Origin of the sequence: Pseudochryseolinea flava (assembly GCF_003286915.1) — a bacterium.
GTDB classification, from domain to species: Bacteria; Bacteroidota; Bacteroidia; order Cytophagales; family Cyclobacteriaceae; genus Ohtaekwangia; species Ohtaekwangia flava.
Genome location: NZ_QMFY01000014.1, coordinates 57672 through 164039, shown reverse-complemented (window position 1 = coordinate 164039; position 106368 = coordinate 57672). Strand labels below are relative to the sequence as shown.

Annotated in this window: 78 protein-coding genes and 3 pseudogenes (1 of these 81 cut by a window edge); 28 read left to right on the top strand and 53 right to left on the bottom strand. The window is 43.7% G+C overall.

Annotation, left to right across the window (positions count from 1 at the left end):
* Nucleotides 1–199: 199 nt before the first annotated feature.
* From DQQ10_RS21945 to DQQ10_RS21920, 6 genes are all read left to right on the top strand, one after another.
* Nucleotides 200–640 (top strand): hypothetical protein, encoded by a 441-nt coding sequence (locus DQQ10_RS21945; RefSeq protein ID WP_133259723.1) that lies wholly within the window; start codon nt 200–202, stop codon nt 638–640.
* A 1059-nt stretch (nt 641–1699) separates the two neighbouring features.
* A complete protein-coding gene (locus tag DQQ10_RS21940) occupies nt 1700–3271 on the top strand; it encodes a rhomboid family intramembrane serine protease (protein ID WP_112749072.1) in 1572 nt (523 codons plus the stop codon).
* A 108-nt stretch (nt 3272–3379) separates the two neighbouring features.
* A complete protein-coding gene (locus DQQ10_RS21935; RefSeq protein ID WP_112749071.1) occupies nt 3380–3829 on the top strand; it encodes a hypothetical protein in 450 nt (149 codons plus the stop codon).
* Nucleotides 3830–3928: 99 nt separating this feature from the next.
* Nucleotides 3929–4234: a hypothetical protein gene (locus tag DQQ10_RS21930; protein ID WP_165824051.1), complete on the top strand. Its 306-nt coding sequence runs from the start codon at nt 3929–3931 to the stop codon at nt 4232–4234.
* A 198-nt stretch (nt 4235–4432) separates the two neighbouring features.
* Entirely contained in the window at nt 4433–5371 is a 939-nt protein-coding gene (locus DQQ10_RS21925) for a fascin domain-containing protein (RefSeq protein WP_112749069.1), read from the top strand.
* Between the two features lie 453 nt (nt 5372–5824).
* Entirely contained in the window at nt 5825–7156 is a 1332-nt protein-coding gene (locus tag DQQ10_RS21920; RefSeq protein ID WP_112749068.1) for a hypothetical protein, read from the top strand.
* A gap of 54 nt (nt 7157–7210) precedes the next feature.
* Here DQQ10_RS21920 and DQQ10_RS21915 read toward each other — a convergent pair whose 3' ends face one another.
* From DQQ10_RS21915 to DQQ10_RS21905, 3 genes are all read right to left on the bottom strand, one after another.
* Nucleotides 7211–7819: a hypothetical protein gene (locus DQQ10_RS21915; RefSeq protein WP_112749067.1), complete on the bottom strand. Its 609-nt coding sequence runs from the start codon at nt 7817–7819 to the stop codon at nt 7211–7213.
* 206 nt (nt 7820–8025) lie between these two features.
* Nucleotides 8026–8463: a nuclear transport factor 2 family protein gene (locus tag DQQ10_RS21910; RefSeq protein ID WP_112749066.1), complete on the bottom strand. Its 438-nt coding sequence runs from the start codon at nt 8461–8463 to the stop codon at nt 8026–8028.
* Complete coding sequence (locus DQQ10_RS21905) at nt 8456–8902, bottom strand: hypothetical protein (protein WP_112749065.1); 447 nt, start codon at nt 8900–8902, stop codon at nt 8456–8458. Before DQQ10_RS21905 ends, DQQ10_RS21910 begins: the two co-directional genes overlap by 8 nt.
* Before the next feature lie 209 nt (nt 8903–9111).
* Here DQQ10_RS21905 and DQQ10_RS21900 point away from each other — a divergent pair, with 209 nt between their 5' ends.
* The 3 genes from DQQ10_RS21900 (at nt 9112) to DQQ10_RS21890 (ending at nt 10564) form a co-directional block, all read left to right on the top strand.
* Nucleotides 9112–9492 carry a DoxX family protein gene (locus tag DQQ10_RS21900; RefSeq protein WP_112749064.1) on the top strand — a complete coding sequence of 127 codons (381 nt, stop codon included), beginning with the start codon at nt 9112–9114 and terminating at the stop codon, nt 9490–9492.
* 114 nt (nt 9493–9606) lie between these two features.
* Nucleotides 9607–9936: a hypothetical protein gene (locus DQQ10_RS21895; RefSeq protein WP_112749063.1), complete on the top strand. Its 330-nt coding sequence runs from the start codon at nt 9607–9609 to the stop codon at nt 9934–9936.
* Nucleotides 9937–10036: 100 nt separating this feature from the next.
* The gene (locus DQQ10_RS21890) at nt 10037–10564 is read left to right on the top strand and encodes a ferritin (protein ID WP_112749062.1); all 528 of its coding nucleotides are present in this window, start codon (nt 10037–10039) and stop codon (nt 10562–10564) included.
* Nucleotides 10565–10619: 55 nt separating this feature from the next.
* Here the strand turns inward: DQQ10_RS21890 and DQQ10_RS21885 are convergent, their stop codons facing one another.
* From DQQ10_RS21885 to DQQ10_RS21830, 12 genes are all read right to left on the bottom strand, one after another.
* Entirely contained in the window at nt 10620–10922 is a 303-nt protein-coding gene (locus DQQ10_RS21885) for a DUF1330 domain-containing protein (protein WP_112749061.1), read from the bottom strand.
* Complete coding sequence (locus tag DQQ10_RS21880) at nt 10919–11725, bottom strand: class I SAM-dependent methyltransferase (RefSeq protein ID WP_112749060.1); 807 nt, start codon at nt 11723–11725, stop codon at nt 10919–10921. Before DQQ10_RS21880 ends, DQQ10_RS21885 begins: the two co-directional genes overlap by 4 nt.
* A gap of 8 nt (nt 11726–11733) precedes the next feature.
* Complete coding sequence (locus DQQ10_RS21875) at nt 11734–12072, bottom strand: hypothetical protein (protein ID WP_112749059.1); 339 nt, start codon at nt 12070–12072, stop codon at nt 11734–11736.
* A gap of 142 nt (nt 12073–12214) precedes the next feature.
* Nucleotides 12215–13084 (bottom strand): ester cyclase, encoded by an 870-nt coding sequence (locus tag DQQ10_RS21870; RefSeq protein WP_112749058.1) that lies wholly within the window; start codon nt 13082–13084, stop codon nt 12215–12217.
* Nucleotides 13085–13153: 69 nt separating this feature from the next.
* Entirely contained in the window at nt 13154–13924 is a 771-nt protein-coding gene (locus tag DQQ10_RS21865; protein ID WP_112749057.1) for a helix-turn-helix transcriptional regulator, read from the bottom strand.
* 1 nt (nt 13925) lies between these two features.
* The gene (locus DQQ10_RS21860) at nt 13926–14657 is read right to left on the bottom strand and encodes a phosphodiester glycosidase family protein (protein ID WP_245970497.1); all 732 of its coding nucleotides are present in this window, start codon (nt 14655–14657) and stop codon (nt 13926–13928) included.
* Entirely contained in the window at nt 14654–15202 is a 549-nt protein-coding gene (locus tag DQQ10_RS21855; RefSeq protein ID WP_112749056.1) for a GNAT family N-acetyltransferase, read from the bottom strand. The genes DQQ10_RS21860 and DQQ10_RS21855 overlap by 4 nt, the downstream gene beginning before the upstream one ends.
* Complete coding sequence (locus tag DQQ10_RS21850; RefSeq protein WP_112749055.1) at nt 15199–15693, bottom strand: GyrI-like domain-containing protein; 495 nt, start codon at nt 15691–15693, stop codon at nt 15199–15201. Before DQQ10_RS21850 ends, DQQ10_RS21855 begins: the two co-directional genes overlap by 4 nt.
* An 8-nt stretch (nt 15694–15701) precedes the next feature.
* Entirely contained in the window at nt 15702–16448 is a 747-nt protein-coding gene (locus DQQ10_RS21845) for a carbon-nitrogen hydrolase family protein (protein ID WP_112749054.1), read from the bottom strand.
* Nucleotides 16449–16493: 45 nt separating this feature from the next.
* Entirely contained in the window at nt 16494–17099 is a 606-nt protein-coding gene (locus tag DQQ10_RS21840) for a GNAT family N-acetyltransferase (protein WP_112749053.1), read from the bottom strand.
* 395 nt (nt 17100–17494) lie between these two features.
* The gene (locus DQQ10_RS21835) at nt 17495–17800 is read right to left on the bottom strand and encodes a hypothetical protein (protein ID WP_112749052.1); all 306 of its coding nucleotides are present in this window, start codon (nt 17798–17800) and stop codon (nt 17495–17497) included.
* Nucleotides 17801–17870: 70 nt separating this feature from the next.
* Nucleotides 17871–19991 (bottom strand): helix-turn-helix domain-containing protein, encoded by a 2121-nt coding sequence (locus DQQ10_RS21830; RefSeq protein WP_245970496.1) that lies wholly within the window; start codon nt 19989–19991, stop codon nt 17871–17873.
* A gap of 187 nt (nt 19992–20178) precedes the next feature.
* On the opposite strand from DQQ10_RS21830, the gene DQQ10_RS21825 reads away from it, so the two are divergent.
* Together DQQ10_RS21825 and DQQ10_RS21820 are read left to right on the top strand one after the other, a co-directional pair.
* Nucleotides 20179–20769, top strand: a complete 591-nt coding sequence (locus DQQ10_RS21825) for an ankyrin repeat domain-containing protein (protein WP_112749080.1) — start codon at nt 20179–20181, stop codon at nt 20767–20769.
* A gap of 34 nt (nt 20770–20803) precedes the next feature.
* Nucleotides 20804–21892 carry an acyltransferase family protein gene (locus DQQ10_RS21820; protein ID WP_221409772.1) on the top strand — a complete coding sequence of 363 codons (1089 nt, stop codon included), beginning with the start codon at nt 20804–20806 and terminating at the stop codon, nt 21890–21892.
* An 86-nt stretch (nt 21893–21978) separates the two neighbouring features.
* Here the strand turns inward: DQQ10_RS21820 and DQQ10_RS21815 are convergent, their stop codons facing one another.
* The 5 genes from DQQ10_RS21815 to DQQ10_RS21790 all read right to left on the bottom strand — a co-directional run bounded on the left by DQQ10_RS21815 (nt 21979) and on the right by DQQ10_RS21790 (nt 25958).
* A complete protein-coding gene (locus tag DQQ10_RS21815; protein WP_112749050.1) occupies nt 21979–22881 on the bottom strand; it encodes a TolB family protein in 903 nt (300 codons plus the stop codon).
* On the bottom strand, nt 22878–24296 hold the full coding sequence (locus DQQ10_RS21810; RefSeq protein WP_112749049.1) for a S41 family peptidase: 1419 nt from the start codon (nt 24294–24296) through the stop codon (nt 22878–22880). The genes DQQ10_RS21815 and DQQ10_RS21810 overlap by 4 nt, the downstream gene beginning before the upstream one ends.
* A gap of 437 nt (nt 24297–24733) precedes the next feature.
* A complete protein-coding gene (locus tag DQQ10_RS21800) occupies nt 24734–25261 on the bottom strand; it encodes an NUDIX domain-containing protein (protein ID WP_112749047.1) in 528 nt (175 codons plus the stop codon).
* Nucleotides 25251–25499: a hypothetical protein gene (locus DQQ10_RS21795; protein WP_112749046.1), complete on the bottom strand. Its 249-nt coding sequence runs from the start codon at nt 25497–25499 to the stop codon at nt 25251–25253. Before DQQ10_RS21795 ends, DQQ10_RS21800 begins: the two co-directional genes overlap by 11 nt.
* Before the next feature lie 24 nt (nt 25500–25523).
* On the bottom strand, nt 25524–25958 hold the full coding sequence (locus DQQ10_RS21790; RefSeq protein WP_133259722.1) for a hypothetical protein: 435 nt from the start codon (nt 25956–25958) through the stop codon (nt 25524–25526).
* A gap of 221 nt (nt 25959–26179) precedes the next feature.
* On the opposite strand from DQQ10_RS21790, the gene DQQ10_RS21780 reads away from it, so the two are divergent.
* From DQQ10_RS21780 to DQQ10_RS21725, 12 genes are all read left to right on the top strand, one after another.
* The gene (locus DQQ10_RS21780) at nt 26180–26485 is read left to right on the top strand and encodes a GNAT family N-acetyltransferase (RefSeq protein WP_112749043.1); all 306 of its coding nucleotides are present in this window, start codon (nt 26180–26182) and stop codon (nt 26483–26485) included.
* Between the two features lie 327 nt (nt 26486–26812).
* Nucleotides 26813–27769 (top strand): SPFH domain-containing protein, encoded by a 957-nt coding sequence (locus DQQ10_RS21775; protein ID WP_112749042.1) that lies wholly within the window; start codon nt 26813–26815, stop codon nt 27767–27769.
* A gap of 164 nt (nt 27770–27933) precedes the next feature.
* On the top strand, nt 27934–31146 hold the full coding sequence (locus DQQ10_RS21770) for a ligand-binding sensor domain-containing protein (protein WP_133259721.1): 3213 nt from the start codon (nt 27934–27936) through the stop codon (nt 31144–31146).
* A gap of 2 nt (nt 31147–31148) precedes the next feature.
* Nucleotides 31149–31904 (top strand): response regulator transcription factor, encoded by a 756-nt coding sequence (locus tag DQQ10_RS21765; RefSeq protein ID WP_112749040.1) that lies wholly within the window; start codon nt 31149–31151, stop codon nt 31902–31904.
* Between the two features lie 488 nt (nt 31905–32392).
* On the top strand, nt 32393–35497 hold the full coding sequence (locus DQQ10_RS21760) for a SusC/RagA family TonB-linked outer membrane protein (RefSeq protein ID WP_245970495.1): 3105 nt from the start codon (nt 32393–32395) through the stop codon (nt 35495–35497).
* A 17-nt stretch (nt 35498–35514) separates the two neighbouring features.
* The gene (locus DQQ10_RS21755) at nt 35515–37095 is read left to right on the top strand and encodes a RagB/SusD family nutrient uptake outer membrane protein (protein WP_112749038.1); all 1581 of its coding nucleotides are present in this window, start codon (nt 35515–35517) and stop codon (nt 37093–37095) included.
* Nucleotides 37096–37147: 52 nt separating this feature from the next.
* Nucleotides 37148–38236, top strand: a complete 1089-nt coding sequence (locus DQQ10_RS21750) for a glycoside hydrolase family 43 protein (RefSeq protein WP_112749079.1) — start codon at nt 37148–37150, stop codon at nt 38234–38236.
* Nucleotides 38237–38297: 61 nt separating this feature from the next.
* Complete coding sequence (locus tag DQQ10_RS28500; RefSeq protein WP_112749037.1) at nt 38298–39407, top strand: glycoside hydrolase 5 family protein; 1110 nt, start codon at nt 38298–38300, stop codon at nt 39405–39407.
* A gap of 154 nt (nt 39408–39561) precedes the next feature.
* Nucleotides 39562–40137, top strand: a complete 576-nt coding sequence (locus tag DQQ10_RS21740; protein ID WP_112749036.1) for a class I SAM-dependent methyltransferase — start codon at nt 39562–39564, stop codon at nt 40135–40137.
* A 19-nt stretch (nt 40138–40156) separates the two neighbouring features.
* The gene (locus DQQ10_RS21735; RefSeq protein WP_112749035.1) at nt 40157–41080 is read left to right on the top strand and encodes a GlxA family transcriptional regulator; all 924 of its coding nucleotides are present in this window, start codon (nt 40157–40159) and stop codon (nt 41078–41080) included.
* An 83-nt stretch (nt 41081–41163) separates the two neighbouring features.
* Nucleotides 41164–41697, top strand: coding sequence for a DinB family protein (locus DQQ10_RS21730; RefSeq protein WP_112749034.1), 534 nt, complete (start codon nt 41164–41166; stop codon nt 41695–41697).
* 456 nt (nt 41698–42153) lie between these two features.
* Nucleotides 42154–43944 (top strand): ABC transporter ATP-binding protein, encoded by a 1791-nt coding sequence (locus DQQ10_RS21725; RefSeq protein ID WP_112749033.1) that lies wholly within the window; start codon nt 42154–42156, stop codon nt 43942–43944.
* Nucleotides 43945–44158: 214 nt separating this feature from the next.
* On the opposite strand, the gene DQQ10_RS21720 is transcribed toward DQQ10_RS21725, so the two are convergent.
* The 8 genes from DQQ10_RS21720 to DQQ10_RS21685 all read right to left on the bottom strand — a co-directional run bounded on the left by DQQ10_RS21720 (nt 44159) and on the right by DQQ10_RS21685 (nt 52213).
* The gene (locus DQQ10_RS21720) at nt 44159–45055 is read right to left on the bottom strand and encodes a helix-turn-helix domain-containing protein (RefSeq protein ID WP_112749032.1); all 897 of its coding nucleotides are present in this window, start codon (nt 45053–45055) and stop codon (nt 44159–44161) included.
* Between the two features lie 37 nt (nt 45056–45092).
* Complete coding sequence (locus DQQ10_RS21715) at nt 45093–46091, bottom strand: aldo/keto reductase (protein ID WP_112749031.1); 999 nt, start codon at nt 46089–46091, stop codon at nt 45093–45095.
* Between the two features lie 127 nt (nt 46092–46218).
* Nucleotides 46219–46698, bottom strand: a complete 480-nt coding sequence (locus tag DQQ10_RS21710) for a thermonuclease family protein (RefSeq protein ID WP_112749030.1) — start codon at nt 46696–46698, stop codon at nt 46219–46221.
* Nucleotides 46699–46776: 78 nt separating this feature from the next.
* The gene (locus tag DQQ10_RS27790; RefSeq protein ID WP_133259720.1) at nt 46777–47079 is read right to left on the bottom strand and encodes a helix-turn-helix domain-containing protein; all 303 of its coding nucleotides are present in this window, start codon (nt 47077–47079) and stop codon (nt 46777–46779) included.
* 345 nt (nt 47080–47424) lie between these two features.
* Complete coding sequence (locus DQQ10_RS21700) at nt 47425–48543, bottom strand: glycoside hydrolase family 43 protein (protein ID WP_112749028.1); 1119 nt, start codon at nt 48541–48543, stop codon at nt 47425–47427.
* Between the two features lie 86 nt (nt 48544–48629).
* Nucleotides 48630–49586: an alpha/beta hydrolase gene (locus DQQ10_RS21695; RefSeq protein ID WP_112749027.1), complete on the bottom strand. Its 957-nt coding sequence runs from the start codon at nt 49584–49586 to the stop codon at nt 48630–48632.
* 204 nt (nt 49587–49790) lie between these two features.
* Complete coding sequence (locus DQQ10_RS21690; RefSeq protein WP_112749026.1) at nt 49791–51314, bottom strand: gluconokinase; 1524 nt, start codon at nt 51312–51314, stop codon at nt 49791–49793.
* Nucleotides 51315–51334: 20 nt separating this feature from the next.
* On the bottom strand, nt 51335–52213 hold the full coding sequence (locus tag DQQ10_RS21685; RefSeq protein WP_112749025.1) for a helix-turn-helix domain-containing protein: 879 nt from the start codon (nt 52211–52213) through the stop codon (nt 51335–51337).
* Between the two features lie 202 nt (nt 52214–52415).
* On the opposite strand from DQQ10_RS21685, the gene DQQ10_RS21680 reads away from it, so the two are divergent.
* The 5 genes from DQQ10_RS21680 to DQQ10_RS21660 all read left to right on the top strand — a co-directional run bounded on the left by DQQ10_RS21680 (nt 52416) and on the right by DQQ10_RS21660 (nt 60596).
* Entirely contained in the window at nt 52416–55028 is a 2613-nt protein-coding gene (locus DQQ10_RS21680) for a glycoside hydrolase family 3 C-terminal domain-containing protein (RefSeq protein ID WP_221409771.1), read from the top strand.
* 6 nt (nt 55029–55034) lie between these two features.
* Nucleotides 55035–55871, top strand: coding sequence for a fumarylacetoacetate hydrolase family protein (locus DQQ10_RS21675; protein ID WP_112749024.1), 837 nt, complete (start codon nt 55035–55037; stop codon nt 55869–55871).
* A 9-nt stretch (nt 55872–55880) separates the two neighbouring features.
* Nucleotides 55881–57473: an aldehyde dehydrogenase (NADP(+)) gene (locus DQQ10_RS21670; protein ID WP_112749023.1), complete on the top strand. Its 1593-nt coding sequence runs from the start codon at nt 55881–55883 to the stop codon at nt 57471–57473.
* An 80-nt stretch (nt 57474–57553) separates the two neighbouring features.
* The gene (locus DQQ10_RS21665) at nt 57554–59266 is read left to right on the top strand and encodes an IlvD/Edd family dehydratase (protein ID WP_112749022.1); all 1713 of its coding nucleotides are present in this window, start codon (nt 57554–57556) and stop codon (nt 59264–59266) included.
* 13 nt (nt 59267–59279) lie between these two features.
* Nucleotides 59280–60596, top strand: a complete 1317-nt coding sequence (locus tag DQQ10_RS21660; RefSeq protein ID WP_112749021.1) for a gluconate:H+ symporter — start codon at nt 59280–59282, stop codon at nt 60594–60596.
* Nucleotides 60597–60633: 37 nt separating this feature from the next.
* Here the strand turns inward: DQQ10_RS21660 and DQQ10_RS21655 are convergent, their stop codons facing one another.
* The 25 genes and pseudogenes from DQQ10_RS21655 to DQQ10_RS28450 form a co-directional block, all read right to left on the bottom strand.
* Nucleotides 60634–61917: a mandelate racemase/muconate lactonizing enzyme family protein gene (locus DQQ10_RS21655; RefSeq protein ID WP_112749020.1), complete on the bottom strand. Its 1284-nt coding sequence runs from the start codon at nt 61915–61917 to the stop codon at nt 60634–60636.
* Nucleotides 61918–61938: 21 nt separating this feature from the next.
* Complete coding sequence (locus DQQ10_RS21650; protein WP_245970499.1) at nt 61939–62850, bottom strand: RraA family protein; 912 nt, start codon at nt 62848–62850, stop codon at nt 61939–61941.
* A 40-nt stretch (nt 62851–62890) separates the two neighbouring features.
* Complete coding sequence (locus DQQ10_RS21645) at nt 62891–64030, bottom strand: bile acid:sodium symporter family protein (protein WP_112749018.1); 1140 nt, start codon at nt 64028–64030, stop codon at nt 62891–62893.
* A gap of 309 nt (nt 64031–64339) precedes the next feature.
* A complete protein-coding gene (locus DQQ10_RS21640; RefSeq protein WP_112749017.1) occupies nt 64340–65356 on the bottom strand; it encodes an SMP-30/gluconolactonase/LRE family protein in 1017 nt (338 codons plus the stop codon).
* Between the two features lie 134 nt (nt 65357–65490).
* Nucleotides 65491–67038 (bottom strand): SusD/RagB family nutrient-binding outer membrane lipoprotein, encoded by a 1548-nt coding sequence (locus tag DQQ10_RS21635; protein WP_112749016.1) that lies wholly within the window; start codon nt 67036–67038, stop codon nt 65491–65493.
* Nucleotides 67039–67042: 4 nt separating this feature from the next.
* Nucleotides 67043–70303: a SusC/RagA family TonB-linked outer membrane protein gene (locus tag DQQ10_RS21630; RefSeq protein ID WP_112749015.1), complete on the bottom strand. Its 3261-nt coding sequence runs from the start codon at nt 70301–70303 to the stop codon at nt 67043–67045.
* A gap of 315 nt (nt 70304–70618) precedes the next feature.
* The gene (locus DQQ10_RS21625; protein ID WP_394341997.1) at nt 70619–72193 is read right to left on the bottom strand and encodes a glycoside hydrolase family 43 protein; all 1575 of its coding nucleotides are present in this window, start codon (nt 72191–72193) and stop codon (nt 70619–70621) included.
* A 168-nt stretch (nt 72194–72361) separates the two neighbouring features.
* Nucleotides 72362–74326, bottom strand: a complete 1965-nt coding sequence (locus tag DQQ10_RS21620; RefSeq protein ID WP_112749014.1) for a RagB/SusD family nutrient uptake outer membrane protein — start codon at nt 74324–74326, stop codon at nt 72362–72364.
* A 4-nt stretch (nt 74327–74330) separates the two neighbouring features.
* Entirely contained in the window at nt 74331–77438 is a 3108-nt protein-coding gene (locus DQQ10_RS21615; protein ID WP_112749013.1) for a SusC/RagA family TonB-linked outer membrane protein, read from the bottom strand.
* A 433-nt stretch (nt 77439–77871) separates the two neighbouring features.
* Nucleotides 77872–79830: a sialate O-acetylesterase gene (locus DQQ10_RS21610; protein WP_112749012.1), complete on the bottom strand. Its 1959-nt coding sequence runs from the start codon at nt 79828–79830 to the stop codon at nt 77872–77874.
* A 22-nt stretch (nt 79831–79852) separates the two neighbouring features.
* Nucleotides 79853–82837, bottom strand: a complete 2985-nt coding sequence (locus DQQ10_RS21605; RefSeq protein ID WP_112749011.1) for a glycosyl hydrolase 115 family protein — start codon at nt 82835–82837, stop codon at nt 79853–79855.
* A 257-nt stretch (nt 82838–83094) separates the two neighbouring features.
* Complete coding sequence (locus tag DQQ10_RS21600) at nt 83095–87192, bottom strand: hybrid sensor histidine kinase/response regulator transcription factor (RefSeq protein WP_165824049.1); 4098 nt, start codon at nt 87190–87192, stop codon at nt 83095–83097.
* A gap of 330 nt (nt 87193–87522) precedes the next feature.
* Nucleotides 87523–87819, bottom strand: a complete 297-nt coding sequence (locus tag DQQ10_RS27785) for a hypothetical protein (protein ID WP_133259719.1) — start codon at nt 87817–87819, stop codon at nt 87523–87525.
* Between the two features lie 46 nt (nt 87820–87865).
* Nucleotides 87866–90322: a glycoside hydrolase family 95 protein gene (locus DQQ10_RS21595; protein WP_245970494.1), complete on the bottom strand. Its 2457-nt coding sequence runs from the start codon at nt 90320–90322 to the stop codon at nt 87866–87868.
* A 25-nt stretch (nt 90323–90347) separates the two neighbouring features.
* Nucleotides 90348–90533 (bottom strand): hypothetical protein, encoded by a 186-nt coding sequence (locus DQQ10_RS21590; RefSeq protein ID WP_112749009.1) that lies wholly within the window; start codon nt 90531–90533, stop codon nt 90348–90350.
* A 14-nt stretch (nt 90534–90547) separates the two neighbouring features.
* Nucleotides 90548–91564 (bottom strand): zinc-binding alcohol dehydrogenase family protein, encoded by a 1017-nt coding sequence (locus DQQ10_RS21585; protein WP_112749008.1) that lies wholly within the window; start codon nt 91562–91564, stop codon nt 90548–90550.
* 47 nt (nt 91565–91611) lie between these two features.
* Complete coding sequence (locus DQQ10_RS21580; protein WP_221409770.1) at nt 91612–93366, bottom strand: glycoside hydrolase family 43 protein; 1755 nt, start codon at nt 93364–93366, stop codon at nt 91612–91614.
* Between the two features lie 61 nt (nt 93367–93427).
* On the bottom strand, nt 93428–94222 hold the full coding sequence (locus DQQ10_RS21575; protein ID WP_112749006.1) for a LacI family DNA-binding transcriptional regulator: 795 nt from the start codon (nt 94220–94222) through the stop codon (nt 93428–93430).
* Between the two features lie 79 nt (nt 94223–94301).
* On the bottom strand, nt 94302–96224 hold the full coding sequence (locus DQQ10_RS21570) for an alpha/beta hydrolase-fold protein (RefSeq protein WP_112749005.1): 1923 nt from the start codon (nt 96222–96224) through the stop codon (nt 94302–94304).
* A gap of 288 nt (nt 96225–96512) precedes the next feature.
* Complete coding sequence (locus tag DQQ10_RS21565; RefSeq protein WP_112749004.1) at nt 96513–99062, bottom strand: glycoside hydrolase family 9 protein; 2550 nt, start codon at nt 99060–99062, stop codon at nt 96513–96515.
* A gap of 183 nt (nt 99063–99245) precedes the next feature.
* Nucleotides 99246–100757, bottom strand: a complete 1512-nt coding sequence (locus DQQ10_RS21560) for a RagB/SusD family nutrient uptake outer membrane protein (protein WP_112749003.1) — start codon at nt 100755–100757, stop codon at nt 99246–99248.
* Nucleotides 100758–100783: 26 nt separating this feature from the next.
* Nucleotides 100784–103963, bottom strand: coding sequence for a SusC/RagA family TonB-linked outer membrane protein (locus DQQ10_RS21555; RefSeq protein ID WP_112749002.1), 3180 nt, complete (start codon nt 103961–103963; stop codon nt 100784–100786).
* Between the two features lie 603 nt (nt 103964–104566).
* A pseudogene (locus DQQ10_RS28460) lies at nt 104567–105298 on the bottom strand (response regulator transcription factor); the annotation flags it as partial.
* A gap of 150 nt (nt 105299–105448) precedes the next feature.
* Nucleotides 105449–105790: pseudogene (locus DQQ10_RS28455) on the bottom strand (sensor histidine kinase); the annotation flags it as partial.
* Between the two features lie 168 nt (nt 105791–105958).
* Nucleotides 105959–106368: pseudogene (locus DQQ10_RS28450) on the bottom strand (two-component regulator propeller domain-containing protein) (its annotated part continues 2251 nt past the right edge of the window); the annotation flags it as partial.

Below are 106368 nucleotides of genomic sequence, written 5' to 3'. Positions count from 1 at the left end.
AAAAAATCATTAAAAAACTCTTCCGAAAAACACTAGCTTAGAACCATCAAATCCACGCAGCTAAAAGGTGGGTCAGATCATTACCGAAATAGGTGGGTCACACTTAGCGAAATAGTCAATATACAAGCGTTAGGCGCAAGCAATAAGAAGATTGAGATACATGACATATGAGTTGATAAATAAATTATGGGAGTATAGTGTGATGGCTGCTGTTGCAATTTGGACAGTTTTGGCATTAAGACTTTTATACGGACTTGTTAAGAGAAAGGCAGACGTTATTAAGGAGACTATAAAGTATATCTTAAACACAGTTTCGTTTCTTTTTGTTTATGCTGTTTACTCCTCATTCTCTATTGTTGTTCGAGCTCCTCACGGTAAAACAAAGGACGATTCAATAAAAATGCTAAACGACTGGGTGAGACAAGAATCCTTTGACTGGTCTCTCTCGGCTTTACTACTGACGGCCTTACTTATCCTCTTCAATATAGTCTATCAATTAAAGGTTGAAAAAGTTAAGGACAATGGACAGATTATCTTGCTGACAATTTCCAGCGGACTAATAATGGCCTTTGGAATATTTTTAGGTTCATCAAACGCGCTTGTTGGACTGACAGAAGAAATAAATAGACACACCTATTGAGACGCGAGATTGCCAGCGCCTAATCGCGTAGACGGCCCCGCCCAGCGACATGCCTGTAAACCCACTCAGGTTTTCGCGTGTACGCTCAAACTTTGGATCGCGAAAAATTCGCTCTCTGCTCGGACCACTTGCCTTTCGAGCAACATACTCACCATTTTTCTGATAGAATGAAATCCCGTCCATTTTGCCTTTCAATTTCAGAATCGACATTTGTTTTGACATAACCTTTATTTTTTTTGTGAAACATTTATTTACTACAAAGGCAGTTCAACCGTCGCCATTGGCTAGCATGTTTGGCTAACGTTTTCCGTGCCATTGATGTTTCAAATCTATCGGAGCAGTTCGCAACCAGTTTGCGTAGTAAAAAACTTTTGTAAATATTTTTAAGTTGTTTTTCCAACCTATTTTACGGAGCTGTCCGCTACATGTTCCCTGTGATAGCGGAGAAATAGCGGACACGTAGCAGACATATACGGGACATATACGGGACATATAGGGAGGAAACACCAAGGAAAGCCTGGAAAAGGCCATCTGAACAAAAAGGAAGGCGGGGTAGAACATAGGTAGAAATTGTCATAATTTGTCACACTTGTTACAACAGTGATGTGGGGAGTCAGAAGTCAGGAGTCAGGAGTAAGAAGTAAGGAGCAAGAAGTCAGAAGTCAGCAGTAAGAAGTAAGGAGTAAGAAAGTGTCGATCCCTGAAATTGGTTGACCGTTTTATACTAATCTATTACCATTGGGCAAACATGAACCTGAGGCTCTGTGTCTGGGTTAAAATCAGGGCGGCTCGATGCCGCTCTGATTTTAGAATTACCTTCGGTGTAAACAATCACCTTCGGCCTGTTCTGGGTACTCAAATTTAACAATGACACTTAACTGGGCAGTGTCAACAAAGAACAAAACTACAAGCGCTGATTAGTTTTATGTGCTGGACGCAGCCTCAAAAGTTTATTTCCGCATTCCATCAGAAAAATACTTCTACTCTAAAATCGCCTGAATTATATATATCTTCGACTGACACAACCTGTTACCCAAATCCGTCAAGTTGAGCGAGAACATGAAAGACAAGATCAGCATCATTTTCATTCCCACACTCCTCGCCTTCCTTGGACTGTTAACGATCTACACCTTCCTCCATTGGATGCTGTTTATAAAACTTGAGGTCATTGGATTAAAAGAAGTCATTACAAATTTTGGCATCCCCATCACGTTAACAGGTTTAACGGTTGTGATTTTTTTAAGACCAAGACTTAAGATACTTAGCCTGGAAACAGCGAGAGGAAATTTACTCGACATCTATAGTCTCATTTTATGGATTGTGTTTACAGTTCCGCTCATTATCGCGCAAGAATACATCGTCACGGCATCCGGAAAGCTTACGACATTAAATTCTATTGCTGAAATCAACACAACTGAATCGACGAAGTTCTACACCGTAAAAAATTATTACGTATTCAAAAAAGCAATCAGCACACACACAGCAGTTGACGTAACGGGTAAAGGCACCGAGAATTTCAACATGCATATTTATGTTGTTCTGCCAATCTTGGAAAAAGAGGCCGACACGATCAGCTTTACATGCTCCACGTGGCTCGGAATTGAATTCAAGGAGACCATTGATAACAGTCTTGACCAGCCTGAAAAAGACAGAAGGTACCTGGAATTTGTCGAGAGAAGTGAACGCGAATTCGACAGTATGGATGTATCGAAATTTACTTACCTGGACAAAATCCGTAACTCCGACAAAAGAGAAGGATTCGTTACGGCGATCAAGAACAACATATTCAGCAACGACGCGAAGACGATTCTAGTTCCTGTACATGATTCGTTTGAAGCCCGCAATGGCCGCAAGCTATCGTGGATCATCGGCTCGTCGTTAGTCGGGCTAACGATCTGGCTGTTCATGATATTGATTCGAAAAATTGACTACGATCAACTGAGACGAATAAAAGCAAACAAACCCGACGAAGAAGCTCAAGCGGAAATAAAGGAAGCGCTCGATCTTCTAAAACCCACACAAGGATATTTTGTCACACCCATTTTAATTTGCGTCAACCTCGGCATCTATATTCTGATGGCGTTCTTGGGATTGGGATTCATCTCGTTCTCCGGACCAGATTTAGTAAGTTGGGGTGCTAACTATGGACCACTCACCACCGGCGGCGATTGGTGGCGTCTCGTAACCAGTACGTTCCTGCACGGCGGCATTATGCATGTACTTGCAAATATGTACGGACTGATATTCATCGGTATCTTTCTCGAGCCGATACTCGGCAAGTTCAAATTTTTAACAACGTATTTATTGACAGGTATCCTCGGAAGCATTGCGAGCATCTGGTGGTATGATGCAACAGTAAGTGTCGGAGCATCGGGTGCGATCTTCGGACTGTATGGACTATTTCTATCTTTCTGGTTAACGAAAGTATTCCCGCGCGAAGTTAGCGCAGGATTTGCCGTGAGTACAGTAATATTCGTCGCGTTCAATTTGCTGATGGGACTCACTGGTGGCATTGACAACGCTGCACATATCGGTGGACTTCTAAGTGGTTTTATCATTGGACTTGTACTGTATCCGACAATAAAAATAAGACATGATCCAGAACGAGCTGAGCTCGAAGGTCCTTTGTAACGAGATATCGATATCAGACTACTAAGAGCATTGGATTTCAAATTAAATGTCAAAAGGAAGAACTGAAGTGAAGGCACGAGAATAATTTTAAGAAAACATCTCAAGACAATGGCAAATGGTTTTATAACATTAGAAAATGGTGAGGTTTTCTTTACACGATGGACTGGCTATGATCTGATCATGGAAATTGCGGCAAAAGAATCAGAAATTTTAGGAGACTACGAATTGACTGCCTGGCTGAAGACACTATTCCCAAATGAAAACGAAGAAAAAACCAATACTGTATTTTGGAATTCGAAGGGCGAATTGGTGACTCGATGTACTGACTTGCGAGGCTTGACAAAAAACAACAGGCAAAAGTTTTGGACAGCGCTAAGCAATGGTTCAGAAAAATTACTCCGACAAGGAAAGGAATACTCACCTCTTAATCCAGAAAGACTGGTGGAGCTGATGACGTTACACTCGACCACTGGTGATGATATTACAATTGAAATGGAAACCGAGACAGCGCTAATCATTAATGGAGCTACGATAGACAAAATCGGACCGGGCTGGTAAGATATCTTTTTTGCGAACATCATGAAGGTATGGCTATATTGAACTGCCGAAGATGAGCTGAAAATGCATACGATCACCCAGACCAATATAAAAGATCAAATGACAATAGAGAACGACAACGGGCTTGGACTGTTAAAAATTATTCCATTTGAACTCGGTGACTACCTTAAGACTGACAGACCAAATGTTATTACTTGGTACGACTGTCATGGTTCTGTTGGGAAATATGTGAGTCTTCTAGATGAAACCGCGGCCGGCAAGGCAAAGATTACGGACGTTCTCCGAGAAGCGCTCAACACAGGAAACTCACTAGATCTACTTTCAATTATTCAAGAACTCAAAACGTTTTGCACCATCTTTCTCATTAAAAGTAGTCAGGAGTCAGAAGTCAGGAGTAAGAATTAAGAAGTAAGAATTAAGAAGTATGAAGATAGGAAAAAAGAATGTCTGACTACTGACTTCTGTCTCCTGACTCCCATTCTTCTTACTCCTTACTTCTTGCTTCTCCCTTCCCTTCCCTACCCAAAAAATACCCCCATCTTCCAATCAGGTTCGCGCCCTTCATTTTTCGTCTTTAGCGTGTTAACCCAAATCTTTAAACCAATGAAGAAAAACCAATTCAGTGCTATGCTCTGGCTGTTAGCTATGGGCGCAGCGATGCTTTCGTCATGCAGTAGTGATGTGACGGACAAAAACAGGAAGCGTGCGAAGACCGACAATGAAGTAGTCGCACGAGATGTATCGAACGCACGAATCTCAGTGGGCGAGGTCGTGAGCTTTAAAGGTTCCAATGGACTTTTCGTGTGCGGTGAAAATGGAACCGCTCCGATGCAATGTACCCGAACAACAGCAAGCGACTGGGAGAAATTTACGGTCGTTGATGCTGGTGGTGGCAAAGTAGCGTTGCGTAGCATGGGCAAATATGTTTCGTCTGAGAATGGAACAAAAGCGATTACCTGTAGTCGCACTGCAGTCGGCGACTGGGAAAAATTTACCGTCGTAGACAACAGCGATGGTTCTGTTTCTTTCCTGGGAAACAATGGACGCTACATTTCGTCGGAGAATGGAACAAAGGCCATGACGTGTACGCGTACAACGATTGGCGGATGGGAAAAATTTACGACGGGTACGTCTACCCCACCCACTGGAACATGGCGACGTGCAAACCTCACAAACTTCACTTCTTATCCAGATCCTGGTAGCGACGAGTGCGTCAACTACAATGGTTGTTTATGGGCTGGCTACTTCGCTTTTGTCAATGGCAAACAACCTGAGTCGTGGGTGATGGCAAACAACATTGCTGCCGTTCATTCGAAAGATGCGAACACTTACAAATTGAAGACACTCCGACTTCGTCAAGGAACACGGACGATCGATGTAAAGGTCTATGACATGTGCGCGGATACAGATTGCGGTGGATGCTGCACGCAGAATGCGAATGCCGGGGGTATTGGATTCCTCATCGACATTGAAAAATACACCATGCAACGATTCGGATCCGGTGGCGGCGTTGTCGAATGGATGTGCCTAGATTGTCAATAGACATTAATGTACTGAGACACACCGCCCCTTTCATTCCCTAAAGGGTCAGCCCGCAAATCGAGTTACCTTCAGGGGCCAGGGAGAATAGAAATCTATAACTGAAGGCGGTTGCTTAAGTCAATGACATTGAATCGTTAATCGTGAAAGCCTTCGAAGAGAATATCATTGCATTGCGCGGGGCCCTTTAGAGAAGTGAAGGGTGCGGGGCGGCTACGTATACGTTAATCGTGAATAAATAGACATTCAAGAATTAGTTTCCAAGAAGGCCTCTTTCAAAGGGGCCTTTTTATTTATCGATCTGACACCGAAAGAAATAAGCCGAGAGACTTCATTGCTAATCGACCGAAAATTTCATTAACTTATACAGGTATATTTATGCATCTACGGCCTCCTCAGGTCATAGACCGTTAGCTGACAAACACCATCGTAGTCTACAAACCTAAATGCGTCAATATGAAAAAGTTTCTCATTTCACTATTGGTCCTGTTTTCTAGTGTAGCTTATTCGCAGACGGACTCCACACAAACCGGCAACGAACTATTCGATTTATCCCTTGAAGACCTCCTTAACCTGGAGCTTGTCGACCGCAAGCTTTACTTGTATGGTTATATCAATTCAAACTTGCAAAAGACTTTTAACTATCCTACCCTTGGTGAAAGTGGCGAGGTTAAAAAAGTTTCTGATCCTGCAGAGTGGACTCCTGTTCGGAACTTTCACATTTATGGAAAGGGAAACTTCTCAACAAAAATCTCATACTTATTCAACCTTGCCTACGTGGATGAGTTTTTAGAAGTGCGAAACGCCTGGGGAAATTTTGCTTTCAAAGATTTCTTGCAGGTAAGGGTTGGAAAGATGTATCGCAAGTTTGGTTTATACAATGAGCGACTCGATCAAATTCCAACGTTCATTGGTATTGAGCCACCAGAGATGCTCGATCAAGACCACTTATTTTTAACGCGTACTACGAACTTCATGCTGCATGGAGAACTTCAGAACAGTCGTCGTGTTGTTTCTTATGCCTTGATGACGGACAATGGCGAAGGTGGCGCCAAGCCTGGTATCTTTCCGCTTGGCTGGGACCTGCGGTATAAATCACTGACGCATTCTTTCATTCTCGGTACGTCTGGATACTCATCGAGTATCAACAACAAGAAAACGACATCAACCGTTTCGCTCGGTGATGGTTCGCCACGCGGCGGAATATTACCATGGATGGCAGGCGATCATTTCGTCGTTGCAGGTGTTTACTTTGAAAAACAATTTGGCAACTTGCTGGTGCAATCAGAATACTATCGCGCAGCACACAGCGGCGTACGTGACCCGGCAAGTGTTCTCTCAGTAATTCGTGAAGCAGGTATCAATCCAACACAACGCGATCGTTTTATCAGGACGAATGAAGAACTACCAGACAATTTACTCACGGAAGATGACATCGAAACCACTGCGAACTTTGACGTGCAAACTTGGTACATCAGATTGGGATACAATATTCAATCCGATATCGGACAATTCGTGCCTTACCTATTCTTGGATTGGATGAGTTATCCGGAGGTGATTCAAAATAAAGACTTTGGTGGTGACGACGAATCTGGGCTTGCCGACGATGGTGTATTCTGGAAACCCTCTGCAGGTTTGGTTTACCGGCCGATCCCTAACGTTGCCATCAAGTTAGACGGAAGCGTACACATGCAGGAGTTCTATGGCAAAAGAACGTCATATCCTGAAATTCGACTTGACTTCTCCTTTGCCTTTAGCAATCAGCAACTGGATAAAGCGCTAGATTAAGAAGTAACACTAGCAGGAAGCATTACGCATTCATCACGTTATGCTTTCTGCTTTTTATTCGAAGAAGACGTTCTCAGGTAAATTTGTAAAAAACGTCCTTTCAAGTTCGATCATTTTTGATTGAGCTACATTTCCAAAACGGTGAATAGAAATTCTGTACTGCACCGTCCCCGTTAATGTAGACTGCGTTGATAGCTGCGCGCCTTCGAGTTCAACCAAGATTCCACGTTTCTTAATTTTGTCGACATTCAATTCCGCTAATTTTTTATTGGAACCGACTTCAAACCGTTGCTCGACGATAATGTATGCAACACCGTTCGATTCAACTTTCCGTATCCAAACGCCGTCTTTTATGCCAGCAGGTAAAGGTTGAGCAACATGCAGTACCAATGAATCGGAGGTATACAGAACGCCATTCAACGTAATGGCTATTGGACCGATTGTAACAGGGCCTTTGTCCGCCAGAAACGCGGGCATCATAGACACGGCGCCGATACCCAACATGCCATGTGCGCTGCCGTCGATATTGTATGATACCGCGAGCTCGTCGCCTATTCGCGGTGCGGGATTGTTAACAGTAAGCTTCAGCCGTTGCGCGAGCGCGTTATGCGCAATTGTAAAAAACAAAATTGCACAAAATATTGTGGTGGTTTTCGAATACATTGGTTTGGTCTTTCAAAACTCGGGATGCTAAAATAAGCAATCGTACTTCAATGTCATTGACTTAAGTACGGAGACATAAAAAATGCCACCCCACCCCTTTCGTTCCCTAAAGGGTCAGCCCGCGAATCGAATTCCCCTTCAGGGGCCGGGGGTGAAGACGAATCCATACCGAAGGAATTGCTTAAGTCAACGACATTGAATCGTACTTATTGACGTAGCTTTGTCGAGTGTAAAAACGAAATACGCCAGCGCTTGTTATCTTTCACCAGTACGGCGCTCTCCAGCCATTTTATTGTAAACTTCCGTTCGCGGTAAGCAATTTGCGCTTCATTGAAGTAACTCACCCAAGCAACGTTATCACGTTTTTCGATTTTGATAAAGTCAAATTTGTTAATACGAGAAAACGCGGCCTTGTCCATGGTTTTAAAAAAGCTTGTGAGTGAGTCTGCATTCCATACTTCTCCATCTTCAAGCAATTGAAAATCTTTCGTGAGCTCACCACGAACGATCTGTTCATCGAGTTTAGACATTCCGTCAAACATCGTAATAATACTTTGCTTGATGGCAGCTTCATCACCTTGCGCGTATAGGGATGTCGTTGCCGTAACACAGAAAAAGAAAACGAGTAATATAGTTTTATTCATAACATTTTGTTGGCTTGAGTACAATTCCAGAGAAATCAAGTTCTGCGCGATTGGCAAAGCGTGTGCCCGACGTATCCATAGGTGCAAAACCTTCCACCAAGGTCGAATCTTTTTTCAAGAATGCAACATCACGAACAGAAGTTACGCCCTCCGATTGAAAGCTGTATTCGGCATATATGGTATCGCCCACAACAGCGCCGCGAAGGGTACCCGTGTTTCCATCTTTCTCGAAGATGTTATAGGTGAGCTCGCCGCTTACGCTTTGATGATCGAAAGTCAAAGTCATTTTTACGGTGTCTTTATTGTTTAAATAGAGATAGCAAGATTGTCCCGCAGATGACACCGCCTGAACGGGCTCTTCTTTCACTAAACTCTTGCTGTTACAGGCCACACAAAGTATGGTGCCCATCATCATCGATGCTATTCCTTTCATTTTCATATTTTCTGGATCATACAACTAATTTGATACCATGTCAAAGGTAGACACCATTGAACCAATTTTACCGCTATTGAAGCAAGAAATTGATTGTCGCATTCGCCCACATAGTTTGACGCAATCACACATCACGCCTCGGTCACGTTGCCACTAGCTTTGTATCAACAAAAGGCACAAGCCGGAACACAATCAGAAAAATTAAAATTAACGCTATGAAAAAGTGTAAGATTATTTATTGGATCTCGACAAGCATCATCTTTGTGTTCGATGCTGTTATTCCCGCACTGACTTCTCATACACCGCTAGCTGTAGAAGGCATTCGCCACTTGGCTTTTCCCGACTACTTCCGTGTGCAACTTACGGTGTTCAAAGTAATCGGTGGTCTCCTCCTCATCTTGCCGAAAGTACCGGCGCGTTTTAAAGAATGGGCTTACGTGGGGTTTGGTATCAATTTCTTGTCCGCCAGCATCGCCCATGCCGTGGTTGACGGCGTCGACTTCCAGACATTCTTCCCACTGATCATATTCGGTATTTTGATCGTGTCCTACCTTTCCCACCACAAGTTAAGACACCAACAAACGGCCGAACTGTAATGGCTGTCATTGCTGATACAATCCCTTCAGCGTACGTATTTGAAGGGATTTGTAATTTTCTATCGCCGATCTATTTAAATTTAATCTAAATAAAGTACCTTTGTTACCGTCGATATGGAGCAAGTACTACAACAGTCAATTTCCCTCAATTTTCGCCGAAAAAGCGGAAAATTTGAGCTTTTGGTCCGTGGAGAGCGCATTGAACAGAATGTGTGTGAGTTCCTGCAAACCATCAGTTATTTGGTCGGAAAGGATGTAGAGGAGCATTTATTGAACCCTTCTGACGAATTTGACCAGGTTCGTATTCCGCTTACTTGCAAAGGCAAAGTGGTAACACTTGACCTTGCTGACTTCATCCATTTTCGCGAGCTGTACAGCCGCCAGATGTTCCTCCTGAAGTTGGAGGATCTACTCAATCGAAAAGGTATCTCTCCGAGCATCTAATTCTCTTTAGATTGAATTCAAATTGAGGTTTGTCGCTCTCCGCGCGATCTATTTCTCTCCATTTATCGTTATCATTGGACATTAAAAAAGAAAGTCATTTATGGAGACATCAGTTATTCGCCTTAGAACATCATTACAAGATAGCGTACTCGAGTTGTTGAATCAGCAAATTGCTATGGAGGCGCACTCATCGGCTACTTACTTATCCATGGCGGGATGGTGCTATTCACAAGGTCTTAACGGCTGTGGTGACTTCTTCAAGAAGCAATCTGCAGAAGAGCGTGAGCACATGCTGAAGATTTTTGATTTTGTTGTTGATGCCGGTGGACTTCCTATTTCACCTGAAGTTGCAAAAGTACCGAAGAACTTTGAAGGCCTTCGTGATGTACTCGTTCAGTCTTTAGAACAAGAGATTTCAATCACAAGAAGCTTTAACAATATTTCTGATCATTGCTTGAAAGTAAAAGATTTTCAGACGCAACGATTCTTGCACTGGTTCCTTGATGAACAATTAGAAGAAGAGAGCCAAGCACGTCGCTGCATCGAGCTTTACGATCTTATCGGATTAGACAATGGCGGTCTTTATAAGATTGACAAGGAAATCATCAAATTGAAAGCAAGCGAATAAGTTATTACAAGCCCACCAAATAGAAAGGTATCTTCATCGGATACCTTTTTTATTCTCAGAGTTTTTCGCCCTTTATCATCATCATCGCACGCACCGATTTTTCTTTCAGGTGCAAAAACTTCAGCCTGTCTTTGTCCGATTTAAAAGATTCGAAATCTGCCATCGAAGCAAACTCTACAATGTGAATTTCATAAGGCTTCTCAATCGTCGATTCTATCACATTGTCTACACCCGGGCGAAGTCTCAGCAGAAGTTTGCCATTATACTTCCGGATAGCCGGTATAGCCACTGATTCAAACTCTTCGAAGGTCTGCTCCTCCCCTTCTTTAATATAAACAATTTGTGTTACATAAATCATACAGATACAGTACCGCGTACTTCCTTTAAGTCCATGATCATTTGCTGTGCCTCATCCTCCACCCACCGCATATAGTCGTGAATAGTTTTCACACGATCGGCTTCATGCAGATACCCCTCATCAACGATTTGTTTCAGTCCTGCGACCTTAGACCAAATGCCTAGCCGCGACACAAAGTTATCTTCACCACGTGTATAGACTTCGTTTGATTCGCGCACCTCGACATTAGATAGCCCATTCGCGGTAAACAACTCAGCCAACGAATCACCCATCAGATTATTCATTCGCGCGTCAGCGCGCCATTGAAGAAAAATTGCATAAAAGTCGCGCATACTTTTCGGTGGTGCTGGGGTCCACGTCAGCTTACTGTGATTGTAGTCAAGAATTGATAACGTACCTCCTGATCTTAGGAACCGCTTCATTTTTGCAATAGCTTCACCGGGATTCGATAACCATTGTAACGTTCTTGCCGACACAACAAGATCGAACGGCTGGTCTGTATCAAAGTTGAAAAGATCGGAATGAATCAATTTCAAATTGGTTGTATCGCGATACAATGCTCGTCCGTGCTCAATGAAATGAGCCGTATTGTCGATACCGGTTACGTGGCCGATACCACCAACGAGTTTTGCAATTCCGTTGGAGATAGACCCTGTTCCACATCCTACATCAAGAACACGCATGCCCTCGCGCAACAATGGAACAAGGGTACGGTAATCATTTTCGACCGTTCGTTCATCGAATATCGTGGCACTACTTTGTCCATCGCGATGAATGACCTTGTTCGTATTATGCGACGTCATTGTGATTGCTAAAAAGTGTTTTGCTGGCGAGGAGCTTTCAACGCTTGTAGTATTAACAAAATAAACCCAACAGCGTGTGCCGCGCCGATGATAATGTACACAAATGAAAGCCGTGAGTAGAATTCACCAATTGAGGTTGCATCCATCGTACCATTTGTCATGAGGTATGGAATTACAACAGCCGTTATCGCATGGAGGATCAAGGACACAACACTTGCAATGGTCAACAAAATTCCTTCCGGCGTCGCTCCTTTTTTTGCAAGATAAAAGATACAAGCTCCTGCAACCACAAGTTGAGGTGCAAGCCCAAGTAGTTGAAGAAGAATTTCAAAAGGATTCATGCTCATAATAAAATATTTTGAACGGTAAATTACATTCTTTTTAATACAATCAAACTGTGCTGTGACCTAAAACTAAAAAGCGCATCGACGAATCGATGCGCTCTTACAATTGCTGCACTACCGAAATGATAGACCGTTCAAATTCTATTTAGTTTAATCCACGGAACGTATAGGTTGCTCTATCCATTTGAATATTTAGTCGCTGCATCATTGCAGCAGGGTTGAATCCTTCATTTTTATAAAGCTCCTGAACGTTTGTCTTTGCACGTTGTAGTGCTTGTTCATCTTTCCAAATGGCCACAGTGATCACGATGGTATTGCCGTGTTCATCCTTGCGTTCGTATGCGTAATCATCGATAAAGCCTGGCATCGTGCTGATCATTTTCCTATTCACATCGAGACGGTTTGTAAATTCAGTTAAGGATCCGTCTGGTATCACAAACTTATCGATGAACACCACCGCTTCCGGTGAAATTCTATCAGCACTTAACGTTGTGATATCTTCTGGCAACACACCGAGTTGCTGAAGAAACCCCAGGCGATCGGTCATTACTTGAGAGCTTATTACCTTCCCGTTCGACAACCTAAAAATACCCATTCCTTCGGCAACTACGTTCTTTCCCGAGGGCGCGAACACTAAGAAAGCGCCGGTGTTTATGCCTACCACTTTCCAATGAACGAAAGCGTTTGATTCATCAACAACTAAATTTTGAATTTCCCATTGCGCATCAGGAATCGCTTTCAATACGGCAAGCGCTGGCTCTTTAAAAGCGTCAACGCCCGTTTTGTTGTTACCACTCACATAGTCATCCGAAATAAATTCATGGAGTCGTTCGAACTTTCGATTATTGAGTACATCAACATAAAGCTCCGTCAAGCGCGCGCGGTTGTTTTGAATAATTTGCATACGATTGTTATTTGTTTGAGAAGACTTTGAAACTTGCGCGAACAGACACGTGCTCGCGAGCATAAGGATAACCGGTGAGGTCTTTCGAAAAAGAAGTGAAAATCTCTTCATAGCGATCGTTATTTTGATGTAACAAAGATCGCCACGGCATCGCGCTAAGGATTGTAAAAAATCATTGATTTACCATGCCGGTGGTGTAGTAAAGAAATCACCGGGCGTTTGGCCTGTAAAAAGCTTGAAGTCTTTATTGAAATGAGGCTGATCGAAATATCCTGCTTCCAACGCTATGGTCGATAATGGTTTATTTCTTCCGTTAGCCACCACACATTTCATCCGCACGATGTTGGCAAATTGTTTTGGTGAGACGCCAACAACTTTCCGAAATCTCTTTTCGAAGGCATCTTGACTCATACATATCGCGCTGGCTAGATCTTTCATTTTGATCACACCTTTCGAGGCATGTATCCTGGCAATAGCATTCAGCACGACATCGTCCGTTTTTTGTGTGCGCAACTTCAAGAGCAAGAACTGATCGACCACATCCACGCGTTGCTCGTGCGTAGCTGCTTCTGCTAAACGATCTTCAACCCCGGCCACGTTATCATAATGCGAGAAGCTATCAAGCGAGATAGAGTCATCAAATAATAAGTGAATGGGCTCCTTGAAGAAAGCACTCGCCCCACCTTCCCGGAATGAAACTAAAAAATTTCCAGCGCCGGGCGTGTAATTAATAAGTCTACCAGATTTTCTAAGACCGGAAATCATCGACACAGGCAGTCGTGAAGTATGAGCATCAACGATCTGATTTACATCGCCTTTAAATCGAAAAGCCATCACCAACGATGTATCAGGTAAAATACGGTTCAACACCTCCGCCTGCGATTCGACCACGATGTATTCCTTCACAAAAGGCTGAAGTGGTGCAGACGGTTGAAACTTCGTGACTTGCATGTTACTTGTTAAGTGACGTAACACCGATCATCACCCCAAAGTTTCCGTCAAGTTGCTTCCAATCTCGATCATCAAAATAAGCACGCGACACAAAACCATCCAGGTACAGTGCATTTAAGCAACCTCTTGTTTTAAAGAACATCGCAAAGTCATAAAAATTTATAGCAACGGTAGAAATTGCAAAGATGACCTTGCCATCAGGAAGGATACCGACACCGTTACGGATATTTAAATTTGCTGACCCTTGAATAAACGCGGGATGAATGTCTCCATCAATCACTAACATCGGCCCAGACTGCGTCGCGAATTTAATATCACTCGTAGACTTGAAGTTCGATGTTTCAGACACCGATGCCTGCCCTTGACCATTGATGTAAAATATCCCATTCGGCTTCAGATAAAAATTACCATGACCACCTTTCTCATTTAACTTTCTGCGTTGCACACCATCCTGAATGAATAATCCTAGCGGCGAGTTATCTTCCATATACATACCGGCGTTCATCGCAAACAAAAGTCGCCGATCTTTACTTTCGACAAATGTCTTCAACCGTCCGAGACTTTTAAGATGTACGCCATGATCATCGTTCCAATAAAATGCAACGGAGTCCAAAGAAGGATCTACTGTGTAGGCGATAATTTTATCCGGCGACGTCTGTGCAGAAGACATTACAGGAAAGCTGACCAGCAACATCAGGAAGTATGGAGGCAAAAGCCGAAACACGGCCATCATGATTTTACATTCTGTTCCCAGGTCGATTTCGGAAGCAAGTATTCAAAATGTGGAATGTTTACGCCGTTCAATTCGAAATCAACTTCAGTGCTCTTCGTCGCACCAAGTTTCTCAACCGCCTTCTGTGAGCGTATATTCGAGACGCCGATATGGAATTTGACTGAGTCTACGAATTGAAACGCATAGTCCAAAAGCATTTTTTTTGTTGAGTGATTATACGGTCCTCCCCAAAATTCTTTCGCGAGGAAAGTGTACCCAATGCCAATACTCGACTCCGCTGCATTGTAGCCGTAGTATCGCGTACTGCCAATAAGTGCATTTGACTGACGATCATAAATTAGGAAAGCAGATTGGGAGCTAACAGCACCTTGAAAGAAAATCTCAAATACCTCTTTCTTGTAACGATCTCGCGCTGGGTGTTGCTCCCATATGCCGGGATCGGACGCCACTTCATACAATGCATCAAAATCAGCAGCTCGTAACGGCACTAACTTGGTAACATTGTCTTCTAGTGTATTCGGCTGCAGATTTGGCGATGTACTCATTGCGTCTTGTGTTTAATAGGTATCCATATTTCTTCTTCAGAATCGGGGGCATCGTTCTTATATCGTGCACCCATCACTTCAAAATGTGGTCTATTATCGAGTTGAAATGGAGACGTAGGCAACCAGTTTTGAAAGATATATTGAAATGCCGATGCAAATTCGGTATGTCGGCCCGTATAGATAAACACAGCGTATAGCCCCTCCGGTATAGTGAGTGTTTCCAAGCCCACTGGAACATTCTCATGTGTTGACACCGACACCGCGGCCCATTTTGTGAATGGTGTTTCCGGGGTGAATCGATGCATCTGAGCATCGTCGTAAATTTCAATTGAATAAAGCTCGGCGCCGACAACATTTTCAATTTCTTTCCTGCGGGGCATAAAGCTTCCCCAGAGCACACCTGTTTTGTTCTCGACAAGCGTCGTTCGCAAAGATTTCCCAACGAAGCTTTTCGACGCGATGATCTCAGTTCTAACGTACTCGCACTTCATAGCAGGTATTATAAAATTGAAGGAACAATGGTTTGACGTAGCGTATGTGTTTTCGTAATGCTGTCGAACGTGATAGTCCCGTCTTGATCAGTTCCCAGTTGTGTCATGAGAGATCCATCGGCCGCAAACACGGCCGACGCACCAGCACAGATACCATCTTCGCTTGGTCCCACCGCGTTTGACATCAGTACCGAAACAGAAAACGCTTTCGCAATCTCCGAAAGCTGCTGATGAGCTTTTGTTATGCCACGTTCCGTTTTTGCCACGCTGGCTACAAAAACCTGCGCGCCGCTGACTAATGCTTTCTGAGTGTGCTCGGCGATAGAAATCTCGTAGCAAATAGCAAGCGCAACTCGTTCTCCATGGATATCAATGCCATCTGTGTTGTCTCCCCGGACAAAAAACGGTTCTTCATCAGCATGAAGATAATGCTTAGCGTAAATCATCGGTACCATGCGAGGCCGAAAGAATAATAGACTGATTTCTACTCCTCCTGAAGATTTTATTGGCGCTCCAACACCGATCACAATATTCTTTCCGTCACTGATCTTCTGAAATATCTGCAAGCGGGCATCATCAGCACGAACAGCGAGTTCGCGTGCACGCGAGGGTTCATATCCCGTGAGCGATAGTTCAGGAAAAATAATTAAATCGGCTTGATCCGCGATCGCCATATCGATCAGCTTCACATGCGTCTCAATATTCCTTTGGATTTCGCCTGGCACTGGCTTAAGCTGAGCAACAGATAACTTCATTTTATGATCATTACAAAAAAGACTAACTTTTAAATAAGCTTCCTCTCACTTCACTATCCTATTCGCAAGCGATGCAGACAACATCGCTTTAACGTTGAGCCACTCATCGTTGATAATACTATAATAAGCCGAATGACGATGCGTACCATTCTCCCGTAGCATATCATTCCGCAATATTCCTTCGAATCGTGCGCCAATTTTCTCTATTGCTTTCCTTGACCGAATATTATTTTCGTCTGTTTTCAATTGAACACGTAACGTCGCCAAGTTCTCAAAGCAATATGTTAAAAGTAACAACTTACATTCAGTATTCACGGGGGTTCCCCAAAACTCTGGATGTAGCCAAGTAGTACCAATCTCCAACTTTTTATGATTTGGCTGAATATCCATAAAACGCGTGCTACCAATAATTTTCTGCGTGTCCCTATCGAAAATACTGAAAGGAAACTGTATTCCCTTTTCACGATCGCTCAAAGCCGAGTTAAACACCGATCGATATCGTTCCGGGCTACTTGGATCGTAAGCATAAAATTCCCAGATACGTTTATCGCTTGCTAAGGAAGTTAGTGCTTCCAGGTGAGACTCATCAAATGAGCGAAGTTCAACAAGATGACCTTGTAATGTAAGCGGGTGATTGATCCAATTTGCCATTGTGCATTTAATCGACAAGTACTTAACTACAACCGACGCGCAAAGGTTACACACTACGACTTTAGCTGCGCGTGAGAAGCCAAAGTACGACACCCAAAATCAAGGCTACTAGAAAAAACTTGATCTCCTGACGCGGCGTATTCTTTTTAATCATCTCGCCTACCATGAGTAGTTGATAAAAAAAACAAGAAGACAAAAGAAATGATCAATATCCAATAGCTAAAAGACAAAGAATTTTGGATAACAACAATGTAGAAGCTTGTGGCATCGCCGTCTTTTATGGCCAATAGTATTCGTAACAGCAATGAAACAACTAACGATACGATTGCCAATAATAACAAAAGACGAACAAGGATTTTACCAGCGAGGAAAACTCTATCAAGTAAAGACATAGACTATTCAGATTTCCAGTATAAATTAATTACCTCAGGTTTCAAATTAACAGGGTCACCAATATAGAATTTGGAATTGATCATCACTTCGATGTAGCGCATTATTTCTTCTGAGCATTTTATTTCACCCTCCAACCAGTTATCCCACCCTAACAAAATCTCATCATTACCTTTATGCATCACGATCAAATCGAAATCAATGCCAGCATCAAAAGCATCATACTTATAGACGACGTTCCATTGATCACGAATCAAAATTTCGATGATCCTATTCCATTGCTCCGTTTCAATATTGATCGCTGTAATCATATTCAAATCTTATTGCCTGAAGATGAGATCACCTGAGGAACGACAACGAACGCTATATCGATAAAATAATTTAGAGAATACCCTTTTCTTCCAACGTCTTGCGAAGCTTATGGTGATTATCCCAAAATCGCTTTTCGATAGTAGTCATCACTTTTTCAAAATCAGGATGCTTTCGGATATCACGTAGCGAAGGATCCTCGCGCATCAACAAAACCCAATACTGGAAATTTTCTTCCTTCGAAAATAGTTTCAAATGTACCATTGCTTTTTCATCGTCATTGCGGTAAGCATGATAGGCCGCAATCTGCAGTTCTCGGTATATGGAACGATCTTCTTCAGCAAAAACGCGATAGCTTTCGGCAAGTTTATCAGCCTCTTCTTTTTTCCCCTTTGCAGCAAAAACCGTGGCTACCTTTAAGTTTTCATGTCGGAATATATCAAGACGCTTTGACTCGCGCAGGTCGATAAATTTTCTGTAGTAATAGTATGCCTCATCGTAGTCCTCCATCATATAACATACCTTCCCTACCTCCTCAAGCATCACCAAACTCAAGGTATCCTTCTTCAGTTCTTCTATCAAAAGTCTTTTCGTTTCTTTTGCATCTTTTGTTTTTGCAAACAGGACAAAGCTCTTCACCCATTTTGAATAAAAATTATTTGGATCAAATTCTAACGATTTATTCGCGTATTTAAGCGATAGGTCGATAAATCCATTTTGAAGCAACGCATCACTTAGCCGCAAGTAGTTAATACTCGTGGTTGCAGAATCTATTCCGGTTACATCCAACCGCGCACCGCGCAGGGCATACTCGATGTATTTTGTTGTGTTAGGCAAGTAATAGTTATAGACGCTAGCAAGAAAACCACATGCTAGGCTTGAGTTCGGATTATATTCGAGTGCCTTCTCCAAGTAAGGTACCGCCAACTGATACTGTTTGTTATGAACATAGAACGCCGCTTTCGCCACAAGACTGTTCGGCAACTTCGGATCATATAACAAAGCTTTGTCGGCGTTGGAATTTATATCGGCGGTATGCACCTTCTCCGTTTGAAATGCATCCAGGTAATAATAGAGCATTGCCATTTCGGCATAGGCAAGCGCAAATTTCGGATCGCGTTCAATGGCTTTTGTATACAACTGAATTGCGTTCTCCAGGTTCTTTGTTCCGCCTTTATACGAGATATCACGTGCTTTCAAAAAATAGTCGTATGCGACCAGATCTGCTGTTGGATTTTTCTCGATACTTGCCTCTTCTTCAGGGGTGATGATCACCTCGATCTCCTCAGCGATGTTCTTGGCAATTTCTTGCTGCAACGCAAAGATATCTTTCGTTTCACGCCGATACTGTTTCGACCATAAATGTTTATCGGTAGCTCCGTCAATCAACTGAATGTTTAACAGAATCTGATCACCGATTTTCTGCCCACTCCCTTCTACAAAATACTTTACATTTAACTCTTCAGCCATCTCAGGAATAGAATACGATGTATTCCTATACTTCTCTGACGATGTGCGACTAATCACTTTAAGGTCTTTGATTTTTTGAAGACTATTTAAAGTAGACTCCATCAACCCGTTGATCATGTAGATATTCGCTGAATCGTTACTATCGTTTTTAAAGGGTAAAACGGCAATTGATTTTTCGAAAGCACTTGATTTTGAAAAAGGCCAGAAGAAGTAGGTCATTGTTCCCACTAAAACCGCGGCCGCAAGCCCTATCCATAAAATACTTTTTGACTTTTTCGCCGGCTCAACATCATCCGTCAACACCGCGGGCATTACTTCACCGTCGTCGTGCTGGCCCACTTCGCCTGGCGGATAACCATAATATTCGCGAAAACATTTAATGAAATAAGATGGGCTGCCAAATCCGACCTGTAATGAAACTTCAGAAACATTCAACCCTGACGTTTTTAAAAGGATCATCGACTTTTTTAGTCTGATTTCCCGAATCAATTGGCTTACGGAGAGATTCGTGATCTTTTTTACTTTCCGCAACAAGTTAGACCGGCTCATGCTCATCAAATCGGCAAGTTCGGTTACCCCAAACTGCTCATTGGCGATGTTCTCATCCACAAAAGCGTTGAGTTGACTGATAAATTCTTGGTCCGAAGGGCTTAGCTCAGGCATTGACGTTGGGCTATTTGAGAGGTTTTCTGGGTTGTTGGCAATTCGTTTTGCGATCGACACGACCCTCATTTTTTGCTCAAAATAAAGGTTTGCATCACTAATTGCATCATAATTTATATCAATTCGTCATAATTTATAGTGATCACCGCAAACTTGATGGTATTCGCCGCATAACTATTCACCTGTTCCAAGGTGTTCAACCGTTCTTTACACCATCGAAAAACAAACGACATAAACCATAATGAACATGAAAACTCAAAACATGAACGCCCTGAAAACGACATTGCGCATCAGCCTCGTCATCGTATCCTTAATGACCTTCGCATGCAAAGAGAAAGAAACGGCTGCCCAAACCAGCACCGCTACGAGCACGAAAGTTGAGCCGCCACCGGTAGATATCCATACTGCGGTAATTACTGAAAACATCGACGCGGTAAAACAACACATCAAAGCCGGTTCAGACATCAACGCCAAGGATCCATTCGGTGGCTCAAGCCCGCTTATCTCGGCTGTGCTGTTTGACAAACGTGAAATTGCAAAAGTCCTCATCGATGCAGGTGCCGATCTCAACTTCAAAAACAACGATGGGTCTACTGCTCTTCACGTTGGCGCATTCTTCTGCCGCCCCGAGCTTGTAAAAGTACTTCTTGACAAAGGCGCCGATAAAACCATCAAGAATAAATATGGTTCAACGCCGTACGAATCTGTTGCTGCGCCATTCAACGATGTGAAAGACGCTTATGACATGATGGGAAAAGTACTTGGACCGATGGGCTTAAAGTTAGACTATGCCTACATCGAAAAAACAAGACCTGTTATCGCGACAATGTTGAAATAATAAATAACACCAGACGAATACGATTATGACAACAATGAACAGAAGACATGATATCGATTGGGTAAGGGTGATTGCCATTGGACTGCTCTTGATCTATCACATAGCGATTGGTTTTCAATCATGGGGAATCATGATCGGATTTATCGCCAACGAAAAAACATGGGGATCGCTTTGGATTCCCATGTCGATGTTAAACATTTGGAGAATCCCGCTGCTATTCTTCGTTTCTGGGATGGGCGTTTACTTTGCGTTGCAAAATAGAAACTGGCAGCAGCTACTGGGTGAACGCTCCGCGCGAATTCTATTGCCATTCATCTTTGGCTTTTTTGTGATCGTGCCGCTTCATCACTATGTATGGCAGCATCACTACAAACTCACTTACACCTATACGCCAGGCCCCGATCACCTTTGGTTTTTAGGTAACATCTTTAGCTACGTACTCATCTTCACGCCACTCTTTTATTACATGAAGAAAAACGAAAATGGCAAAGTGGCACAAGCGATTCGCAAAACGATAAGCCATCCATTAGGCGTACTCGTGATGATTGGGGCCTTTGTGGCCGAAGCTTTGATTATCAAACCATTTCCCTATGAACTGTATGCGCTTACATGGCACGGCTACTTCCTCGGCTTGATTGCGTTCTTCTTTGGGTTCTGCTTTATTCTCAGCGGCCAAGCTTTCTGGAATATGATCGTACGATGGAAATGGGCTTTCCTGTCCATCGCAACGGTACTGCTATTGGTCCGTCTTCTTTATTTCCAAATGAATGTGCCTGTGTACTTGTTGGTCACTGAATCGGATTGCTGGATATTGTCGGTACTAGCGTTTGCCTATCGCTACCTGAACAAGCCAAGTCAAGCGTTGCGATACCTCAGTGAAGCAGCTTATCCCATCTACATCATTCACATGATCTTCCTGTTCTTGGGTTCGTTTCTGGTGTTCAATCTTGATATCGACGTACGCATTCAGTTTGTCCTCGTCTCGATATTCACGTTTGTTGGCTGTTTTGGATTTTATGAATTTGTGATTAGACGAATTCGATTATTCAGAATGCTCTTTGGCTTGAAGATCAATAGCGCCAAAAGAGAAGATATGGCAATACAATCAAACGCAATAGTATAACCATCTTTAGAAAACTCGAAACAACTAGCGTTCGGAGAAGACCTTGCTACGAACGCTGGTTTCGAGATTGTAGGACTTCGTATTACCTACAGCTTTGTTGTCCACGTTGGCGTATCTGCGCCACGCACGAACAAGTCGAGTTTATCATGCTCGCGATCGTAGCGGTAAATATGAGCAGTGTCACCTTCGAATGGCGACGCGGAAAAGAAAATTGTACTATCGTCTGCAACAAACAAATCATCAACATAGCAGTCTGTCGGAGACAACCTTGTTACTTTATCAGTTTTCCGATTGTAGTACATCACCGCCTTTACGGATCTTTCTTTACCTTTTGACTTCTCTCTAACACCACAAGTAAAATAAAATCCTTTCTTGTTTGTGGTTGCCCAAAAGCGATCATTGCCAGACAAGTTAAACTTATCGCTGATCTTATCACGAATATTCATTTGCTGTAATGGCTGTCCATCCAAACTAATCTCTAACAAGCTGAAGAATGAATGTGCGATGATCGATTTACCGTCAGTTGCCCATGTTATTTTTTGAATACCCCATTCACTCGGATCGTTTAAAATCCTAAAATCAGCATTGTTGCTTTTGATAATTCCAATCTTCCAATCGCTGTCGACAAAAACGTTGAATGCAATGTGTATTCCATCCGGCGACCACACCGCATCGTGAAAATTATTACTCCTCACATTTAAGCGTTCGCACTTCTTCGAAGCTAAATCCATAATAAAAATTTCCGACGCATTGTTTAGGCTATACTTCTGAAATGTAAGTTGTTTTCCGTCTGGAGAGATCGCCGGACTAAACCCTTTGACAACAAATAGCGGCTTTTGATTTTCACGCTGCAAGTAGATTGCAGAATCGCGATGAAACGCAATCGCGGGAACATTGGGCGTTACGGCAACCTTTGTCGCGCTAATCTCGACCTTCTTATCGGCACACGACGTGAGTATAATCAACAAAACTATCCCCGTATATTTCATTTTCTTTCGATCAGGTTGTATACAATCTCTAGTTCTAAATCTTTGCCCAACAATACATCTTCGATCGTTGGGGCTATCGCATAATCGACAGGTACGCCGTGTCCGTGATATTGAATTTCATTCCACGCCATAATACTTCTATAGCCTGCTATTAAAACACCTACTTTTGAATTTGGCAGTTGCAAATAGGTACGGTCATACGCGGTTACACCATTGTAGTCGCCACCAGATTCTTCGCCGATCAACGTACCTCTTTTAAAGTGATGCACGAGCGTGGCAAATTCAGCCGCGCCAGAACTCGTGATTCCATCGACGAGCACAAACACTTTACCTTGAAATGGTTTACGTTGCGCTTTATAGCGAGTCTTTGTGTTATTGTGAAGTGTCCACTCAAATGTGGTATCATTTACCTCCTTCATCAATTGACGGTTAACCCAGTCGCTGAAGCGTGAGCGATTTAGAGTTTCAGGACGAGAAAACCTGTAACCATGCTTAAAGACAAGCTTGTTCTTAAATTTAAAATCTTGATCGGTTAAAAAGCTATACAAGAAGGGAGGCACAAAGGTCATTCCCCCCGTATTACCGCGAAGATCAATTACTAGATTGTCAACTTTCAATTCGTCCAGCGCGCGAAAACTATGTTTAACAGTTCGTTTCAAATTTTGATGGTGTCGTTTCTTCACGTGCTTTGCGAGAAAAGACTCAATGCGTAACACGCCGACACTTTTCGTGGTATCGATGGTGAACGAATAAGGCTTTCGTTCCACAACGCTTTGATTTGTCCCTAGATCTTTGCCACTAACGCCATTCACCGTTGTGGTCGCTAGATTTCCAGAATGTCTATATTGAACGATAAACTGATTAGGCTGTCCGATATAAGCGGCGTAGTACCATTTAAAGAATCGCTCGATGCGCCGGTCTTTCGTGGTTGTCACAAAGCCATCGGACACTTCGACGGCGCGCAATTGTTGTAGCAAAGACAAACTAGTGGTTCCGTTGATATGCACGACCTCCGCGCCTGCTGGGATATGCTGCTGCGCTCCGCTGTTGATTACATATATTCGATCATTAATAATTCTAAATTCAAGCGGAATAACGTGTCTAATTTCTCTATTCTGAGGAAACATCGCAAAGGTATGGCCACAGCGAACCATGGCTATCAATGAAGCAACATCCCTCGCAAACGCGAGCTCAGAAATCGAATCGCCAATGGCTTCACACGCCTTTTGAAAGTGGTCATCAAATGTACCTTTTGACGTATAACGAAATACGCTTGGATGAATTTCATACAGTGATGACTGCAACAGGCGTAAATCTCCGACCGCCTTGTCTTTTAACAAGAATACTTCTTCGGTAGTTTGGCATCCTGCATGAACACAATACAACAGGAGCAAGATTGAGGTAACGATTCGCAAAGGTTAGAGATTTGATTTCAAAACGAAGCGACGTTTACCAAAGTATGGTAGTCATAAATTTTCTTTTGCAGAAAATGCAATCAAAAAAAGGGAATCAAAACAAAACGCAGTGGCTATTTAGCAAATATGCGGTGTATATAAAGATGAGGCTACAATAGCCGAGATGGAATAGCAAGAAGTAAAGGTATTGAGTGGTCTTCGCTTTCATCATCTTACGCTCCCAAACAAAATTTATCACCGTAATCGCAATCAATAGCGGCACGGTAAAGCGCGACACATTTTTAAGTTGACTAAACACCACATCGGCTACATGATCGCAAGGAGGATATTGTGTGATCATCGTAAATGACAAAACAATCCACCATACCATGCAAAGGAAGACAGCACCGTTTAATATATACCTAAGGAAATTCAAAATCTGTGTCTTTCTTGATATGCTAGAGGAGTGAAACGCCATCGGCAAGAACGCTTAATCGCTGAAGCCATTGTGCTACCTCAAAACGATTTGTGTCGCGCCAGCCATGAAGTACGTCTTTCTGAACCACTTTAAAATCGTCAAGTTCATCATTGATCATAACTTCGCCACTGGCCATGATGTGGTAGGCGATCAAGAGTTGATTTGTTTTCACAAAAGGATACATGCCGATGAATGTAATTTGATCTGTATCCAAACCGAGCTCCTCTTTGGTCTCACGAATGGCAGCTTCCTCCGGCGACTCCGCCGACTCCAAAAAGCCAGTAATCACTGAGTACATTCCCTTCGGCGCAAGTTTATTGTGGGCCAAGACAATACCCTGTGAGGTTTCTACAATCATTGCTACGACAGGGATTGGATTATTCCAAAATATATAACCACAATCATTGTCCGCACAGCAAAGTCGTGATTTACCTTCTATGGATTTTGAAACCAACGGCTTTCCACATTTAGGGCAAAACTTCAGGATATGTTTTCCGCTAGCCGCCATGAGAACGCGATGACGTTAAGATTTTGCGAAAAATTTTAATTACTACACCCACAAGAATACAAGCCATGCCTACATACAGGAGCCATTCACCAATCATTACATCCCTATCATAACGTGCTTGAATGTGTGGAGGAGGATCTTGCGGCGGAATTCCCGCAATGGCTACACTGTAAATCAATCCAATGACAACCAAACATATCCCCAACTTTAATGGCGTAATGAACCGCGTAATTTTCATGAAATTGATGGTAGTCAGCAAACGCTATTTTTCAGCAAGAAAGGTCATTGATTCAGCAAACAATGCGTGTTCAAAATCCGCATTATGCCTCAGAGAACCTTCAAGCCTGGTGTTTGATAATGTAGTGATACGGAGGATGTGATAATTGTATTTCTCGTCTTCGATGTCAATCATCCTTCCTTTCACAATCATTTGTTCTTGTCTGAGAATTATCTCATCGGGACTTTTCATGCGCCACTCACCAACGATGATGTAATTCTTTTTGCCGTCAGTTTCGACCGGTGCATCTACATAAGTTCCATCCTTTTTAAAAGTCCAATCGCTCCGTTGAAAGCCCATTCCCTGTTGAAGGCGCCATCGCGTGGAAGTTAAAAGTATCTTTTTGTCATGGATTATCTGGCTTTCGGTACAGGATAGTACGGAAAACAAAATGACCAGCATCAGAACGAGTCGGCTCATATTCTCGGGGTTCCTAATGTTGAATCGTAAAGTCGATGAAGGCTTTATGTTCAACGAAGATACAAAAATCTATCACATTTTTGGCTAAAAAAAATCAGTATCTAAAAACCAAAAATTTCCGTCATTTTCACTGCAACAAATGCGATTTCTTAACCTATTTCAAGATTGACTTAAACTTAAGGTCGTAGCTTTGACTGGCTTTTAGAAATATTAAATAAAATATGGACAACCGGATTCAATTGAAATTAGAAAATAACCGCCGCGGTGCTTTTGTGATAGAAGAAAATCAAACAAGGCTAGCCGAAATGGCCGTTGCGATCATTGACCAAAACCTAGTCGTTTATCACACGGAGGTAAAGGAACAACTCCAGGGACAGGGCGTAGCAGGAAATTTACTGGCAACCATGGTCGACTACGCCCGACAAAATAACTTAAAAGTTGTCCCACTCTGCCCTTATGTGCTCGCGCAATTTAAAAGACATCCCGAAAAATACAACGACATCTGGAATCAACATTGGCACCAATAAAGGCTTGGTGCTACATTCAATAGTGTAAGCCGAGACAATCAGCCCCACATAGGTAACCAATAAAAAACTAAATTTTATTTTCTAGTGGCCGCTGTCAAAATCTTCGCCGCGCGCAACTCCACGGATGTGCGGGCCGTTTCTATTCATAGTATTACCCCAAAATAAAACATGAAGCTCAAGAGCTTTCACCGCCAATCGGCATCTTCACTTTTATCACGCACGCATCTTCTTCTCTCGAACTGATTCTCAAAACAAAAATCGCTTTCATTATTGAATAGCGTTCATATCACATATTATACTTAAGACTAACCCAATTTAAATTTTAACATGGAAATTTCAGACATTATTGTAATTGCCGCGCTCGTGGTAGGCGTCATATTTGTTTTCGCGATGTTCGTTACCGTACAACAAGGATACATTGCCGTTGTGACGATATTCGGAAAATTTCAAAGGATACTACGCCCCGGATTAAATGTTCGAATCCCGCTTATTGAAAATATCTACGCGAAAATATCGGTACAAAACCAGTCCGTGGATTTATCCTTCCAAGCGACAACGATTGACCAGGCCAATGTAAATTTTAAAGCGATGCTATTGTTCTCCGTTGTCGATCAACGCGAAGAAACCATCAAGAACGTTGCTTTTAAATTCGTCGATCGGTACAGTTTTAACACGGCATTGACACGTACAATTGAAGGCTCAATAAGAAGTTTCGTTGCCACAAAAAAGCAGTCAGAGATTCTGGCATTGCGTACGGAAATCGTTCAAGAAGTGAAGCTACAACTTGACCAAACGCTAGAAGGCTGGGGCTACCACCTGATCGACTTACAATTAAATGACATTGCATTTGATGAGACGATTATGAAATCCATGGCGCGTGTTGTGGCTTCAAACAACCTCCGTGCCGCAGCAGAGAACGAGGGTCAAGCACTGTTGATCACAAAAACAAAAGCGGCAGAAGCCGACGGTAATGCGATTAAGATCGCCGCAGAAGCGGAAAAAGTCGCATCACAATTAAGAGGACAAGGTGTTGCACTGTTCCGTGAAGAAGTCGCCAAAGGTATTTCGCAAGCAGCAAAAGAAATGGAGATGGCCAATCTTGACTCATCTTTCATCTTATTCTCCATGTGGACTGAATCACTCCGTCACTTCGCGGATGAGGGACAAGGCAATATGATTTTCCTTGATGGTTCTCCCGACAACATGAAACGAACAATTCACGAGTTGATGGCTGTAAGCAAAGGAATCAGCAAACCTGCTCCAGAAAAGACCGAACAACTCTAATAGACTGCGCAAGTAACCAAAAGCGCTCGCACCAATCGTGCTAGCGCTTTTTTGTCTTGTGGCGTATAACACAGAATACAAACGTAAGCGTATCTTTACAGCCATTGAATACAAGCACAACGAAACTTGATTCGTACGTGCACCAATGCGCTGACAACGAAGTAATGACTAAAAATTTGCAAGTTTCAATACTACCCGTTTGGACACGATGGATCGCCGTCGTTTGCTTCTCCGTGCTCTCGTTGGCAAGTTCAGTCGCTCAAAACTATTTACGAAACTTTCAAGTAGAAGAAGGACTTTCCAACAACACCGTTTTTTGCAGTGCACAAGACCAGCAAGGATTTTTATGGTTGGGCACTACAGACGGTCTGAATAGGTTTGACGGATACTCATTCAAAGTCTTCCGCCACGACCCGAACGATACATTAAGTCTTGGTGATAATTTTATTAGAAGCCTTTACATCGACAACAACAATATTCTTTACGTCGGCACACGCATTGGCGTATATCAATATGATGCATGGCGCGAGACCTTTAAACTACTCCTGTCTTGTGATGAGGTTCATGATATCAAAAAAGATAACGAAGGAAATCTTTGGATAATCGCTGGACAAACGCTGATCAAGTTCCCAAAATTATCCAAACAATACCGTACGTATCCACCTGAAGATTTTTTCGCGGCAACCTCGATATGCATTGACACGCGTGAGAATTTATGGATTTCAACCTCCACGGGGCTACTTCAGCAATATCATCCCAACACAGACAAATTCACAGCGCACGATGTATTCAGTGACAAGCCAAACGCTACCATCAAATGGATCGAGAAAATATATGCAACGCCCCATCACACCATACTCGTCGGTACTTCGACACATGGTGTAAAAGAGTTTAACGTTACAGATTTCTCTTCGCGCGATCTATTGGTTAACAACGCCGAGGGTACTGCTATTTTCGCGCGCAACTTTGTGCAACGCTCCGACAACGAAATTTGGATGGCTACGGAAACGGGTATTTTTATCTATGACAAGTTGACGAAAGCATTCAGCAATTATCGAAAACAATACAACAATCCTTATTCAATTTCCGACAATGCGGTGTACACCCTGTGCCAGGATAAAGAAGGTGGTGTGTGGGCCGGAACATATTTTGGAGGCGTCAACTACTTTCCGAAACAGGGTGTGACATTCGATCGATTCTTTTCCGACAACACGGCTGCATCGCTCAGTGGAAATGTTGTACGGGAAATTTGTGAAGACAAATTTGGTAACTTATGGATTGGCACCGAAGATGCAGGGCTAACCAAATTCAATAGGCAAACCAATCAGTTCACACATTATAAACCATCCGGTGCCAGCACAGATATCTCGTATCACAACATTCACGGCCTACTGGCAAAAGACAACACCTTGTGGATAGGTACATTCGAACATGGTCTGCACATCATGGATATCGCCACAGGACGGGTTATCAAACATTTCCCCGACGAGCAAAACTCGGCAACACTTCGCAGCAACTTCATCGTAACCATTCTCGGCACAAAACGCGGAGAGACTTACATCGGCACACGGCGCGGCGTGTATCGTCATAACCCTGCCAACAATAGCTTCGATCTGATCCATGGCATTCCTACAACACATTTAATTCACGCACTTCTCGAAGATTCGAACGGCGTGGTTTGGATCGGAACACTAGGCAACGGTCTCTTCTCCTATGAGCCAACGCGAAAGAAAGTCGGGCATTTCGTAAAGCAGTCCAATAACAACAGCATCTGTCATAATTCGATTACAACACTGTTTGAAGACAGCAACCGTCGACTTTGGATCGGTAGCGAAGGCGGTGGATTATGCATGCTCAATCCTGCTAATAACAGCTTCGAAAATTATCCAGCAATTGAAGAACTCCCAGGAAAAACTGTCTACAAAATACTTGAAGACGACAAAAAGAACTTATGGATAACCACTTCCAAAGGACTTGTCCGGTTCAGCATGGACACACACAAACAAATTGTCTACACAACGGCGAACGGATTATTAAGCGACCAATTCAATTACAATTCTGGTTACAAAGATGCATCGGGCAAGATGTATTTCGGAAGTGCTAAAGGGTTGATCAGTTTCAATCCAAATGATTTTATTCCCGACACTTTTTCTCCACCGCTATTCATTACGTCCTTTCAAGTAAACACTGAAGAATTAAAAGTTAACACCGAGGACTCACCGCTACATCAATCGATTCTTTTCACGAAGCAGATTTCCCTCGCGCATAACCAAGCTTCTTTCAGTATCGATTTTGCAGCACTGAACTTCTCGGCACCGAGAATGGTGAAGTATAAGTATAAAATGGAAGGTGTGGATGCGGATTGGACATCTCTAAAAGAAAACAGAAAGGTTTACTTCACTAACCTTTCCGCCGGCCACTATACCTTCAAAGTAAAAGCATCCAATAGCAGCGGTGTATGGAGCAATCAAGAAACACAACTCGGCATCACCATACTGCCTCCCTTCTGGCTGAGCACGACCGCGTACATCATTTATTTTTTTCTCGCCGTACTGGTAACGTACTTAATCTTCCAAAGCTATCATGCACTGATGACAGAACGTAACAAGCGAAAAATAGAATTGATCGAGCATGAAAAAGAAAAAGAGATATATCAGTCAAAATTTGATTTCTTTGTTAACGTGGCGCATGAAATTCGTACACCACTAACGCTCATCAAAGCGCCACTTGAAAAGATTGTTGAAAAAGCCGGTGACAGCCATGTATTCGGGAACAATTTGAAAATTATGGAGAGCAACACGGACCGACTGATTGAACTCACCGAGCAATTGTTAGATTTCAAACGTATCGAAAATTATTCCATCCGCTTGACTTGTGTAACAACCGACATCAATAAACTTCTATCGGAAAGACACCTGAGCTTTAAAACCCTCGCAGAACAAAAAAAGATCGACCTCTCCCTGCTTCTTCCGGACGCAACGGTGCACGCAGACGTCGACATTGATTCAATGCACAAAATATTGAACAATCTTTACTATAACGCGCTGGTGTATGGGAAGCGACAAGCTATCGTCGAACTACAAGTTGACAAGACGCATTTCATGATTATTTTTCGTAATGACGGCCACGTTATTCCGACAGCGATGCGGGAGAAAATATTTGAACCGTTTGTTCGACTGAAGGAAACGCAAGCTAATCCGGGTAATGGCATTGGCCTTGCACTATCAAAAGCACTCGTGTTATTGCACCAGGGAAAACTTTACTTGGACAAGGAACATGATAACTTCAATACTTTCGTGGTACAGCTTCCTTTTACCCAAGCAGCTGACACCGTAAGTGAAAGCGCTTACTCAACGAATAATAACAATCCAGCGTAACGATGAAGACTACAGTTTTATTGGTGGACGATCACGACCAGATTCTTGAATTCATTCAGAACGACTTGGCTGATGAATACACCGTACTCATTGCGCGAAATGGACAAGAAGCTCTCGACATCATGGACAAAGAGAGTGTTCAACTTGTAATCAGTGATGTGATGATGCCGGTGATGGACGGCTTCGAATTGTGTAAGCGAATAAAGTCTGACTTCAAGAATAGCCATGTTGCTGTTATTCTATTGACTGCCAAAAATACATTGCAGTCAAAGATTGAGGGACTGGAACTCGGCGCAGACGCTTATATCGACAAGCCGTTTTCACCGAAACATCTTCGTGTTCAAATCGCAAATTTATTGACGAACAAAAATAAGATCAAGACATACTTTGCTCAATCCCCCATGGCGATGATGAAATCGCTGGCATATTCTAAGGCCGACGAAAAATTTCTTGACGATCTTCAGTCAGTGATCAGTACACACATGAGTGAGATCGATTTGGACGTGGAGCATTTAGCACAACACATGAACATGAGTCGACCAACGTTGTATCGAAAAATTAAAGATATTTCAGATCTCACACCGAACGAACTGGTTAACATCGCGAGACTTAAAAAAGCAGCCGACTTGTTGGCGGAAGGTAGTCACCGGATCAACGAGATCGCTGAAATGGTGGGCTATGCTTCATCGCTTCATTTTAATCGAAATTTCCAAAAACAGTTCGGCATGAGTCCATCCGAATACCTCAAGCAGCGGTGATCTTCGCTCCTGTCCTCGCATTCCTATTCTCATATTGACATAAGACACACCATTCTTCTTAGTAAAGTGGAAAGAGCGGCCCCGTTGAACAACAAGTCTCAAGTTGGCGACCTTAGAAGGCAATCGCGATTGTCGTCGAAGCGATTTTGACCACCACAACCGTTGTAACGCCCTGATTTCAGCGTTTTGAGACAAATTGATAGAATATTGAGACAAAACAGATCGTTCGATTCGATCGGAAAAACTGACCTTCACAAACGTTTTCGGAGTTGACTCGCTCGTCGACATCAGACGTAGCAAGTCATTGCTCACACCAATCCATTTAAGCTCTTGGTAAAAATCCTGAGAGGCCAACGCCATGCCTATGCGCGGATCTTTCAGCAATAGGAAAACTTAAACTAAACAATACCCGAGGCATACCCGACATCGCGTATCTCCTCTCATGCTTAATAATACTCTCAAAATCAGACTTATCTAACCCAAACCACATGATGATTATTTACAAACGAAGTATGATCCAATGTTGTCTTCCGCTGGTAATGGCGCTGCTCATCAGCGTCCAGCTGTTTGCACAACAGTCTAACTTGGTTGTGACCGGAACGGTGACCGACGACCAAAACGAAGTTGTTGTTGGCGCCAGCGTTGTTGTTAAAGGAACAACGAATGGTACTACTACCGACTCCGATGGCCGGTACTCGATTTCACTTCCAACAGGAAACGAAACGCTCGTGATATCCTTCATTGGATACGCATCTCAAGAAGTTGCTGTCAACAATCGCACACAAATCGATGTATCGCTTATCACCGACATTGCAACGCTTAATGAAGTCGTTGTAATCGGATATCAAACCGTGAAGAAAAAAGATCTCACTGGCGCCACAGGTGTTGTTGAGATGTCGGATGCGCGCAAGATTACCTCACAGTCTGTAGCCGAATCTTTGCAAGGTTTAATCCCGGGTGTATCGGTTCGTAACGGTGGTGCGCCAGGCTCTGGTGCAGCAATTGAAATTAGAGGTGTATCAAACTTTGGAAGTACGGCTCCGCTATATGTTATTGATGGAATGATGGCCGATGCCAACGTCACGATCAACCCTGCGGATATCGCTACCATTCAAGTATTAAAAGATGCATCTGCCGCTGCGATCTATGGCTCGCGTGCAGGTAACGGCGTGGTTATCATCACGACGAAAAAAGGTGAAGATGGTCCAGCGAAAATTAGTTTCTCTGCACGTTCCAGCATCCAACAGTTACCGAAGACATGGGATGTTATGGACGCGCCAAAATATCTCGAGACCGTAAGTCAACAGTATCAAAATTCAGCGGTTGTGTTACCTACTGGTATCGCCGACCAAATTGCTAACAATACGATTAATACCGATTGGCAAGATGAGATTTTTAGAACTGGCCAAGTTCACGACTACAACTTCGGTATTTCACAAGGCTCCAAAAACGGTAGCATGTTTGTATCGCTAGGTTACTATAAAAACAAAGGTGTGCTGATCGCAAACGATTTTGATCGCGCATCGCTTCGCGTAAACTCTGAAACGAAGAAGGGTCGTTTTACTTTCGGCGAGAACATCATGTTGAGCAACAGCCGCGGCAACCACCCTGGTGGCGGTGTGAACGCGTTCTACGAAAGCGCTACATCACTTCCTATCATCGGCGTACGCGGGCCGCAGTATGCAGGCATACCGTTCAACCCAGGAAGTTGGGGAATGGGTACATCTGACGTTCCCTCCTATTCTTCAAACTACATTGCCAACAGTGAACTGAATAAAGTAAAATACAACTATGCGAAGCTCGTCGGAAACGCTTACGCACAATTGAATATCATCGAAGGTTTGAATTACCGTTTTAATGCCGGTGCAGAAACAAGCTTCGATTATTTCAAAGATGTTCGTTATGAAGGTATCTGGCGCTACGCGAATCAAATGCCGCACACGAGCGTAAACGAAACACGCCAAGTATTCACAAACTTCCTCTTGGAACATACACTCAATTACAATCGCGTATTTGGCAAGCACGACATCGCCGCGGTAGTAGGCTTCGTTCGCACTGAGCAAAAAAGACAAACTACCAGTGGTGGAAGACTTGATTTAGCAGAAGCCAATGGTCAAATCTTCACAACGATCAATTCGGCAACCGGCGAACCTTCTGCATCAGGTGGTACGCCAATGTTTTGGAGAGCACACGGATACCTTGGCCGCGTGAACTACAACTACGATGAACGCTTCATGCTTACGCTCACGGGGCGTATCGATCAGGACTCACGCTTTGGTTCCAATTACCGTACCGGATACTTCCCTTCTGTTGCCGCTGCATGGCGTATCAGCAACGAGAAGTTTTTCAACGTTTCACAAATTTCTGACCTGAAACTTCGCGCTTCTTATGGTAAGCTTGGTTTCAGTGACGTATTGAATTCATGGGACTATGTGTCATTGGTCAATACCTTCCCACGCGCGGTACTCGGCACAAATCAAATTCCGGCGCAAGGCGCTTACCAATCTTTGATTACGAATTCAGATATCCACTGGGAAACGAGAACACAAAAGAATATCGGCGTGGACGCATCGCTATTCAACGATCGCCTGTCTATTTCTATGGACTGGTATAAATCAGTATCAGAAGATGTATTGGTATTCTTGCCGATTGCAAGCTACCTCGGCGGAAGCGGTAGCCCTGCCGTTAACGCAGCATCGATTTCTAACAGCGGTATAGAATTCTCTGCTACGTATCGAAGCAAACCATCTAGCTCAGACTTCAAGTGGGACATTACCGGAAACTTCACAACGATCAAGAACGAAGTATTAGAAGTTGGAAATAGAGGAAAAGATGCATCAGGAAATAGAGTAGACTACATCGAACCTTTCAATTTCATCCGCGCGCAAGTTGGTCATTCTATCGGCCAGTGGTACGTGATCAAATCCGACGGTATTTTCAGAAGCGATGATGAAATCAAGGCGCATGTCAACAGTGAAGGCATTATGATCCAGCCAAACGCAAAACCTGGAGATGTTCGTTATGTTGATGCTGATGATGATGGTCAAATCAATGACGACGACAGACAATATGCAGGATCACCATGGCCTAAACTTCAGGTTGGTGGACAGTTTAATGTTTCATACAAACAATTCAGCTTAAACCTTCAATTGGTTGGTGTGTTTGGCAATAAAAATTACAACGATGTACGCCGCGTGTTGGATTCATACGAGCTTGCCAACTTCCGTAATGACATCGATCCTTGGTCAGAACAAAATCCGAACGGAAGCGACCCAAGACTAGCCGTGAACCAAGGAAGTGATCCTACGGTATCTACGAATAATTTAGCACAGTCAGACCGTTGGCTGGAAAGTGGCTCCTATCTCCGCGTACGCAATATCGAATTAGGATATGCTGTGCCGAAGAGCATCCTCAGCAAGATAAACTTCAGTAATGTACGCGTGTTCATCAGTGGGCAAAACCTATTGACATTCACGAAATACAAGGGACTTGATCCAGATGTACAAGGTAACAGCATTATCGCGCGCGGATTTGACACCGGCAATTGGCCAGCGAGTCGCGTTGTATCACTTGGTATTCAAGCAGATTTCTAACCTCAACTACAATTACCATGCGTAAAATATATATCGCCATTGTTACGATGTTCTTGATTAACACCAGTTGTAACAACAACGAACTTGACATCGAGAACCCAAATCAGATTACAACACAGCAGTTCTGGAGGACCGCTGCGGATGCCGAACTATCCGTAAACGCAGTGTACAGTACACTACACCGCGCCAGTATGTGTCGTTGGATGCAATTCATCACCATTGTACGTTCCGACGAAGCATTCAGTACGAGTCCTGCCCCGTGGATAAGAAACTATTTCGACTTGTTCAATTATCAGAACTACAATGATGGATTGATCACCGGCCTATGGGCAGATTGCTACATCGGCATCAACCGTGCTAACCAGGTTCTGGATCGCGTTCCGGCGATCGACATGGATGAAACGTTAAAGCAACGTTTGCTTGCAGAGGCCAAGTTTCTTCGTGGAACGTTTTATTACACGCTCGCGCAGCACTTTGGAAATGTGCCTATCTTCTTAAATGCATCTAAGCCCACCGACTATCCGCCAACGTCTACGCAAGAAGAAGTTTACGCACAGGCTGCAACCGACTTCAACGAAGCAACGGGAGCGCTACCTGTTTCTTACGACGACAACAACCGTGGTCGCGTAACAAAAGGTGCTGCGTACGCGATGCTCGGCAAGACTTACATGCAAATGAGAAACTATACTGCTGCGAAAACGGCGTTAGAATGGTTGGTGGAAGGTGAAGGAAAGAGTATCTACACACTTGTTCCGAACTACCGTGACAACTTCTTGGAAGCCACTGAAAACAATTCAGAATCCGTTTTCGAATGGCAGTATGCTGTAAATCCAAACGATGCATTCGACAATGATGCTGGCGACGGAAATCCCGCCAACACACCCGATAAGTTGAACTATGGATCATCACTGCCACCGTTTTTCGCACCACGCCCTATTGGATTTACCGATGGCCAGGCCAAGCGTTGGGTGATTCACGAAATGCTCGAAGAAAATCAAACAAATGGCCAAAGAGATCCGCGTATCGAAGCCTCATTCTTATATGATTCAACGGACGTGCGCGGTCCGGAATTTACAATGGTGTACGGCCAAACATGGGCCTCTCACACCGAATATTCCGATGATGAAAACGATCCGATTGGTGTTGCGACAAACCGCACGGTATACCTGAGAAAATTCTTGAACGACGCAACCATGAATGGTGAAGTATTCCACTCTGGCAACAACTATCGTTACTTGCGCTACGCCGATGTGCTATTGCTATACGCAGAAGCATTGAACCGCACATCTCAAACGGCCAGTGCCTACAAGTATGTAGACATGGTACGCCAACGCGCAGGTCTTGCAACACTCACGTCTGCAAAACCTAATCTTTCAGATGACGAATTCCTTGAGCAGCTGAAACATGAACGCATCACTGAACTTGCGGGCGAGGGCCATCGCTGGGAAGACCTAAGCCGCTGGGGTGATCTTGGTCCGGAACTCGCAGACCGCGACGCTGCCTTCGAAAACTTCGTCGTCGGCAAACACGAGTTGTTGCCAATTCCATTGTACGATCTGGATATCAATCCAAACTTGAAACAAAATCCAAAGTATTAATTGATAAAAGACAGCGATGCGTTCTGTATCGCTGTCTTCTCATTCTGCAAGCATGAAAAGAATAACACGCATCGATTTTTTTAACATTCAAAGAACGACAGCAGGCGTCATCAGCAAAGTTCTCTTTGCGTTGATTCTTGTAATTTCCTCGTGCGGAAGTAACGCTTCCGATCCAACACCGGAGCCGCCTACGGTGAAAAGATTTGTGAATCCACTCGTTACCGGCGCAGATCCATGGATCATCAAGAAAGACGGATTTTATTACTACACCCATACACTCGGCAATCGTATTGAACTTTGGAAAACAACAGCCGTCTCGCAATTGAAGTCGGTCGCAGGACATCAAGTATTCAAGCCAGAAGCAGGCAAAGACAATTCAGAAAACCTGTGGGCTCCTGAAATGTTCTTCCTCAACAACAAGTGGTACATCTACTACACGGCTGGAAAAGGTCCCGATCAAACACAACGTACATGGGTGCTTGAAAATGAAAATGCCAATCCACTCAATGCTTCTTGGGTAGACAAAGGAAGAATCTTTGCAAGCGATGCCGACTTCTGGTCGATCGATGGAACGGTGTTGGAGTACAAAGAAAAATTATATTTTCTCTGGAGCGGTCGCCCCGACATCTCCGTTCAGAATCAAAATATCTACATCGCCGAAATGGAAAACCCGTGGACGTTGAAGACGCCTACAAAAATGCTGACGGCACCAGAACTGTCGTGGGAAGTACATGGTGGGCCTGTGAATGAAGGGCCTGAGATTCTAAAAAACAAAGACGGACAAGTATTTATGGTCTACTCAGCGAGTGGTTGCTGGACAGACGATTATCAACTCGGCATGCTCACATTAAAAGTTGATGGCGATCCAATGGAAGTATCAGATTGGACAAAAAGCACCAAACCTGTATTCACGAAGTCGCCACAAAATTTAGCGTATGGCCCAGGACACAATGCATTCTTTAAATCTGTCGATGACAAAGAAGACTGGATTATTTACCACGCCAACACCAATAGCGGAGACGGTTGTAGTCCGAAGCGCAATGTGCGCGCGCAACGCTTTACTTGGAACAATGACGGCACACCGAATTTCGGAACACCAGTGCACGTAAACAGCCCGCAACCAGTACCATCAGGAGAATAGTACACCAATTGTAACACAAAATATAGTACACGCAATTGCAACCTTTGAAAATTTAACGTTCATGAAAATAAAACTTGTATTAATCTTAACCTTCGTCACATCACTTTGCTTTGGACAGCGATGGACAGAGCAACAAGCCAATGATTGGTATAAAAAAGTTCAATGGCCTGTTGGTGCAAACTACGCCCCTGCCTATGCGATCAATCAATTAGAGATGTGGCAAGCGGAAACATTCGACCTTAAAGCGATAGACAAAGAATTCGCGTTAGCTGAAAGTATCGGCATGAACACGATGCGTGTATTCCTTCACGATTTATTATACCAACAAAATGCGACGGCATTCCTACAACGTATCGATGAGTTCCTCGCTGTTGCGGATAAACATCACATCAAAATTCTCTTTGTATTCTTCGACTCAGTTTGGAATCCGTATCCGGAGCTAGGTAAACAACGCGACCCAATGCCACATGTACACAACTCGGGCTGGGTACAAAGCCCTGGAAGAAAAGCACTGGAAGATCCGACACAATATCCGCGACTCGAAGCTTATGTAAAAGCGGTTACGAAACGTTTTGCGAATGACATCCGCATTTTAGGTTGGGACGTTTGGAACGAACCTGATAACATGACGGGTACTTCCTATGAACGCGTTGAATCACCAAGAAAAGTTGATTTGGTTATCGCGCTGTTACCAAAAGTTTTCGAATGGGTAAGAAGTCAAAAACCTATTCAACCGCTTACATGTGGTGTCTGGGTACTCGAATTCAATGGGAATAAAGAATTAAAACCAATCGAGAAGATTCAACTCGACAATTCCGACATCATATCATTTCACAACTATTCTGATGAAACGAACTTCGAACAGGAAGTTGCATTCTTGAAGAAGTATAACCGACCAATCCTTTGTACAGAATACATGGCGCGCGGAAACAACAGCACATTTCAGGGTGTGTTACCCGTTGCTAAGAAACATGCTGTGGGCGCGTACAATTGGGGATTTGTTAGCGGTAAATCACAAACGATTTATCCTTGGGATAGCTGGGAGAAAAAATACGTGAGCGAGCCACCGCTGTGGTTCCACGATATCTTCCGTACGGATGGAACACCGTATCATCAATACGAAGTAGACTTCATCAAAAACATCACATCAACAAAGACTACGGGCAAATAATTTGGGTTTGTCATCTAGCGAAAGGTCCTCTTCGGGGGACCTTTTTTAATATCACATCCCTCCTCACCTACCGTATCACGTTTACCGCCTTGATACAAATCATCCTATTACTTGTTACCTTGCGACTTAGGGAACACTATCGAGGCACGAGAACATGAGCATTATTTTCGACAGCACAAAAGAATCATGGGAAGCCGGTTATGAAGCCGGCGATTGGAATTTTATCGAAGAACCAATTGAGAAAAATCGATCGGCTGTTATAGCCATGTATTGTGCTCACCTGCGGCCCCAAGGACAAATACTCGATGTTGGATGCGGAACCGGTACGCTATTCCAAGTGCTGAGTACAGAACAACAATCGAACTATCTCGGAATTGACATTAGCGCTGTCGCGGTTGCGCGAGCAAAGCAAAAAAAGAACATCCGCGCGATTGCCGTGAGTGCCGAAGATTTCACCACCGATGAGAAATTCGATGTCATCATCTTCAATGAAGTTCTATATTATCTGGATTACCAACAGACACTTCAACGATACAAAGACTTTCTCAAACCAAATGGACTGATCATCATCTCGATGTATCGTATTCCAGAGATTTCCGAACGGCGGCAGGTTGCAAAACTTTGGCGAACAACCGCTACCTTGTTTCAATCGCTTGACGAAGTCACCATCATTGGAAAACATCAGGACGCGAAAATAACCTGGGACGTCAGGATCTATCAATTGAAATAAACGACCATAATGTTTTACCATGCCTAAGAAATTCACATTTCTGATCTTACCAGAAGTTCATTTACTGGATCTCGCCGGACCTAACCAGGTTATTGGCGAAGCGATTGATCTGGGTGCTGATTTCCAGATCGAATACTGTGGCATAGACGAGGCCGTGTCATCTTCGGCCGGATTGGGCATCAACAATCTCACCCATTTTTCTAAGATAAAACTTAAAAAAGGCGACTACCTCATTATTCCTGGATCGCGAGTCAAGCATCTTCAATCGCGGGCGTTTAAAACAAACAAAGCATTGTTTCAATGGCTACGCGATGTTCACGAGGCAAATGTTTTCTTGGTCAGTATTTGTGTCGGCGCGTTTGTTTTGGGGGAATCCGGACTGCTCAACCGTATCGAATGCACGACCCATTTTGACGTGACCGAAAAACTTCAAACTAATTTTCCAAACGCGCGCGTACAGGAGAATGTACTATATACATTCGACAACAACATCTACACGAGCGCCGGCATTGCTTCTGGTATTGATCTGATGTTGCATATTCTAGAAAAAAACACAGACGGAAACTTTGCCCATAGGGTCGCGCGCGAGCTTGTCGTTTATAAACGTCGTGATGGGCTGCACTCCCAGCAAAGCGTATACTTCCAGTATCGTGATCACTTCCATCACGGCATCCACAAAGTACAAGACTATCTGATTGAGAATCTCGATCGAAAACATTATTTGATTGATCTTGCCGCACGCGCCAACATGAGTGAGCGAAACTTCTCCAGACTTTTTAAGAAAGAAACCGGTGTTACGGTAAATCAATTTATCACCAATGTCCGCCTGGAAAAAATCAAATCGCTGATCAAAAGTCCCGACTTGTCGCGAAAACAAATTGCTAATCGTGTGGGACTTCAAAGCGAAAAACAGGTTACGCGGCTACTGAAATCCGTTGGCTGAAAATGTCCGCAAGTTGACCGACTTCGGCAATTGAAGTCCTGTTACTTTGTCTTACGTTATTATTTACAAACGCATTCGCAACCATGATCACACGTTCCCAGCTTACCCTTCCAGAATATTTCGACCGTTACGTCAATCTTACTGATGACGTGAGCTTGAAAACGGCGCTTGAACAGAGTTTAACGGAACTGGAAAATTTGCCACTATCAACATGGCATGCGCTCGGAAAGCGCGTGTATGCCGAAGGGAAGTGGACCCTTCATGACATCTTGCAACACGTGATCGACACGGAAAGAGTTTTCTGTTATCGCGCCTTGTCTTTTGCACGCGGTGAACAAAATGCGCTCCCTTTTGATGAGGAGCTGTACGGAAGAAATGCCAACGCCAGCAAGCGAAGTCTTGAAGACCTTTTAGAAGAAGCGCTCTTGGTCAGAAAAGCCACCATCAAAATGTTCAATAGCTTTGACGACGTCATGTTGGAGCGCGTCGGAATCGGATTCAAAGGCCCCTACTCTGTTCGCATCGTCGGCTACATTATCGCGGGCCACCAACGCTGGCACTTTAACGTGATTAAAGAACGTTACATGCCGTTGCTTGAAATACAGGAAAGCGTATAGCGATATCGTTAGAACTATCGATGTAATATTTCGTCACGCCGCCAAGTTTCTGCAATATTTCAGTTGCTAAACTTTCTCGAATACTTTTCATCTTTTTCTATCGAACGCCGGACGACCATTTCACGCGTAGTACGGTGATAACGTGTCATTGATCCTTAATCCGGTGACGATCAAATGTCAATTTGCCATTCCAACATCATGCAATCGAAAGCAGTGAACATGCGCTTACACCTCTTTTGACTCAAATCCATTCTATTGCTTCGGCACCACCAGGGTGATCATCCAATAAAACAACTTCCCTATCCTCAAAGGGTCAGTATTTGCAGTGAACAAAAAATCTCAAAGAGGCTAGGCTTCAATCAGCTTGCTTTTATCGATGAATGTAATAATAGCGCAGAAGTTAAACTTCATTTCCCATCGATTAACCAGAAATTTGTATCCTCAGAAAGTACGGTCATGCGCAACCCATATTTCGCTCTCTTAAAAACGGCTTGGCAATACACATCAGATCAGAAAGGCCGGTTTATTTTCATCTACACGATGTTCGTTGTTGCCAATATCATCGTTGCGCTTAATCCGATTCTATACGGCTGGTTTGTGAACGACATACAGCAACATGGCGCAGACGCACTTTCGACAGGATGGATCTACGCAGCCTCTTTTCTTGGCCTACGGCTTATTGAATGGGCTTTCCATGGTCCGGCGCGTGTGATGGAACGAAAGCTCGCGTTTAACATTTCAAAAAACTATCTCGAGAGTCTTTACACGAAGGTGCTGCACCTGCCAATGAAATGGCATCAAGAAAATCACAGCGGCGCTACGATCAGCAAACTCCGCAAAGCGCATGAAGCATTGCGTGAATTCTTCCAAAACGGCTTCATATACTTATACTCCATTGGCAAATTTGTATTCTCGTTTGGCGCCATGCTCTACTTCTCGCCCTTGTTTGGATCTATTGGTGTTTTACTTGGAATCATCACGGTGTTTATCATCATGAAATTCGATGTACAGTTTATTAAATCATTGAAAGAAGTTAACAAGAAAGAAAACGAGGTATCGTCGACGCTTTTTGACAGCCTTTCAAACATTCTTACGGTAATCACTTTACGACTTGAGAAGAGCATGAAAACGGGATTCATGTCGAAAGTGAAAAACGTCTATCCTCCTTTTAGGCGGAATGTCGTGATCAATGAGTGGAAGTGGTTCGTTGCCCAAATGATGGTTGGACTAATCTATGCGGTGATAACCGTCGGGTACATTTACCAACACGCAGTACCCGGAGAGACCTTTATGATTGGTGGACTTATTATTTTGCTTGGGTATGTCAATCAATTCACGAGTGTCTTTAATGACATCGCGGCGCAATACACGCAAATTGTAAAATTCGACACTGATGTTCAAAATGCAAGAGACCTCGAAGAAGCATCGATGAGGTATCCTCTCAAGACGTCGGATAATCGCCTACCTGATCTCTGGAAGGAAATGTCGATTTCAAACTTGAATTTTGTACGTGAGAACGCTGGCGAAAGAACAGGCACTGGTATTCATGCACTTGATATGCGGATCGAAAAAGGACAAAAGATAGCGCTGATCGGCGAAAGCGGAAGTGGTAAGAGTACATTGCTGAGCTTACTGCGTGGCTTGCATGAGCCATTACCAGGATCGCACGTCGTGATCAATAATTACGGCGACATTCCATTTAGCGACATTGCCTCTGCGGTAATGCTGTTTCCGCAGGAACCTGAGATTTTTGAGAACACCGTTCGCTATAACATAACGCTTGGGCTACCGTTTTCCGAAGAAGTCATTCTCAAGGCATGTGAGAACGCCCAATTACTCGACGTACTTCACAAACTGCCCAACGGACTCGACACGTTCTTACATGAGAAAGGTGCAAACTTATCGGGAGGACAACGTCAAAGGCTTGCATTGGCGCGAGGCATTCTTGCGGCTCAGAGCAGCGACATCATCCTCATGGACGAACCTACGAGTAGTGTTGACCCCAAAACAGAAAGGTTACTCTATCAAAACCTATTCGAACGATTCGCAGACAAAGCCGTAGTCTCTTCCTTGCATCGCCTACATCTCCTTCCATACTTCGACTACATTTACATCTTAAAAAATGGCAACATTATCGATGAAGGAACATTCGCTGACTTAACACGCTACAGCTTAGTACTACAGGAGATGATGCAACACCAAACTGAAGAAGATAAAACACCTGCATCTTTAAACGTTGCACGATAAGTGAATGCATTGAAGTCGGACTCGATGCTCGCAGTCGATGGCGGACAAAAAAAAGACAGGAAGTGATCCTGTCCGAGGCAGTCATTGGTTCTCTCCAACACAAGGAAGCCTTGAACAAAAGTAAAACAAAAAAGTGAATTCCCGAATATTGGATCAGAAAATCAGCGCCTTACGAAAGATGGCCCGGTACACAACTTTCGAACAGCGGCTGAATTCAGTTAAACGACTCCCGAAATTGAATCGGTGACAAGCTGGTCTTTTTCTTGAATAACGTACTAAACGATTGCGGATGCTCGAAACCAAGCAGGAACGCAATCTCACCAACAGACAATGTTGTTGTCGTAAGTTTTTCCTTTGCCTTCTCAATTAGCTTTTCATGAATGTGTTGCTGCGCATTTTGTCCTGTGTGAAAACGTAGCAAATCACCAAGGTAGTTGGGAGACAAATTCATTTGCTCTGCCAGATAATGCACTGTTAGTAGTCCACGCTTGGCCGACATATCCGAATCGAAGTATTGTTTAACGATTTGCTCAAGTTTCACCAGCAGCTGATGATTATTATTCTTCCGCGTAATAAACTGGCGTTCATAAAACCGATTTGAGTAATTGAGCAATAACTCAATTTGTGACAGAATGATCTCCTGCGTGTGTTTGTCGATGTGTCTGCACTCGCTATCGATTCGATTGAGTATCGTAATGAGATTTTCCTCTTCTTCCGCCGAAAGATGAAGCGCCTCATTTACGGCGTATGAAAAAAAACTATAACGACTTATGGTATTGGCAAGTGTGTGAGAGAGCAGAAAGTCGGGATGAAAAATCAACAGATATCCCGATCCGCATTCTATCGTCTGCAGATCGAGATATTGAACCTGATTGGGTGCCGTAAAGCTTAAAACGCCTTTATCATAATCGTAATGTTGTTGGCCATACTTAATCTTACCCTTGGCATCACGCTTCAGGGCAACACAGTAAAACTGGTTCACAAAACCTTTCCAAACATCGTCTTCTAAAAAAACACTTTCCGTTAAGTTAATCACACTCACCAACGGATGTCGTGGCGCTGGTAAACTGAGCAACCTGTGAAATTCTGACACGGTACGAATGGTATTCATGGTTTCGTTTTTCGGCTTCTTACTTCACAACCAATATTTAATCGATCAGGTTCATACTAAACGCATCATATGGATTGCCTGTATCCGTTCCAAGTGGTACAATGCGCTCCAACGTTGCGAGATCGGCCTCACTGAGTTGCACGGCGGCAGCAGCGATATTTTGTTCCAAATATTTTCTACGCTTGGTTCCCGGAATGGGCACAAATCCTTTGCTTACACTCCACGCCAATGCTAACTGCGACGACGTAATACCTTTTTCTGACGCCATCGACTCAATGGCTTTAACCAAATCAATATTCTTATAAAAATGTGCCTCTTGAAATCGCGGAATTCCTCTTCGGAAATCATCTTTCGGCAAATCGTCAATGCTCCGTATCTGCCCCGTTAAAAATCCACGACCTAGCGGTGAATAGGGAACGAAACCAATACCAAGTGTTTGAAGTGTTTTCAAAATACCCCGCTCTTCCACGGTGCGCTCGAATAAAGAGTATTCACTCTGCACCGCCGTAATCGGGTAAACGTTGTGTGCGCGGATAATCGTCTCAGAAGAAACTTCCGATAATCCTAAATATCCAACCTTGCCTTCTTTAACCAACTCACTCATCGCGCCTACTGTTTCTTCAATGGGTGTATCTTTGTCCAATCGATGCAAATAATAAAGATCGATGTAATCTGTATTAAGATTTTTAAGAGAGCGTTCTACCGACTTCTTAACATATTCCCTCTTGCCGTTGATTGCCCATGTAACTTTCCCTGCATCATTGATCTCCCATCCAAATTTCGTGGCGAGGATGTATTGCGAGCGATTTCCTTTGATCGCTTTCGCAATCAGCTGCTCATTTTTTAAAGGGCCATAAAGGTCAGCGGTGTCCAAGAAATTTCCCCCGAGTTCTTGCGACCGATGTATCGTTGCGATAGCCTCTTGCTCATCAGACGGCCCGTACATATTGCCTTCCTCAAAACCTGTCATACCCATACATCCTAAGCCGATAACGGGAACATTCAAACCCTGACGCCCTAATGTTGTTGTTTTCATATCGATCAATTAAAAATTAACGATACAAAGATCATCAGCACGAAATTGAACGATGTATGCAAACCCCTGAAGGTTGTATGCAAATCACAGGCATGCATTGAGGAGCAGAATCTCTCCGAAGCGAAGTCTACTTGATGCTTTTCGTTTTGTTCTTCCGGAACATCCAGGGCGGAACGGAATTGCTCATCGACCATAGGCCGAGACGTTTAGACTTTGCATTCGTCTCCAGTTTTGCCCAAACCGGATTGGTATCGTATTTCTTGAAATGCCATGCTAACCCAGACGATAAGAGATGCTCGTTTACGTTGATCGTATCCGCAAATACAACGCCCACTACACGGCCATATCGATCGACATTTTTTTTGATGATCTTCACCTGGCGGTTAAAGATAAGGTTCGACAGATGTTGCTTCGCTACTTGTCCGAAGTCTTGCGATTTCTCCGGACAATCGATTCCATGTAATCTTACCTTAACTGTTTCATTACTTGCCGTCAACACCGTGAACGTATCACCATCGGATATCTTAACGACCTTACCCTTGATTTGGGCGTAGCCTATGACTATAAATAATTGAAAGAGGATAATGCAAAAAAATGTACGGATCACTTGACTTAGCAGACTATAATGCGGCGCAATATAGTGCTTTTAGAAAAACACAGGTGTTGAATAAACATGAAAGTCATATCATCTACCACGACGCTTTCTTCTACTTGCCACATCGGAGATCTGATGAGCTCTAGCCATACGTTTACTGAAAAGATCGCCTAATGTAAGGCTGTGGATACTGAGAACGCGGTGAAGCGATTTTAGCGTCATGTTGGTTCTCCCTTTCTCCATGCGCCAGTAATGAATGGATGGAAGCTTATATTTAGCAGCAAAATCAGCATGACTTCTAAAACCTTTCTCTTTACGAAAATGTCTTAGATTCTCTCCTATCATTTCAAGAATCTCGACGAAAGAACTGTCGTTGTCTGTTGAGCGTTTCATTGCCAATGATATTTTTAAACGCGACAAACAAACGGTATGCCTTACGAAAAAAAATGAAAAATAGTCAGAATGTATACCTAGACAAACTGCCAATTTTTCGGGCCCGAATGCCAGCGACATGCCCGTAAACTCACTCATGCTTTCGCGTGTACGCTCAAACTTTTGGATCGCGAAGAGTGCCTCAATTAAAGTTTGTTGTTCGGTCATGCGATGGGCTACTCGAATGAGCACATCGCATCACAATCGACGATGCTACCCATCAGTACGACGCCATGAAAAACAAATTTCTACCTGATACATCATCGATTGTGGTTATTTCTTTCTTACCGAATAACATTACCCTGCTCAATTACTATAAGCTGTTAGCGGCTGAATAGTACCATCACTATTGTACTTGAGCTCAGCAACTTTAACGTTGCGTAAGTGTGTTTTACCAGATAACTGCACATCATGATAAAAAATGTACCATTTGCCATTTACTTCTACAATTGAATGGTGATTCGTCCAACCGTCAACGGGGTTTAAGACTACGCCCTTATACGTAAATGGTCCATACGGTGAATCGCCTATCGCGTAGTTGATAAAATGCGTATCTCCCGTTGAATAAGAGAAATAGTATTTTCCATTGTACTTATGCAACCACGCTGCTTCGAAAAAGCGCTTATCATTCTGACCTTCTAAAAATGTTTTCCCTTGATCGTCTACAATCTTAATTTCTTTTACTTCGCCGTCTAGCTGTTTCATATTTGCGGCCAGTTTGCCTACGCGGGGAAGTATCGCCTGTTGCTCAGGTTTACGCAGTTGTCCTTTCTCGTTGAATTTGTTGTTGTCCCACAATTGCAATTGCCCTCCCCAAATTCCACCGAAATATAAGTAGCACGAACCATCATCATCTTTAAAAACTGTGGGGTCAATACTATAGGTTCCTGGTATTGGCTGTGGCTCTGCTACAAAAGGTCCCTCAGGGCTTTTGCTCGTCGCTACACCTATTCGAAAAATATCTTGCTTATCTTTTACTGGGAAGTAGAGATAATAAGTACCATTGACAAACATCGCATCGGGTGCCCATAGTTGCCTACCTGCCCATGGAATATCATTCACGGATAGTGCCACGCCATGATCTGTGACTTTGCCCCCGATGGAATCCATCGAGAGAACGTGGTAATCGCGCATATCAAAATGATCTCCATTGTCATTCTCGGGAGTTCCAGCATCAATATCATGCGACGGGTATACATAAATTCTTCCGTTGAAAACATGTGCTGAAGGATCTGCTGTGAAAATATGACTCACCAAGGGTTGAGATATCGGTGCGTGTTTTTTACTCGCTACAGAATCAGCTTGAGACGCTACTGTTTCCGTATCATGACTATCCTTTTTGCCGCAGCTCAACACAGTTGCCACAACTAAAAACGGTAAGAGCGTATTTGAGACTTTTATTTTCTCAGGAACGTTGTTTACCATGAACTAGGTTTAATATGAATGAATAATTTAAGTTAAACTGATGAGTCGTTTTAACGGTCGCGCTGTAGACTCGGGCGCAAGTGTGATCAGTTCACGCCTTGTGCTGCTAAAAAGTCATTGACATCTAACCAATGAATAAATGCATCAAACCAGCGATTGCTTGTGCGATCTGGATTTCCGAGACCAAAGCCATGTCCGCCGTTTTGATACAAATGAAACTCAACCGGCTTTCCTGCCTTGTACCAAGAATCGATAACACCGAACTGTCCACGAAACAAAAAATCGTCTGTAGCAATGACGTTAAACATTGGTGGTGCATTTTTGGGAACTTCAACGGCCCCCATACCACCATAGATTGGTCCGATGAAATCCAGCTCCATCGCTTTGGAGTTTAACGTGCAATGCATTGTTAAACCTGCGCCTGCAGAGAATCCAATCATCCCTAATCGCGCGGTGTCTACACCCCATTCTTTCGATCTCTTGATAATCATCGCATACGCTGCCTCCGCATCTTTAAGTTGGTTTGAAAGATCAAAGCGAGGTGCTGTTGGTGTTTCAGTTTTTGGTGCATCAGCAGGGCGCGCCGCTGCGGATGCGAATGTTCTGTTCATGGATTCCTTAAAACCATCGAGCGAAGCTGGTGTTGGATGTAACCTATACTTGAGAACAAAGGCAGCTATACCGCGATCTGCCAATGCTTGTGCTACTTCCCAACCTTCATTGCTTAGGGATAGCCATCTGAAGCCGCCACCAGGTGCTACAATCACGGCCGCACCGTTTCCTTTTCCGGGCTTCGGCAGAAAAGGTGTCAATGTCGCTGTCGAGATATTTCTTGCCATAGGATCACCCCATTGGCGAAACCATGTTTCAGGTGAGGTTTGGCCATCAACTTTTCCAGTGCCTAGTAGAATTGCGTTTGGCTCCGCAGGCGTTTCCAATGGATATATCGTACCATCTTGCGCGTAGGCAACTGTTGTGACGGATAGTGATAAAGCAAATAGCAATGCTTTACCTTTTTCGAGTAAGGAGAATTGTGTTAACATGTTTGATATTTTACGGGTTGGCAAATTGTGATGTTGAACGCAGATCGATTAAACACTCTTAATCATATGAGGAAAGTGATCACGATAGCATTCACAGCGACACAAATTTGCGGAACCGTTAAACTGCGTACTTCTGCACAGATCGAATACCAAAAATCAACGCCGTTGAATTTTAAACAAAAAGTTACGATAACAAGATGACCACTACTCACCACCCTGTTGCAAATTGGCAATCTCTTCAAATTCTTCTTCAAGTTTGACACTAAGCTTTTCAAAAATCTTGAAGTACTTTGCATAGGTAGCATGATCGTGCTGTCTTGGATAAATGGTTTCCTGGAAAGGTGTACTTCCAGCGGCAGCTTCAAGGTCGGTGTATATGCCCATGTCGATCGCATTGAGCAGAAACGCTCCTCTCGCGGCGCTGCTGAAGTTCGCCACAGTATGAACAGGCTTGTTAAATATATCCGCCATTAGCTGAGTACAAAAGGGAATCGTTGCAAAGCTACCGTTAACGGACAGGCTATTGATCGCTCGATGTTCTTGGAGTATTTTTCCAATGCTGTATACCTCGTATAAGATACCTTCGATTGTTGCGCGGATGAAGTGAGATCGTTCGTGTTTAATATTGATTCCAAAATAAGACCCGCGTGCATTCGCATTCCAAAGTGGAGCCCGTTCGCCAAGGAGATACGGTAAATACACTAGTCCGTCAGATCCCGCGTTGACATTCGCCGCGTCTCGTATTAAACCTTCCATGATCTGCTCCGTATCGAAAGGGACACTAAAATCGCCAAATTGTTTCGCAAACCACTCGAACACAACGCCACCGTTATTGGTGGGTCCGCCCGAGACATAACAATTTTTAGTGATCAGGTAATTAAAGAATCGCTGCTTTTCGTCTTTCAAAACTTCCTTGCCCACAATTCTCACCGCGCCACTGTCTTCGATCGTCACTGTTGCTTTATCTTCACGCCAAACACCTGCTCCCAATGTTGCCATGCAACCGTCGCTTGAACCAATCATTATACGTGTGTCCGGCGATAAACCCAATGACGTTTGAAACTCCTTACGAAGTTTACCAGGAGAACTAAACACAGAGGTTAATTCAGGCAAGCGTTCAGAGTTAATACCGGCAAAGTCGAGCGACTTAGATTCCCAACCAATGGTGTGAATGTTTAATAGTCCCGTTGCAGAAGCTAAACTATAATCGATCACATACTCGCCTGTAAGCTGTTGAAGGATATAACTTTTCATTGACAGAAACTTAAACGTTTTATTAAAACGCTCAGGGTCATGATTCTTCACCCACGCGATCTTTACCAACGGCGACATGGGATGGATCGGCGTGCCTGTTGCATTATAAATCAGTTTACCTAAGTCCGAATGTTTCAATTCGTTCGCCTCCTTCTTACCCCTATTGTCCGCCCAGGTAATGAGATTACCCAGAGGCACACCATGCTTGTCGATGGCGAGTAGACTGTGCATCGAAGCCAGGAAACAAATTGAACGGACATCGTATCTTTTCGGATGCAACTTTTCTGTGATCAAATTCTTGAGTACATACAGCATGGTGATAAAGATCTGTTCAGGATCCTGTTCACTATAATCTGGCTGGCTATGAAATGTTGGATATGAACCCTTCGAGGAGGCTACGACATTTCCCGCGAGATCAAACGCAAATACACGTACAGCATTTGTTCCAAGTTCAATCGTAATGATGCATTCCATATTCCTTCGATTAATTGTTATCATTTCTTCTTTCTAAATTCCACAGGTGTATATCCAGTAAGCTTCTTAAAAGTTGTCGAAAAATGTTGCGAGGAGTAAAAGCCAGTTTCCAGAGCGATTTCTGTCATATTCATCTCTTGTTGTTTTAACAACCTGGTTGCCTCGGAAATACGAATGTTAATCAAGTAGTTTAAGGGCGAGAATCCTGTGTAATTCTTAACCTTCTCTGAAAACGCAGTCGTTCCTAAGCCAATCAACGCGGCCATCTCTTCAACCGTCCATTGATGCGCGAGGTTTTGCCGTAGCGTTTGCTCTAGCTTAGTAAATGTTTGTGGAAAGTCTCTACGCAAATTCATCTGGTGCGTTGATTGCCGTACAACTAAAATCAGCAGTTCATCGATGAGGTGATTCACACGTGTTGCGTATCCTATTTCCTGTTGTGACAATTCATCTTTGATGGTTTGAATGATCGTAAACGCATCCTTCATTCTAACCAATACCGATGTGTTGTTAAGCTGCAGGATGTTACCGATTGTAAGACTCTCCGTCTCCGATAGTCCGCTCCATGTCCCGAATATTATCTTCCTCTGCTGCTCGACACGTTCAACACCAATAGACAACCAACATACCGTACCGATATCCATACAGCCTTTCGTGCCACCGAATTTTTGTCCAGGAAGGATAATCGCCAGGTCTCCTGGGTAGAGTACATAAGCGCGCTCATTAATACTCCAATCAAATTTACCGTCAAGGATATAATATATTCTGATCTCATTCACGATCGATGAGACCAACGAATCAAGTTGGATACTGGTGTTTTTTCGAATAGCGATTTCGCTGATGTGTGGAAAACCAGTAAGCTCTGAAGAATGTCCTTGATGCAGATAAAACTGGTTCATTAACGTGACAGTTAAGCGTTGCTTTTCGGTAGTTCATGAAAGGCCACACAACAAATCTTAAAAAAACATTGCGCTTAACAAGCATCCGTTGTCCGAAATTTTTAAAGTTTATTATCGAATGTGTTTAAAATTCAACGCTGGCGAATATTGGAAGTTTGCGCCCTGCTTAATTAACAGTTTGCATGACTAAGCCAGCCAACCTGTGAGTCGCCTCTATCAAAAGCACGCTGTTACTATAACACTCTTGTCATGCTTACTAGCGACAGACTGTAAACAGCCTGAATCGTCGGACCTCGTTCCTTTCAGAAATGTATCACTCTCTATTGACAAACGCGTTGATGATCTTGTATCTCGCTTAACACTCGAAGAAAAGATCAGTCAAATGATGAACGACGCACCTGCCATTGAACGCCTGGGGATACCACGCTATAATTGGTGGTCGGAAGGATTACATGGCGTAGCACGTGCAGGGCTAGCGACTGTTTTTCCGCAGGCAATCGGATTAGGCGCCACGTGGGATGACGACTTAATGAATCGTGTCTCCACGGCAATTGCCGACGAGGCCCGCGCAAAACATCATAACTTCGTTGAAAAAGATAAGCGGTTCATTTATCAAGGCCTCACACTGTGGTCGCCCAACATCAATCTGTTCAGGGACCCACGTTGGGGACGCGGTCAAGAAACGTATGGCGAGGATCCCTACCTGACAGGAACGTTAGCAACTGAATTCATTAAGGGTTTACAGGGCAATGACACTACCTATTTTAAAACGATCGCCACAGTAAAACATTTTGCAGTTCATAGTGGTCCTGAACCAGAACGTCATTCTTTCAACGCCACAACCAGTGAAGAAGATTTGCACGACACATACCTGCCGCATTTCGAGATGGCGATCAAAAATGGAAAGCCGTATTCCGTGATGTGTGCATACAACCGCTACAATGGCGAGGCCTGCTGTGGAAGTCCACGCCTGCTCAGCGATGTGCTCAGAAATGAATGGGGTTTTAATGGCTTTATTGTCTCAGACTGCGAAGCGATCACAGACATTTACAAATTTCATAAGATCGTTGAGACACCAGAAGAGGCTGCAAGCATTGCCGTGAAAGCGGGAACTGATCTTGAATGTGGGAAGGTATTTCAAACTTTGAAGGATGCAGTCAATAAAAACCTCATCAGCGAAGCTGACATCGACGTGGCCGTGAAGAGACTATTCACTGCACGCTTCAAGCTTGGTATGTTCGATCCAAAAGAAAAAGTAAAATTTGCGCAGATACCGTATGCTGTTGTAGATAGCAAAGAACATCAAAACCTAGCGGTTGAAGCGGCACGCAAATCGATCGTACTATTAAAAAACAAAGGTGGTATTCTGCCACTGAAAAAAAATCTCAGCACGATCGCCGTGATTGGTCCTAATGCCGATCAATGGCTCATGCTCCTGGGTAACTACAATGGCGTTCCGTCAAAAACGATCACACCCCTTGCTGGAATAAAACAAAAAGTATCCGCAAATACGAAAGTACTTTTCGCGCAAGGATCAGAGTTAGCGGAAGGTATGCCCATGTATTATCCGATCCCCAAGGAAGTCCTCCTAACAAGTGAAGGACAACCTGGAATTAAGGCTGAGTTTTTTGACAACAGCTCACTTACCGGACCGCCACTATTTTCTGAAATTACACCCACACTCGATGCGAATTGGTTTGATAAAGCGCCTCGCCAAGGAATGGATGATGATAATTTCAGCGTTCGTTGGAGCGGTGAAGTTAGACCTACACAATCAGGTACTTATCGCTTAGGGATTATATCAACCTGCAATACCAAGTTATATTTAAATGATAGTGTCATCGCTAAAACTGTTTATCACTTTCGCGACGAATACGGCGATCCAAGACTTCGTAAATCAATTCCCCTGAAGCTCGAGGCTGGGAAGAAATACAAAATTGTAGTTGAAGCCATCGAGACATTTGCCGATGCGCAAGTTCAACTTGTGTGGGCAGCGCCGAAGCCCGATCTAAAACAAAAGGCACTCGAAGTTGCACGACAAGCAGATGCTGTTGTGATGGTGATGGGACTAACCCCCAATATGGAGGGTGAAGAAATGGATGTGCAAATAGATGGATTTCGCGGAGGTGACAGGACTAGCATTGATCTTCCGGCGGCACAGCAAGAATTGATCAAAGAAATTCATGCACTTGGTAAGCCTGTGATACTGGTACTATTAAATGGCAGCGCGCTTTCCGTGAATTGGGAAGATGAACATTTAGACGGCATCATTGAAGCGTGGTACCCAGGGCAAGCTGCCGGCGAAGCAATCGCAGACGTATTGTTCGGTGATTATAATCCGGCAGGTAGGCTTCCTGTGACTTTCTACAAATCGACTTCGCAGCTTCCATCTTTTGATGACTACGAAATTACCACGCAAACCTACCGTTACTTCAAGGGAACGCCGCTCTATCCATTCGGCTACGGGCTAAGCTATACGAAGTTTGTTTACGATAAACTTGTTGTGCAAAAGATCGCCAACGACTCGCTTCGCATTACAGCAGCAATCACAAACACCGGAGATCGTGATGGAGAAGAAGTAGTTCAAGTATATGCTTCTCAAAAAAACAGCAACAGCAAGAAAACGCCCATTCGATCTTTGGTCGGATTCAAACGCATTCATTTGCGCGCAAGAGAATCGCTTAACATTGGTATGCAAATCAAGATACCGAAAGGTTTTTTGAACGCGTGCGAGATTTCTATTGGTGGTGGTCAACCGATAATGTCACCAGACGCAACGTCAAATTTTTTAACGACAACTTTTTCATTACAATAATTGAACATGAAGATATACAACACGAAACGCGGAATAGTAATCGAACATTTAAACGAATATTTTCTTTCACCAGAATCTGACTGGGATGTTTTTGTTAATCGGTCTGGCTTATTTCGGAAAGTGCTGGAAGAGATTCATACGCTTGATCCAGAACCATCTCTCTCGGGACAACCACGCAGGGACATACTGGCTCCTATTTCGAAACAAGAAGTGTGGGCTTCTGGTGTTACATACTTAAGAAGTCGCGAAGCAAGAATGGAAGAATCAAAAGACGCCGGTGGTGGAGATTTTTATGCTCGCGTGTATGAAGCGAAACGACCTGAGTTGTTTTTTAAAGCCGCGCCTCACCGCGTTATCGGAACGGGTGGAACTGTCCGGATAAGAAAAGACTCGAAGTGGAATGTACCAGAGCCAGAGCTTGTGCTGTTTATTTGTTCGTCGGGATCTATTGAAGGATATACGATAGGTAACGATATGTCATCGCGAGATATTGAAGGAGAAAATCCGCTATACCTGCCACAAGCAAAATGCTATGACGGATCCGCTGCCATTGGTCCGTGCTTATACGTTCCTGAGCAAGCGATTGATCCTAAGGCTATGATCCGTATTTCTATTGACCGCAGCCATGAATCAGTTTTCTATGGAGAAATATCGATCGATCGAATGAAACGCACGCAGACAGAATTAGCAGAATATCTTTTTCAAGAGCTAAGCTTTCCACATGGTGCTTTTCTCATGACAGGCACAGGCATTGTTCCACCGGACACCTTCACCTTACGAGAAGGCGATGTGATAAAAATCACGATTGAACATATTGGTACACTTGAAAACACAGTTGCATAACCACATATCATGATACAGATTGAAGGTAAACAGCTCATTGGTTTTACTGATCATGCCGAGGGTGCAAAAACATTGCGATCGACAAATGCATCAACAGGTGATAAACTTCAGTATACATTCTCCAAGGCAACACGCGATGAGGTAGCGTTGGCTTGTGAAAAAGCGGGCACTGCATTCCAAACGTACCGAAAGAAAACAGGGATAGAAAAAGCATATTTTCTCGAGACGATTGCAATGGAAATTGAAGAACTTGGTGAGCAGCTCATCGACATTTGTTCTCAAGAAACAGCGTTACCAAAAACTAGAATCGAGAGTGAAAGGAATCGCACCAAGAACCAATTATTGATGTTCGCGTCGATGCTTCGTGAAGGTTCTTGGTTAGATGCGCGAATAGAAACGGCAGACCCTCTCCGTAAACCGTTACCTAAACCGGACATGCGTTATCTTCATGTCGGTTTGGGGCCGGTTGTTGTTTTTGGAGCAAGTAATTTTCCGCTTGCATTTTCTGTAGCGGGAGGTGATACAGCCTCTGCACTCGCCGCAGGTTGTCCTGTTGTCTTTAAGGCACATTCGGCGCATCCTGCAACATCAGAACTTGTTGCCAAAGCGATTCTTTCGGCAGCAAAACAAACACAAATGCCCGACGGTGTTTTCTCACTCCTACATGGTGATGGAAATGTTGTCGGCATGCAGTTGGTGAAGCACAGCCAAATCAAAGCAGTAGGGCTAACCGGCTCATTCGCTGCAGGTAAAGCGCTCTTCGATGCGGCAGCACAACGCGAGCACCCCATTCCAGTATATGCCGAAATGGGTAGTACGAATCCTGTGTTCGTACTCCCGGGAGCATTGAGAAAAAATCCTGAAGAACTTGCAAAAGGTTTTGCTGCTTCGGTAACACTCGGTGTCGGCCAATTCTGTACGAACCCAGGAATGATGTTGTATCGAAAGGATACTTCATCTGAGATTTTCCTGCAGAATCTTAAAGCAGCATTCGAAAATACTTCGGGTGGTGCAATGTTAACGGATGGTATTTTCAACGCCTACACCACCGGTATCGCACGGCATCAGGCAATCGATCAAATAGATGTATTAGCGCAAGGAAAACGAACTGGCGAAAATAACAGCGCCCATCCAATGCTTTTCAAAACAACATCGCATGTATTATCTGATCACCCAGATTTAGCCGAAGAAATTTTTGGCCCTACCAGTATACTCGTTGAGATGCAAACTAAAGATGAGATGCTTTCGGCGGCGCGTAATCTTTCTGGTCATTTAACAGCGACCATTCACGGCACTGAAGAGGACTTGTTGGCGCACGAAGATCTGTTGGATATTTTGACACAAAAAGTTGGTAGGATTATCATTAACGGATTTCCCACGGGTGTAGAGGTTTGCAGCGCGATGGTACACGGTGGTCCTTTCCCTGCGACAACGGATGGTCGTAGTACTTCTGTGGGTACAGCATCTATCTTCCGTTTTACACGTGCTGTGTCGTTTCAAAATATGCCGCAGCAAATGTTGCCAGCAGAACTGAAAGACGAAAATCCACTCGCGATCTGGCGCCTCATCAACGGCGTGCGAACAAAAGAAGCAATCAAGTAAACGCAAATATTTAACGACAGCGTTAGTTTCCCCACCTAGCGCTAGCCCAAAAACAATTTACATCTCTAAGTATTTTGAATATGAAGTATAGAAGCGCCGAATGGTTTGGAAAAAAAGATAAGATGGGATTCATCTACAGAAGTTGGATGAAAAACCAAGGCTTTCCTGAAGATCTTTTTGATGGTCGTCCTGTGATTGGCATTTGCAATACATGGTCTGAGCTCACACCATGCAACGCACACCTTCGCGATATCGCGGAATATGTAAAGCGTGGAGTCTACGAAGCTGGTGGATTTCCACTCGAGTTTCCCATTATGTCGCTTGGAGAAACACTATTAAAACCAACCGCGATGTTGTTCCGCAATCTTGCGAGCATGGATGCTGAAGAATCTATTCGAGGTAATCCGCTCGACGGTGTGGTACTACTTACAGGATGTGATAAAACGACGCCCTCAACAATGATGGGCGCTGCCAGTGTAGACTTGCCAACACTCGTAGTCCCGGGAGGTCCGATGCTTAATGGCAAGCACCAAGGAAAAGATATTGGATCAGGCACGGTTGTTTGGAAATTTACTGACGATCTGAAGACCGGAAAGATGACCTATGATGAATTCTCTCACGCGGAGAGTTGTATGTCTCGTAGTCCAGGTCATTGCATGACGATGGGCACAGCGTCAACGATGGCTTGTATGGTCGAGTCGTTGGGAATGACCCTGCCAGGCGCTGCGGCTATTCCTGCGGTAGATTCACGCAAGAAAGTACTTGCTCAGCTATCGGGAAGACGAATCGTAGAAATGGTAAAAGAAGATCTTAAGATTTCAAAAATCTTAACACGTGAAGCTTTTGAAAACGCGATCAAGGTAAATGCCGCAGTCGGTGGTTCTTCAAACTTTATTATTCACCTCACGGCGATTGCAGGACGAATTGGCGTTGACCTCAATCTCGATGACTTTGACAAAATTGGAAGCCAAATTCCATTACTATTGAATCTGATGCCTTCTGGTAAATTCTTGATGGAGGATTTTTACTACGCGGGTGGTCTTCCGGTCATCATGAAAGAGCTAGCCGCTGTCTTGCATATGAACACCATGACAGTGAATGGAAAAACGCATGGAGAAAACATTCACAGTAAGGTGACTTGCTACAATAGCGACGTGATTGCGAGCTATGAAAATCCGATCATCAAAGAAGCAGGGATCGTTGTTGTTAAAGGAAATCTTGCGCTCAATGGGGCAGTCATTAAACCTTCTGCAGCAACACCTTCGCTGATGAAACATAAAGGACGCGCAGTGGTTTTCGAAAATATTGAAGACTACCATGAGCGGGTAGATGATCCCAACCTCGACATCGATGAAACGTGTGTCATGGTTTTGAAAAGTGTTGGTCCTGTTGGGTATCCAGGAATGCCTGAAGTTGGCAACATGCCACTACCAAAAAAAATACTCGACAAAGGAATTACTGACATGGTTCGCATCTCTGACGGACGCATGAGTGGAACAGCATACGGAACAGTAGTGCTTCACATATCACCCGAATCTGCTATCGGCGGAAACCTAGCATTGGTGGAAAATGGAGACATCATTGAGTTAGATGTTGAGGCACGTCTTATCCATCTCCACGTATCTGACGAAGAACTTGCAGTCCGGCGTACGCGTTGGAAAAAGCCCGATGCAATTGCGGATCGTGGTTATGTGAATTTATATGTGAATCATGTTCAGCAAGCAGATAAAGGTGCAGACCTCAATTTCCTGGTAGGTAAATCCGGATCAAAGGTAGCACGCGATTCCCACTGACGCTTCTATTGAGATGACATTTATACTTCTTGCAGCTTGTATTACTTGCCTTGTACTACTCATCACGTGGGTTAAGTTAAATCCGTTTCTAGCCTTTCTGATTGTTGGAACGCTCGCGGCATTGCTATTGGGAATGCCGCTTGATGATATCTCAAAATCGGTGAACAAAGGAATTGGAGACACCCTTGGATCACTTGTCATTGTCATAGCATTAGGCGCCATGCTTGGAAAGCTCGTTGCCGAAAGTGGCGCAGCACAGCGCATCACATTGACGATGCAACAATTCTTTGGCGCGCGTCATTTGGTGTGGGCAATGAGTTTAACAGGTTTTTTAGTCGGTATTCCGCTCTACTATAATGTTGGGTTCGTCTTGATGATCCCCATCATATTCTCTGTGGCCTATCAATACAAACTTCCATTAATCTATGTAGGGCTTCCGATGCTAGCATCGCTATCGGTGATGCATGGATTTCTTCCACCGCATCCTTCTCCACTTGCATTGGTAACACAATTCAATGCTGACATTACAACCACGTTTGGATATGGTATCATCATTGCAATTCCTGCAATCATTATCGCCGGTCCATTATTTGCGCGCACCGTAGCATCTATACAAACAAAACCACCAACGTTATCCCTATGCGCCGACAGACCACATGATACATTGCCGGGCACCGTTAACAGTCTCATTTCTTCACTGCTTCCAGTCGTACTCATTGGACTCACGACATTGCTGTCAAAAATTTTTGCAGGAAATCAACACGCGGAACAGGCACTTCTTTTTATTGCTGAGCCGAATCAAGCGATGTTACTAACCATCGTCATCGTTACGTACACGCTCGGCATTCGCACAGGAAAGAAATTATCGTCCATTATGATGATCTACGCTGAGGCCGTCAAGGACATTGCCATGATCCTCTTAATCATCGGAAGCGCTGGGATATTAAAACAAATTCTCTTCGACAGCGGCGTTAGCGATGAGATTGCAGATGCATTTAAATTGCTAGACTGGCCTCCACTCGTGCTCGCATGGGTTGTCACAGCCGTATTACGTTTGGCATTGGGATCGGCTACCATCGCAGGACTTACTGCTGCTGGTGTTGTTTACCCATTGACGCAACATATGAACATTGACCCCAACCTGCTGGTGCTTTCCATTGGTGCGGGAAGTTTATTTTGCTCACACGTGAACGACACAGCATTTTGGTTATTCAAAGAATACTTCGGACTCACCATCAAAGACACGTTTCGTTCCTGGACGATAATGGAAACCATCGTTTCGATCATCGGCCTCATTGGCGTATTAGCGCTAGATTACATCATACAATAGTGTGACGATCGCTTCGTCAAAGTTTACATGCATGCGCCTATTTAAAGAAGGGATAACCTGGTGCTGCATACTTTTTCATTCCTTCTTCATTAATATCCACGCCAATACCAGGTTTTTCTGAAAGCGTAATGAATCCGTTCTCAACCATGGTGCCATCGTAGGTTACAATGTCTTTATACATTGGATCGGTATGAAAATACATTTGCCACTCGAGGATCATAAAATTTGGAACGGACGCGCATACGTGGCAAGACGCCATCGCGCCTAGAAATGAAGCTACCATGTGCGGCGCAAAAGGGACATAATACAGGCTTGCGAGGTTGGCAATACGCTGTCCCTCTCCCAGCCCACCAGCTTTTTGAAGATCAGGCATAATGATGTCTACGGCGCCAAGCTCTAGCAATCGGCGAAAGCCATATGCCAGATACAAATTCTCGCCTGCACAGATCGGGGTCGTTGTCGAATCTGAAATGATTTTGTATGCCTCTGCATTTTCCGCAGGAATAGGTTCTTCCAGCCACATCAAATTAAGATGCTCAAGACGTTTTGCAATTTGCTGTCCTGTTACTGCATCGTATCGTCCGTGCATATCACAACAGATATCAATATCAGGACCTACTGCCTCGCGTGCCGCAGTTACCTGATCGACCATACGTTTTAATTCACCAGGACTTGCAGTCCAATTGTAGCTATCGTACTTGGTTGGATCATTTCGTTGATCAAGGTCGAACTTGATCGCTGTAAATCCCATCTTCTTTGCTTCAAGTGCTGACTTAGCAAAATCTGCCGGCGTTGGAAGATTTCTTTGATATAAGGCGGTGTCGCAATACACTCTTATTTTATCTCTAAACTTTCCGCCAAGCAACTGATATACCGGCACACCAAGTGCCTTCCCAGCAATGTCCCACAAAGCAGTTTCTATTGCAGAGAGTACAGCGATATACATCCCAGCCTGAGCTCCTTGAAAAATTCCAGACTTTCGCAGATCGTCAAATATTCGATGAACATTTAACGGATTTTTTCCCTTGAGACGAAACTCTAACGCCTTCACAAAATGATATGTGCCCGCGACAGCATCAACACCTTCACCACATCCATAGATGCCCTGATCGGTATGAATTTTTACAAAAAGACTACTGCCATATTTTATAAAAGCACAATGAACTTCTGTTATCTTTAAGTCAGCCGGTTTTGAGTTTGTATTACTTCTATCGACCGCCTGAATAAGACTGTTACCAAACGTTGTACTCAACGGTGCGAGCATAGCGCCTGCGGCCATAGCACTTTTAAAAAACGCGCGTCTAGATTTTGAACTTGACATCTTCGTATGATTTAGTTTTACCTACCAGGTTCGTTGCTTTAACAATTCTTGAATCTGCTCTTTGGGCACGGGAAGTTTTTCCGCATTGGATCGAAGCCATTGTAAAAAATCTTTTTCAATATCATCAGACCACCGTGTGTCAATTTGCCCAGGTGTATATTTCTGTTCACGAAGTCGCTGATGGCCGAACATATCACGAAGGCGAACCACTTCTGAAATCTTGACTACCTTTTCAGCCAAATGCGCTGGAATAAAAATCACACCGCCATTACGCCCAAGCACAACATCTCCTGGCATTACTGTCGCATTACCAATTCGCGTTGGCGTATTGATACCTACTAAAGTCGTATTCAATTGACCTTTTGGATCGTTGAGATGATGAGACGGATGATAGCTGCGAAAGAAGGAAGTAAAAGATCCGATCGCTTTCAATCCATTGATATCGCGCACGGCTCCGTTGTAGACAATACCGTTTCCTGTCTTGGTAAAAATTGAGTTTCCTAAATTATCCCCTATGGTTGGTCCATCTTCATGCGCGCCAAATTGATCAACGACATACACATCGCGTCTTGTTAGCAAATCGATTGGCCACGAGTTTTGAGACTTCACTCTTTTGTCGCGTGTATGTCCACGATCGTCAATCACGCGATGAATATCAGGGCGCCCCGGCATGAATGTGGCGGTCACTGCTCTACCGACCAATACGCTGTCAGGATTAATGGTCATCCAGTCACCATCAAATTGATGTTTAAAATTTTCGTTACGCAATACAGCCCATGCTTCTTCGAGCGTGACCTGTTTCATGCGATCAAGTATTGCGTCAGGAACTTTCGGTCTACCATCTGCAAAGCGTTCGCCATGCCACTCTGGTGTGAGAAAGATGAGCTCCTCTTTCGAGATCTGTTGCCCTACAGCGCAGATCGATTGTACCATGATCGTTATCACGGTTAACGATCTTTTTAATTCGAATATTCTATTCATGATTTCGAAGTGAGGTGATAGGTTCGTCGGCGTTGGGTGAATCGATACTTTCTTCGGCATTCTGCAACGGTCGCCCACGCCACCACAGCGCCAACGACGATCCCGTGATGTTCATGACGGGTGCAAATATTGCTGGTGCAAGTCCAACCGTCGACAATTTGCCCATGGCCAATGCCAGGCTTGATCCAAGTCCGGCGTTTTGTAAACCCACTTCAATGGCAATTGTACGACAGTCTTTTTCCTCCATACGCAACATGCGTGCAGACCAATAACCAAAAAAATAACCGCTGATATTATGAATGATCACCGCCAGAATTAAATAACCACCGACAACAAGTAACGAATCACGACCTGCTGCCGTAATGACGACGATGATCAGACCTATACCGATCATTGAAATGGCAGGCATAATGTTATCAAGTAATCTGGACCGACCATGGAAAAATCTATTGAAGACAAGACCCGCGCATACCGGCAGGATAACAATCTTCGTGATATCCCATACCATCGCCCAAAAATCTATGTGAACATATTCCCCAGCGAACAACTGCATAAATAGTGGTGTGACGAGTGGAGAGATGAATGTTGATATCGCCGTTAGCGTTACAGACAGCGCGAGATTTGCACGCGCTAAATAAGTCATCACGTTCGACGCTAGTCCGTTGGGACAACTTCCGATCAGAATAATTCCGGCTGCGACTTCATCATGAAATGAAAATAGACGTGTAATGAGAAATGCCACCAAGGGCATAATGAGGTAATGACAGCCAACGCCGGCAATCACCCCTTTCGGCATTTTCACAACGGCTAAAAAATCATCAATACTCAAACCAGTGCCCATACCGAACATGATTAATTGCATCAGTGGTACAATCAAGATCGATAACTTCACTTCGCCGACAGAAACAAAATATTGCGGATAGTACATCGCTAAACTCACTGCCGCGAGAATCATCACGGTAAATGAATAACCTTTCAACATTTCATAACGTCGCAGAAAAAAGGCAAGTGAAACAAAAAACATCATCAGCAACCACCCCGCATAAAGATGAGCATTCAACGACGTTGCCAGTATGAAACAGAGCGCAAAGAAGACACAGGCAATGATCAGTGAACGATTGAGCGTAGGCATGAATACTTCGGAATTAAATTTCTCCCATAAAAACGAAAGATCAATTAACAAGGAGCGATACCCGTTGAATAATCCGGTAAAAACGGAACTGAGTAGTCCGAGAACTACTCAAATTCCTTTTCTACCACAGTAACCCATTGGCGAAGAAACAAGATCAACACAGAGCGAATGTATTGACCGATTCGATCTACCATTGGAAGCATACTGGTTTCCCAAATCCGCGGTATGCTTATTTACTTGAAAGAACGATTGATCAAACCATTTATACTTCCATTAATGCACAGTGAAAGATTTTAAACAAAGACATGTTTACTCAAATTTTTCAATGCCCTTAACATTCATTTTCAATCCATTTACTTTGTCGATTGGCCCGGTTATGAATAATGTTTTCCCGTCGCTTCCACCAAAGACGTTGTTTGTAGCGCCGCCACCCGTAAATATTCTTACCAGCTCTTTACCCGACGGATCAAATACCACAACACCAAATCCATTGCTGATATAAATATTTCCACGTTCGTCCATCGACATACCATCACCACCCATGTCTGCGAACTTCTTCATATTGGAAAGAGTTCCGTCTGCGTTGATGTCGAAAACCCATGTACCGCCCATGTTATCGCCTGCCCATTTGTTCACATAAAGTTTTTTTCCATCCGCTGTTCCTACAACGCCATTGGGCCAAGCGTCAGCATCCCACCCTGCTTGTGTTGTCACACGTGTCAATTCATCAGCACCAGGCGCAAGAAAATAAACGTGACCTCCTTTACCTTCATCTGCCTGTTGCGAATAAGTGGGTGGCCAATTTGGATTATTCGATTTTCGTGGATCTTCATCGTTCCAATAACCACGCGGAAACATTGGATCTGTGATATACATGCCGCCGGTAACAGGATTAATCCAAACGTCGTTAGGTCCATTTAAAAGTTTGCCTTGGTAGTCTTCGATGAGAACCTGATGTGTGCCATTGGGCATAATCTTCCAGATCTCTCCGTGCATGTCTGCACATACAATCAGGTTACCATCCTTATCGAAAGCCATTCCATTGGCACGTCCTGTTTCTTCTAAGAACGGCGAGATTGTTCCGCTACTTGCTTCCCATTTGTATATGATATCATTGGGCTGATCGGTAAAGAAAACATTTCCATTTTTATCGACAGCAGGACCTTCCGTGAAGGAATATCCCGATCCAAAATTGACAAGCTGCGCATCAGTGGCAATTAGCCCTTGACTTACTTCTTCTTGACTTGAATCATCATCATCGGCGCAAGAGAGTATCAACAAGCAAAAAAATACAAACGCGATAGTGAAGAGGGTAGTTTTTTTCATAGCATCAGTGGTTAATGTAAAGACAAAGCAATCGTATAAGGACAGAGATTGTCCTTTGAAAAGGAAGAAGCAAAGGCAACTGAAAAAAATCAGTCGCCTTTTAACCAAACTTCAAAACCCAGAAGAGAGAAAATTTATTCGACATCCCAAAAAACACGAGATAACAAGTTATCACCACCAATGGCGCTCGCGCCTTCAGCATAACTATCGCCATTAGCCGATGCTTCCCGGTCAGGGTACGACATCCGTCTGGCAAAGCCGCCATTGAGTTTAGTATTAAACAGATTTGGACTTAGCTCTGGAAAACCACTTCGCCTAAAATTCGCATAGGCTTCTGTTCCGTTCCGTAAGTTAACCACCCAATATTCCGTGTTGATGAGTTCAAGCGCGTCGGTTTCGTTGTAAGCAACGCCGGGCTCCGCGAGATAATCTTCGATCTCATTTTGTGTGATAGGTTTTGTTTGAGGATACAATGTATATGTTTCCATATCAGCGATAATTGCATTCTCATAAAACTCCTGAGCGTCACCATCGATCCATCCCCGAAATGCGGCCTCTGCTAACAACAATGATGTTTGTGCATAGGTGACAAAAAATTCAGGCGCAGATGGCGAAGCGATGGTCCATATGTTCATTTGTGAATAATTCACACCTGCTCCTCTTGCGCCGCGGTATGGTAATGCGGGATTAACTAGATCGACACTGGTCACGCCAATTGGAACACCGAACTGATTTTCTAATTCTGTATCAGGGTCTGTGTCATTGACAACAGCGCCCGGATCGTCGAAGGTAGCGAGGATATATTTTGCTCTTGGATCGTTGGTTGCTTTCAATCGGTCGACGAAAGGCTCCGCTGCATAATTGAACTGAGAAAAATTTCGCAAGTTATTATTGTCAGCATGTACAGCGCCACTACCATACTTCACGTAGGCATTATCTGCATTGGACGTCATCACGCCACCTGCGATAGCTTCCTTCACAATACTTTCAGCCTTATCAGGATCCAGCTTCGAATAACGCATGCCTAATCTTAGTAAAAGTGAATTGCCAAGTTTTCTCCATTTTTCAATTTGTGCTGCTTCATCTGCTGCCGGATTTGGACTGTTTTTACCGTAAAACAAATCCTCCGGAACGAAGTCGGCTTCAGGATTAAAAGCTGCCATGGCTCCCTTTAACTCATTATACAAATGTTCATAAATTTCCGCGTCGTCGTCGTATGTAGGAAAGTATACAAAGTCCAATGCTTTACCGGCATCGAAGTAAGGAACATCGCCGTATTCATCGACGACACCCATAAAAACTTGTGCTTTCCATATTCGAATCATGCTCAACAAATTGACCCGGTTAGTTTCTTCACCCAAGAGATCTATTGCATGCACCAAGTTGCGAATGGCTGTGGGATACGACTGATCCCACTTGGGATTGTTAATTAAGTCGATGTCTTCATTGAAGTTGAAGCCAACATTTGCACCGGTATTGTACGGACAAACAAAGTGTTGAACGATCGTGTGTTCCGCCGTCCAAGTGCCCAAGTGCGTGCGTTGTGCACCCGCAAAAAGGAGCGCCGGATCTACATCTAAAACGGCGTATGGATTCGTGTTCACCTCGACGAAATCTTTGTCACACCCCGTGGTGAGTGAAAGTGCGAGGCCCAATATTATGCAGTTCTTTATGGTTTTCATGATATTAAAATCTAGCGTTTAAGGTAAGGTTGTAATTACGCGTGGTGGGTAGTGCTGCGTTTTCGTAACCAGCTCGGAAATCGCCGGATGACTGGACTGATTCAGGGTCTAGTCCAGGAAGGTCTTTATAGAGAATCGCTACATTGCGACAACCTGCCGTAAGTGTAAGTGCCTTGATAAAGTTCAAAGCTGAAACCTTTCGAAGTGCGGTTGTGAAGTTGTACGAAATGGAAATATTTCGAAGCTTAATAAAGTCTGACTTGAAGACAAAAGGGTCGCCAATTTGCTTATTGCGATAATCTGCATAGAACCCTTGAAGGTCTGTTACAGCAGTTGTGTTGGGCTCACCAGATGCCTCATACACGGCAGGGAAAACAATTCCATTCTCTCCCTCGCGACGTCCCTGCAAGGAGAGTTTCGAATGTCCTTGTCTTAGCATATTTAAATGCGTTGATGAAAGAACAGTACCTCCGAATTTATAATCGATGTGAATGCCGAGCGAAAGATTTTTATAGCGCAAAGTGTTATTCCAACCCCCTACGTGTTTAGGGATTGAACTACCAACCGGAAGAAACCCGTTTGTCTTTTCGGCACCCGGCGTAGATGGTGTAGTTTCCAACAATCGCCCATTAGCATCAACTACAACTTGTCCATTTGCATTGCGTCGGTATGTTCTTGTATATAGTTGATTCATCGCCAATCCCTCGGTGTATCGTAATTCGCCAAGGAACTCGTTTCCAGTACCGTTGAAGTACAGTACCAACATCGTACCGCTTTCGTTACCGACATCGAGCACCTCGGTTTTTAAGTAAGCATTATTCCAAGAGGTTGTCCATGAAAAATCTCGCCCTTGAATCGGTGTTGCTTCAATCAATGTTTCTAAACCACGATTTTGTAGAGAAGCCTTATTCTGTTTGGTGTTGTTGAAACCCGATGCACTTGAAATGGCTACTTCCAATATTTGGTCTGTGGTTACTTTATCAAAGGCACCAATATCGAGGAGCAATCTGTTGTTGAACAATCTCATCTCCACGCCAACTTCTTTCTCTACGACAGTGAACGGTCGCAGCAAAGGATTTGGCGCGAGTGTGCCTGACAAACCAGCTGTTGCCTGATTACTAAAGGGCGGATTAATAATATAGTTCAGTATACCGTCGTAGGGATTTACACCATTAGCGCTTCCAACTTTTGCCCATGAGGCTCGGAACTTACCATAAGACAACCAGTTTTGCTCTTCAAGTAATTCAGAGAAGATGAAACTACCAGACACCGAAGGATAGAACACACTGTTATCATCAGGGTTTAATACAGAGAACCAATCTTGTCGACCCGTAAAATTGATATACGCTAAACCGTTGTATCCAAATTCAGCCCAACCATAGAGCGAGTTGATGCGCGTTCTATTAAAGACGTATGGTGCATAGTTTTGAAGATTAACGTCGGGCTCATTAAGCCAGGTGATAGTACCATTCTTGAGTGTGTAAAGATCGGCTACTGTAAAACTTCTTGAATATTGCGAGTGCTGTTGGAATTTTGTTCGCCATGTGTTACCACCGACGCTAGCGTCGACCGAAAATTTTCCAAATTCTTTATTACCGCCAACGAGGAAGTCAGCATTGATGTCTTGTGTTTGGTCTTGTTGAATATCATAGCGTCCTCGGAACTTACCAAATTCATCAACAATTGATGGCGCTCCCGATCCATTGAGTTGATTCCACTCCATGAAGTTCGAACCGCGATCAAAATTATATCGCCCCTGAATGTATAACCATTCGGTTAGCTTATAGCGTAATGTCGCTGTTGCCAGCAAGCGGTTCCTATCATCATTGAAGAACTGACGTTTCTGAATAGGAAAATATGGATTATTAACAGTACCAAGGAAAGAGCTTGTGCGAAATTCAGCATCGGTATCCGGATTAATTGCGCTTTGCTCAAAAGCTATGAGTGGTGTCGATATCGACATACGGGTAAAGAAGTTGATGGCACCATCGCCTTGCGTTCCGATTTGAGGTGGGTTAATGTTTTGTTCTGCAGCATAATTTACATTAAGCTGCAGGCTCAACTTGCTGGTGAGATTGTGATTGATACCAACATTGAAAATGCGCTTCTTGTATTCGTTCATTGGAACGATACCTTTTGCATCAGTATTTGAAAATGATACGCGAAAACTCCCGTTGGCGCCGCTGCCTGAAATTCCTAACGTGTTCGTGAAGTTCGATCCGGTTTGCAAAAAATCGAAAAGTCTATCCTTATATGCAGAATAGGGTCGTTCTACACCATCGAAGTTCATGGTTAACTTACCGTCTAATCGTTCGCCAAAACCAAACTGACCATTAGACTGTGCGTCACCTAGTGTCTGAGGTCTCACACCGCCTCTTCCTGCGCCATATTCTGTTTGCGTGATCTCATCAAGAAAATTCAACGCATGAGAGCTGGTGTAACTCGATGTGAAATCTATTCCGATGCCTTGATCTTTGCCTCCTGACTTCGTTGTGATAATGATCGCACCATTCGCCGCGCGTGCACCATAGATGGCCGCCGCTGTTGACCCTTTTAGAACCGTCAAACTTTCAATGTCATCGGGATTTATGTTTTGTAAATTATCACCACGATCACGCTGATTTACCGCACCATTTCCGTTCGCACTTCTCGCACCTTGATCCATTGGTAAACCGTTGATCACAATGAGTGGCGCATTGTTGGCGCCCGCGAATGCAGCTTGTCCGCGCAAACGTATCTGCATACTTGCGCCCGCACCGGCTGCCGGTGGAGAAATATTCAAGCCCGCTACTTTACCCTCGAGCGACTCCATCACGTTCGTTGTTCTGTTATTGATCAGTTCATCTGTTTTTACTGATGTGACTGCATAGCCAAGTTTCTTTGACTCCTTTTGCACGCCTAACGCCGTAACAACAACTTCGTCTAATGACAACACATCAGCGTCAAGGGATACATTAATAACAGTCTGCCCATTTACACTAACTTCTTTTGTTTTGAAGCCAATGAAAGAAAATACCAGTACAGCATCGGCACTCACACCGGTTAATGAAAAGTTTCCTTCAGCGTCGGTGACCGTTCCGCCTGTAGAACCTCGAACAAGAACATTCACACCTGGCAAGGGTGTGCTGCTTTCATCCAACACTTGTCCAGTAATGGCTTGCTGTTGAATGTTGGTGATCATGACCCGTTCACCGCTCCCCGCCCACGCATCTTCGCATGCTAGAAAGAAAAGCATACTGATTAACAGTGCATAAAGTTTTCTCATAGAGTGTTTCGTTAGGTGATAATGCATTCACGTGACACTTTAGTTAAGTGTTCATGTGACAATTAAGTAATCGAAATTGGCTATTCGATCACCGAGGAACTTCCAATTAAAGCCGCCGAGGAATTTTGCACACGTTTGCACTATTAGAAACTCGACAACCTGACTGGATATCGCGTAAGGGCTATTGCTTAAAAATGATCTATGGGATTTGCTGAACAGCGTTGGTCAAGTATGCCCCAACAACCTATCGGATCAGGAAGCTGGAAATAACCTGAAACTGAAATCGATGCTTACAATTTCGACTGCAGCCAAAATTTATGGCTTCGTTGATGTGATTCGCTCCTCTATTCTGAAATAATCATAGTCGGCATATCCTCCGACATTTTTCGTTGCATAATTGAACAAACCAAAACGATAACCCATGAAATGCGGAAGGGTGTATTTCATTTTTATTTTTTCACCAATTGGATTCCAGTGCGTGCCATCAACACTATAGTAGAAATAAGCGTTGTCTGTCATCGACCTGAAATCACATTCTACTTTTAAGAAAACGATGTTCTCGTGCAATGGAATTCGCTGCAGCTCTTGCGGATTGTCAGACTCGGCACTGATCATGACAATAGATTTATCTTCATCACTCACCTTAACACCTATCAATCCGTATCGACGTTGAAGTAGCGACAAGCCTGCAAAATCTCCTGACTTCATTCCACTAACATCCAATTTGATTATACCTGAGCATTGCGGCCCAACGGTACGCTGTGTTAAGGTATTCCTCGCTTGTAAAAAGCTGCTGTCAATTCTTCCGGTTGTTAAACGAAGAAAGCCTTTGCGCGCAGACAATGACCAGCAACGATTGTCGGGATTATGATTCCATTGCCACACCAATGGAAGTGAATATTTTTTTTCTAACCTTTCGAACTCGTCGGAGTTGACGATTCCTGGAATCAAACTTTTGTTTGCTGATAGCGGAAGTACTTCAGGTACCTTTCCTTGAACACCGAGTACGGGCCATCCATCAATCCATTTTACAGGAACCAAATAAGGTATTCTTCCTACCGCACCATAATCTCTGAAAAGATATGCATACCAATTTCCATCTGGGGTATCAATCAGGCCTCCCTGCGCCACACCAAGATCCTGCAAGGATAAACGACCTTCATAAGGTCCGCTGATCTTATCTGCACGATGTACGACAACGGTGCGCATACCTCCTTTGGGCCAGGTGATATTAAAAAGATAATACTTGCCATTGATCTTAAACAGTTGTGAGCCTTCCGCTTTCAATCCGATGTCTACTCCAGCGGGAGCACTTGCATTTTCAATAATTACCTTTTCTGAGACATCTTGCTTCACACCAGATAAATCACTTTTCAGTTCAATCAACCTCAACGTGCCGGCACCATAGATCATGTATACTCTACCATCGTCGTCAAAGAAAAGAGAATGGTCGTGATACGCCGGACTGAAAGACAATTGTTTCCATGGCCCCCGCTCGATATCACGTGTTGAAAAAATATACGTCTTGCCTGTGGTTTGCGCGAATGTCGTAACGTAAAAAAATCCCTTGTGGAAACGGAGTGAACTTGCCCATGATCCTCTTCCATAGGTATTCTTCCCATGTTCGAGATTTAATTCAGCTGTACTTGCAAGTGTATCATACGCGTAGTTGATCAGTCGCCAATTGACAAGGTCATCTGACTTCATGATCGGCACACCAGGATTCATGTGCATTGTTGTGCTGCTCATGTAGTAGGTATTCTTTACGCGGATAATCGAAGCATCAGGAACATCAGCAAATATAATTGGATTGCGCGCCGCGATCGATTGGGCGTAAACTGGAACCGTTACAAACCATAATAAGACAATCACAATTTTCATTTTCAACATACAATCCATAAGCTGCATCATCAGTTTCGTTTATTATAAACATACTACGACAGTAGGAAAAGAAAAAGGGTCACCCATTGCTGGGCAACCCAGTGCTCAAGAAGCAATCCCGATTTCGATACCAGCAAACCAATACTGGGAGCTTTTAGATTGCTTTCTTAAGTTCTTTTACTCGTTCACCCTGTAGCCAGGATTTTGATAATCATCTTTCTCAGCGATGGAGACATTCATGTTATCGAGTTGTCCCTGAGGGACCGGCCTCAAGTAGTTTGTAATTTGAATTTGACGCGTGACTGTGACCGGTGTGCGATCGCCTACTGCTGTGCCACAGATGGTATAGCTACCAGCAATCTCTTCCCATTTCTGAGTTCGCACAAGATCGTACCAGCGATATCCTTCACCGTAGTACTCGCGTGAACGTTCTGCCAGAATATAATTGATGTCGATGGTAGCAGGTGTTTCGGCTACAACATCTGCGCTATGATCTTCTATCTTCTCAACATTTTCCTTGTTGCTCCAGCGCCATTTACCAGCGCGCGCACGAATTACATTGATAAGATCATAAGCACTTTTTCCGGGCAATGTTGCAGCGCCTTTCACGGCAGCCTCTGCTGCGACAAAATAAAGCTCAGAAAACTTAGCGATGTTGAACGGTCTCGTGTTCGCAGCATTCGGTTGTCCAAGTCCGCCGGCATTATCTGTGCGATATGTACCAAGCTTCCATAGGCCTGGATACACGAGTCGACTAAACGCATTGGGTGCAATAACATAATCTGCACGGCCCGGTAGTACACCTGCGCCTACGTTACTCTTGTAAACACTGTTGGAATAATCAATAGCATCTGCCGGCACTTCATCGAGGAAGGTTAAGATTGCATCGCCGGGCTCAACGGTAAGGTCATTCGCATTGTAGAGAAAACTATTGGTTACACCTGCTTTCGGCCAGTTACCTCTGTAAGACGTCGAAAACGTTCCATCATAACGGGCGTCATTCTCTTTGTCTGCAAAAGTATTTTCAAATACGCCGTGTGGAGGCGCCATACGAACCCATGGTCTGCCTAGTCCTTGTGCAGCTTCGCGCTGTACTGAATTAACAGTTTGAGGCGATGCCCATGATGTCTTCGAACTCTGGAGTGCCGTGTAATTCCACGTTAACATCCAGACAGCAAAGTTGTCGGCATCACCACCACTTCCGAACGACAAACTTGAACCATTATATAGTTCGCTGGTTTGCGTGTGATCTGCATATAGCAGAAGCTCTTTGTTGCGATCATTGGTTCCTACATGAAGATCATAGTAGGTCGCTACCAACCCAAACGGACCAGGGTTGTCAATGGCCGTTGTTGCAATATCATAGGCTTGTTGAAAGTACCATTGTGCATTATGTCCGTCCGGGTCTGTACGGTCGGTCTCCGGATACGTTGGAATGTTATTCGGATTTTCCAACCACCATGCATAAGTCAGATAAGCTTTCGCCAGGTAGAGACGCGCTAAAGTTTTGGTGACACCACCAGTGACGCGACCAGTCTCTGGCAAGTTTGCAACAGCCTGTAGCAAGTCTGGAAATATTGCGCGCGTATATACTTCGGGCACCGTATTACGAACAGAATTTCGCGCCACCGAAGTATTGAATTTCAATTCGCCCGCGCCAAGATCAAGTGGAACACCGCCGAAAGTTTGAACGAGCATGAAGTAGTCGAATGCGCGAAAGAATCTCGCTTCAGCGATGAGCGCATCCGATACACCCACAGCGCTTGCATTTTCGATAACACCATTAGCGGTGTTGATGTTGGGAAACGTATTGAACCATAAATTGCTTGCATCGCTGTTTGACGCTGTAATCAAACCTGCACCTGACAAATCAAAGATCTGAAATCCGCCACCGGAACCACTCGCACCCCATGTTGCTTCATCTGTTCCTGTGAGTGTTGAATTGTAGAAATAGGCGTTGCCAAAGATGTATCGCAAATGGGCGTACATTCCTGTTAATCCACCATGTACACCTTTTTCCGTTTTGAAATAGTCCGGCGTGTAGATACTGCGAGGCTGTTCATCAAGGATACTATTACATCCTGCAAGGAAGAGCAGCAGACATGCTGTTCCGCTGAAAAATATCTTGTGTATAGTTTTCATGTTTTTAGAATGTTAGGTTGAGACCTATCAAATAATTGCGTGTCGACGGCGTGTTCGTTCCGATGGTCAAAATGCGTCGCAGGTTTTGGGATAATGGCACTGCAGCATTTTCATTTCCATAGGAATTTGTTTCCGGATCCATTCCTGATTCTTTATGATAAGGTGAGAACATCACGAAAGGATTTTGAACTGTCGTGTACACGCGCATATTGGTTATGCCCATCTTATCGAGTAGACTTCTCTTAAAATTATATCCGAGTGTGATCGTTCTAATCTTCAGATATGATGCATCGAAATATCCAAGTGTGCTGCCATATTTAGGATTATCTCCACCTACTCCACCAGGTGCAGGATAACGTGCATCCGTATTCTCGGGCGTCCAGTAATCAACACGAACATTGTTTCCTGCTCTGGAATTAAGATTGTTGAGGTAACCTGACGATCCGTACAATGTGCTATTCAGCAATCCACCACTTTTGAAAATCCCCACAATACTTAAGTCAATTCCTTTATAGGCAACGCGTGTATTAAAACCTCCCTGAAAGTTGGACTGCATCGACATAATCTGACGATCCGCAGCGGTAATGGCTCTGGTTGGTGTACCATCGGCGTTATACGTTCCGGTATATTTTACTTTGATCATACCAGGTTTACTTGCAGTTCCGGGCTCAAGAATACTTAAGTGGGGATCGTCCTGCTGCCAAAGACCGATGTTCTCATAGTCGAATATTACATCGATCGGGTGACCAACAAACCACCAGTTTCCTTCGTCACGCGTTTGACCTGATGCAAGTGAAACAAGCTCGTTACGATTGGCGTAAAGGTTAAATCCTATATCCCACGTCCAACCATCCTGGTCGTCAAGAATGAGACCATTAAGCGACAACTCAATTCCTTTATTTTGTGTTTCACCCATGTTCGCAATAATGCTACTCACACCTGACGTTGTTGGCAATCCAACGGGTAGCAATACATTCTTTGTATTTTGAACATAGTATTCAATCGTACCACTCAGGCGATTATTGAAAACTCTGAAATCCAAACCGTAATTGAATGTTTTAGAATACTCCCATCCCAATGAAGGATTGGGAAGCTGCGATACATAGAAGCCAGTAGAATACGTTGCGTCGCCGAAGTTATATGGACGTGTTGACAGAAGTCCCAACGTTTGATATGGATTCACCGACTGATTCGAAGTTTCTCCGTACCCTACTCTCAATTTTAATTGGTTGATCTGACCAACAGTACTCATGAATTGCTCCTTCGCGATATTCCAACCTACGGATATCGCAGGATAGGAATGCCACTTATGGCCTGGTGCAAGTCTTGAGGAACCATCTGTTCGGAAAGTGGCACTGATCATGTAGCGTTCATCATAGGCGTACATTACGCGTCCCATGTATGATACAAGTCCCCACTGATTATAACCTTGTTCGGATGGATTGACTGTAATCACACCATCAGCACGACCGAGGTTATAAAACTGAAAAGCGTCCGAAGGAATATCTCTGGCGGTTACCCTAGAAGAGTTAAATTTTTCTTGTTGGGCAGAGTATAGCAACACCGCACTTACTTCGTGTTTATCTGCAAAAGTACGATCGTACATGATGAGATTTTCGACAGCCCAGTTTGTTGTGAGTGAATTACCTGTTGCAGCAGTAGAAACTGTTGTGGGAACACCGCTGAACACACCTTGGCCAGTGTAACTACCTGAATTGCTTTGTCTAAAGTTCAGACCAAGATTCATTCTGTACTTCAGACCATCCACGCGTGGAATTTTAACTTCACTAAAAATCGTATTGTAAGATCCATAGGCGCGTGTCTGATCGATGTATTTATCATTAAGGTCTCTGAATCTTTTGTTCGTTGGTACCCATTGCGCGCCGGAAGTTGCCTCTTGCACAATTTCTTTCATGCTACCATCAGGATTGTAAGGATTTGTAATCGGAGTTCTTGACAACGCCATGCCTACTGCCGGAGAGTTATTTCCATTGGTTATAGAAAAGTTTGACGTAGAATTAAATCCGATCTTGATATAATTATTGATTTCCTGATCGATGGACGCACGTATTGAATACCGCGAAAAATTCTGCAATGGAACAACAGCTTCTTCACGAAAATATCCTGCGCCGAAATAGTATCTACCTTTTTCTGTTCCGCCTGCAACACCTAGATCGTGGCTGGTAATCATTCCTTTCTCGAAGATAAGATCTTGCCAATCGGTGTCCGTGCCATCGGCTTCATCAATAGTATTGGTAAACTTCTGAGCACTCGCCGCACGAAGGGCGGAAAACTCTTGTCCATTCATCATCGGATATTTGGCGAAGATCGTTTCTACACCATAGTATCCATTGTATGTGATTTGCGCTTTCTGCCCCTTCTGACCTTGATGTGTTGTAATTAAAAGTACACCATTCGCGCCACGAGAACCATAGATTGCCGTAGCAGATGCATCCTTTAAAATATCAACGCTCTTGATACTGTTTGGATCAATGTCATTCATGGAACCTGCAAAGGGAATACCATCCAGTACGATTAAAGGGTCATTGCTTGCCAACAGTGAGCGCGATCCACGTACACGTATTTGCATCGGGGCGCCAGGTTTGGTGGACGTTTGTCCCATCTCTACGCCGGCAACCCTTCCTTGCAGTGCCTGCGAAATATTAGACGCAGGAATCTCTCGAATGACATCACCTTTCACGGAAGCAACAGCGCCCGTAACGGCCTCTTGTCGTTGCGTTCCGTAGCCCACGACAATTACTTCATTCAGTGACTGAATATTGGGGACTAAATCTACATCGATGACAGTGCGATCACCAACGGTGATTTCGACCACAGAATACCCGATGAATGAATACACGAGCACAGATGACGAATTTGAAACTTCAAGCGAATAGCGACCATCAGCGTCAGTAGTTGTTCCCGTTAGGGTTCCTTTAATAAGCACACTTGCGCCGGGTAATCCGGCACCCGTTTCATCGACAACTTTACCCGTTACAACTAACTGAGCAAATGCTGCAGTGATGGTAGCAAACGTTAAAACTATCGAAAGTGTGAAAGCGAGGTGTCGGGGAAAACATCGGAAAAGAAATAGTAGAATTAATCTTTTCATAGGATTATTGGTTTGGTTTCTGGATTTCGTGCACTGTAAACAGAGCATTGCCACATCGCATGATGACGCGATTTTAGATTTTCTCAGATTTACAGACTTCACTATTTACCACCGCGGAAAATTTGGCCGGCCAGACCGCAAACGGTTGCACGAATGTGCTTTTTTATACTCTTTGACGCCTACCACAAATCAGACATCGGCTTGTAAATTTCATACATGATGGAAAAACAGCCTGAAATAGGCATTTCTTGAACGCGACGAGCGCTTTTCGATATCAAATGTGATACTCGTTTTTTACATTTCGTCACACTGTTAAAAAAAATTGAAAGTCAGGAAATGTGGAAAGAATTGACATGGATCCACTTCGCCGTCACGACAGCACACAATGCAGCCTGGGGCTGGTAAGCTGCATTTATTCGACCACTACGTTGCGTTATTTTGTTTCGAATGGCGACGCTGGAAGGCCTTCCTGATTATACAGGTTGGGATTGTCTGGATTGTCAGACCAACCGTACCGAACATACTTTGGCTCCGCAACAACCTCACTCCAAACAATCACTTGATCACCATCGATTTTCGCCTGAGCCCTTACAAATTTTTTATCACTTGCCGCAATCGCAAACTCACTCAATTCGTCGCCATCGTTAGTGATAAGACCGCCGCCTACGTGTGAAAACGAAATGACAATTTTATTCCCAGCGATTTTGTGACTCGCATACAAGGGTCCCGAATACACAACGTCTTCCCTATACGCAATCTTCTGCGCCGCCAATGCCATGCGTTCTCCGACACTTTTTTTGTTATCCGGATGAATATCATTCCACTCGCCCAAATCGATATTAACCGTCATGGCTGTGTTATGCATACTCAAACCGTTAAGCTGTGCTGCTCTTAATATAGCCCAGCTACTTTCGACCGGCGTGTAGGATACATCACCAAAGTTGGGAAGCTGTGCATAAACGACAGGTAAATCATTTTTCTGAAAAGCAATACGCCATCCATTAACCAACGCACGGAGCAAGTTTTCATAGCGGTCCGCATTTGAAATATTACTTTCTCCTTGATACCACAACACACCTTTTAACGGGAAGTCTTTATAGGGGCCAACCATTCCGTTATACAAAGCCGTGGGCTCATTTTGTAAACTAAAAATTTTCCTTCCTTCCTTTTTCTCTGGAGACGTCATCGGTTGTGGGTCAAAAACTTCACCTACCTTATACTGCCATGTTCCCATCAACTCGACTGTGTCCCGTCCGGAAAAAATGTAATAGGGCTTATCAGGAACAAAACCTCCTTTACCGAAGTGATTGACAACGCGTATCACAAAAATATTTTTACCAGCTTTAAGAACGTCATCCGGTATGTTGTATCGTCGCTGTGGGTATTGGTAAGATGTACTCCCTACTTCTTTCCCGTTGATGTAGAGTTTGTCTGCGTCGATAATTCTTCCGAGAAGTACTTTGGCCTTGTGCCCCTGCATTGATGCTGGCAGATCAATTTCTTTCCTATACCACACCACGCCGTTAAGATCTCTTATGCCTTGATCTTCCCAATAACCAGGAATGTTAATGTTACGCCATCCTGCTGGATGAAAATTCACTGCATACCAAGGATCTTCTGCCGTTAGACCTTTATCATTAGATTGCGATGAACCACGATTACCTGCAGCTCCTTTTATTGCGTCTATTACAAATGTGGTATCCTTGTTTTCCGAAATCACTTTTAGTATCGCTGGAAACTCTTTGAATCCTTCTTCATTTATCCATGATTCTATTGGCGTACCTCCAACACTGGAATTAATCAATCCGATGGGCACGCGATATTTTTCGTATATCTTCTTAGCAAAGAAATATGCCACCGCGGAAAAAGGTCGCACCTGTTCTCCCACAGCAAGCTGCCACGAACCCGATTTAACGTCTTCGCTCACACCGCTCAGCGCGGTCTGCGTAGGAACTTTAAACTGCCTGATGTGTGGATAGTTCGCAGTGGCAATTTCGTCGGCATAAGTGACATCGTGAATATCCATCTGATGAACCATATTCGACTGTCCAGCACAAAGCCAAACATCACCGACGAGTACGTCTTTCACAATGATTTCATTTTTCCCTTTTACCTTCATCGTGTAGGGACCACCAGCGTTCATGCTCGGGAACAGAAGTTTCCACGTTCCTTGTTGTGTTGCTTTGGTTTTACGTTGCTTCCCATCGAACACGGCCGTGACGACTTCGCCCGGAGATGCCCATCCCCATAACACGATATTGGTACCACGCTGTAATACCACCCCATCACTGAATAAATGCGGTAACTTCACCTGACAGAACCCTGGCACTGCCACGAGTTTCAAAAACAGAGCAATAAAAATGTAGCGGCGTAGTGTTGATTGCTTAAACATCAGAAAAAAAATCAATCGTGGATTACTTTATGAATTTACTTTGCGGCGGACCTAAATAGCATTGTGCATCTACATTCTCTTTCGTGAGGATCACCTTTTGAAGGACGAGACCAGGCGATGCCATCCAATATTTAATCGTATGTGATCCAGCTGACAACTGAAAAGTAGAAGGTAATCGCTGTTTCATCATGTTGCTTGTAACTGCATCGTTCCACCACTTCGGATAAGTCCAGTCTGGAGCCTTTGCCGATTCATGAAGATTCATTCGAATAGGTTGTCCGTCATCGATAGAGATCGCATAAATCAATCCTTCACCCCGTTGAAAATTCAATGTTGGAGAAAACCATGCGTCTACGTTAAAGCGCCCGGAGTCGAGTAGAAAGATTTTATACGCCACATGAGCGCCTGTTGGTCCGGGGATTTGTGTTGGTGCAGTAACGGGTATTGTTGTTAATGCATCACCTGTATAGCCTAGATTCGGAATAACCTCCCATGAAACATTTTTTGTGGGAACGGCCTTCTGAAAATTAACAGCATCAATACTGACAATACCATTGTTCTCAATGAATCCCGACGGCGTTACACCAGAGAACTTTTGAAGTGGAACTTTGACAACGAATTCTCTTCCCGAGCCAGCGATTACAATTTCACCTTCATTTTGTTCAGCCGGAACTTTATGCCAATCAATGCTTACAAAAACTTTGTCCTCAAATTGCACTGCGCCTTTTTTTGAAGAGAGTTGGATCCATTCATTCTTCGTTGTCAGTGAGTAGTGAAGTGTATCCGTTCCTGTATTGTATATTTCAATCCCATAGGTTTGATTATTGATCGGATCGAATGGTGTAAAACTTTTACTAAGCATCCCCGGACGGCCATTGCGCGATTTGACAGCGCTCTCCAAAACATAGCCCAAACCCGCACCTGTTTTCGTCTGGATATAAGACACCTCCGGCATTTTATTAACAGCCGGATCGCTCCAGCTTACATGTCCCATATGCGTTTGATTCACCATGTGATTCCATTTGCCATCAGCTAGATCATGATAATGGGCGGTGAGTTCTGCATCTTTAAAGAAAAGTGCCTTTGCTTTGTCGGCGTAAAAGTTCGTTGACGCTCGGTCCTGACTGCGATATAATTTATTTTTCGCCGCTGCGAGATACATTTCGTTTACGTTAGCACACGCCTCCACTGGAAATAATACGAGTTGATAGTAAGCGTCCTGTGATTCTTTGGGCAACTTATTTCTGAGTTCCTTTGCTTCTGCCAGTAACGTCCTATACTCGTTTACAACATTTTCCGCTTCATTAAAATTATTCAGGCTGTATGTTCCTGTTTCAAGAAGTTCAGGCTTCCGTCGAGCGTTGTATTTTGTGTAGCGCGCCAAAATGTTTCCAATCTCTTTCGCAAATGTTCCTCCAAATTGTGCATCCGACCACTTTCGGTAATACTCGGGAAGATCTTGTACCTTAATCAGATCTGGATTCCAAGCAAAATCCAAAAAGAAATTTATAGGAAGTTCCATTGGCTTTATGTCGCCGACATTGGTTAACCATATTTTGTGTACACCATACGCATCAGTAAGACGCATCTGTTCCCATACTCTTTCTATCTGAACAGTGTTAAGCCATTTGTAACTTCTTGGGCCGCCAACGAAATCAAAATGATAATACATTCCATATCCTCCTTTCCGATCACGATCTGTCATTGAAGGAAGTATTCGTACTTGTCCCCAATTATCATCACAAAACAACAACGTTACATCATCGGGTACACGCATGCCCTTATCATAGTAGTCTTGCACCTCTTTGTAGAGAGCCCATACCTGAGGCGTTGCTTCGGGCGGTGTGCCTGTGACTTCTGCTATGATTTGACGTTGATCGCTAACGATCTTCTCGAGTAACGCAATGTTGGTAGACTCACCCATGGCTTCATCTCCATCGCCGCGCATGGCCAGTGTAACAACTTTTTCGTAGCCTTGTGACCGCAGCATTCCCTCGCGCCAGAATTTCTGAAGCGCATCTTTATTCTTGTCATAGTTCCACAAACCTTTTCCATAGCGATCCCATTCCACATGTGCACGCATCATGGGCTCGTGATGTGATGTCGATAGCACGACGCCGAGCTCATGTGCTAAAGGCGCGCTCAACGAATCATCATCCCATAACGATTTGCCCCACATCGCGGGCCACAGGTAATTCCCTTTCATGCGAAGAATCAATTCAAAAACACGCTCGTAAAAAAGATGATTGAACCCTCCAAATTTTTCGCGCGCCCAGCCCAACAGTGCAGGATCTTCGTCGTTGATAAATATGCCGCGATACTGCACCGTCGGCTCTCCTATCGTATAGGTGCCTGCCTTTACATAAATATTCTTGCGTGATTGTATCGGCGCATCTGCCCACCAATGCCATGGCGATACTCCCATCTTTGCCGATAGTTCAAACATCCCAAAGATTGTTCCCCGCTTATCACTACCAACGATCAATAGCGCGTGATCAACCCCATCCATTGGTTTCTTCAGCGAAAAAATCATGAATTGCTCCAACTTGTTTTTGAGTAGCGAGCCGTTGATTTTACGCTCAGTTACTAAACGGTCAATTAATTTGCTTTGACCTACAGTGCCGACAATGATGATATTTTTTTCCGCCGTTTGATCAGAAATTGATAGCGAAGCTGTGCTGCCTGATACATAACTCAAATCCTTTTGAAAAAGCCTGGCAACCTTCAAAACACCAGCATGATCTGATGGACTTACCACAATACCTGATGGTACACCATTTTCGATTAACGTAAACTTACCTTCCGTTTCCGTTGTCGTTAGAAAAGACGACGGTGGAAACGGCTTATTTGTTATGACCACATTCACGTGATCAAACGCTTTTTGCTGGTCGGTCTGATTTACCTGGCATTGACCCTGCTGAAGTGTTATGATCAACAGCACCAACGATCTTACTACCGTCACGCGCACAGATAATTCGCTTACTAAAAATTTAAATGTTGCAATCATGATTTATAATACACTTCGCTACTAAATAGATCAACAGACAAGAGTTGCCGACAAGTAGCACCAATAAATTAATTCATTTAGCGCATAAAAAACTTCTAAGAATTGCATGCGGTGGATTTTAAACAACCCAGCTTCCGAGCGATGTAAAAATGCAACTTTATCAATTGGGCGAGCTACTACAAATTAAACATAGGCTGTTACATTTGAATCATACTCTTTGCATAATAAAGCGGGGTTACACGAGGGCCGTTCATTTATCAAGCCGATGCAGCAAGAAATTCAGACGGCGCCTTTCCATACGCTTCCTTGAAACACTTGGTGAAGTACGATGCAGAACTGAAACCAGTTTGATAAGAAATCTCCGAGAGCGTATATTTTTTAGTCTCCATCAGTTTGATTGCTTGCTTTAAGCGGACGTTGCGAATAAACTCAACTGCTGTTTTTCCTGTCAACGCTTTCACCTTCCTGTACACCTGAACACGGCTTAAGTTAAAGGCATCGGCAAGTGCATCAACTCCTAATTGGCTATCTTGGAGATGCTCCACAATATAATCCACGACGCGCTGAAGAAACATTTTATCGAGCTCATCAGATGTGCTCCTGGCGGGAAGCAAATACACATCCTGACTAAAAAGTGAATACAATTTTTCACGGGACGCAATCAGACCTTGCACATGCGCTAACAAAAGTCGTATACTAAAAGGCTTGGTCAGATACACGTCTGCACCCGTGTCGATACCATAAATCTGATCTTGCACGGTAGCTTTGGCCGTCAACAATATAAACGGAATATGACTGGTCTTGATATCAGCCTTCACGGTAGCGCACAATTCGATTCCCGTTTTATTGGGCATCAGAATATCACTAATAATTATATCGGGAATCTTTTCGAGCGCCAGATGCAATCCTTCAACACCGTCGCGAGCCTGCAATACATTGAAGTCACGCTGCAATTCGGCAACGAGCGATTCCCTGAGATCGTCATTATCTTCCACCACCAGTACGTCAGCTCTCTTTTGTTCTTCATGATGCGCCTCGGAATTCATTCGTGCAATTTTCAAGTCGCTTGACGTGGCGTTCTTGCCGAAGCCGATTTCTTGTCCGTATAAATTCTCCGCGATTTCCAACTGAAATGCTGCCGCGTCGATGGGAATGACCAAGCGGAACTTCGTTTCCTGATCAGGAATACTTTCAACATTGATAAACCCGTGATGCAACTCGACCAAAGCTTTCGTCCATGACAGACCGATGCCAGTTCCAGGATTGGCCACACGCGAGGCTGATTTTGCCTGGTAAAACTTATCGAAAATATGCGGCAGTTCTGAGGCCGCTATCCCAAGTCCGTTATCGAGCACTACGATCTCCAGACAACGCATCATTTTCTTCTCCTCCCCAACAGCTACGACATTTACGCTCACATCTACGGAGATTCTTCCTCCATCGCGGGTAAACTTAAATGCATTGGAAAGTACATTCAGCAAAATTTTATCAAGCTTATCATGATCAAACCACGCATTTACTATTGGTTCAGCTGCATTAACTGAGTATAGAATATTTCTTTTTTGTGCGACGTCATCGAACGCCGAAGTTACCTCGCCAATAACACTGATGATTTCTCCAAATTGCAGGTAGAGTTTTAAATTGCCACTTTCAATTTTATTGAAATCCATCAATTCATTTACAAGTTTCATCATCTTGTTTGCCGAGCGGTATGCAGAAGCAACTTTATTGCGGGCTGTTACTGGAAGATTCTCTTGATCCATTAAACTTTCCAACGGAATAAGCATCAGGCTTAGTGGCGTTCTGAACTCGTGCGATATGTTATTAAAGAACTGCGCCTTTGATTCACTTAGCGTATGCTCCCTTTCTCTTGCCATTCTTTCGCGTGTGAGCTGCTGTTTCATTTTTACGCGCTCCTTCCTCACGCGGATGATTAGCAATAATACTATCGCAAGGACAACACAATACAAAAGAAACGCCCACCAAGTTTTCCAGATGACGGGTCTAACGGTAATCTCAAGCCGTGTTATCTCATCGCTCCATCCACCGTCGCCGTCCGAAGCCCTCACATTGAAAACGTAATCGCCTGGATCCATATTCGTATACGTCGCGCTCGATGTGCCATCAATGCAGTTCCAGCCCTTATCAAAACCTTCAAGCTTGTAACAATATTTTCGTTTCAAAGATTGAGAAATGTCGATGGTAGCAAAATCAATCACAAACGATCGCTGATCGGAAGAAAGTACTATCGACTTTGTAAAACCTATATGTTGTTTCAGCGGAGAGTCTGTTGTTCCGATCGGAACAGATCGATTGTTGATTCTTAAATCTGTTAAGTGCACCACGGGACGATCCGATTGATGACGAATGCTGTCAGGATAAAAAGCAACAAACCCGTCGTTGCTTCCAAAAAAAATCTGGCCACTACTGCTTCGCAGACAAGCGTTACCATAAAAGTTTTCGGAACTTAAACCATCGGCGTATGAATAAGTTATGAATGTTCTTTTTTCTTGATTAAACTTTGAAAGTCCGGAGTTTCCGCTGACCCACACTACGCCTGATGCGTCGCTGGTGATGGCACGTACGTTGTTGGCCCCAAGGCCATCGCTTTTCCGAAACACGTAAATCTGTGAATCACTTGCCATTCTTATGGTTACCCCATTATCGGCTGTTCCGATCCATAAATTTTTACGCTTGTCTTCATGCAAGCACTGAATTCCAGAACTACTGATACTTTGTGATGTGCCTGCCGGAAGATGTAAGGTATAGTTTATATTTTTCCCATGCGTATTCTCCAAACTGTATAAACCATACGCGGTGCCAATCCAGAGCAACCCGTAAGAGTCTTCAAGAATAGAACTCACGTAGGTTGTCTTATTAAGATGATTGGCCTTATCGGCTTCGTACAAGACTTTAAAAGCCTGCGCTTGTTGGTCGTAATAAAAAAGTCCACTACCGAGTGTGCCTGCCCAAATCGTTCCGCTTTTATCTTCGTAAAGACAAGACACTTTGTTGTCACCAAAACTTTCTGATTTTAATGTAAAATTCACCATTTGAAAGGTCGTGGGATCCACACGGTATACACCATTTCCAGCAGAGCCAATCCAGATGTCGCCATGCCTGTCGCAGATAATGGCATTAAGGTATTTGTTCGGCAGCTTTGAGTTTATCCCGTTTACTTTCGATAGTGTGTTTGTTTTAGCATCTACTTTCCCCACGCCAATCTCATCTGCGACGATCCAAATATTTCCATCACCATCTTCTGCAAAACCTCTGACTTGCTTACCCGCAAAATTATTTTCCGATCCGTTAAAAGAATTTCGCAAAAACTTTTTGCTGTCGCCCTTGATCAGGTATGCTCCTTTGTTGAATGTTCCGATCCAAACAAGTCCTTTATCGTCGACATACACAGCACGAATAGAACTCGTCAACAATTGATCACTACTTCTATCGCGAGCCGCCCATTTGGAAACTTTCCTGGTTTTAACGTCGAGATAATTAAGCCCGGACTTCTCACCGCCAAACCAAAAATTACCATGAAGATCTCTTGCCAGCGTCAGCGTTGTATTCCCTGTTCCATGAGAAAGTTCGCCGGCCACTACTTTGTCGAGTGTATAATATCCATGCCGGGGTGTAACCTTCATCACATCTCCATTGACGTTTGTCATCCAGACATTACCCATGTTATCGGCGACCAATGTTGTTATTTGTCCGGCAGGTAATTGATCATCGCGGAAAGAAATTGGCGCTGGACGAATTTCTCGTGTGTTATAAATTCTTAAGCCGCCCTTCGTACCGCACCACATCATGTCATCTACACACAACAACGCGTTGACATAATTCGCACCGGCAAAATTCTTATCATTATTGTGTTCTAGTAAATAGGTAAAATGGAGTTTCTCCGGATTAAAAACATTGATGCCGCCTTCATGCGTGCCAATCCAAAGTGAACCGTGTTGATCAAATGCTAATGCTGTTATATAACGGTTGTTCAAATAATTCTGAAGACCAGGAAGTGAATCAAGTGTTGTAAAGCTATCGGCCTGCGGAGTATAAATAGAAATGCCTTGTGCTGTTCCTATCCACAAGCGATGATTTTTATCTTCGACGATAGCGTTGATGTTATTGTGGCATAAACTGTTTTTTAATTGAGATTCATGTTCATATCGGTGCGTATTGGTTCCATCAAAACGTACTAACCCATCAGCAGTACCGATCCAAAGAAGACCGCGGCTGTCTTTATAAAAACATCTGACAAATGTATTCGATAGTGTCTCCGGTGCTAAAGGCGTAAGTACGTTAGCTTGCTGCCCGAAGAGCGACGCTGAACAAAATAATAAAAGGCCTAATAACAACTGACAGCAATGTTGAATACAACGTCGCGTTTTGAATAATCGGATGCAACTTGTCAAACCTTGCATGGCATGTCGAGAACAGATTCTACGATTGGTTAATGACAATTAAATGTCATCAATACAATTATAATGCAAACGTTTCCAATATCAAAGGATTCACAGGTTGTAAAGAATTCAAGTTTTGCGATTGGGCATATCATACTTCTGCTTAGACTGAAAAAAATAAACATTTATACGCGCCTGCTATTCAAATTATTGGATGGTTGTAGGGAGTCTGACTTCATTTCCAAACATCCGGATGTTCGATATAAGTTTTAGAAGGTTATGATTTCAAAAGTCATTAAAATGAACAACACTAAACGTACGCAGCTGTTGATAGCGACGAGTGAGCTGCTGAACAACATGACCAGATACGGTGGCGGTGGTGAAGTAGTTGTTCGCATCGAGGAAAAGAAACGCATCGCAGTTACGTTTCGGGATAAAGGCTGGCATGGCCGACATCGATTTAGCAATTGCACCGGGGTTCTCGACGGGTAAAACCCTTGGGATAGGGTTATCGGGCGCGAAAAAGTTATCAGATAATTTTTCGTTGGTTAGTTCAGTACAAGAAGGTACGATTATAACCATTACAAAATTTGTTTAGTGAGTGAGGTCCGACTCACGAGTTGTTTATTTAATTATCCAAGCGCGTCAATGCTCCATCAAAATGATACGATTGTTCTTTTTTTGTTGAAAATGTCGTCACGTTACCATTGTAGTAAAGTGAACATTTTTCGCCGGCTTTAGAAAGAATCTTAACGTCAACAAGCTTGCCCTCCTTCCACCGCAGGGACACTTCGAAACCACCTCTTGCGCAGATTCCGGAAATCGTGCCGTCTTTCCACGCGCCAGGCAACGCGGGCAACAAATGAATTTTGTCGTCATTCGACTGCATTAGCATTTCGATTACACCTGCAGCACCGCCAAAATTTCCGTCAATTTGAAATGGCGGATGAGCGTCGAACAAATTTGGATACGTTCCACCGCCTCCCCCGTAGTTTACCTTTAAGCCATCGGGTTCGACATACCTGAGCAATTCCCGAAATAATTTATAGGCACGATCGCCATCATGAAGTCGCGCCCAAAGGTTGATTCGCCATCCCTTTGACCATCCTGTTGTTTCATCTCCTCGTATATCGAGTGTCTTCCTGCACGCGAGGGCGAGTTGCTTTGTCTTGAGTGGCGTAATATGATGGCCAGGATAAAGTCCGAACAAATGACTTTGATGACGATGCTGCGGTTCCGGATCCTCCCAATCATGATACCACTCCTGCAAATGACCTTTGCCACCAATTTGATAAGGGTATAATTTCTCCAGTGCAGTTTTCAATTGCGCTCTGAACGAATCATCAATTTCAAGAATCTCCGAAGCTTTGATTGTTTGCATGAAACACTCTCTGATCATTGCCAGATCTGACGTAGCACCATAAAGGGTAGCTCCTTTGAAGCCATTTGGTGTTAGATATTTATTTTCAGGTGAAGTTGATGGTGACGTAACCAGGTACCCATTTTTATCTGTGATGAGCCACTCAAGACAAAATGCAGCAGCACCTTTCATCAACGGATAGGCATAGTCGCTCAAGAACTTTTTCTCGCGCGTGTAAAGGTAGTGATCCCATAAATGCGTAACCGCCCATGCGCCTCCCATATTCCAGCATGCCCACACAGGTTCCCCTTTACCAAAATCGCCCACCGGGTTAGTCATCGCCCAAATATCCGAGTTGTGACAAGCAGCCCAACCGTTGTGGACACCATAAAATGTTTTCGCCGTTACTTTTCCTGTCTGCGAAAGATTTCCAATGAACGTTAGAAAAGGCTTATGCATTTCAGACAAGTTTGCACATTCTGCCAGCCAATAGTTTTCTTCCACGTTGATATTCATCGTATAGTTGCTGCTCCACGGCGGTCTGATGTAAGGATTCCAGATTCCCTGGAGATTCGCTGGCACACCTAGTGTTCGCGAACTGGAGATGAGCAAATATCTTCCATATTGAAAGTAAAGTATCTCAAGATTACGATCGACGACTCCCTCGTTGTACTTGCGCAAACGCTCATCCGTTGGCAATGTCGCTGTTGTGTTATCGTTAAGATCAAGGTTAACCCGATCAAATAGAAAATGATAATCATTCACATGATCCGCATAATTTTTTTCGTAACCTTTGGCTATTGAAGAAACGAGTTGCTTATTGGCTATTGCTTTATGGTCTGCGCCATCGGTCACAGGATTTTTATCAAACCCGTTGAAGCTTGTAGCCATCGATACATACACGATTGCCTCGTCTGCTTTCGTAACTTGAATGGTGCTATCTGAAATGATGACCTTACCACCTTTATTCTTTACGCTTGCCAACGTCGAAAAACGCATCCCTCGTTTCTCATCAAATAAAATTGCATTCGGCATGTTGCCGCGATAGCTTGGCTCAGTATGATAAGGAGCATACCCTTCGATTCTCAACATATCCTTGCCCTTAGAAGTTGCGTACGTCAATAAGCTTTCGAATCTGAGCTCAAAATTAAGTGCGCCCTTTTTGCTACTGGATAATCTCACAACCATGACCTGATCAGGATTAGAAACAAAATACTCCCGATGATAAGCGACGCCATCCACTTCATAATCGACAGTAGCAACGGCCTTACTGATGTCAAGCTCCCGTTTGTAATTTTTGTAAGCGGCCTGATGTTTGAAATCCAAATACATCGTTCCTAACGGAGCATACGACTGCGAAAATTTTCCTTGCACATTTCGGTTAAGCTCTTCAGCTTGCTGATAATCTTCACGTGCCAACGCCGCACGAATTGTAGCAATGTTCTTATACGCATCTGGATTCATGTTTGCAGCTACCGGTTCTCCAGACCACAATGTTGCGTCGTTCAAATATATTTTATCGGAACTTACGCCGCCAAATACCGTAGCACCATGTTTTCCATTACCAAGAACAAGAGACTCTTCAAAATATTGCGCGGGCTCATCATACCACAACGACATTTTTTTTTGGCAAAAAGCCTGTTGCGTAGCGCATATCACCTGCAACAACAGAAGCATAAAGGCAACGCACGTTACGCTCAAAAATTCTTGGTACTTTGTTTTCATCTCGTTTAAAACTGCAATGCGTTCATCAAATTACATAAATAACAGTGACCCACCCACATTCGCCCTCAACAGTTCGGAACTTCTTATTTGTTGCTGATGGATCGTCAATTACCGTCTTAAAAGTTGACTTCATTTCATACATGCGCTGTAACTGCACATGGAGTGTTGCCAAAAGGGCGATGAAGAATGCGAATGCGATTAATTGCAACATCAAAGTTCAACATTTTAACCAAACTCAACCATCACCTTGATAGCGCCCGAAGTCGGATTTAACCACTCATGAAATCGATCCTTTACTTCCTCGAAGCGAACACGATGTGTGATCAATTTCACAGGATTAAATTTCTTTCGTTTCACCAACGCCACCACATGTTCAAAATCTGATCGGGTGGCATTCCGACTACTCATTAGCGTCGCTTCTCTTTTATGAAACTCCGGATGATTGAACGAAATATCACCTTTTTGCAACCCCACTAAAATATATCTTGCGCCGTGCGCCATATAACGAAAGGCATTGTTGATTGCGTTAAGGTTTCCGGTGGCATCCATGATAACAGTCGGCATCTCGCCATTGGTTATCGCTTCAAGGTACTCTTGAACATGATCATCGTTTCCGTTTATCGTATACGCTACGTCGAGCTGTTCTTTACAAAAGCGCAGTCTTTCATTATTGACATCAAGCATGATTACTTTCCCCCCGACGCTACGAACAATTTCCATCGCGCCAAGGCCGATTGGTCCAGCACCGATAATCAACACATGCTCTCCCGGCGTAATACCTGCTCTACTCACCGCGTGCGCACCGATGGCCAACGGTTCAATTAATGCCAACGTATCCAAACTCAATCCATCACCATGAACAAGTAATGATGATGGTACGGTATAATACTCAGCCATCCCACCATCACAATGCACACCGCATACGCTTATTCGCACACACGCATTGGTTATTCCACGCCTACATGCGATACATTGTCCACAAGAAATGTATGGAATGAATGTCACGGCGTCGCCACTAGAAAACTCCTGTGCGCCGTCCACATATACGAGCTCACCAGCAAGCTCATGCCCTAAAATGCGCGGGTAGTTAAAGTAAGGTTGCGTACCGTCAAATGCATGAAGGTCAGTTCCACAAATTCCGACACGCTTTACTTTGATGATAGACATTCCGCGACTAGGCTGTGGTTGATCTGCAGTAGCGTATTGCAATTCTCCCGGCTTCACACAGACTAATGTTTTCATAACGAAGTAATGCTAAAATCAAATTCATTCGTCATGACCGAAGGCATCTATTGCAGATTACTTACCGTGGCGTCATTTCCCGATGTCGCGTATAAACCAATCAACGAACCAGTAAATCCCCCAGCAACGTTTGTCGAAAGTATATCGCCCGATACGACGCCACCGACGTTAACAAAACCATTTGCGCCGGTATTGTAACTGAAAGAATACTCATCACCCTTCGACTCCACCTTCAACTGAACAGGATTTGAAATATCAACCTTACAATTCGCCACTACCGTAGACACTACTTCAGTGCCATTGTTCTTGCGACTGTTCTTCTGCAAAATGAGGAAATATTCGTCATCCTTTTTAGTGATACCGAACACGTAATTAAAATGCTCGCTCTGAAGACATACAAGTCCAGCAAGATCCTTCTCTGAATTCGGTTTGTACTGCATGGTTGTGGTAAATGAAAAACTATTGTGTTGCTGACGATAGAAAAGCGTTGCGGTAGGTTTCATTTGTTTGATGTTGGATTCGAATGGTGTTATTCGCAATCCTCCTTTCGTTCTTTCTATGAAGGCTTCTCGCGGACCTCGCAATGCGATCCATCGATAATCGATTTTTTCAGAGGAGAAATCTTCCGCAAATGAAAAATTACCATTGGGAATAAAACCATCTTGTCCTGTTCTATTTTTTATACCTGCTGGTGTTTTCAATTTGGGTGCAAGCGGTACTAACCCATTTTCAAAAACTGGAAACTCACCCGACCAGTCTACAGGCAAGATGAATGTTTCGCGGCCAATGTTCACGCGATCTTTTTCGTTGGGTCTGATGGCTAGGAATACCCCGTAGTATTTATTGTCTGGCCCCAATACCAAATCGGCATGCCCCGCCCATGCAACCTTATTGGTGCGCTCATTAGCAAAATATCGTTGCGTGAGTATTGGATTATTTGGTGCAGGTTTAAAAGGACCCTTTGGCGAATCGCTTACGAAAATGACTTCACTATGCCATCCACCCGTGCCACCTTCTGCGCACATCAGATAATAACGTCCGCCCTTTTTATAGATATGAGGCGCTTCGATCCAGATTGGTTTCTTAGAAATGTCCACGCCTCCGTCAACAATGATCTTGTCGCTGCCAGCAATAATTTTATCACTGGCTACATCATACTCCCAAATCTTAATTACGCGATGCCCTTTATAAATTTCCTTGCCCGCGTCGGGTGCGTCATTATGAACGACATACGCCTTCCCGTTATCATCGAAAAAAAGCGAAGGATCAATACCATCAAAACCAAGTTTAATTGGATCACTCCAGCCGTTCAATGGGTCTTTGGTCTTAACGATGAAATTTCCCAGGCCACCGGCGAAAGCCGTCGTGATCATATAAAACGTATCGTTACCAGCGTTGTATGTGATAGACGGAGCATAGACACCCGCGCTTATTCCAGTATCATGTACATCAAGTTGTGAAGTACGGTCGAGCACATGTCCTATCTGCTTCCAGTTAACCAAATCCCTTGAATGAAAAATAGGCACGCCAGGAAACATGGCAAACGATGAACACACCATGTAGTAGTCGTCGCCTTTCCGTGTGATTGCAGGATCGGGATAACACCCTTGTAAAATGGGATTATAAAATTCATTTTCCGCAAGCGGATGGTCCTTGTACACTTGATCATTTCCCTGGTATAATACATTTGAAAAAATCGGGGCATTCCCTGATGTTTTTCGTTTTGATTGACTCTTGACTTCAAACCCAATGATATTGAATATGATCGTACAAGCCATGAAGATAAATGGTATCCTTCGCATGTTTATAATTATTATTCTTTGATTACATTTTCCAAGACCGATCTTGGTGTCGCTCCAATTTTCATCCCACAGCGCTACACAGTTTCAATTTGTCAATCGAAGACTTTCTTCGGCAAAGCGAAATCAATAATGTCGCAGCAAGCTTACCCACCTCAACAATTTTTTCATTACGCGTATCAATACTTCCTTTCTTGCCTGTGATCCGCCATTCATTGCTGTGACTTGCTGCACCCATGGACGCATTCCATGCAACAGCAGTAATCAAATGACTGGAAAATAAAATTCCGTCAAGCTGAGGCATGGACAACAGCATTTCAGGCACATCTAACCATGAATCATTCGTGTGCGTATCCTCATCGGCCTGTTGCATTTTAAGTAAATCGTTAAGACGCAGGGCTTCTTTATAACCGGACAAAAAATTATTTTGCTGTGTGCCTATCGGCAATGAAATATGTGCTATTGACTTACACCCATTCTCAACCAGATAGTTGGTAAGTTCATATGCGTTCTGAAAATCGTTAAGCCTCTTCTTAGGCTGGCTCGGTATAAGCGATGACGCTTCAAATACAACGCGCGGTATATCCGACTCTTCCAAGTGCGCGACCAGCGCACGCTCCTGCGAATATGCGGATGACACAAAGAGCCCATCAACACCGAGCGCTAATAGCCGCTCAAGATTATTCATGCGCTTTTCATTTCTGTTCATTGACTGCGTCACCACCATACTGTACCCGAATTGTCCGGAAGCAATTTCCGCTCCGCTGAGAATATTCGAAGATATTGGCGTATTGAAGTGGGTGACCATCGCGCCTATCAATTGTCTGTTTCTTGATGTTGCTTCATGCCATGTTGCCATACCCGATGAGTTATATTTTTCGACAGCGTTGTTATCGCGCTTATAAATTTCGACTTAAAGATTCTGTTAACCGGATAAACTATTTGAAAAGCAACGGCGCGAACTTGTATAAATTATTTCGCCAAACGGGCCATGTGTGACCGCCGGGATACTCACTGTATTGATATCGTATTCCAAGATCGTCAAATTTCTTCATCATGATTTTACAGTTCTCATAAGCGATATCTTCCCTGCCTCCCATCGCGATCCAAAGCAATTTAACGTTGTTGTTAATGTCGGATACATGCTCCTTCATGAAAGCATACTGTGGATCAGACAATGCGTTGTTGTTAGCAAACCATCCTGAACTGAAGACGCCAAGACTTGAAAACATTTCATGATTTTTTATACCTGCATATAATGTTTGCAAGCCACCCATCGATAATCCGGCCAACGCTCTGCTTTTATTATTCGATTCTACTCTGTAATTCTTTTCGACAACAGGAATTACTACCTGCTTTAATTCATTTTCAAACGCCTGCAATGAGCGCTCACCAAATGACCGCATTCCGCCTAATCCAGTATTGCCATCCATCATCACCACCAACATCGGCGTCGCTTTTCCTTCGGCAATGAGGTTGTCGAGAATTATGTCTGTCTTGCCTTGCGTTGACCAACCTCTTTCATCCTCGCCACCACCATGTAGTAGATAGAGTACCGGATATTTTTTATTAGCATCCGCGCCGTAATCAGCTGGTGTGTAGATGTAAAATCGTCTCCACTCATTAAACACCGTTGAGTAGTATCGTTTCATGCGCACTTCACCATGTGGAACATCCTTCATCGCATAGAAGTCACCATTTCTCGATGGGATCTCAATGCCAGAAGCCATTCGGCCCATTCCGTAATAGGTTTCACTTGCTGGATCCGCCAAAGAAACACCATCGATTACCAAGGAATAATAATGAATGCCTTCGCTGATAGTATCCGTTGTGACAGTCCAAAGTCCATCTGCGTCTTTTACCATATCATATTTTTTTCCAAGATCAATCTGCACCTTTTGCGCCTCGGGAGCTTTCAGTTGAAATACAACGCGATTGTCGGGAAGAATCTGTGGAAATTTAGCAGACCTTACATTGGTAAACGCAGCCGATCCTAACACTGTGAAGCGAACAAATTGTTTTTGATCCACAGGCTTAAACAACAATTGACTGAACATGTACAGGTCATTCTTCCATACTTTAAAGTCGTGTCCTCCAGGTTCGACGTAAAAAATATGCGGTACATTTTTAGCGAATAGATAATCATGCGTCCGTTTACTAAAGTTTATCAATCCATCCTGATCACCACAAGAAATCCAGAGCACTTTCAACTTAGCTTTCGCGTCATCGACATTTGGGACTAGAAGCTCGGGTAATTTTGTATTGGGCGCTGATGAAAAACCACCAACCCACGCAAACTTGTCAAGATTGCCCAATCCAAAGTTGAGCGACTGACCACCCCCCATCGATAATCCAGCAATTGCGCGACGCTCCCGATCTTTGTGAACAGGAAAGTTTTTTTCCACAAAAGGAATCAAATCAGTAAGCAGATCTTGTTCGAAAGTGCTGAAGGCTTTTACTTTCACACTATCAAATACATTTCCAACCGCACGATCATTTTTCATGGCCCTGCCATTAGGCATTACAACGATCATCGGCTCGAGCTTTTTATCAGCGTAGAGGTTATCAAAGATGACTTGTGGCTTTCCTCCGTTTAGCCACTCTTTTTCGTCGCCACCGATACCATGTAATAAATACAATACAGGATACTTCGTGCTTTTCTTATAACCTGGCGGTGTATATACAAGCGCCTTTCGTTTTACACCGACCGTCTTCGAGAAATACTGAATCGTGTCTAGTTTTCCATGCGTGATGTTTGTACGGCTTTCATCGAAACCTGTAGGAGCCGTTCTCTCAAAGGTCTGACCATAGCCGTAGTTTGTCGCAATGACAAGTAATATTAAAAGGATAATCTGCTTCATACGTTTATTAACTCTGCTTAAATGGAGGCCGTGAGTTACCCATTTTGGATAACTCACTGCACTCCGTAACCCAAGACAACTAATCCAAATCAAGAGAGAATGTCTATGCCGTTTTGTTGGCCTTAACCTTCGTCCCTATTCGCATTTGTTTCAGCGGTAACCTCGTTGCTAATCTGCAACACGGCACTGCTGTATGCCTATCAACAATTGAACATTCGCTTTAAAATTTTGAACAAAGCGTTTTAAATCGCGCATTTTGAGCGATATAGTCCATTCGTGCTGATGAATTTACTTTTGTGTTGCCAGCGCGTGTACCGCACGAGAGAGAAAAATATAAGCGGCGCAAATGTCGATCACCACTTCATTTTCACCCCACAAGAAAGGCCAGTCTTCTTTGTTTTCTGGAAAGTCTGGTTTCAAGATCAGTAACCCAGGCACTACACCGCCTGCGATGTAACTAAAGTCAGCCCTGTTACTGCCATACGTGACGCGCTTCGACTTTACACCGACAGCAGAAACAAAAGAAAGATTCGAGTACGGGTGACATCCGAAAATGTAGCTCAATCCTGTGTACACAGTTTCAGCACTGATGATATCCGGGAAAGCTTGATGCGCACGATAATTCGTCAATGCCCAGTTGACAATCGTGAAGTTACCGCCCCATCCGCGCGCGGTCATCGGAACGCCGTATGGATTCTCTTTCGCGAGGTCGTCAATAGATTTTTTATAAGTCAGCACATACTCGCGCAATTTCTGTTTGTATTTCGAATCCATATACGGACACGCTTGCAGCGCAATTGAAATACTAAACTGTAAACCACCGTCGAGTGAAGACCAGATAAGCTCTTTAAACCGGTTGCCATATTTCTCATCTTTCGTTGTGATGAATAACTGCAGCGCCGCGTTCATTTCAGCATTTTTTCGAAAAAATGATGGCCCGCGAAGCGTGTCGGTATTAGGCATTGCCCGAGCCTCATCCCAAAGTTTTTTGGCGAAAGTCAGTGATTCATCAGCAAGCGCTTTGTTGTACTGATTCAGCGCACGATGTGCTGCCGCTAACGTCGCGGCCGAATAATAATCTAGGAAAGGCATCCTATTTGTAAATACCCATCGATCGTCCATCGTACCACTTGATCTTCCGTCGGACTGAAAAGGTTTGAGTGATGGATTATAAGGAAGATTATCTGTCTCTGTTGATGCGTCACCGAGATGATGATATTGATGCAAATTCGGAACGATGATACCGCGAACTGGATGACCAATGCTCTTTATTTGAGCGACAATGTTTAACGTACCGTGCTCGATTTGTTGGAGGATGTCTGCTTTACCATCCGGACGGTGAATGTCAACAAAACGTGTTGCTTGATCTATGTAAGTCTGATCGCGGTCGAGTTTAAAGTTTTCCCAAGTATTAACAAAGCTCAGAATCGCGCTACAATGCGACAAGGTTTGAATATCGAAGTCGCCAGCATCAAACCAACCTCCTACAGCTAGTCCCGGAATTCTTTCAAGCGGTTTAAACTTCGTGTCCGTAGTCGATGACATGTTATAGCCATCAAAATGTTCGTGATTAGGTGGTGCCTGCAAAGCATCATCCAAATACGGAACGCCATGCCATACACGATAACCTTCATTCACTTGCATATGATCCATCTGCACAGGGAACCAAACATCAAGGGTTGGAGCCCAGGTATCTTTATAAACATCCACGTCTATGATAAACGTATTTGACTTCGACGCACCATATTCAATAAAATATACGCCTGGATCTTTAACCGAACTAAAGTCAAACTTCACGTAGTTATAGCGGAGATATTTTCCCCAAGACTTCAACTGTCCAGTAAATTTCTTCACTGCTTTCCCATCGTCCATGACTTGAAACAATGTGGCATTTTGCTGCTGTGCATCATGCTCATCAAGCTCTATGATTGACACCTTTTCCTGATTCGGGTGATACCCAACCTGACTGAGGCCTATCACCGGAGACCGTTTCCAATCCGCGATGACATTCAGCTTTATAAACCAGCGCAACACCTCGCCCACTTTTTTTGACGGCAACAGACTACGAATAATAAAACAGCCGTTTTGTGCTAAGTTTCTTCCGTCAAAAAGCATGAGATCTTGTTGGTCCGATTGAATTGATATTTGTCTTTCAATATCCTCTGGACTTATCACGATACGACGTCCTGTGGCTAACGCATCAGCGGAGATAAATTCATCTTTTCCTCTATCGTCGAATGTTTTGTGCCCAGCGAATTGCGAGATTTTTTTGCTGGCAGGTAAAACACGTGTGTTGGCTGCCGGATACAGTGGAAATATGCCAGGGCGGCCATCCATCAAATAAGTTTTTTCAAAATAAGGAGACGGAATCAATTCAAGATTAAAACCCGCTTGCCCTTCAAGATTTTCAGGAATCATCTTGTCCAGAAAAACACTTACGACGATACCACCATTCTCAGCTTTGACTTTCACTTTTGAATTAAAATCAAATTCGTTGTATCGGAGCTCTACATCAATACTGTTATTCTTTTTATCAACTTTCCGTTGAACCAGCTTGGGAACAAGATCCCATTGCTCGGGAGTGTTTTGAAGTCTGACAGCCCCGCCTGTTACATTGCGTACGCCGTGATGAATAAATTCAATACCCGCAGTTTTTTCATCGAAAAACATGCCGTTGTATTCATTGCTGAAGACGAGAATATTTGCGCCCCTTGTCTCGAAATAATCTTGTTCATTTATTTTAAAATCTTGCGTAAACGATTCGTCGTACGAAAGAAGAAGAGTAAGTGTTAGGGCGATTGACTTTGTTGCTATAAAAAGGAATTTTCTCAGCTCCATACGTTAGTTTATTATTTTGCGGGGTTGATGTTGTTGATCTCGATTGGGGCATGTTTCATATCCAACGTGCTTGTAGCGTGCTGTAGAATCACACAACACGTCTGAATGAAGAATATGGCTGGGATTGCAATAAGAAAGGAGCGAGATCGCGCTCGCTCCTTTACATTACCAATGATCAGCTTGTTACCATCCAGGATTTTGGTCGTCTTCTGTCAACAGCGCATTGCTGTTAATTTCCATTTGAGGTATTGGTGCCAGCAAGTGTTTTGTGTCCATATAAACAATTGGCTCCGGAATGACAGTGGATATTTTGCCTAATTTTCTCCAGCGCAGAATATCTCTATTGCGTATCTGTTCACCGGCGAGTTCGACTCTTCTCTCATGAACAATCGCTCTGAAAACTTCATCAGAAGAATTCACAGGATAGTTCGCTGTTGGATATGGTGGCATTTCAACGCCGACTCTCGATCTTACCTCGTTTAGATAGTCAATCGCGTCGTCGTCATTACCCAACGCGTTTTGCACCTCCGCCATGTTCAGCAACACTTCGGTGTAACGCATCACACGCATATTGATACCTGATCGAACATCCTCGGCTGGGGCCTTATATATTTTTTGATATTTTTTCCATCCCCAATTTTCCAGGGTATCGGTGCCTTCGTTATACAGATCGCCAATGAAATAAAATGAATCATTATACCGTGGATCATCCTTGTCGTCACCCTTTGCTTCTTTTTCGTATTCATTCATCAATGATGGTGATGGTATCAAGTTTCGCCACGCATTCGGACCATACTCCTGGCCGCGAAAGGTTACTTCCGCCGTTGTGCCTTGTGCCGTGTTGTCCCAAATCGATCCGCCAAATGCTTCGGTGAATGCCACCTCAAATAATGACTCGGCATTGAATTCATTTTCCTCTCTGAAGTTGTCGAGGTATGGAATAGTTTTCCAACCATTGAAAGCGCCGCCGTCGATAATAGATGCCAGCAGTGGTTCTGCTTTGTTATACTCTCCGCGCTGCATGTACACACGCGCCAACAGATTTTGCGCTGCCTCTTTATTTGCTCTGGCGATGTTGCTCGCGTTGTATGAAGCCTTAACAGGAAGATTTGCAACAGCGTTCTCGAGATCAGATATGATCAACGCATAAACAGCATCTTCAGACGCACGCGGTAAATCTTCACCGATTTTTTTAGCATAGGTTTCCATCAAAGGAACGCCGCCCCATATCGTAACAAGATCGAAGTAAGCCAAAGCTCTCAGAAATTTCGCCTCCGCGATAACACGTGCTTTCAATTCGTCAGTCACGTTTTCCGTTGCTTTCGGTGCATTTTCTATTACCTGGTTTGTCTGATGAATCAGTCGGTACCATCCACGCCAAACTTGCATCACTACACCATTGGAAGCGTCGTGGTTACCTGTCAACAATTGGTCGCGATGCGTTTCAAGTTGGCCTCCACCCGACACGACGTCATCACCTCTCATATCATGCAGAAAGAAATACTCGCGACAAAAGAGATCCAAACTTTGCATGCTCGTATAAGCAGCGTTCACCGCTCCGACAATTTGATCACCGTTTTTATAAAACGATTCCGGTGTAAACTCATTTGGATTATCTCTGTCCAGAAGATCCTCGTTACATGACACGGTGAATACTACCGTCGCCATCAATGCTAATATTAATTTTCTTTTCATTGGAAAACTTTTTAATGATTCGACTACTAAAAACCGACTTGCACTCCTACAGTAATACTGCGCGCCTGAGGAAATTGACCGTAATCGATCCCTTGCGTGAGTCCGTTTGTTCCGGCATTGCGGTTACCAATTTCTGGATCATATCCGCCCTTGTACTTTGTAAGCGTCAGCAAATTTTGCATTGTTGTATAAACCCGTAGTCTTGTCAATGCGTTCTTAGTCAAATTTGATATCGAAGTGAAATTGTAACCGAGTGTGAGGTTCTTCACCCTGAAGTATGAACCATCTTCGACGAAACGGTCAGAAGCTCGCGCGTTTTGATTAGGATCACCAGATATCGCTCTAGGAACATTTGTGTTAGTATTCTCAGGTGTCCATCTGTCTAACACGGCAGTACCTGAATTGAACAACCTGGTCATGCCTTCCAAGTCATACTTAACTATACTATAGATCTGATTTCCGGAAACACCTTGCAAGAACAGTGACGCATCAAACCCTTTCCAGTTTGCTGAAAAGTTTACGCCATAAGAAAAGTCTGGAAGGAAGTGACCAATGTTAACTTTGTCTTTACTGTCCAACACACCGTCGCCGGTTACATCCTTGAATCGAATATCGCCAGGACGTGCCTTCGGTTGAAGTGCTCTTGAGTCGCCTTCCTGGAACAATCCATCGACAACATATCCATAAAAATGTCCGATCGGCTCACCCACTTTGGTAAGTGTTAGGTTGTCTCCATACCAATCCGCTTGTGCGATTGTAATACCTTCGCCACCGAGACTTATTACCTCGTTCTTAACAATCGATATGTTTCCTGATGCATTAAACGTTAAGTTTCCTGTTGACTTCGCGTAGCTGATTTCAACTTCAACACCTTTATTTTCAACTTCGCCTGCATTATCAAAAGGAGCAACATCGTATCCGAACGATAACGGAATCGGGCGTTGGATAATCATGTCTTTGGTCTTGTTGTTAAAGTATTCAAGTGAGAGTGTAATCTGGTTATCAAGAACACCTAGATCTAAGCCGACATTGGCCATGTGCGTTGTTTCCCACTTGAGCTTCGAATTTGCCAGTGCTCGAATGGTATAACCTGAAGACGCTGTACCACCAGATCTATCGAACTGATAAACCTGGTTACCAGAGATGGTGGATATCCATCCATAGTCGCCGCTGGAATTATTTCCGGTAACGCCATAACTCGCGCGTAATTTCAAATCGCTGATGAGTTCATTACTCGCCAAAAATGATTCTTCGCTAATACGCCATCCCGCAGACACCGCAGGAAAACTTCCCCATCGGTTATCAGGGCTAAATCTCGAAGAACCATCTCGTCTAAACGATGCACCAAGTAAATACCGGCCATTAAATTCATAGTTCACTCTACCGATGTAGGAGATCAATGTCGATTGCGATTTGTTTCCATTGAAGCTTACCTTCGACAGCGCTACCGGTTCTAGGATGTCATTTGAAAGCGGATTCTCACCACCGCCAGTTGTTTGCGAGAAATTATTTGTTTGCTGTTCCGCTACTAAGATTGCATTGATCGAATGCTTACCAAAAGTTTTGTCAAAGGTCAATTGATTGGTCAACAGAACGGATGTAAAGTGCTGACGATTCTGATTCACGTTCGCTGCAGATCTTGATGCATATCCACCCGTGCTATACGCTGGTGAGTGGCTTCGCTGCGTATAGTCCACGTAATCAACGCCACCTTTTAATCGATAGCTTAACCAATCAAAGATTTTCACATCGACATAGGCGTTACCTAAAAATTTAAGACGCTGTTGATTTTGCTTATCCTGTATTGCAATTCTTACTGGATTCTCAGGGTCTGATCCATCGACACCTTGTGCTCCAAAAAAATCCCCAAAATTATCAGGGTTGTATACGGGAAAATAAGGTGCACTTCTGAACATATGCTGAAGTTGCGTCCTCCCTCCTGCTTGTTGTTCTATTTTTCTTTCATCGAAGGCCACGTAAAAATTCTGTCCGACAGTTACTCTCTTCGATACATTGTGATCAGAATTAAATCGCGCATCGCCACGTTTGTATCCAGTGCCAAGCATGATACCTTCTTGCTCAAAATAGCCCAGCGATGCAAACATTCGTGACGAAGCAGAGCCTCCCGACAATTCAACTTTATGTTGTTGAATGCGACCTGTGCGGAACATTTCATCTTGCCAATCCGTGTTGGTTTGTCTGAAAGTCTGTGATGTCTGAGAATTGATTGGCTGATCCATCCCACCGAGTTCAATGCGGTCTGGAACTCCCGAACCAACTACCACGTCAGGGTCCGTGCCATTTGTTTCATTCTTATAGATATCTGCATTAGTCATTAATTCCGTGGCGTAATCAATGTACTGGGTTGTATTCAACAGGTCGAGTTTTCTCCAAGGTTGTTCAACACCATAGTAGCTATCGAAGTTTACACTGAGCTTCTGGTTGTTGGATCCACTCTTTGTTGTGATAATTACAACCCCGTTTGATGCTCTCGATCCATAGATTGCGGCGGCACTCGCATCCTTGAGTACCTCTACAGATTGAATGTCTTTGGGATTGAAACTATTTAAGTCAGAGGTTGGAAATCCATCGACAACGAATAAAGGATTAGCATTATTGATTGTACCAATGCCTCTAATCCGAACAAGAGGTGCTTCACCTGGAGATCCGTTATTGGTTACAGTCACACCTGCAACGCGACCCTGCAAGGCCTGTCCAACGTTTACGACGGGTTGCGCATTAATCTCTTTGGCAGATACGGATGAAATTGCGCCGGTAACAGATGCTTTTTTTTGCGTGCCGTATCCCACGACGACGATCTCTGAAAGTGTTTCAAGATCTGGTTGAAGACTAACATCAATTACCGTCTTTGCACCTACTTGAATTTCCTGGCTTTGATATCCAATGAAACTAAAAAGAAGTACAGCATCGGCGTTGTCGACAGTAAGGGCATAACCACCGTTAACATCTGTGGTGGTACCATTAGTCGTTCCTTTAACAAGGATGTTCACGCCAGGCATAGGCTTGCCTGCTTCATCATTAACTTGACCAGACACATTAATCGCAGCCGACGATTGTTTCGTATTACCAGCAATTGCGTTTACACCAATGCTAGAAATGAGGAGCAGCGAAAACAGCGATCGTAAATTAAAATTGAGCAATGGCAAGCGCCACTGATGCTTAAAGGTTGAGTAAGTTTCTCTCATAAATTTCGGGTACTGTTAAATAATTGGTTTTGGTTTTTACGCTCCCAGTAACTATTACAGTGAGCGTTTTGAGTCGGGCGTGTTTGTGAGTACGCTTCGGCTTCGTTGTAAAACATTGGGTTGTTCTTTGGTTGGGTTAGGGTTTATATTTTGGAATATTGAGTACTTACATTGACCAGCTTGCCATGACCGCAGCCGTAATAACCTTCTCCACGCACCACATCTATCCACTCTTACAGCCCACGAGCGACCACCCAAGCTTTTCTAAAAAACACATCATTGCTTGCATGCGAAACGTTCCAAAGCGCACTGCAAACGATTTCACTAATGTGGGATTTGAATGATGGAAAGCCTTTCACGAATAGAACATTCGCTTTAAAGTTTAAAACAATGGCGTTTTTGAATTGAATTGACGCTTTTTTCAGCGATCGCTCTAAAAAAAATCAAGATGGATGAGTCCGATCATTGATCGGATTAGGAAACGAAATCCTGTTCGTGTTATCACGAGAATTGGGATGATAATAACTTTTAGCGCAATGCAAAGAATTGCACAATAAGGCAAGGCATCGTTGCAACCTTGCGACGAGTTAAGTTATGGGATGGCTATTTTTCTTGAAGGTATTCGGACGGCGTCCTTCCGTACTCTTCCTTGAAAGTTCGAGAAAAATAAGATGCGGAGTTGAATCCGACCTCAAAAGCAATTTCAGACAACGTCAACTTATGTGAATCCATCAATTTGATAGCCTGTTTCATGCGAACCATCCGGATAAATTCGACAACCGACTTTCCTGTCAATGCTTTTATTTTGCGATACACGTGCATCCTACTTAAATTAAATAGAGAAGCGATTGAATCAACGCTTAGCTGTGAATCTTGAAGGTTGCTGATAATATAATCAATTGCTTTCTGCAAAAACTCTTGATCCAAGGCATTCGTCGCTACCTTGCCCGGCATCAGATACACATCTTGACTGAAGCGCGCATACAATCGCTGACGCGACGAGACCATTTGTGAAACGTGTGCCATCAGGTGACGAATATTAAATGGCTTCGGTATGTATAAATCTGCTCCCGTATTTATGCCTGCGATTTGGTCTTCTATTGTTGCTTTTGCACTCAACAATACAAAAGGTATATGACAGGTGCTCAGGTCCGATTTCACTGCTTGACAAAATTCAATTCCATTTCGCACAGGCATCATAACATCACTGACGATGAGATCTGGACTTTCTGCCAATGTGATTGCTAGACCCTCCTCGCCATTATTAGCTTCGAGTACGGCGAACGCTACACGAAGCTCAGCTGCGAGATATGCTCTTAATTCAAGATTATCTTCCACGATCAAAACCCGAGGCTTTGTCGATTCATCATGAGCGATTTCAGAAATACTACTGGGCGCATTGACGAAATCAAAGTGATACGCCTCGCGTTGAACATCCGCGGGGGCAAGCGTGTCATCGCTCACTTGATATAATTTACCATCGATGGGAAGAAGAATTTTAAATACCGTAGCCTTATCCGGTACGCTCTCCGCGCTGATCGTTCCGTGATGAAGTTCAACCAATGCCTTAGCCAATGACAAGCCAATACCCGTTCCTGGATCTGCTGCTTTGAACGACGATTTAGCCTGATAGAACTTCTCAAATATATGTGGCAGTTCTTCTTGCAAAATACCAATGCCGTTGTCTTCAATAACCAATTCGATACATTGACAAAGCATACCATTTGGAATAACAGCATGCTTAACCTGAATTGTTAATTTGATCGCTCCGCCGTCGGCAGTAAATTTAAATGCATTCGACAGGACATTAAATATTACGCGCTCTAATTTATCCCGATCAAACCATCCACGCACCTCGTTCGAATCAGCGGATAAAGAAAAGCTGATTCCTCTCTTGGCCGCCATTTCGTTAAAAGCGGCTGACGTTTCAACAATGAATTTTACCACGTCGCCGTGTTGAACATTAAGCTTTATGTTTCCTACCTCCAACTTGTTAAAATCGAGTAACTCATTAACAAGTCTTCGCATGCGAGATGCATTTTTAAAAGCCGTATAAATACGATCACGTAATACTCCAGGCACGTCGTTGGTACCCATCAGGCTTTCCAATGGAATTAATATCAAACTTAACGGTGTTCGAAATTCATGCGCCACGTTTGTAAAAAATTGAGTCTTTGATTCACTCAATGCGTGTTCTTGCTCGCGCTTTAACTTTTCAAATTTTATTTCGTTTTTCAATTTCAATCTTTCGATACGAACGCGCGCCACGAAGTATACAAATAGTGTGAGAACAATAAGATAAACCGAAAATGCCCACCACGTTTTCCAAAACACGGGACGTATAGTGATCTCTAATCGCAAAGATTCAGACAGCCACACACCATCTTTATTTGAAGCCTTGACCA

Excerpts from the sequence above, each read along its gene's own strand:
- DQQ10_RS21665 (WP_112749022.1), top strand. The coding sequence starts at position 57,554 with ATGAAGTATAGAAGCGCCGAATGGTTTGGAAAAAAAGATAAGATGGGA.
- DQQ10_RS21675 (WP_112749024.1), top strand. The coding sequence starts at position 55,035 with ATGAAGATATACAACACGAAACGCGGAATAGTAATCGAACATTTAAAC.
- DQQ10_RS21630 (WP_112749015.1), bottom strand. The coding sequence starts at position 70,303 with ATGAGAAAACTTTATGCACTGTTAATCAGTATGCTTTTCTTTCTAGCA.
- DQQ10_RS21700 (WP_112749028.1), bottom strand. The coding sequence starts at position 48,543 with ATGGTAAACAACGTTCCTGAGAAAATAAAAGTCTCAAATACGCTCTTA.
- DQQ10_RS21660 (WP_112749021.1), top strand. The coding sequence starts at position 59,280 with ATGACATTTATACTTCTTGCAGCTTGTATTACTTGCCTTGTACTACTC.
- DQQ10_RS21850 (WP_112749055.1), bottom strand. The coding sequence starts at position 15,693 with ATGAAGTGCGAGTACGTTAGAACTGAGATCATCGCGTCGAAAAGCTTC.
- DQQ10_RS21920 (WP_112749068.1), top strand. The coding sequence starts at position 5,825 with ATGAAAAAGTTTCTCATTTCACTATTGGTCCTGTTTTCTAGTGTAGCT.
- DQQ10_RS21635 (WP_112749016.1), bottom strand. The coding sequence starts at position 67,038 with ATGAAAACCATAAAGAACTGCATAATATTGGGCCTCGCACTTTCACTC.
- DQQ10_RS21935 (WP_112749071.1), top strand. The coding sequence starts at position 3,380 with ATGGCAAATGGTTTTATAACATTAGAAAATGGTGAGGTTTTCTTTACA.
- DQQ10_RS27790 (WP_133259720.1), bottom strand. The coding sequence starts at position 47,079 with ATGAAACGCTCAACAGACAACGACAGTTCTTTCGTCGAGATTCTTGAA.
- DQQ10_RS21930 (WP_165824051.1), top strand. The coding sequence starts at position 3,929 with ATGACAATAGAGAACGACAACGGGCTTGGACTGTTAAAAATTATTCCA.
- DQQ10_RS21615 (WP_112749013.1), bottom strand. The coding sequence starts at position 77,438 with ATGAAAAGATTAATTCTACTATTTCTTTTCCGATGTTTTCCCCGACAC.
- DQQ10_RS21905 (WP_112749065.1), bottom strand. The coding sequence starts at position 8,902 with ATGAAAATGAAAGGAATAGCATCGATGATGATGGGCACCATACTTTGT.
- DQQ10_RS21670 (WP_112749023.1), top strand. The coding sequence starts at position 55,881 with ATGATACAGATTGAAGGTAAACAGCTCATTGGTTTTACTGATCATGCC.
- DQQ10_RS21900 (WP_112749064.1), top strand. The coding sequence starts at position 9,112 with ATGAAAAAGTGTAAGATTATTTATTGGATCTCGACAAGCATCATCTTT.
- DQQ10_RS21815 (WP_112749050.1), bottom strand. The coding sequence starts at position 22,881 with ATGAAATATACGGGGATAGTTTTGTTGATTATACTCACGTCGTGTGCC.
- DQQ10_RS21880 (WP_112749060.1), bottom strand. The coding sequence starts at position 11,725 with ATGACGTCGCATAATACGAACAAGGTCATTCATCGCGATGGACAAAGT.
- DQQ10_RS21865 (WP_112749057.1), bottom strand. The coding sequence starts at position 13,924 with ATGCAAGTCACGAAGTTTCAACCGTCTGCACCACTTCAGCCTTTTGTG.
- DQQ10_RS21845 (WP_112749054.1), bottom strand. The coding sequence starts at position 16,448 with ATGAAGTTATCTGTTGCTCAGCTTAAGCCAGTGCCAGGCGAAATCCAA.
- DQQ10_RS21735 (WP_112749035.1), top strand. The coding sequence starts at position 40,157 with ATGCCTAAGAAATTCACATTTCTGATCTTACCAGAAGTTCATTTACTG.
- DQQ10_RS21755 (WP_112749038.1), top strand. The coding sequence starts at position 35,515 with ATGCGTAAAATATATATCGCCATTGTTACGATGTTCTTGATTAACACC.
- DQQ10_RS21725 (WP_112749033.1), top strand. The coding sequence starts at position 42,154 with ATGCGCAACCCATATTTCGCTCTCTTAAAAACGGCTTGGCAATACACA.
- DQQ10_RS21610 (WP_112749012.1), bottom strand. The coding sequence starts at position 79,830 with ATGTTTAAGCAATCAACACTACGCCGCTACATTTTTATTGCTCTGTTT.
- DQQ10_RS21825 (WP_112749080.1), top strand. The coding sequence starts at position 20,179 with ATGAAAACTCAAAACATGAACGCCCTGAAAACGACATTGCGCATCAGC.
- DQQ10_RS21835 (WP_112749052.1), bottom strand. The coding sequence starts at position 17,800 with ATGATTACAGCGATCAATATTGAAACGGAGCAATGGAATAGGATCATC.
- DQQ10_RS21855 (WP_112749056.1), bottom strand. The coding sequence starts at position 15,202 with ATGAGTACATCGCCAAATCTGCAGCCGAATACACTAGAAGACAATGTT.
- DQQ10_RS21720 (WP_112749032.1), bottom strand. The coding sequence starts at position 45,055 with ATGAATACCATTCGTACCGTGTCAGAATTTCACAGGTTGCTCAGTTTA.
- DQQ10_RS21760 (WP_245970495.1), top strand. The coding sequence starts at position 32,393 with ATGATGATTATTTACAAACGAAGTATGATCCAATGTTGTCTTCCGCTG.
- DQQ10_RS21690 (WP_112749026.1), bottom strand. The coding sequence starts at position 51,314 with ATGGAATGCATCATTACGATTGAACTTGGAACAAATGCTGTACGTGTA.
- DQQ10_RS21625 (WP_394341997.1), bottom strand. The coding sequence starts at position 72,193 with ATGTTGAAAATGAAAATTGTGATTGTCTTATTATGGTTTGTAACGGTT.
- DQQ10_RS21740 (WP_112749036.1), top strand. The coding sequence starts at position 39,562 with ATGAGCATTATTTTCGACAGCACAAAAGAATCATGGGAAGCCGGTTAT.
- DQQ10_RS21655 (WP_112749020.1), bottom strand. The coding sequence starts at position 61,917 with ATGTCAAGTTCAAAATCTAGACGCGCGTTTTTTAAAAGTGCTATGGCC.
- DQQ10_RS21870 (WP_112749058.1), bottom strand. The coding sequence starts at position 13,084 with ATGAAGAGATTTTCACTTCTTTTTCGAAAGACCTCACCGGTTATCCTT.
- DQQ10_RS27785 (WP_133259719.1), bottom strand. The coding sequence starts at position 87,819 with ATGGTTATAATCGTACCTTCTTGTACTGAACTAACCAACGAAAAATTA.
- DQQ10_RS21605 (WP_112749011.1), bottom strand. The coding sequence starts at position 82,837 with ATGATTGCAACATTTAAATTTTTAGTAAGCGAATTATCTGTGCGCGTG.
- DQQ10_RS21885 (WP_112749061.1), bottom strand. The coding sequence starts at position 10,922 with ATGATTTATGTAACACAAATTGTTTATATTAAAGAAGGGGAGGAGCAG.
- DQQ10_RS21730 (WP_112749034.1), top strand. The coding sequence starts at position 41,164 with ATGATCACACGTTCCCAGCTTACCCTTCCAGAATATTTCGACCGTTAC.
- DQQ10_RS21860 (WP_245970497.1), bottom strand. The coding sequence starts at position 14,657 with ATGATGGCCGTGTTTCGGCTTTTGCCTCCATACTTCCTGATGTTGCTG.
- DQQ10_RS21940 (WP_112749072.1), top strand. The coding sequence starts at position 1,700 with ATGAAAGACAAGATCAGCATCATTTTCATTCCCACACTCCTCGCCTTC.
- DQQ10_RS21775 (WP_112749042.1), top strand. The coding sequence starts at position 26,813 with ATGGAAATTTCAGACATTATTGTAATTGCCGCGCTCGTGGTAGGCGTC.
- DQQ10_RS21580 (WP_221409770.1), bottom strand. The coding sequence starts at position 93,366 with ATGCGAAGGATACCATTTATCTTCATGGCTTGTACGATCATATTCAAT.
- DQQ10_RS21765 (WP_112749040.1), top strand. The coding sequence starts at position 31,149 with ATGAAGACTACAGTTTTATTGGTGGACGATCACGACCAGATTCTTGAA.
- DQQ10_RS21840 (WP_112749053.1), bottom strand. The coding sequence starts at position 17,099 with ATGGCAAATTGGATCAATCACCCGCTTACATTACAAGGTCATCTTGTT.
- DQQ10_RS21595 (WP_245970494.1), bottom strand. The coding sequence starts at position 90,322 with ATGAAAACAAAGTACCAAGAATTTTTGAGCGTAACGTGCGTTGCCTTT.
- DQQ10_RS21820 (WP_221409772.1), top strand. The coding sequence starts at position 20,804 with ATGAACAGAAGACATGATATCGATTGGGTAAGGGTGATTGCCATTGGA.
- DQQ10_RS21890 (WP_112749062.1), top strand. The coding sequence starts at position 10,037 with ATGGAGACATCAGTTATTCGCCTTAGAACATCATTACAAGATAGCGTA.
- DQQ10_RS21560 (WP_112749003.1), bottom strand. The coding sequence starts at position 100,757 with ATGAAAAGAAAATTAATATTAGCATTGATGGCGACGGTAGTATTCACC.
- DQQ10_RS21895 (WP_112749063.1), top strand. The coding sequence starts at position 9,607 with ATGGAGCAAGTACTACAACAGTCAATTTCCCTCAATTTTCGCCGAAAA.
- DQQ10_RS21590 (WP_112749009.1), bottom strand. The coding sequence starts at position 90,533 with ATGTTGCAATTAATCGCATTCGCATTCTTCATCGCCCTTTTGGCAACA.
- DQQ10_RS21685 (WP_112749025.1), bottom strand. The coding sequence starts at position 52,213 with ATGAACCAGTTTTATCTGCATCAAGGACATTCTTCAGAGCTTACTGGT.
- DQQ10_RS21565 (WP_112749004.1), bottom strand. The coding sequence starts at position 99,062 with ATGGAGCTGAGAAAATTCCTTTTTATAGCAACAAAGTCAATCGCCCTA.
- DQQ10_RS21640 (WP_112749017.1), bottom strand. The coding sequence starts at position 65,356 with ATGAAAAAAACTACCCTCTTCACTATCGCGTTTGTATTTTTTTGCTTG.
- DQQ10_RS21910 (WP_112749066.1), bottom strand. The coding sequence starts at position 8,463 with ATGAATAAAACTATATTACTCGTTTTCTTTTTCTGTGTTACGGCAACG.
- DQQ10_RS21790 (WP_133259722.1), bottom strand. The coding sequence starts at position 25,958 with ATGAGCCGACTCGTTCTGATGCTGGTCATTTTGTTTTCCGTACTATCC.
- DQQ10_RS21695 (WP_112749027.1), bottom strand. The coding sequence starts at position 49,586 with ATGTTAACACAATTCTCCTTACTCGAAAAAGGTAAAGCATTGCTATTT.
- DQQ10_RS21585 (WP_112749008.1), bottom strand. The coding sequence starts at position 91,564 with ATGAAAACATTAGTCTGTGTGAAGCCGGGAGAATTGCAATACGCTACT.
- DQQ10_RS21770 (WP_133259721.1), top strand. The coding sequence starts at position 27,934 with ATGACTAAAAATTTGCAAGTTTCAATACTACCCGTTTGGACACGATGG.
- DQQ10_RS21645 (WP_112749018.1), bottom strand. The coding sequence starts at position 64,030 with ATGCCTACGCTCAATCGTTCACTGATCATTGCCTGTGTCTTCTTTGCG.
- DQQ10_RS21620 (WP_112749014.1), bottom strand. The coding sequence starts at position 74,326 with ATGAAAACTATACACAAGATATTTTTCAGCGGAACAGCATGTCTGCTG.
- DQQ10_RS28500 (WP_112749037.1), top strand. The coding sequence starts at position 38,298 with ATGAAAATAAAACTTGTATTAATCTTAACCTTCGTCACATCACTTTGC.
- DQQ10_RS21795 (WP_112749046.1), bottom strand. The coding sequence starts at position 25,499 with ATGAAAATTACGCGGTTCATTACGCCATTAAAGTTGGGGATATGTTTG.
- DQQ10_RS21555 (WP_112749002.1), bottom strand. The coding sequence starts at position 103,963 with ATGAGAGAAACTTACTCAACCTTTAAGCATCAGTGGCGCTTGCCATTG.
- DQQ10_RS21575 (WP_112749006.1), bottom strand. The coding sequence starts at position 94,222 with ATGGCAACATGGCATGAAGCAACATCAAGAAACAGACAATTGATAGGC.
- DQQ10_RS21650 (WP_245970499.1), bottom strand. The coding sequence starts at position 62,850 with ATGGTACAATCGATCTGCGCTGTAGGGCAACAGATCTCGAAAGAGGAG.
- DQQ10_RS21750 (WP_112749079.1), top strand. The coding sequence starts at position 37,148 with ATGAAAAGAATAACACGCATCGATTTTTTTAACATTCAAAGAACGACA.
- DQQ10_RS21915 (WP_112749067.1), bottom strand. The coding sequence starts at position 7,819 with ATGTATTCGAAAACCACCACAATATTTTGTGCAATTTTGTTTTTTACA.
- DQQ10_RS21875 (WP_112749059.1), bottom strand. The coding sequence starts at position 12,072 with ATGAGCATGAATCCTTTTGAAATTCTTCTTCAACTACTTGGGCTTGCA.
- DQQ10_RS21570 (WP_112749005.1), bottom strand. The coding sequence starts at position 96,224 with ATGAAGCAGATTATCCTTTTAATATTACTTGTCATTGCGACAAACTAC.
- DQQ10_RS21800 (WP_112749047.1), bottom strand. The coding sequence starts at position 25,261 with ATGGCGGCTAGCGGAAAACATATCCTGAAGTTTTGCCCTAAATGTGGA.
- DQQ10_RS21925 (WP_112749069.1), top strand. The coding sequence starts at position 4,433 with ATGAAGAAAAACCAATTCAGTGCTATGCTCTGGCTGTTAGCTATGGGC.
- DQQ10_RS21780 (WP_112749043.1), top strand. The coding sequence starts at position 26,180 with ATGGACAACCGGATTCAATTGAAATTAGAAAATAACCGCCGCGGTGCT.
- DQQ10_RS21715 (WP_112749031.1), bottom strand. The coding sequence starts at position 46,091 with ATGAAAACAACAACATTAGGGCGTCAGGGTTTGAATGTTCCCGTTATC.